Origin of the sequence: Streptomyces sp. NPDC046716 (genome assembly GCF_040645755.1) — a bacterium.
Taxonomy (GTDB): domain Bacteria; phylum Actinomycetota; class Actinomycetes; order Streptomycetales; family Streptomycetaceae; genus Streptomyces.
In genome coordinates, this window is record NZ_JBEYYU010000014.1 from 1 (window position 1) to 111,709 (window position 111,709).

Consider the following 111,709-nt stretch of genomic DNA (forward strand, 5'->3'; position numbering starts at 1 on the left):
ATGCCCTCGTCCGGCTGGACGCGGATCACGATCGCGTTCTGCCCCAGCTCCTCCGTCGCCGTGTGGTCGAAGGGGGAGTGCGGGGCGCGCTGGAACACGACGGCGATCTCGGTGACGCGGCGGCCGAGCCGCTTGCCGGTGCGCAGGTAGAAGGGCACGCCCGCCCATCTGCGGTTGTCCACCTCCAGCTTCACGGCCGCGTAGGTGTCGGTCTTCGACTTGGCGTCGATGCCGTCTTCCTGGAGATAGCCGACGGCCTTCTCGCCGCCCTGCCACCCGGCCGCGTACTGGCCGCGCACCGTGTCCCGGCCCAGGTCCTTGGGCAGCCGGACGGCGCCGAGCACCTTGGCCTTCTCGGCGACGAGCGCGTCCGCGTCGAAGGAGGCGGGCTCCTCCATCGCGGTCAGCGCCATCAGCTGGAGCAGGTGGTTCTGGATGACGTCGCGGGCGGCGCCGATGCCGTCGTAGTAACCCGCGCGACCACCGATGCCGATGTCCTCGGCCATGGTGATCTGCACGTGGTCCACGTACGACCGGTTCCAGATCGGCTCGAACATCTGGTTGGCGAAGCGCAGCGCCAGGATGTTCTGGACGGTCTCCTTGCCGAGGTAGTGGTCGATCCGGAACACCTGGTCCGGGTCGAACACCTCGTGCACGATCGCGTTCAGGTCCTGGGCGCTGGCGAGGTCGTGGCCGAACGGCTTCTCGATGACGGCCCGTCGCCACGAGCCCTCGGGCGCGTCCGCGAGGCCGTGCTTCTTGAGCTGCTGCACGACCTGCGGGAAGAACTTGGGGGGTACGGAGAGGTAGAACGCGAAGTTCCCGCCCGTGCCCTGCGACTTGTCGAGGTCGTTGATCGTCGCCTTGAGGTTCTCGAAGGCGTCGTCGTCGTCGAAGTTGCCCTGGACGAAGCGCATGCCCTGGATGAGCTGCTGCCAGACCTCTTCGCGGAACGGCGTCCGGGCGTGCTGCTTGACCGCGTCGTGCACTTCCTGCGCGAAGTCCTCGTCCTGCCACTCGCGGCGGGCGAACCCGATCAGCGAGAAGCCCGGGGGGAGCAGACCCCGGTTGGCGAGGTCATAAACGGCAGGCATCAGCTTTTTACGTGACAAATCACCCGTAACGCCGAAGATCACCAGACCCGACGGCCCCGCGATGCGCGGGAGCCGTCGGTCTGCGGCGTCACGGAGCGGATTGCTGTTCGCTCCGTGTGCGGTCAAGGGATCAGCCCTCCGAAGGGGCGAGGCGCTTGAGCTCCGCCTCGGTCGACTTGAGCAGGTCGGTCCAGGCGCCCTCGAACTTCTCGACGCCCTCGTCCTCGAGGAGCTGGACGACCTCGTCGTACGAGATGCCGAGCTTCTCGACGGCCTCGATCTCCTGGCGGGACGTGGCGTACGTGCCCGCGATGGTGTTCCCGGAGATCTGGCCGTGGTCGGCCGCGGCCTCCAGCGTGGCCTCCGGCATGGTGTTCACCGTGCCCGGGGCGACCAGGTCGTCGACGTACAGGGTGTCCTTGTACGCCTTGTCCTTCACGCCGGTCGAGGCCCACAGCGGACGCTGCTTGTTGGCCTGCGCCTTGTCGAGGGCGGCCCAGCGGTCACCGCTGAACACCTCCTCGAAGGCCTCGTACGCCAGACGCGCGTTGGCCAGACCGGCCTTGCCGCGCGCGGCCTTCGCCTCGTCGGAGCCCAGGGCGTCGATCCGCTTGTCGATCTCGGTGTCCACGCGGGACACGAAGAAGGACGCCACCGAGTGGATCTTGGACAGGTCCAGGCCCGCGGCCTTGGCCTTCTCCAGACCGGCCAGGTAGGCGTCCATGACCTCCCGGTAGCGCTCGAGCGAGAAGATCAGCGTGACGTTGACGCTGATGCCCTTGCCGATGACCTCGGTGATGGCCGGCAGGCCGGCCTTCGTCGCAGGGATCTTGATGAGCGTGTTCGGGCGGTCCACCAGCCACGCCAGCTGCTTGGCCTCGGCGACGGTGGCCTTCGTGTTGTGCGCCAGGCGCGGGTCGACCTCGATGGAGACCCGGCCGTCCTGGCCGCCGGTCGCGTCGAAGACCGGGCGCAGGATGTCGGCGGCGTCGCGGACGTCCGCCGTCGTGATCATGCGGATCGCCTCCTCGACGGTCACCTTGCGGGCCGCGAGGTCGGCGAGCTGCTGGTCGTAGCCGTCGCCCTCGGAGATCGCCTTCTGGAAGATCGACGGGTTGGTGGTGACGCCCACGACGTGCTGCTGGTCGATCAGTTCGGCGAGGTTGCCGGACGTGATCCGCTTGCGCGACAGGTCGTCCAGCCAGATCGCCACGCCCTCCTCGGAGAGGCGCTTCAGTGCGTCTGTCATGGAAATTGCATCTCCTAAGTCGTGTACGGGCGTCAGCGCTGCGCCGCGGCGAGGGATTCCCGCGCCTTGGCGGCCACGTTCTCGGCAGTGAAGCCGAACTCGCGGAAGAGGACCTTGCCGTCGGCCGAAGCGCCGAAGTGCTCCAGCGAAACAGTGCGGCCGGCGTCCCCGACGTACTTATGCCAGGTCAGACCGATGCCGGCCTCGACGGAGACACGCGCCTTGACGGACGGCGGCAGGACGCTGTCCCGGTACCCCTGGTCCTGCTCCTCGAACCACTCGACGCACGGCATCGACACCACGCGCGTGGCGACACCCTCGGACTCCAACTGCTCGCGGGCCTCGACGGCCAGCTGCACCTCGGAACCGGTGGCGATCAGGATCAGGTCCGGCGTCGCCTTGGACGCCTCGACGAGCACGTAGCCGCCCTTGACGGTGTCCTCGTTCGGCTCGTACGTCGGCACGCCCTGACGGGTCAGCGACAGGCCGTGCGGGGCGCTCTTGCCGTAGTCCTTCTTGCCGCGCTTGAGGATCTCGCGCCAGGCGATGGCCGTCTCGTTGGCGTCCGCGGGACGGACCACGTGCAGCCCGGGGATCGCCCGCAGCGAGGCCAGGTGCTCGACCGGCTGGTGCGTCGGGCCGTCCTCGCCGAGGCCGACGGAGTCGTGCGTCCACACGTACGTGACGGGCAGGTGCATGAGGGCCGACAGCCGGACGGCGTTGCGCATGTAGTCGGAGAACACCAGGAAGGTGCCGCCGTAGATGCGGGTGTGGCCGTGCAGCGCGATGCCGTTCATCTCCGCGGCCATGGAGTGCTCGCGGATGCCGAAGTGGATCGTGCGGCCGTACGGGTCCGCCTCCGGCAGCGGGTTGCCCGCGGGGAGGAAGGACGACGTCTTGTCGATCGTCGTGTTGTTCGAGCCCGCGAGGTCGGCGGAGCCGCCCCACAGCTCGGGGACGACCGGGCCGAGGGCCTGGAGGACCTTGCCGGACGCCGCGCGCGTGGCGACGGCCTTGCCCGTCTCGAAGACCGGGATGCTCTTCTCCCAGCCGGCCGGCAGCTCGCCCGCGTTGATGCGGTCGAACTCGGCGGCGCGCTCCGGGTTGGCGGTGCGCCACTCCTGGAACGACTTCTCCCACTCGGCCTTGGCGTCGGCGCCGCGGTCGAGGGCCTTGCGGGTGTGCCCGATGACCTCGTCGGAGACGTCGAAGGACTTCTCCGGGTCGAAGCCGAGGACGCGCTTGGTGGCGGCCACCTCGTCGTCGCCGAGCGCCGAGCCGTGGGCGGCCTCGGTGTTCTGCGCGTTCGGGGCGGGCCAGGCGATGATCGAGCGCATGGCGATGAAGGACGGCTTGTCCGTGACCTTCTGGGCCGCCTCGATGGCGTTGTAGATCGCCTCGTGGTCCAGGTCGCCGTCCGGCTTCGGGGCCACGCGCTGGACGTGCCAGCCGTACGCCTCGTAGCGCTTGCAGGTGTCCTCGGAGACCGCGGTCTCGGTGTCGCCCTCGATCGAGATGTGGTTGTCGTCCCACAGCAGGATCAGGTTGCCGAGCTTCTGGTGCCCGGCCATCGACGACGCCTCGGAGGAGATGCCCTCCTGAAGGCAGCCGTCACCGGCGATGGCGTAGATGAAGTGGTCGAACGGGGAGGTGCCGGCGGCGGCCTCCGGGTCGAACAGGCCGCGCTCGTAGCGGGAGGCCATCGCCATGCCCACCGCGTTGGCGACGCCCTGGCCCAGCGGGCCGGTAGTGGTCTCCACGCCGGTGGTGTGGCCGTACTCCGGGTGCCCGGGGGTCTTGGAGCCCCAGGTGCGGAACGCCTTCAGGTCGTCCAGCTCCAGGCCGAAACCGGCCAGGTAGAGCTGGATGTAGAGCGTCAGGGACGAGTGGCCCGCGGACAGCACGAAACGGTCGCGCCCGACCCAGTCGGCGTCCGCCGGGTCGTGTCGCATCACCTTCTGGAAGAGGGTGTACGCGACCGGGGCCAGGCTCATCGCCGTACCGGGATGGCCGTTACCGACCTTCTGTACGGCATCGGCGGCCAGGACCCGGGCGGTGTCCACGGCCCGCTGGTCCACATCGGTCCACTCGAGGTCTGTGGTGGTCGGCTTGGTACTCACCCTGAGTCAGGGCTCCTCTCCACATGGCTAATGCCGGTGATGTCGGTCTCACCGGCCGTTGTCGAGCCTACCCTTGCGGGAACGTGCATTTTTTCGACTCGTTCCAGACTGCCGGGACTCCGCTGAATCCGCCTCCTGACAGGGATCGGGGCCGTTCTTCACGTGAATACGGACCCGCTCATCTGCGGGCTCATCCGGGGGCGTGAGGGCTCATCTGGAGTGCCCCCGCGGACCTGGGCGAAACGGACAGCGCGTGGAGCCCGGGCCTGCGCGTTGCGTCCTTCGCGGCATGCTGCCCAACACGACCCCACCCCCACGAAGGGCGAGGTATAGGCAACGTCTACAGTGGCGTGGTACGCGCGGGCCTTTACCGGGACTTCACATCAAGTGGTCTTCTTCGGCGGCTCGCTGGAGTCTCTGTCAGGGGTGTGCGTGACGGCCGTCGAATCCCGTCCAGCGGGAGCGCTGACGAGCAGCAGCAACCGGAGCCAGCGGCCGTTCGGGGCCCGAGTCAAGGCGTTCGTGGCGCTGACCAAGCCGCGGATCATCGAGCTGCTGCTCATCACCACGGTTCCGGTGATGTTCCTCGCCGAGCAGGGTGTGCCGAACCTGAAGCTGGTGCTCGTCACCTGCCTCGGCGGCTACCTGTCGGCGGGCGGCGCGAACGCGCTGAACATGTGGTACGACCGCGACATCGACGCTCTCATGGAGCGCACGTCGCAGCGGCCACTGGTCACCGGAATGGTGAGCCCGAACGAGTGCCTTGTCTTCGGCATCTCCCTCGCGGTGATCTCCACACTGCTGTTCGGTTTCGCCGTCAACTGGCTGTCGGCCTGGCTGTCGCTCGGTGCCCTCCTCTTCTATGTGGTCGTCTACACGATGATCCTGAAGCGGCGGACCTCGCAGAACATCGTGTGGGGCGGCATCGCCGGCTGCCTGCCCGTCCTCATCGGCTGGTCCTCGGTGACCGACTCGATGTCGTGGGCGCCGGTCATCCTCTTCCTGGTGATGTTCTTCTGGACGCCGCCGCACTACTGGCCGCTGTCCATGAAGGTGAAGGACGACTACGCGCGCGTGGGCGTGCCGATGCTCCCGGTCATCGCCTCCAACAAGGTGGTGGCGAAGCAGATCGTCATCTACAGCTGGGTGATGGTCGCGGTCTCGCTGCTGCTCACGCCGCTCGGCTACACCGGCTGGTTCTACACCGTGGTCGCGCTGCTCGCGGGCGGCTTCTGGCTGTGGGAGGCGCACGGTCTGCAGAACCGCGCCAAGGCCGAGGTCACGGGCGGCAAGCTCAAGGAGATGCGGCTGTTCCACTGGTCCATCACCTATGTGTCGCTGCTGTTCGTCGCGGTGGCCGTGGACCCGTTCCTGCGCTGACGCTCGTTCGATGGGTGGGGTGCGTGGCCCAGGCCACGCACCCCACCCATCGCTTGTTTCCCTACTCGTCGGTAGCATCCTGTCCATGGCAGAGACTCAAGAGGTTGAGGCACCCGGTCGGGCGGCGAAGGACGAGCGTCGGGCGGCCAAGCTGGCCCGGCAGATCGGCGTGTTCGCCAAGGCCCACGGCGGCGCCGAGGGGCAGCTCGCGTACATCGGCGAGCGCGGGACCCGCATCGTTCTCGTCGGCGAGGACGGCGGCTGGGGCGACCTGGTCGCGCGGACGTACGAGATCGCCCAGAAGGCCGTCGAGAAGGCCGGGATCACCCTCCACGAGGACTTCGACGGCGACTTCGCGGCCAAGGTCGAGACCGGCCCGTACGAGTGGAAGCGCATGGCGGGCATTCAGCTCGGCGGCTGACCCGGGCTTTTGGGCGGCGATGGGTGCAGGTGTGCGACCCGAGGTTGAGCAACACCAGGCGCCCTGTCACCCGTTAGGACTGTAGGAGCACGGTCCATATACGGGGAGCCCCGGATGATCGAAACGCCGTCCCTCGTGGACCAGTACTGCCACGGGGTGCTGCGTACGGAGCTGGGCCTCGGCACGTTCGAGGCCCATCTCGGCCGGGGCGAGGGGCCGCCCGCGCCCGGCACCACGTTCTTCGACACCCAGACCGGATTCGCGGTACGCCGCTGGTGCCCGCCCCTGCTCGGTCTGGAGCCCCACTGCCCGCCCGCCCGCTATCTGGCCAGACGCCGCGAACTCGGCGTCCTGGAAGCGGGGCGGCGGCTGCTGCGCGGCAGCGGCATCACCACGTACCTCATGGACACGGGGCTGCCCGACGATCTGACGGGCCCGACCGAGATGGCGTCGGCCGCGGAGGCCGAGACCCACGAGATCGTCCGCCTCGAATTACTGGCCGAACAGGTCGCGGACACCTCCGGCACCGTCGAGTCCTTCCTCGCGAACCTCGCCGAGTCCGTGCACGCCGCGGCCGTCGGCGCCGTCGCGTTCACCTCGGTCGCCGGGGTGCGGCACGGCCTCGCGCTCGCACCGCAGCCGCCGGGGCCCGGCGAGGTGCGCGGGGCTGCCGGGCGCTGGCTGGCGGACCGCACGGTGGGCGGGCCGGTGACCGATCCCGTCCTGCTGCGCCATCTGCTGTGGATCGCGGTCGCCTCCGGCCGGCCGCTCCAGCTCCACGCCGGACTCGGCGAACCCGGACTGCGCATCGACCGCACGGACCCGGTGCTGCTCGCCGACTTCGCCCGGGCGACGGCGGGGCTCGGCACCGACCTCGTGCTGCTGCACGGCTACCCCTACCACCGGCACGCCGCCCACCTGGCGGGGATCTTCCCGCATGTCTACGCGGACCTCGGCCCCGCCCTCGCGCGTACCGGAGCGCGGGCCGGAGCGGTTCTGGCGGAGATCCTGGAACTCGCGCCCTTCGGCAAGCTCCTCTTCTCCACCGGCGCGAGTGGACTGCCCGAACTGCACGTGGTCGGCGCCCGGCTCTTCCGTGAGGCGCTCGGGCGGGTGCTCGGCGGCTGGGTGGCCGACGGGGCGTGGTCGCTGCACGACGCGCAGCGGGTCGCCGGGATGATCGCGTCGGGGACGGCGCAGCGGGTGTACGGACTCGGCCCTACGGACGCAGGCGGCTGACCGACTCCGGAGTGAGGTGGCGGGCCAGCACGGCCAGCGCGTCGCCGACCTCGCGCAGCCGGTCCGGGTCGTCGGTGCCGAGCGCTGCGGCCAGCGCCCCGTCGATCCCGGCGGCGTGCACCTCGGCGACGCGCCCCGACGCCTCGGCGGCCTGTCGGATCAGCTGACGCCTGCCGTCGTCGGGGTCGGGTGCCGTCACGACGGATCCGGTCTCCTTGAGCCGGGCGACGGCGCCGGAGACCTGGCTCTGGGGGAGGCCGGTGCGGGAGGCGATGGCGCCGACCGACGTGTTGTCGTGGGCGTAGACGTCGCTGAGCACGACCAGGACCGCCCGGGTGCCACCGCGGAACGGGCCCGCGCCGAGAGCGGGCTCGGGCAGCGCCTCCTCGCCGATCTTCATCAGCGTGCGGCCGAGCAGGAACAGTTCGACGGGGCTGAGGGACAGGCTCATGCCGAGATATTACATCGATTCAGATGGATCGGTATAGATGAATCGACGCAGATGAATCTATCTTGATGCATCGAAATAGATGGAGTACGGTGAAGGTGCACGGCGGCGAACAGGCCGACCGGCGGACGTCACCTGGGGGATCCGATGTTGCTCACCGTCGACGGCGCCACGCTGTACTACGAGGTCCGGGGGAGCGGCCCGCTGCTGCTCATCGCGCAGAGCGGAGAGGGGGACGCCGGCCGCAGCGTCGATCTGGTCGACCGCCTCGTCGACCGCTACACCGTGGTGACGTACGACCGCAGGGGCCTGTCCCGCAGCGAACGCGCGGCGCCGGAAAGGGGCGTCCGCCTGACCCAGCACGCCGACGACGTGCACCGGCTGCTGGCCGAGCTGACCGACCGGCCCGCGCTGATGCTGGGCTGCAGCATGGGCGCCTCCATCGGGCTGCACCTGGCGCTCCGCCATCCGGAGCAGTTGGCCACTCTCGTCGCGCACGAGCCCGTGTCACCCGCCCTGCTGCCCGCCGACAGCAGGCCCGGGCACGTGCGGGAGCTGCTCGCGCTGCAACGGCTCCACCGGGAGCGGGGCCTGGTGGCGACCTTCCCGGAGATGGCACGCGTGCTCGGTATCGATCCTGTGCGCCAGGAGGCCGAGCCGCACCTCACTCCGATGCCGCTCACCCCGCAGCGCGAGGCGAACTTCGGATTCTTCATCGAGCGGGAGTTCACCGCGGTCGTCCAGGCGGAGCTGGACGTCGACCTGCTCACCCGCTGCGAGGTGCGGATCGTGCCGGCGGTCGGCCGGTCCACGCGTCCCGAGGTCTTCGACCGGCAGTGCGCCCTGGAGCTGGCCCGCATACGAGGGGTCGCCGCCGAGGAGTTCCCCGGCGGGCACAACGGGAACACGACACACCCGCGCGCCTACGCGGCCCGCCTCACGGAAGTCCTCGACGGAGTCCCCGATGGAAGGTGAGCGGCGGTTCTCAGACCGCCGACAGCTCCGAGCCCGCCTGAGCCGGTACACCCGCCGTGTTCTCCGGGCGCTCGCGCAGCGACAGGACCACCCGCAGCACCCCGATCCAGACCAGCGCCGAGCCCAGCATGTGCAGGGCGACCAGCACCTCGGGAAGGTCGGTGAAGTACTGGACGTAGCCGATGACGCCCTGGGCCAGAAGGATCAGGAACAGATCGCGGGTACGGTTCAGCGGTCCCTTGGGGGCGTCGACGGCCTTGAGGACGAACCACAGGGCGAAGGTCAGCGTCACCACGATCCAGGCCAGCACCGCGTGCAGCTTGCTGACCATCTCCCAGTCCAGCGGCATCCGCGGGACGTCGCTGGAGTCACCGGCGTGCGGACCCGCACCGGTCACCACGGTGCCGACGAGGATGAGCAGGGCGGCCGCCAGGACCAGGAACCAGACCAGCTGCTTGATGGCCTGACCGACCAGCGGACGGGGCTCCGCGTCACCCTCACGGGTGCGCTGCCACATCAGCACGGCCACCGTGAGCAGCGCGGTCGTCAGCACGAAGTGGGCCGCGACCGTGTACGGGTTGAGGCCGACCAGGACGACGATGCCGCCCAGCACCGCATTGCCCATGACGACCCAGAACTGCGTCCAGCCGAGCCGGGTCAGCGACCGGCGCCACGGCTTCTGCGAGCGGGCGGCGATGATCGCCCAGCCGACCGCGGCGCACAGCACATAGGTGAGCATGCGGTTGCCGAACTCGATGGCTCCGTGGAAGCCCATCTCACTCGTCGCGGTCAGCGACTGGTCGGTGCACTTGGGCCAGGTCGGGCAGCCGAGGCCCGATCCGGTCAGGCGCACCGCGCCGCCGGTGACGACGATGACCACCGTCATGAGGACGGCGGAGAGCGCCGCCCGCTGGACGGTCCGCCGCGTGGGGGTCCAGCGGTCGGCGATGAAGGCGAGCGGATTGCGCACCGCCTGTACGGCGTCGGCGCGGGTCAGGTTTGGCACGGGCCCATCGTAGGGGGCCGCTTGTGCGCGGCTTCACGAGGGGGACGTAACTGCGGAATCTGTGACGGGAGTTACGTCACGTTGGCGGTATGTCGGGTCACACCGAGCGATACCGGCCGCCTGCCGCGTCACTCCCAGCGGAAGAACCGCCCCGCCGCGCCGAGCCCCACGACCGCCCACACGGCGAGGATGCCGAGGTCGCCCCAGGGCATCGACGCCCCGTGCTGGAGCACGTCCCGCAGACCGTCGGAGAGCGCCGAGATGGGCAGGAGACCGAGCACGGACTGGGCCGCGTCGGGGAACTTGTCGAGCGGCACGATGACGCCGCCGCCGACGAGCAGCAGCAGGAAGACGAGGTTGGCGGCGGCGAGCGTGGCCTCCGCCTTGAGCGTGCCGGCCATCAGCAGACCGAGACCGGAGAAGGCCGCCGTGCCGAGGACGAGGAGAGCCGCGACGGCGAGCGGGTTCCCGTGCGGCGACCAGCCGAGAGCGAGGGCGATCACGGCCAGCAGGATGACCTGCAGCACCTCCGTGACCAGCACGGAGAGCGTCTTCGCGGCCATCAGCGCCCAGCGCGGCAGCGGAGAGGCGCCCAGCCGCTTGAGCACGCCGTACCGGCGCTCGAAGCCCGTCGCGATGGCCTGCCCGGTGAAGGCCGTGGACATCACGGCCAGGGCGAGGATGCCCGGGGCGAGGAAGTCGACCGCCTTGCCGGAGCCCGTGTCCACGATGTCGACCGAGGAGAACAGGACGAGCAGGAGGGTGGGGATGACGACCGTCAGAAGAAGTTGCTCGCCGTTGCGCAGCAGCATCTTCGTCTCGAGCACGGCCTGCGCGGCGATCATGCGGGGGAGCGGTGCGGCTCCGGGGTTCGGTGCGTACGTACCGGCGCTCATCCGCGCAGCTCCTTGCCGGTCAGTTCCAGGAATACGTCTTCGAGCGTGTGCCGCTCGACGGAGATCTTGTCGGGCATCACACCGTGCTGGGCGCACCAGGAGGTGACCGTCGCCAGGAGCTGCGGGTCGACCGTGCCGCTGACGCGGTAGGAGCCGGGGGTCAGCTCGGCGGCCGCGGAGTCGGGAGGCAGGGCCTTGAGCAGGGAGCCGACGTCGAGGGCCGGACGGCCGCTGAAGCGCAGCGTGTTCTCGGCGCCGCCCCGGCACAGCTGCTCCGGGGAGCCGTGCGCGATGACCTTGCCGGCGTCCACGATCGCGACGTCGTCGGAGAGCTGCTCGGCCTCGTCCATGTAGTGCGTGGTCAGGATCACCGAGACGCCGTCGGCGCGCAGGTCGCGGACCAGGTCCCAGGTGGCGCGGCGCGCCTGTGGGTCGAGGCCGGCGGTCGGCTCGTCGAGGAAGACCAGTTCGGGGCGGCCGACCACGGCCATCGCGAGCGCCAGGCGCTGCTGCTGGCCGCCGGAGAGCCGGCGGTAGGTGGTCCGTCCGCAGCTGCCGAGGCCCAGGCGCTCGATGAGGGCGTTCACATCGAGCGGGTGGGCGTGCAGCTTCGCGATGTGGCGGAGCATCTCGTCGGCGCGGGCGCCCGAGTAGACGCCGCCGGACTGGAGCATCACGCCGATCCGCGGCCGCAGCTTCGCCGCGTCCCGCACCGGGTCGAGGCCGAGGACGCGGACGGTGCCGGAGTCCGGCCTGCGGTAGCCCTCGCAGGTCTCGATGGTGGTGGTCTTGCCCGCGCCGTTGGGGCCGAGGACCGCGGTGACGAGGCCTGCGCCGACCGTGAGGTCGAGGCCGTCGACGGCGGTCTTGCCGCCGTACCGCTTGACGAGGCCGACGGCCTCCACGACGGGGTCGTTACTCATGCGGGCGAGTCTACGGAGCCGGTCGGAAGGGGCGGTCGGTGGGGAGCGGGGTGCCGAGCGGGCGAGGGCGGGACGGCGTTCCCGGTGCGGGGGCGGCGGGGCGGGCGTGCGGCTAGCCGGCGTGCGGTCGATGCGTGGGCAGCCACTTCTGGGCGTACGCCGCCGCGTCGGCCAGGGGGAACAGCCGGGTGTCGGCCGCGCCGACCCGGCCCCGGACGACCGGGGTGTCGCGTTCGAAGTCCGCGCCGAGTTCGTCGAAGCGGTCGGCGGTGATCGTCACCTCGGGGACCGGTTGCCAGCCCGCGGGGCCCGGGCGGCCGGCGTCCTCCAGCTGGAACGGGATGCGGTACTCGGCGAGGTGGAAGCTCGTGCAGGCGTCGTAGCCGGCGCCGAGGAGGAGCACGCGCGCGCCCAGTTCCTCCAGACGGGCCAGCGGGCTGCGTTCGCCGAGCCGGCAGTCGGGGGCGTGGCCGTCGACGATCCGGGCCGCGCGCGGGCCCAGGGCCGCGAAGGAGGTGTGCGGGTGGGCGCTGCGCAGGGCACCGGGCCAGGTGCGCACCGTCTCGGGGAGCACTCCGACACCCCGGCTGGGGGTGATCGCCGGGTCGTATCCGGGCATCGTGGCGCGGACCGTCTCCCACCATTCGCGGGGGATGGGCGGATCGCCCCAGCCTTCGGGATCGGACAGGTCGCCGGTCTGCGTGGGGACCGCGAGGGTGCCGTCCGGGCCGAGGGCGTCGAGCAGCGCCTGGACGACGGCGACCGCGCCGCCGTTGACCCAGCCGAGGCTGCTGAGCGAGGTGTGCACCAGGAGGGTTTCGCCGGGTTCGACACCGAGGGCGCGCAGATCCGTGGCGAGGGAGGCGCGGGTGACGAGCGGTCCGGTCGGCTGAGGTGCGGGCATGGAGGGCAGTGTCCGTGAGTGGCCCTTGGCGCGCCAGGGGATTTCTGTGGCGCGGTATCGGATTTGATCGATCAAAGATCGTTTCCGCAGGTCACGCCACGTGCTTACTTAGGTCTGCCTAAGTGATGTACCGCACCGCGCGGCGATCACCTCGCCGCTTGTCAGGTTCTGAGGAATTACGCAACAATGGCGTTGTGAAAAACGTCGGCGAGGCTCAGGAGGCCCCCATCGGGGCCCCGCAGGAGTTCGCGACCGGGGAGCGATCGACGCGCAACCGGGTCGCGCGCTCCATCCTGGACCACGGCCCGTCCACCGTCGCCGATCTGGCCGGACGTCTCGGTCTGACCCAGGCCGCCGTCCGCCGCCACCTCGACGCCCTGGTCGCCGACGACGTCGTGCAGCCCAGGGAGCAGCGTGTCTACGGGGCCCGCACCCGTGGCCGCCCCGCCAAGGTGTTCGCGCTGACCGACTGCGGCCGGGACGCCTTCGACCAGTCCTACGACAAGCTCGCCGCGGAAGCGCTCCGCTGGATCAGGGAGACCGCCGGGGGTGACGAGGCGGTGGTCGCCTTCGCCCGCGCCCGGATCGCCGCGCAGGCCGCGCCGTACAAGGCCGCGATCGACGCGGCGGACCCCGATCAGCGGGCCCACGCCCTGGCCAAGGCCTTGAGCGCGGACGGGTACGCTGCTACGGCGCGTAGCGCACCGGTCGGTGAGCAGCTCTGCCAGCATCACTGTCCCGTGGCCCACGTGGCCGAACAGTTTCCGCAGCTGTGCGAGGCGGAGACGGAGATGTTCTCCCAGTTGCTCGGCACCCATGTGCAGCGGCTGGCCACGATTGCCCACGGTGACGGCGTCTGCACGACGTTCATCCCCAAGAACACCCCCAAGAACCACGAAAACGCATCTGCAAGCACGGCCGGGAGGAACCCCGCATGACTCTCCCCATCGAGGAGACTGCCCACCCTGAGCTCGAGGGCCTGGGCAAGTACGAATACGGCTGGGCGGACTCCGACGCGGCCGGCGCCTCTGCCAAGCGCGGTATCAACGAAGACGTCGTCAAGGACATCTCCGCGAAGAAGTCCGAGCCGGAGTGGATGACCAATCTCCGCCTCAAGGGCCTGAAGCTCTTCGGCAAGAAGCCCATGCCGAACTGGGGCTCGGACCTGTCCGGCATCGACTTCGACAACATCAAGTACTTCGTGCGCTCCACGGAGAAGCAGGCGGAGTCCTGGGAGGACCTGCCCGAGGACATCAAGAACACGTACGACAAGCTCGGCATCCCCGAGGCGGAGAAGCAGCGCCTCGTCGCCGGTGTCGCGGCCCAGTACGAGTCCGAGGTCGTCTACCACCAGATCCGCGAGGACCTGGAGGAGCAGGGCGTCATCTTCCTCGACACCGACACCGCCCTCAAGGAGCACCCGGAGCTCTTCAAGGAGTACTTCGGCACCGTCATCCCGGCCGGCGACAACAAGTTCGCCGCGCTGAACACCGCCGTGTGGTCGGGTGGCTCCTTCATCTACGTGCCGAAGGGCGTGCACGTCGAGATCCCGCTCCAGGCCTACTTCCGTATCAACACGGAGAACATGGGCCAGTTCGAGCGGACGCTGATCATCGTCGACGAGGACGCCTACGTCCACTACGTCGAGGGCTGCACCGCGCCGATCTACAAGAGCGACTCGCTGCACTCCGCGGTCGTCGAGATCATCGTGAAGAAGGGCGCCCGCTGCCGCTACACGACCATCCAGAACTGGTCGAACAACGTCTACAACCTGGTCACCAAGCGCGCCGTGGCGTACGAGGGCGCGACCATGGAGTGGATCGACGGCAACATCGGCTCCAAGGTCACCATGAAGTACCCGGCCGTCTACCTGATGGGCGAGCACGCCAAGGGCGAGACGCTGTCCATCGCCTTCGCGGGCGAGGGCCAGCACCAGGACGCCGGCTCCAAGATGGTCCACATGGCGCCGAACACGTCGTCCAACATCGTCTCGAAGTCGGTGGCCCGCGGCGGCGGTCGTACGTCGTACCGCGGCCTTGTCGAGATCGGTGAGGGCGCCGCCGGATCGAAGTCGAACGTGCTGTGCGACGCGCTGCTCGTCGACACGATCTCCCGTTCCGACACGTACCCGTACGTCGACGTCCGCGAGGACGACGTGTCGATGGGCCACGAGGCGACCGTCTCCAAGGTCTCCGAGGACCAGCTCTTCTACCTGATGAGCCGCGGTCTCTCCGAGTTCGAGGCCATGGCGATGATCGTGCGCGGCTTCGTCGAGCCGATCGCCAAGGAGCTCCCCATGGAGTACGCCCTCGAGCTCAACCGGCTGATCGAGCTCCAGATGGAGGGCTCGGTGGGCTAGTCCCCACCGACCGCCGTCTGACGTCAAGCCACTCACGTACGCAATGAAAGCGAGCACTACGACAGCCATGGCTGAGGCTCAGAACATCCCTGCGGGGTCGACCACCGCAGGCGCCGTCGCGGTCGCCGCCGAGTCGACCGTCGCCACGCGCATGAGCGCGCCCCCGTCCTTCGACGTGCAGGACTTCCCGGTCCCGCACGGCCGTGAGGAGGAGTGGCGGTTCACGCCGCTGGAGCGCCTGCGCGGCCTGCACGACGGCACCGCCGTCGCCACCGGCACCGGCGTGAAGGTCGACGTGGAGGCGCCGGCCGGCGTCACCGTCGAGACCGTCGGCCGGGACGACGCCCGCATCGGCAAGGCCGGCAAGCCCGTCGACCGCGTCGCCGCCCAGGCGTACTCGGCCTTCGAGAAGGCGTCCGTCGTCTCCGTGCCCAAGGAGACGGTGCTCACCGAGCCGATCCGCATCGCCGTGCACGGCGAGGGCGGCACCGCCTACGGCCACCAGGTCATCGAGCTGGGCGCCTTCGCCGAGGCCGTCGTCGTCATCGACCACACCGGTGACGCGGTGCTCGCCGCCAACGTCGACTACCTGCTCGGCGACGGCGCGAAGCTCACCGTCGTCTCCGTCCAGGACTGGGACGACAAGGCCGTCCACGTGGCGCAGCACAACGCGCTCGTCGGCCGCGACGCCTCCTTCAAGTCGGTCGTCGTGACCTTCGGCGGTGACGTCGTCCGCCTCAACCCGCGCGTCAACTACGCGGGCACCGGCGGCGAGGCCGAGCTCTTCGGCCTCTACTTCACCGACGCCGGCCAGCACCAGGAGCACCGTCTCCTGGTCGACCACAACACCCCGCACTGCAAGTCGAACGTCGTCTACAAGGGCGCGCTCCAGGGCGACGACGCGCACGCCGTGTGGATCGGCGACGTCCTCATCGAGGCCGCCGCCGAGGGCACGGACACGTACGAGATGAACCGGAACCTGGTTCTGACCGACGGCGCCCGCGTCGACTCCGTGCCGAACCTGGAGATCGAGACCGGCGAGATCGTCGGCGCCGGTCACGCCTCCGCGACCGGCCGCTTCGACGACGAGCAGCTCTTCTACCTGATGGCCCGCGGCATCCCCGCGGACGAGGCCCGCCGCCTCGTCGTGCGCGGCTTCTTCGCCGAGCTGGTCCAGCAGATCGGCGTCGCCGACATCGAGGCGCGCCTCCTCGAGAAGATCGAGGCCGAGCTGGAGGCCACCGTCTGATGGCCTTCGTACGCGCCTGCGACCTGAGCGAGCTGGAGGAGGACACCCCGAAGCGGGTGGAACTCGACGGCACGCCGGTCTCGGTCGTCCGCACCGAGGGCGAGGTGTTCGCGATCAACGACATCTGCTCGCACGCGAACGTCTCGCTCTCCGAGGGCGAGGTGGAGGACTGCCAGATCGAGTGCTGGCTGCACGGCTCCGCGTTCGACCTCCGCACCGGCAAGCCGTCCGGCCTTCCCGCGACGCGCCCCGTCCCCGTTTACCCCGTACAGATCGAAGGGGGCAGCGTCCTCGTTGACGTACGCGCCTCCCTCACCCAGGAGTCCTGAGGCACCCATGGCAACGCTTGAAATCAAGGACCTGCACGTCACCGTCGAGGCGGACAACGCCACGAAGGAGATCCTCAAGGGCGTCGACCTGACCGTGAAGCAGGGCGAGACGCACGCCATCATGGGCCCGAACGGCTCCGGCAAGTCGACTCTCGCCTACTCGCTGGCGGGTCACCCCAAGTACACGATCACCTCCGGCACCGTCACGCTCGACGGCGAGGACGTCCTGGAGATGTCCGTCGACGAGCGCGCCCGCGCCGGCCTCTTCCTCGCCATGCAGTACCCGGTCGAGGTTCCCGGCGTCTCCGTCTCCAACTTCCTGCGCACCTCGGCCACGGCCGTGCGCGGCGAGGCCCCCAAGCTGCGCACCTGGGTGAAGGAGGTCAAGGAGGCCATGGAGAAGCTCTCCATGGACCCGTCCTTCGCCGAGCGCAATGTGAACGAGGGCTTCTCCGGCGGTGAGAAGAAGCGCCACGAGATCCTCCAGCTGGAGCTGCTCAAGCCGAAGATCGCGATCCTCGACGAGACCGACTCCGGCCTGGACGTCGACGCGCTGCGCATCGTCTCCGAGGGCATCAACCGCGTCCGTGAGAACGGCGAGGTCGGCACCCTCCTGGTGACGCACTACACGCGCATCCTGCGCTACATCAAGCCCGACTTCGTGCACGTGTTCGCGAACGGCCGCATCGTCGAGTCCGGCGGTGCCGAGCTCGCCGACCAGCTCGAGGCCGAGGGCTACGACAAGTACGTGAAGGGTGGCGTATCCGCGTGACACAGCTGCCGGGCCTCCTCGACACCGAGGCGATCCGCAAGGACTTCCCGATCCTCGACCGGGTGCTCCACGACGGCAAGAAGCTCGTGTACCTGGACAACGCGGCGACCTCGCAGACGCCGCGCCAGGTGCTCGACGTCCTGAACGAGTACTACGAGCAGCACAACGCCAACGTCCACCGTGGCGTGCACGTGCTGGCCGAGGAGGCCACGGCGCTGTACGAGGGCGCGCGCGACAAGGTCGCGTCGTTCATCAACGCGCCGAGCCGCGACGAGGTCATCTTCACGAAGAACGCCTCGGAGTCGCTCAACCTCGTCGCCAACATGCTCGGCTGGGCCGACGAGCCGTACAAGGTCGACCACGAGACCGAGATCGTCATCACGGAGATGGAGCACCACTCCAACATCGTTCCGTGGCAGCTGCTCTCGCAGCGCACCGGCGCGAAGCTGAAGTGGTTCGGCCTGACCGACGACGGCCGCCTCGACCTGAGCAACATCAACGAGGTCATCACCGAGAAGACGAAGATCGTTTCGTTCGTCCTCGTGTCGAACATCCTCGGTACGCACAACCCGGTCGAGGCCATCGTGCGCCGCGCCCAGGAGGTCGGGGCGCTCGTCCTGATCGACGCCTCCCAGGCCGCCCCGCACATGCCGCTCGACGTGCAGGCGCTCCAGGCCGACTTCGTGGCCTTCACCGGCCACAAGATGTGCGGCCCGACGGGCATCGGCGTGCTCTGGGGCCGCCAGGAGCTGCTCGAGGACCTGCCGCCGTTCCTCGGTGGCGGCGAGATGATCGAGACCGTGTCGATGAACTCGTCGACGTACGCTCCGGCGCCGCACAAGTTCGAGGCGGGTACGCCGCCGATCTCGCAGGCCATCGGCCTCGGGGCGGCGATCGACTACCTGAACGCGATCGGCATGGAGAACGTCCTGCGGCACGAGCAGGCGCTCACCGAGTACGCGGTGAAGAAGCTCCAGGAGGTCCCCGACCTCAAGATCATCGGCCCGTCCACGGCCGAGGACCGGGGCGCCGCGATCTCCTTCACGCTCGGCGACATCCACCCGCACGACGTGGGCCAGGTCCTCGACGAGCAGGGCATCGCGGTCCGTGTCGGCCACCACTGCGCGCGGCCCGTCTGCCTGCGGTACGGAATTCCTGCGACCACGCGAGCGTCGTTCTATCTGTACTCCACGCCCGGCGAGATCGACGCGCTGGTCGACGGCCTGGAGCACGTACGGAACTTCTTCGGGTAGAGGGCTGGGACTGTGAAGCTGGATTCCATGTACCAGGAAGTCATCCTGGACCACTACAAGCACCCCCACGGGCGTGGCTTGCGGGACGGCGACGCCGAGGTGCACCACGTCAACCCGACGTGCGGTGACGAGATCACTCTCCGGGTGAAGTACGACGGCGAGAAGATCGAAGACGTCTCGTACGAGGGCCAGGGCTGCTCCATCAGCCAGGCCTCGGCCTCCGTGCTGAACGATCTGCTCGTCGGCAAGGAGCTCGCGGACGCGCGGAAGATCCAGGAGACGTTCCTGGAGCTGATGCAGTCCAAGGGACAGATCGAGCCGGACGACTCGATGGAGGAGATCCTGGAGGACGCGATCGCGTTCGCCGGCGTCTCCAAGTACCCGGCCCGAGTCAAGTGCGCGCTGTTGAGCTGGATGGCGTGGAAGGACGCGACGGCCCAGGCTTTCGCGGAGGAGGCGAAGACCGCATGACCGAGAACGCTGTTGAGATGAAGCCGGCCTCCGAGGAGGAGGTCCGCGAGGCGCTCTACGACGTCGTCGACCCCGAGCTGGGCATCGACGTCGTCAACCTGGGCCTGATCTACGGCATCCACATCGACGACGCGAACATCGCGACGATCGACATGACGCTGACGTCGGCCGCGTGCCCGCTGACCGATGTCATCGAGGACCAGGCCAAGTCCGCCACCGACGGCATCGTCAACGAGCTGCGGATCAACTGGGTCTGGATGCCGCCGTGGGGCCCGGACAAGATCACGGACGACGGCCGAGAGCAGCTGCGCGCGCTCGGGTTCAACGTCTGAGACACCCTCGGAAGACACCCCTTCGGCAAAGAGTCCCGGCCCCTGTGGCCGGGGCTCTTTGCTGTTGCCGGTCCAGTTGTTCCGACGCCGTACGGATGATCGACACCGGGGGTTGGGGTACGGAGCGGAGCCTTCCCGACGGCATCACGTCGATGAAGGGACCACAGTGCCGCACACCTCTCGGATCGCGCGCCGCGCGGCCGTCGCCGCCGCGGGCGGACTGCTCACCGTTGCCGTCGTCAACTTCCCGGCCAGCGCCGCCAGTACGCCGACGATCAAGCTGTCGACCGCCTACCTCTCCGGCGCCGTCGGCGCGAGCGGCGATCCGGTCGTCAGTGTGACCGTCGCCCAGAGCGGCACCGACGCCTCCGCCCTGACCGTGACCGCGTCGGCCAGCAGCAAGACGTCCGTCGCGCAGACCGGTGACGTCACCGTCAGCGGCACCGGCGCGACCCGCACCGTGTCCGTCGCCGCGCGGGCCCAGGGCTACACCGACCTGACGCTGAAGGTGACCGGCACCGGCGGCGCCACGGCCACCACCAAGCTGCACTACGCGGCATCCAAGGCCGTGCAGAGCCCGGCCGACACCCGGTACCTGACGGGCTCGTCCGACGCCTCCGCCGCGGTCGACGCGGGCGGCGGCTACGTCGTCGTCGCCGACGACGAGTCCAACGTGCTGCGGCTCTACAACGGCGCGGTCTCCGGCGCGCCCGTGAAGACCTGGGACATGTCCTCCAAGGTCGGCGCCGACAAGGAGATCGACATCGAGGGCGCCACCCGCGTCGGCAACCTCATCTACTGGACCGGCTCGCTCGGCAACAACAAGGACGGCGAGTACAAGGCCGACCGCAACACCGTCTTCACCACGACCGTCAGCGGCTCCGGCGCCGCCACCGAGCTGACCTACGCGCACTCCTACAAGAAGCTGCGCGACAAGCTCGTCGACTGGGACGAGGACAACGACGACCGCTACGGCTTCAAGGACGCCACCGCGGACGGCCAGGCGCCCAAGCAGATCGACGGGTTCAACGTCGAGGGCCTGGAGTTCGCGCCCGGCTCGACGACCACCGCGTACGTCGGCTTCCGCGCCCCGCTCGTCCCGCCGGCCTCCGGCGGCAAGGCGCTCATCGTGCCCGTCACCAACATGGACAAGGTCGTCGCGAGCGGTTCGTCCCCCGCCTTCGGCACGCCCATCGAGCTGGACCTGGGCGGCCTGTCGATCCGCGACATCCGCAAGAACTCCGCGAACCAGTACCTGATCGTCGCGGGCAGCTGGGCCGCCGACGACAACTCCGACCCCTACGCGCTGTACCAGTGGGACGGCGTCGCCGGTCACGCGCCGACGAAGGTCCGCGACCTGCCCACCACCGACCCCGGCGGCTGGGAGGCCATCGTCTCGGTGCCCGATCTGACGGCGTCCGGCCAGAGCGCCCAGCTGATCACGGACAACGGCAGCGCCGACCTGTACGGCGACGGCACCGAGGCCAAGGACCTCACCCACGACGAGTGGAAGAAGGCGCGGACCGTCCGCTTCACGGTTTCGTAAGCACCGGGCAGGGATTCGTACGGGATTCTCAGGCGGCTTCAAGGACGCGCTCAGCGCCGCGCGTGACGGTGAGCGGGTGAGCGTCTGTGATCCCGTGCGACCCCTGTTCGTCGTGGGCTGCCCCCGTTCGGGCACCACCCTGCTGCAACTGATGCTGCACGCGCATCCGCGGATCGCGCTGCCGCCGGAGACCCGTTTCGTGCTGCCCGCCTACCGGCGGCGGCTCGCCTTCGGCGACCTGGCGCAGCGCACCCACCGGGCCGCCCTCGCCCGCTGGATCACCGGGCGCGACGAGTCCCGCTACTTCGAGCTGGGCCTCGACGAGGAGCGGGTGGTCCGGCAGATCACCGAGGGGCCGCCCACCCTCGGCTCGGCGCTCGGCATCGCGCTGCGGGCCTACGCCGAGCAGCACGGCAAGGTGCGCTGGGGCGACAAGCGGCCCGCGTACGCGCTGCACGTCCCGGAGATCCTGCGGCTCTTCCCCGACGCGCAGTTCGTCCACGTCGTGCGCGACGGGCGGGACTGCGCCGGGTCGCTGCTGCGGATGCCGTGGTGGCACAGCGGGTTCCACGAGGCCGTCGCGACCTGGGCGCAGGTGATGGATGCAGCCGACAAGTGGCGCGCCGGACTCGGGAGCACGCGCTGGCACGAGGTGCGCTTCGAGGACCTCGTCGCCGATCCGGAGGCACACCTGCGCGGCATCTGCGGCTTCCTGGGCGAGGAGTACGCGCCCGCGATGAGCGAGCCGTACCGGATGGCGGGCGCGGCGGTGCCGGCCCGCAAGACCTGGCACGCGCACACCCGGGGCGAGCTCGACGTGACCCGGGCCGGCACCTGGCAGACCCGCCTGACGCCCGATCAGATCCGGCTGTGCGACGCCGTCCTCGGCGACCGGCTCACCGCCCACGGCTACTCCCCGGCCGGCAGCGTGCGCCCCGACCCGGCGGAACTCGTCCGCTACCGGAAGGTGGCCGGGCTGCGCCGCGCCGCGTACGCGAAGCGCCGGATCGTGGACCGGGTGGTGCGGATGCGCGAGCACAACGAAGTCGGGTTCCGGGCCGCCTGAACCCGGCCCTTTTGTGTACGCCCGTACGCAACGATATGTACCCTCGTACACATGGGATACGTTCTGCTGGCGGGCGCCATCGCCGCCGAAGTGGCCGCCACCACGGCCATGAAGTACAGCGAGGGCTTCAGCCGGCTCTGGCCCTCGCTGATCACCGTCTCCGGATACGTGATCGCGTTCGCGCTGCTCGCCCAGACCCTGAAGACCGTGCAGGTCGGCACCGCGTACGCGATCTGGGCCGGCGCGGGCACCGCCGTCATCGCCGCGATCGGCATGGTCTTCCTCGGCGAGGGGCTGACCCTGGCGAAGGCCGCGGGCATCGTGCTCGTCATCGGCGGCGTCGTGCTGCTCAACCTCGGCGGGGCGCACTGATGGCGGCGCGGCGCTACGACCCCGAGCGGCGCCAGCGGATCATCGACGCCGCGATCCGGGTCGTCGGGGCCAAGGGGATCGCGGGCCTGAGCCATCGCACCGTCGCCGCCGAGGCCGATGTGCCGCTGGGCTCGACCACGTACCACTTCAAGACCCTCGACGAACTGATGGTGGCCGCGCTGCGGCAGGCCAACGAGGGCTTCGCCAAGGTCGTCGCCGCCCGCGGCGCCTTCCAGGACCCGGCGCTCGACCTCGCCGACGAACTGGCCGGACTGCTCGGCGAGTGGCTCGCCGGGGAGCGCGTCGGCGTCGAGCTGGAGTATGAGCTGTATCTCGCGGCCCTGCGCCGCCCCGCGCTGCGGCCCGTCGCCGCCGCCTGGTGCGCGGAACTGGCCGACGTCCTGGCCGAAAGGACCGACCCCGTCACCGCGCGGGCGCTCGTCGCGCTGCTCGACGGCATCTCGCTCCAGGTGCTGCTCACGGACGGCGTGTACGACCCCGGATACGCCCGCGAGATGATGGCCCGGCTGATCCCCTGAGAATTTCCTGTGCGGCGTGAACTCTCCTGTGGGCTGCGGGGAACAACAGCTGACACGCCGAGCGGGTCCGGGGGAGCACGGGGGTGTTCCCGGGCCCGCCCGGCCCCCACGCGCAGACGGAGGATTCGTGAGCGGACCACCGTGGCCCGACATCGGGCCCGGCGACGACGACGGCCAGATCATCGCCAGATCGCTGGAACAACCCGAGCTGTTCGCCCTGCTCTACGACCGCTACGCGCCCGACATCCACCGGTACGCGGCCCGGCGCCTCGGCGAGCAGGCCGCGGACGACATCACCGCCGACACCTTCCTCACCGCGTTCCGGGTGCGCGCCCGCTACGACACGACGCGGGCCGCCGCCCGGCCGTGGCTGTACGGGATCGCCGCGCACCTCATCGGAAAGCAGCGGCGCAAGGAGGTGCGCGGGCTGCGCGCGCTGGCCAGGACCGGGCAGGACCCGGTCACGGCCGGCTGGGTCGAGGACACCGCGGACCGGGTCGCCGCCCAGGCTCCGCTCGCCGACGCGCTCGCCGCGCTGTCCGCCGCCGACCGGCACGTGCTGCTGCTCGTCGCCTGGGCCGATCTGACGTACCAGGACGTCGCCGAGGCGCTCGGGATACCCGTCGGGACCGTACGGTCCCGGCTGAACCGGGCGCGCAGGAAAGTGCGGGCCGCGCTGGGAGCGGACCCGGCGTTCATGAGTGACATGGCGGAGGTGGTCCGGCCGTGAATGTGGACGACATGCAGGACGTACGAGACTTCCGGGCCGGGGCGCCGACGCCCGACCGGGGACGGCTCGCCCCCGGGCGGGACCGGCTCGTCGCCGCCGCCAAGGGCAGGAGCCGGGCACGCCGGCTGCGGGCCGACTGGCGGTTCGCCGCGGTCGGGGCGGCCGCCGCGCTGACCGCCGTGGCCGTACTGGCCACCAACATCGGCGGGGACGGCGGCGACCGGTCCGCGCCCGCGGACACTCGGACGGTGCGGGGCTCGGTCGGCGAGGTGATGGACCGGGCGGCGACCGCCATCGAGAAGGCCGACCCGCCCGCCACCCCGCGCGCCGGACAGTGGATCTACAAGAAGACGCTCTCCCGCAGCCCGGGAGGCTGGCCCAAGAGCAAGGTCCGGCAACCCGAGCCGAAGGAGAAACCCCAGGAGTCCTGGACGCTGTACGCGGACCCGCGCTTCGAGAACGGCAAGGAGGGCGACGACCGCTCGCCCCGCGAGCGGCTCCAGTTCCTCAACACGCTGCCGGACGACCCGGACGCCGTCCTCAAGAAGATCCGCGCCTACTACCCCTCGGGCAAGGACAACCCCGAGTCCGAGGGCGAGCACGACATGCGCGCGATGAGCGTCGTGCTGGAGACCCGGCCCATGCCGCCCAGGGCCCTCGCCAAGCTGTACCGGGCGCTGGCCGAGGTGCCCGGCGCCGAGGTCACCCGGCGGCTCGTCCACGATGCCGCAGGCCGGGACGCCATCGCGGTCGGGAACGACGAGAAGGGGCAGGAGATCCGCCGCGAGATCCTGATCGACCCGCGCACCTACCAGTACCTCGGAGACCGGTGGGTGGTCGTCAAGGACTACAAGGAGTCCTACGCCTGGGCGGACGACGACACCCCCGACCGGCCGTGGAAGGCCGGGGACGTCATGTTCCAGAACGCGCTCCTGGACACGGCGGTCGTCGACCGCAAGGGAGACCGCCCGTGACCGGCCCCGACCGGGCTGACGTGTGACGACGGGGGCGGCGCCCGGCACCTGAGACGCCGCCCCCGCTGGTTCGCTCGAACAGGGGCCCGCCGATTAAGTTGGGCCTATGACCGACACGACCCTTGCTCCCCGCTCCACCGGCGCCGTCGCCGCCGGCCTCGCCACCGTCACCGCCGACGGCACCGTTCTCGACACCTGGTTCCCCGCGCCGTCCCTGACGGACGAGCCCGGCCCGGCCGGTACCGAGAAGCTCTCCGCCGAGAAGGCCGTCGAGCTGCTCGGCGAGGGTGCCGCGAAGGCGATCGGCCCCGACGCCCGCCGCGGTGTCGAGGTCGTGGCCGTCCGCACGGTCATCGCCTCCCTCGACGACAAGCCGCTGGACGCGCACGACGTGTACCTGCGGCTGCACCTGCTCAGCCACCGTCTGGTCAAGCCGCACGGCCTGAACCTGGAGGGCCAGTTCGGCTTCCTCGCCAACGTCGCCTGGACCTCGCTCGGCCCGGTCGCCGTCGACGACGTCGAGAAGGTCCGGCTCAACGCCCGCGCCGAGGGCCTGCACCTCCAGGTCACCTCGATCGACAAGTTCCCGCGCATGACCGACTACGTCGCCCCCAAGGGCGTGCGCATCGCCGACGCCGACCGCGTCCGCCTCGGCGCGCACCTCGCCGAGGGCACCACGGTCATGCACGAGGGCTTCGTGAACTTCAACGCCGGCACGCTCGGCACGTCGATGGTCGAGGGCCGCATCTCCGCGGGCGTCGTCGTCGGCGACGGCTCCGACATCGGCGGCGGCGCCTCCACCATGGGCACCCTGTCCGGCGGCGGCAACGTCCGCATCGTCATCGGCGAGCGCTGCCTCGTCGGCGCCGAGGCGGGCGTCGGCATCGCGCTGGGCGACGAGTGCGTCGTCGAGGCCGGTCTCTACGTCACCGCGGGCACCCGCGTCACGATGCCCGACGGCGAGATCGTCAAGGCCCGCGACCTCTCCGGCGCCTCGAACATCCTCTTCCGCCGCAACTCGGTCACCGGCACGGTCGAGGCCCGGCCGAACAACGCGGTGTGGGGCGGTCTCAACGAGGTGCTGCACAGCCACAACTGATCATCTGCGGCCGTGAACTGCGGCTGTCTACTGGATCATCGCTCTGAACTGCGGCGCAGCCGTCGCCAGTTGTCAGCGCTGGTCGCCAACGAGCGCCCTTCCACGGCCCCAGGACGGCCCGGGAGGGCGCTCTGCTGTACTGCAGGAATGACGACACAGTTCGGCGAGGTCCTGCAGGGGCTCATGGAGAATCGACGCCTGACCCCGCGGGCAGTCAGTAGGGCGTCAGGCCTTGCCGAATCAACGATCCGCCAGCTCCTGGTCGGCAGACTTCAGCCGACCGTCGACCTGGTCCACGTCATCGGCCCGGCGCTCGACATACCAGCGGCCGACCTGCGAGTCATCGCTGGGCTTCCTGCTGAGCGGCCACACGCGACAGCGGCACGTGACGTGGTGATGGGCTATATCGGTGCCCTGGGCTCGGCCGGCGAGGCCATGCGGACGGCATTTCCCTTGCTTGAGCAGCTGTCGGACGTGCTCGGCCTGGTCCGTACGCACCAGATCAGTCGGCGTGGGGAAGCCGGGAGCTACGCCTACAGCGTTCATGGAGCAGGCTGCCTCTTCACCAGCCAGGACGGCTCTGAGATCGATGTGGACTTCGAGCCTGACGGGACACTGGTCTTCAACGCCTGGCGGCTGCGGTTCTACGCGCAGAGTCTGCCTGATCCACTCGACCTCACTGAACAGGAACTCCGGTCCGCTGTGGAGTTGTTGAGACCCTTGCTGGTTGAGGTACGGCCTGGGTGGTTCAGCGTTGCTGGGGGAGGGCCGGTCTCAACGTGATGTTGGCGTAGCGGCTCTGGACTGCAGCTCCTTCAAAGGGCCGTCCGTGGCGGGATCTTACGTGCCGCACTGCTCGCGGCATGAGCGCTCAGAAGGCTCACGCCGGGCTGACATCGACACGCATTCGACACAGGCTTTGGTGGCATCGATCCCGCTCCGCGACTTGGCGTCAGTTGGTTCCACCTTCAAAGTCCAGATTTTCCGGGTGGGCTCGCACGTCTTCTGTGTTGCGTGTTACCGGTATTTCGGGGCCCACTTCTTCGACCGAAACATCGTCACACCAGACGCGTCCGAGACCTGTGAGAATGAACCCGATCCGGATGGTTGCGCCTTCGCCGGGCACATCGAGGACAATGTCACGTTGACTCCAGACCTGGGTACCAGAAATGCTCCGATTGTCGGAAGTGTTGTCAAACTCCATCACGTTGTGCAGAGCATCATCAATGCGAAGCCAAAGCCCCGCCCAATTGGCGACGTCTCGGGTCTTGAGCATCGCAGACAGGCGTATCCGCTTGCCCCTGTAGGCGTCTGCCTTGAACACCTGGGCGACGGATGCAAACTCCTGTGCTCCTGGGCGCGCTTGAATGAAAGCACTGGTGCGACCACTATGAAAAATCTGCGTATCGATGCCGAATTCGTAGTCTTCTGGCCGTGCGCCCGTTACGTACCAGCCCCTGGGTAAAGCGTTATCGCCAGCAACGTCTGAGGGGCGCGCTTGGAACTCGGAAAGAATCTTAGTTGTCTCGGCCCTTGTATATTCCGATTCGGCCTCCAACTTCAGAACTTCCGCACGCATTCGAGGTCGCGAGGTGAGGTATGTAATGATCGCCACGATTGCGGCACCGACGATTGGCCCTGTGATTGTCAAGATAGACATAGCAGCAACCTCCCCTGACATGCAGTGATGCGAAGGTTTCCGTGCCTGATCAGCCCGGTAGCGTGAAGCGAACCGGATGAATGTTGATCAACTCTCGGCCGGTTCAAACGTAGGTGCACGGCTCCGGAGGCCGCTTGGCGTCTGTGTGACGTGGCAGGTCAAGGTCCTGCACGTGGCAAACCACGTGGGACGAGTCCACGGACAGTCCACGGCTGGCTGAGCATCGATTCAGAGTACGAGCCGGCGGGCGCCGCGGCCACCAACTCGCAAGCCGCTAACGACCATGCAGGGCCTGCACGACCTCATCGTCCGCTTCCAGCGGTACGGAGTGGTGCCTGCCCGGTACGCTGCGCAGGCTGCGCAGCGTCCATGCGATGGGGGAGGAACTATGCGGATCAAGGACCCGGAGTACCCGGCAGCGGTCGAAGCGGCCGTGGGAATCCTGCAGAAGTGGGCCCAGCAGGGTCAGACCATCACGTACGGGGAGCTGAGCGCTGAGTTGGCGGCGCAAGGCTTCGATTCCATTCCGCCCCATCGCGGAGTCATGACCTACCTGCTCAAGGATGTCTGCCTCCACCGCAACGAGGACGGACGAGGGCCCATGCTCTCGGCGATCGTGGTGAACAAAGCCAGCAAGGAACCATCCGACCAGTTCTCCGGCCTTGCCCGAAGCCTGCCCTTTTCCCGACCGCCTACCTGGGACTGGCGGGACGAGCAGCAGCAGGTATTCGCTGAGCACCGCGAGGAATGACGTAGGTCCCCGGCACCCGCTTCAGGAGTTCGAGCTACGCTCGCCGCAAGTGCACTCTCGGCAGGCCCGACGGTCGCTCAGGCGCGTTGCTGTGTGCCGCCGTTCGGCCTCGTTGGTGTCAGCGCTAGCTTCAACGAGAAGGTGTGGCAACCGGCTCTCCGCACCGCTGGCGTGCCCTCCGGCCGCGAGAACGGCATGCACGCGCTCCGGCACTTCTACGCCTCCGTCCTCCTCGACGCGGGCGAGAGCATCAAAGCCCTGAGCGAGTACCTGGGTCACCACGACCCGGCCTTCACGCTCCGCACGTACACGCACCTGATGCCGTCCAGCGAAGCCCGGACCCGGGCCGCCGTAGATCGCGTCTTCCGCGGGGACGACGTAACGTACGACGGCCCGGAGACGGCCCAGGGGGAGGATTGAGTGCCTGACCTGCTGCGCCATCAGAACAGCCACAACTGACCTCCGCAGGTCCCACGGGCGGCCCGCACCGGAACCCTTCGGTGCGGGCCTCCCGTGTGCGCGGAGAAGAATTTCCGCACGACCGGCATAGCAGGGGGCGTTCACAGGCGTCACCAAGGTCAGGAGCACCACAACGGTGGTGGGGGAGAGCGAAGGTGACGATGGATGCCGTGCATGACCAGGGCGCGGAGAGTTTTCGGGAGTTCGTGGCGAACCGGTCGTCGGCGCTGCTGAAGACCGCCGTGCTGCTCAGCGGCGGCGACCGGCACGCGGGCGAGGATCTGCTGCAGAACGCGCTGATCAAGGTCGCGGGGAGGTGGAACCGCGTCGAGGACCCCGAGGCGTACGTCCGCCAGGTCCTCTACCGGCAGCAGATCGGCCGGTGGCGGCTGAAATGGCCGAGACGCGAGGTGAGTTACGGGGAGGTGCCGGACAGCGCCGGTGGTGAGGGGAGCACGTCCTCCGCCGAGCTGCGGGTCGTCGTGCGCGAGGCGCTCGGGCGGCTCACCGCCCGCCAGCGCACCGTTCTCGTCCTGCGCTACTTCGAGGATCTGCCCGAGGCGGACGTGGCCCGGCTCCTCGGTGTCTCGGTGGGGACCGTGCGTTCGACCACCCACCGGTCCCTGGCCCGACTGCGCGGCCTCGCGCCCGAGCTGGCCGGACTCGGCCCGGCCGGCGCCGAGCAGCCGCCGTCCCGCGACTACGCGCCCGTGGAGGTGCGCCCGTGAACGTCGACGAACTGCTCAAGGAGGCACTGCGCGAACAGGCGGCCGACGTCGGACCCGCGCCCGCAGACCTCGCCGACCGGGTGTTCGCCACCCGGCGCAAGCGGCGGACCCGCACCGCCGTGTCCACCGTGGTGGCCGTCACCGCGGTGGTCGCCACCGCCGTCGCGGTGCCGCGGATCGGCGGCGGCGAGGACGTCCGGCCGATGGATGTGATCGGTCCCGCCGACGTCGTCGCGCACCCGGACCAGTCGCCGCCGAAGGACGCGATCGCGGCGGGCCGGACGGCCCTGGCCTCGTTCTCCACGTACAAGGACGAGTACTACAAGAACGGCGACGGACGGCTGACCCGCATCTACGGCGTGCTCGACCCGACGACGCGGACGTACCGCAAGACGACCAAGTGGTCCGTGCTGACCGTCGCCCCGGGCCTGCGCACCGCCGCTGTGCTCGAACAGAAGCTGCCGGCCCGGCGGATCGGACTGCTCGACCTCGCCACGAACAAGGTGGAGCGCTGGATCCCGGTGACACAGGGGGTCGCCGGGATCGAGTACTCGGCCGACGGCAGCAAGCTCCTCGCGACGACGTACAAGAAGGATCCGGACCACCTCTACAAGGAGTTCGAGATCACCGAAGGCAGTACCGACGGCAAGGACGGCAAGACCAGGCCGGGCCCCGGCCACCCGTCGCGCACCGGGTTCTCCGTCATCGACGTGGCCAGCGGAAAGGGGAAGTGGGTCGCCAAACCGCAAGTGGGGGACGAGTGGAACCACAACGCGCGTGAGGACTTCGCGTTCAGCCCGGTCGGCAACTACGTGTTCGAGACCAGCATGATGGCCGACACCGGATCCACCTACTACGACTTCCAAGGCCGCAAGGTTCTCCCGCCCGCCGCGGCCAAGTACGTGCTGCCGTACGTCGAGGCGGGCCTCTCGCCCGACGGCAGGCACGTCGGAGGGGACTTCGCGGGCAAGGGCGACAAGATCGCCGTCGCGGTGAACGACGCGAGGACCGGCAGGCTCGCGGAGAAACTGCCCGCCCAGCAGGTGATCGCCTGGGCCGACAGCAAGCGGATCATCGCCTGGGGCTGCGACCCCAAGAAGTGCAGCGGCAAGGGAGAGTTCCACAACCAGCTGCTGCTGATCACCCTGGGCTCGCACAAGGTCGTCCCGCTGAGCGACTTCAGGAAGGCCTCGGCCGACTACCCGGGGCGTTGGTCGCCCCAGTTCCAGACGCGCTGACCAGCTCCGCGTAGATCGCGAGCAGCCCGTCGGTCACCTCGTGGCCGGCGGGCCGCAGGGGTGCCCGGACCGTGCCGCCGCCCGGCAGGCCGAGTGCGGCCAGGAGGGCCTTCACGGTGACGGTGCCGGGCAGCCCCGCGTTCATCGTCGCCTGCGTCAGCGGCACGGTCAGCCGTTGGCGGCGGGCCGCCTCGGCGGTGTTCCCCGCGTCGTACGCGTCGACGATCGCGCGGAAGGCGCGGGGTACGGCGTTCGCGACCGTCGAGACGTACCCGGCGCCGCCCAGCGCGTACAGCGCGAGCACGTACTCGTCGCAGCCCGTGTAGTACGCCAGGTCGGTGGCGGCCATGACCTTCTGGGTGCCGAGCAGGTCGTACGCGCAGTCCTTCACGGCGACGATCCGGGGATGGGCGGCGAGCCGGATCATGGTCTCCGGCTCGATGCGGGTGCCGGTGCGGCCCGGGATGTCGTACAGCATCACGGGTACGTCGACGGCGTCGGCCAGTTCGCGGAAGTGCGCCTCCACGGCGTCCTGCGGCGGCCTGCTGTAGTACGGGGTGACCACCAACAGGCCGTCCGCTCCTGCCTGTTGGGCCTGGCGGGCCAGAGTGATCGTGTGCCGGGTGTCGGACGTGCCGACGCCCGCGAGGACTGTGGCGCGGCCGTCGGCCGCCTCGCGCACCGCCCGCACCAGGTCCGCCTTCTCGGCGTCCGTCGTGGTGGGGGACTCGCCGGTGGTGCCGGAGAGCACGAGACCTTCGCAGCCCTCGGCCACCAGCCGGTCGGCGAGCTGCTGCGCGGCGGTCAGGTCCAGGGCGCCGTCGTCGGTGAAGGGGGTGACCATGGCGCACAGGGCGCGGCCGAACGGGCTGCGGGGGCTTCGCGGGTCGCTGGTGTTCATGGGTGCAGTTTCGGCCGCCGAACGGTGAAGCTCCACTTAAATCTGCTACGAGGTGTCGTGGAGCATTGCTTAAGTGGAAGAAGGGTGATGCGGTGTTTCGTGTTGACTTGGCCGGTTCTCGCCGCGTTTTGGCCCGAAAGGGTTCTTCAGTGGGGTCGGCCGGAATCCGATGAACTGCACAGAAGGTCTTCCTGAGTTCAGGTAGTTCATGCGGTTCACAAAGGGGTTCTGGTGCGAGACGTGGTCCTTGCCCTGACCATGCCCGCGCTGATGTGCGCGAGTGGGATCTACGCGGCCGGTGCGGCCTGGTGGCGGCGCAGGCATCCGGCACCGCCGCCGTACTCGCAGGCCGGGCTGCGGCTCGCCGGCGAGCGGGCGGTCGTGGTGGCCGAGGCGATCGTGGCCGACGAGTACGCGCTGTGCGCGGCGGACATAGGGTTCCCGGATGATCGAAGTGCCGGGGGCGTTCGCGCGCGGGACCGTCGCCCGTGAAAGATGCGCAGGCGGCCCCGCCTGCGACGCCGGTACGGCCGTCGAGGCACACCTGCTCTTCCTTCTGACGGAGGGGGCTTCACCACAACGGACCCGCGCATCCTGGACAGCGCCACCGACGCTGCCGGAGCCAAGTCGGCGCAGTACGGGCCGCGTTACTGGTGTCGCGGTGCGGCCCCGGCTGCGGGTGGCCCGGCCCTGACCGCCGCGTCGTCGTGCTCGCCGCGCTGCTCGCCGAGGAGATCTGAGGCCCTGCTGCCAAATCGCCCCGTATGCGCCACCATGAAGGCGTAGCTCGCAGGCCGTTCAGGGGAGGCAGCATGAGGCTGGGCAAGGCACTCGCCACCGGGATCGCCGAGGAGGCGCCGCAGGAGGCCGAGGTCGCCGCGGACCGTGAAGTCACCGTGGACACGCAGCAGTTGACGGGCGAGGCCGGTGCGCCGGAGCCCGTCGAGGTGCCGGCCGTCCGATGAGACTCCGGCTCCCCGAGGAGAGCCCGAGGGAGCCGCCCACCGGATTCAAGATCGCCCACCCCGTGCTCCACACGGACGGTGGGCGCGCCGGTTTCCTGGGCGTCTCGCTCGGCGCGGCCGCACCCTACGGAGTACTCGACCAGGCGCGCTGCGTGTACGGGAGGCGGCACCGCGTCCCCCATCGGCGCTGCGACTGCGGGTTCCACTGCGTGCACGAACGCGCGGTCGCCGACGGGCTGTTGGTGCTCGCCGAGCATCGCAAGGCGGTCCTCCTCGAGGTCTTGGTGCTCGGCCGCTACATCCGGTTCGAGCGGGGTTTCCGCTATGCCCGGCAGCGGGTGCGCACCATGACCGTAGGGCCGTGTCCGTGCGGCGCCGCGGCCTCGGTGCTCGCGGACGCCGGGTGGGGGCGCGACGGTCAGCGGGCCCTCGAAGCGGCGTGCGGCGGCTGTGTGGGCGGCCGGGCGCGCTGGACCCTCGCGACGTTCGCCGAGCGCGCGGGGCAGGGGCTGAAGGTGCTCGCCGCGCCCGGCACGCAGCTCGTCGGCGACCTCCCCGGAATGCCGGAGCTGGTCGCCGAGGCGGCCCTGCTGCAGGCCCGGCTCGACTGGTTCCAGGGGCAGCTGGGCCGGCTCGGCGAGACGCGCGGCGGAGGTGGCCCGGAGACACGGCAGTAGGGGGCGCGCATGTCCTGATGGACCGAACAGATTCCCCGCCTGGACAAAAAATGTTTTCGGTGGGACGGTGAAGGCATGTTCGACGTCACCGTCATCGAGGATCCGGCCGCCGCCGCGGTCTCGCTCGACCCCGTACGGGCCCGGCTGCTGGCCGAGCTCGCCGCGGGGCCCGCGTCCGCGGCGATGCTGGCGCCCAAGGTCGGCCTGCCGCGGCAGAAGGTGAACTATCACCTGAAGACGCTGGAGAAGCACGGCCTGGTCGAGCTGGCGGGCGAGCGGCGCAAGGGCAATGTGACCGAGCGGCTGATGCGGGCGAGCGCCGCCGCGTACGTGATCTCGCCCGGAGCGCTCGGCGCGGTGCAGCCCGACCCGGACCGGGACCGCGACCGGCTCTCCGCGCACTGGCTGATCGCGCTCGCCGCCCGCCTGCTGCGGGACATGGGCGCGCTGCTCACCGGCGCCGCGAAGGCCCGCAAGCGGCTGGCGACGTTCGGGCTCGACGCCGAGGTGCGCTTCGCGTCCGCCGCCGACCGGGCGGCGTTCGTGACGGAGCTGACCCAGGGCGTCGAGGGGCTGGTCCGCAGGTACCACGCGGCCGACGCCGTCGACGGGCGCGACCACCGGCTGGTGATCGCCCTGCACCCGAAGGTCCGTGACGAGGAACCCCGACTGCCCATCAGCGACCAGGAAACCGACGGAGTGACAGGCCATGAGTGACGAGAAGCGACACCCTGAGAACGCGCAGAAGAACGGGAAAGAGTTCGAGATCCCCCGCGAGTTCGAGGTGGGCGCCTCGCCCGAGCAGGTCTGGGACGCCGTCACCCGGAACACCGGCGGCTGGCAGTGGCCGATGGAGTTCGAGCCGAAGCAGGGCGGCGCGGGCCCCTTCCACTCCGTACTGACCGTGTGGGACCCACCGCACCGGCTCACCGTCCGCTCCGACGACCCGGACGCGCTGCCCCCGTTCCAGACGAGCAACCAGCTCGACTACACGATCGAGCCCCGGGACGGCGGCGCCCGCTCCTGGGTCCGCTATGTGCACAGCGGCATCTTCGTCGACAACTGGGACGACTACTACGACGGCGCCGACAAGCACACCGACTTCTACCTGCACACCCTGCGCCAGTACGTCACGCACTTCGCGGGCCGCACGGCCGCCTTCACCACCCTCGACGCCCCGGCCGCCTCGGCGAACGAGTCGGCCCTCGCCGCCCTGGGCCGCGCGCTGAACCTCCCGGAGAACGCCGCCGCGGGTGCGCGGGTCCGGGTCCAGGGCCCGGACGGGGCGGCCCTGGACACCGTTCTCGACTACCGCAACGACTGGTTCATCGGCCTGCGCACCGACACCGCGCTCTACCGTGTCTTCGGCCGCGGCCGCTGGGGCGCCCCCGTCGGCCTCACCGTCCACGACTTCGCGCCGGACGCCGACGCCGCACGGACCGCGGACGACTGGAGCGCCTGGCTCGACGCCGTCTACGGCTGAGCCGTCGCGTCACGGTTCACGGGCGCAGGCGCAGCACCTGCGGGTCGTGGTCGCTGATCTGGTCGTGGAACTCGCTGTTGATGTGGACGCTGTCGTACTGGAAGGCGCCCTTCCACCGGATCGACGGGCTGACCAGGATCTGGTCCAGGACCTGGCTGTTGCCCTGGTAGTCGTACGTGTAGCGCTCGCTCCTCGGCAGCGACTTGATCGCCGACCAGAGCGCGCCGCCGTGCTCCAGGAGCTTCGCCGTGTCGGAGAACTCGAAGTCGTTGATGTCGCCGAGCGTGATCACGTCGGCGTCCTTCTGGACCTTGAGGATGTCCTTCACGAAGGAGTTCACGGCCGTCGCCTGCGCGTGGCGCTGCGTCTCGGAGCTGCGCGCCGGCGGCTGGTACTGCGAGGTCAGGCCCTGGTCGCCGCCCTTCGACGCGAAGTGGTTGGCGATGACGAAGACCGTCCTGCCGCGGAAGGTGAACTCGCCGGCCAGCGGCTTGCGGCTGTTCGTCCAGGCGGCGTCGGCCGGGGCGACGCGGCCCGGGGACGCGGTGAGCGCCGCCTTGTTCTTCCCGGCCCGGGTCACGCCGACCGCCGTCGTCGCGTCGCCGCCCGCGCGGTCGGTGAAGGACACCCGCTCCGGGTTGAACAGGAACACCTGGCGGATGTTGCCGCCCGGCTCGCCGCCGTCCGCGTTGTTCACCGGGTCGATGGAGCGCCACGCGTAGCGCGGGCCGCCCGCCGCGACGATCGCGTCGATCAGCTTGCCCATCGTCTGGTCGGCGGCGACGGTGCCGTCGTTCTTCGCGCCGTTGTTGTCCTGGATCTCCTCCAGGGACACGATGTCGGGGGAGCGCAGGTTGTCGACGATGGCGGCGGCGTGCTCCTCGAAGGTGGCGTCGCCCGGGTCGAGGTTCTCGACGTTGTACGTCGCCACGGCCAGCTCGCCCGACTTCTGCGCGCGGGTCGTCTCACGGGTCAGGCCCGACTGCTTCAGGCTTCCCAACTCCCGTGCCACGAGCGTGTATCCGCCGTACGCGTTGAAGTCGAGCGGGCCCTCGGTGGTGCCGGACAGGACGTCGCCGACATCGGCGGCCGGGAAGTCGGCGGTCGCGCCGAGCGACTGGATCTGGAGCCGGCCCGAGTTCTGCGAGGTGTACGAGCCGTAGCGGCTGCCGCCGCGCTTCGTCGCGTTCTCGTGCGGCTTCACCGTGACCCACAGCTCCGTGTACGGGTCCGACGCGGTCACCACCCGGGACGAGCCGATCCGGACGTTCTGCCCCTCCAGGGACTCGTAGTAGTCGAGGGCGTACTTCTTCGGCCGGAGCGTCAGCCCGTTGACCGAGCCGTTCGCGGCGCTGTCGCCCGCCGGGGTGTAGGCGTCCGGGACCGACTTCGCGCTGATCGTCGTCACCGGGACCGGGTTGCCGGACGAGACGACCGTCACCGTCGGCTTCGAGATCTCCGTGAGCGACTGGTTGCCGGAGGAGGCGCCGCCCGGCACGTACTCGGTGACCGTGCCGGAGACGGTCACCGCGTCACCCGCCTGCACGGTCGGCGTGGAGCCGGTGAAGACGAAGACGCCCTCGCTGGTGGCCGGGTCGGCGTCCGGGTTCGGGTCCTGGAACCAGAAGCCCTTGGACGAGCCGTACGTGCGCACCCCGGTCACCACGCCGGGGACGTCCGCGACCGTCTGGCCGGCGAGCGGGGAGACGCGGGTGCTGCCCTGGATGTCGTGGATGGCGACCGAGGCGGCGTGCGCGGGGGCCGTCACGACGACGGCGTAGGTCGCGCAGCTCGCGGTGGCGACGGCGAGCGCGGCCAGGCGCGTACGGGTACGCGCGGAGTACACGGGCGATACGGACGATACGGATCTGCTCGACAAGGAATGCCTCCGGGGGCGTGCGTGTGGCGAGCGCCGGGACGAGGGTGGAGCGTGACCGGGCGGGACGGGGCCCGTCCCGTTCTGCATCTACGCGCGTCAATCTCTTTCCTGGGCAGGGGAGTTGTCAAGGTTTTCCGGGTGTCCCACAGGCGAGCGAAACCTGACGGGTACATGAACTGGGCGGCAAAGGGTCAAATCCGTCTACGCTGAACCGTCGCAACGCATGACTCTTGTACGGCCCGAGGAGAACCAGCCGATGTCAGACAGCTCCCCCCTGCCGCCGGTGCGGCTGCCCGCCGAAGCGGAGCTGGCGCGGGACGCCCTCGCCAGCCCCCTGCTGTCGCGCGCGGTGCAGCTCGCGCGCTGGGCCGGACCCGGCACCCGGGTCGGCGCGGGCGGCGAACTCGTCGAGGAGCAGCTGCCCGCCGCCGCTGCCGAACTGGGACTCTCCGGCGCCGGTACCGACGACGGCGAGGCCGCCGCGTACGCGAGCGAGGCCTGGCGGATCGCCGTCGACACGGGGCTCGTCGAGATCGTCGACGAGGAGGAGGGCACCGTCACCGTCGGCGAGGAGCTGGGCGTGCTCACCTCCGGCGGCCCCGCCGACGTCCTCGGCCTGTGGCTCGGCGCGCTCGACAGCGTGCTCGCCGACGCCTCCGTGCCGGACCTGGACGACCTGGTCGACGCCATGGAGGAGGGCGGCGAGATCGACTTCTCGCAGCTCGACTGGGACCCCGACGCGGAGTCGGAGTTCCTGGACGGCGTCCTCGCCAATCTGTATCTGCTGACCGTCGCCGAGGGCGGCGCGGGCGAGGGGCCCGTGCCGCTGCCCGCCCTCGCCGCGTCGATGATCGTCCCCGACGACATGGGGGAGCCCACCGACGACATCCTGGAGCAGGTTTCGGACGCGATGATGCGGCTCGACGACCAGTTCCGGCTGCTCGACCCGGTCGGGCTCGTGGAGTTCCAGCCGGTCGACGAGGCGCTGATGGCGGACATCGACGAGGCGGCCGGGTCCGCCGCCGAGCCGGTCGACGAGTCCGACGTCTCCCGCTACGGCATGGTGCGGCTCACTCCGCTCGGGCTGTACGGGATCCGGGCGCGGATGCTGGAGGCCGGGGTGGACGCGCCGGCCGTCGGCGACCTCGCGGACAAGGGGGCCGATGTGCTCCTGGACAGCACCTCGGGGTTCCCGCAGGCGGCCGCCCAGGCCGAGATCGAGCTGTGGCTCGCGCGGCGTGAACCGCTGGGCGCGGCGCGGGAGTTGCTGGGGGCGGCGCGCGGGGCCGACGCGGGGGCGCCGTTGCGGCGGCTGCGGTGTCAGCAGGCGCTGTCGCTGGTCGGCGCCGGGGCCGAGCCCGCGCTCCGGGAGGTTCTCGACGATCCCGAACTCGGGGGGCTCGCCCGGGTCTGGCTCGCCGAGCACGGGTTCGGCGATGTGCCCGCGCCCTCGGAGGACCTGGTCTTCTGGCTCACCGTCGACACCATCGCGGCGCAGCTCTCCCTCGAGGGCAACTCGGACGAGCTGCAGGCGCTGGTGGAGGGGCTTGCCGCGCAGCACAGCGGGTTCTTCGCCGCTGCGTGGCGGGTGGAGCATCCCGCGACGCCGGATGTGCTGGAGGCCATGGGGCGCCTCCACCCCGACAAGAAGGTCGCCAAGGAGGCCCGCAAGGCGGCGTTCAAGGCGCGTTCGGCTGCGCAGTAGCGTCTGCCGGGTGCCGGTGAGAGGGCGTGCGCGGGCCGGTGGCCGCTTCTCGCGCAGTTCCCCGCGCCCCTGAGCGAGCGGAGCTCGTTTCAGGGGCGCGGGGAACTGCGCGACCAGCCACGACGCACCCGCACCCGACAACGGGCCCGAAAAAGGAGCGGGACCGGGAAGACCCCCCGGCCCTCCGGTCCCGCTGCCACCCCCGTGACGTCCCGCTCCCCCGAACGAGACCCCCGTTCCCCTCCCCCGGCCTCAGGCGACAAGCTCGCCGAAGGACTCTTCCTGGTCACGGCCGAAACTGAGCACCTCGTCCTCGCGCAGCCGCCGCAGCGACCGCCAGATGCTGGACTTCACGGTGCCGACGCTGATGCCGAGGATCTCGGCGATCTCCGGGTCGGTACGGCCCTCGTAGTAGCGCAGCACGAGCATCGTGCGCTGCAGTTCGGGAAGCCGGGCCAGCGCCTGCCAGAGCACCGCGCGCAGCTCGGTGCCGCGCATCGCGTCCGTGTCGCCGGCCGTCTCCGGCAGCTCCTCGGTCGGGTACTCGTTCAGCTTGCGGCGGCGCCACGCGCTGATGTGCAGGTTCGTCATGGTGCGGCGGAGGTAGCCCCCGACCGCCGCCTTGTCGCTGATCCGGTCCCAGGCCCGGTACGTCGAGAAGAGGGCGCTCTGGAGCAGGTCCTCGGCCTCGAAACGGTCACCGGTCAGGTGGTAGGCGGTTGCGTACAGGGAGGCGCGGCGCTCCTGGACGTAGGCCGTGAACTCGGCCTCCGACAAGGACGTGCGACGCTGATCCCCCGATTCCTCCCTGTACGCGGCTCCCCCGTGACCCCCGTCGGCCACCGCCTCGTACCCGTCGAGCACCGTCATGTACGACGTGTGCTGACGCCCGGTGCCGCGAGCGCACCCCCGCCCGCTCACGGCACCGGACTTCTCATGCCGGTCGGTCCGGACCGTCACGTCGTGCAGGCGCGTGACAACTGCGCTTGAGCTGGTGCTGTGCAGCGTGTTCATCTCGCGCCCCCCGTCGTGGAGTCCGGTTCTTCCTGCGGTCCTTCACTTGCCTCATCGCGGTGGTTCCTTGCGATGTCCAAAATCCTGCCCGGGCGACTTCATGACGGTGTCCGCCGACTGTCACAGACCTGTCACAGGGGCTCCGGCTGTGCGGGTCGGGTGTGGGAGCGCTCCAGCGGTCGAACTAAGGGCCAGTCATGGGCCAGAATGGCGCTTGTGCCTTCCCTGTTGCTGATCGAGGACGACGACGCCATCCGTACGGCCCTGGAGCTTTCCCTTACCCGCCAGGGTCATCGGGTGGCCACCGCTGCCACCGGCGAGGACGGTCTGAAGCTGCTGCGCGAGCAGCGGCCGGATCTGATCGTTCTCGATGTGATGCTGCCGGGCATCGACGGATTCGAGGTGTGCCGGCGCATCCGGCGCACCGACCAGTTGCCGATCATCCTGCTCACCGCGCGCAGCGATGACATCGACGTCGTGGTGGGTCTGGAGTCCGGCGCCGACGACTACGTGGTGAAACCCGTGCAGGGCCGGGTGCTCGACGCCCGGATCCGCGCGGTGCTGCGCCGCGGCGAGCGCGAGGCCAATGACGCGGCGTCGTTCGGCTCGCTGGTGATCGACCGGTCCGCGATGACGGTCACCAAGAACGGTGAGGACCTGCAACTCACCCCCACCGAACTACGGTTGCTGCTCGAGCTGAGCCGGCGGCCCGGACAGGCGCTGTCCCGGCAGCAGTTGCTGCGGCTGGTGTGGGAGCACGACTATCTCGGTGACTCGCGGCTCGTCGACGCCTGTGTGCAGCGCCTGCGCGCCAAGGTGGAGGACGTGCCGTCGTCGCCGACGCTGATCAGGACCGTGCGCGGTGTGGGCTACCGGCTGGACTCGCCTCAGTGACCCAGCCGCACGACGAGAACGGGCACGGCCGGCTCCGTGCGTTCGCCGCGGCCAAGAAGGCGATACTCGCCGGGCTGCGCTTCACCAGTCTGCGGCTGCGTCTCGTGGTCGTGTTCGCCCTGGTGGCGCTGACCGCCGCGGTCTCCGCGTCGGGCATCGCGTACTGGCTCAACCGCGAGGCGGTGCTCACCCGCACCCAGGACGCGGCGCTGAGCGACTTCCAGCAGGAGATGCAGAACCGGGCGGCGGTGCTGCCCGAGCACCCCACGCAGGGCGAGCTGCAGCACGCGGCGAATCTGATGGCCGACAGCAGCCAGCACTTCAGCGTGCTGCTCATCGGCACGGACGAGAACGGCCGGCAGGTGGTCGGCAACTCGGATCTCGACGCCTTCACGCTGGCCGACGTACCGGACTCCCTCCAGGACGCGGTCAACCGCGAGCAGGAGGTCACGTCCGGCAACAAGCACGCGTACCACCTGTACTGGCAGCGCACCACGCAGGACAGCGATCCGTTCCTGGTGGGCGGGGCGAAGGTGGCCGGCGGGCCGACCGGTTACATGCTGAAGTCGCTCGAGCCCGAGGCGAAGGACCTCAGCTCCCTGGCCTGGTCGCTCGGGATCGCCACCGGGCTCGCGCTGATCGGCTCGGCGCTGCTCGCGCAGGCCGCGGCGACGACCGTACTCAAGCCCGTGCACCGGCTGGGTATCGCGGCCCGCCGGCTCGGCGAGGGCAAGCTGGACACCCGGCTGCGGGTCTCCGGCACCGATGAACTGGCCGAGCTGTCACGGACGTTCAACAAGACGGCGGAGAACCTGGAGAAGCAGGTCGCCGACATGCGCGCCCGGGACGAGTCCTCGCGCCGGTTCGTCGCCGACATGTCGCACGAGCTGCGGACCCCGCTGACCGCGATCACCGCGGTGACCGAGGTGCTGGAGGAGGAGCTGGACGCCGAGACCGGCTCGGTGGATCCCATGATCGAGCCCGCGGTGCGGCTCGTGGTGAGCGAGACCCGGCGGCTCGGCGACCTCGTGGAGAACCTGATGGAGGTCACCCGCTTCGACGCGGGCACCGCCCGGCTCGTCCTCGACGACGTCGACATCGCCGACCAGATCACCGCCTGCATCGACGCCCGCGCCTGGCTGGACGCCGTCGAACTCGACGCGGAGCGCGGCATCATGGCCCGTGTCGACCCGCGCCGCCTCGACGTGATCCTCGCCAATCTGATCGGCAACGCGCTCAAGCACGGCGGTTCCCCGGTGCGGGTCTCGGTGCGGATCGACGGCCAGGAGGGCGGTGATCTCCTCATCGACGTGACCGACCACGGGCCCGGCATCCCCGAGGACGTGCTGCCGCACGTCTTCGACCGGTTCTACAAGGCCAGTGCCTCGCGGCCGCGTTCGGAGGGCAGCGGGCTCGGGCTGTCCATCGCCCTGGAGAACGCGCACATCCACGGCGGGGAGATCACCGCCGCGAACTCCCCGGACGCCGGGGCGGTGTTCACGCTGCGGCTGCCGCGCGACACGCACGACGACGACCCGGACGACACGGACGACGCCGACGACGGCCCCGACGCCCCCGGCCGGACCGGCGGCTCCCAGGAAGGCGGTGCCGTCACATGAGGCCGCGCACCAGGCTGTCGGCCCTGCTGGGGCTTTCGGCGATGCTGCTCGCCGGATGCGGGATCCGGCCGACCGAGGTCCCCACCGAGTTCGGCGCCGCGCCCACGCGCGTGGGCTGCGCCCTGCCGCGTGCGAGCGGGACCGAGGCGCCGTCGGCGCCGCCCGCGGGCGGCGAGTTCGCCGTGCAGGTCTATCTCGTGTGCACGTCGCAGCTCGTGACGGTGGACCGTACGGTCACGCTGAAGCGCGGCCAGTCCTCCGAGCGCGCCGTCGTCGCCCAGCAGTTGCTGGCCGAGCTGTCCCGGCGGCCGTCATCGGACGAGGCCCAGGCCGGCTTCTCGACGGACGTGGGCACACGTCTGAAGGTCTCGGGCCCCGCCGTCGGCGATCCGTCCGACGCGCTGCGGCTGAGCACCCCGCCGGACGATCTCTCTCCGTACGCCCTCGCCCAGATCGTCTGTACGTTCGCGAACAGCAAGATGACGACGGAGGACGGGGATCACGTGGTGCTCGGCGGGCCCGCGGACGATCCGCTGCGCGACTACGAGTGCACCGACGCCGTGAAGGCCCGGCCCGGCACGATCCCGGCGCCTGCCCGGACGGTCGGGTAGCGGCAGTCGTTTCGGCTGCGGGCCGGTGGGGGCTGGTCGCGCAGTTCCCCGCGCCCCTGAAACGAGCTTCGCTCGTCCAGGGGAGGCTGCGCGGAGCGCATGCCTCAGGGGCGCGGGGAACTGCGCGAGAAGCGGCCACCGGCCCGCACCCGAACGACCGGGCGTGACCCACGTCATCGCCGCCCACCTCAACCCACCCGGAACCGTTCGTCCCGCACCCGGCGTCTTGGGGAGCGTGCAGCGCCATCGCTCAGGCGGCCACACGGCCGCCGTCCGCTTCCGTACGGCAGGCTTCGCTCTCCTCGCCGCGCATCTCTTCCTCGTCGCCTGGATCACGCTGCGCCCTCTGGACGTGCCGTGGGTCAGCGCGGCGAACCTGCATCCGCTGGCCGGCATCCGGGCCGATCTGGCGCTGGGCTGGCGCGAGGGGGCCAAGCGCATCGGCGAGGGTCTCCTCCTGCTCGCGCCGCTCGGCGTCCTGCTGCCGCTCGCGGGCGGACGGCCGTACGTGTCGGTGTGGGGTTCGCTGGTGCGTACGGTCGCGGCGGGCGCGCTGGTCTCGCTCGGCATCGAACTGCTGCAGACCGGGGTGCCCGGCCAGGTCGTGGACATCGACTCGGTGCTGCTGAACACCGTGGGCGTGGCCGTGGCCCATCTCGCCGTGGTGCCGGCCTTCCGGGCCAGGATCCGCCACAGGTCCGAGGGGCTGCCCCTCCCTGTGGAGGAGCCGGCTCAGGGTCGTACCCCGACGATTACCAGGGTCGGCATCGCCCCGTGAGCTGACGTTTTGACCGCTTCGTGACCGTAGTGTCGATGGCATCGGTACCAGACACCCACGGTTCGCGAAGGAGCCCCTCATGACCGCCCTTGCCCGCCCCACCGAAGGACGGATGATCGGCGGAGTGTGCGCAGCGCTGGCACGGCGCTTCGGCACCTCCGCGACGACGATGCGCGTGATCTTCCTGGTCTCGTGCCTGCTGCCCGGGCCGCAGTTCCTGCTCTACATCGCGCTGTGGATCCTGTTCCCCTCCGAGAACAAGGCCCGCCAGGCCTGGTGAGCGCAGCCACGCCACAGGGGCGCACCCGCGAGATCGCGGGGCGCCCCTGTGGCGTTGTGACGGGGAGGCGATCAGCCGCCCAGACCCGGCAGACCGCCGGCGAGGCCGCCGACCGGGAGGCCGCCGAGCAGACCCGAGACCGGGTCGGCACCGTCGGTGGGGAGAAGCGCCGGGGCGGCCTTCTCGATGGTGGGCGCGGCGGTGGCGACGGTGCCCAGGGCGTTGTGCCCCGCGGCGAGGGACTCGGGGGCGCCGGGCAGCGTCTTCGTGAGGGACTCAGTGGGGAGGTTCTGAGTCACGGAGTCGAGCGTCGCGGTGGCGTCGGGAACACCCGGGGCGGCGTTCGCGGCACCCGCACCGGCGGCGGCGAAGGCGGCACCGAGAGCGGCGACACCGAGGGTCTTCACAGCAGACTGCTTCATCGTGAATGCGTCCTCATGACGTATGTCGTAGACGGGGCTTGAGCGGTCCACGACCGTAAACACGCCAAGGAGGCGTCCGCAAACACCGGAAAGCGGCCGCGCGTCGGAATGCGCGGCCGCTTCCCAGCTGGTCAGAATCCGTTATTCGGCGACAGAACCGCTGGTGGAGGCGGTCTGACGGAACAGCCACTCGGATTTCAACTCGGCGTATCCGGGCTTGATCACGTCATTGATCATCGCGAGTCGTTCGTCGAAAGGAATGAATGCTGACTTCATCGCATTGACGGAAAACCACTGCATGTCGTCGAGCGTGTACCCGAACGCCTCGGTCAGGTGCTCGAACTCGCGGCTCATCGACGTACCGGACATCAGGCGGTTGTCCGTGTTCACCGTGGCCCTGAAGTGCAGTTTGCGCAGCAGGCCGATGGGGTGGCCGGCGTACGAAGCGGCCGCGCCCGTCTGGAGGTTGGACGTCGGGCAGAGCTCCAGGGGGATCCGCTTGTCGCGCACGTAGCTCGCGAGGCGGCCGAGCTGGACCGAGCCGTCCTCGGCGACCTTGATGTCGTCGATGATGCGCACCCCGTGGCCGAGGCGGTCCGCGCCGCACCACTGGAGCGCCTGCCAGATCGAGGGCAGTCCGAAGGCCTCGCCGGCGTGGATCGTGAAGTGGTTGTTCTCGCGCTTGAGGTACTCGAACGCGTCGAGGTGGCGGGTGGGAGGGAAGCCGGCCTCGGCGCCCGCGATGTCGAAGCCGACAACACCCAGGTCCCGGTAGCGGTTGGCGAGTTCGGCGATCTCCAGGGCGCGGGCCGCGTGCCGCATCGCGGTGAGCAGGGCCCCCACGCGGATGCGGTGGCCGTTCTCCTTCGCGCGGCGCTCGCCCTCGCGGAAGCCCTCGTTGACCGCCTCGACGACCTCTTCGAGGGTGAGGCCCTTCTCCAGGTGCTGCTCGGGCGCGTACCGGACCTCGGCGTAGACGACGCCGTCCTCGGCGAGGTCCTCGGCGCACTCGGCGGCGACCCGGAACAGCGCCTCCTTGGTCTGCATGACGGCGCAGGTGTGGGCGAACGTCTCCAGGTACCGCTCCAGGGAGCCGGAGTCGGCCGCCTCGCGGAACCACGTGCCGAGCTTGTCCGCGTCGGTCTCCGGCAGACCCTCGTACCCCTGCTCGCGCGCCAGGTCGACGACGGTGCCGGGGCGCAGGCCCCCGTCGAGGTGGTCGTGGAGGAGCACCTTGGGGGCGCGGCGGATCTGTTCCGCGGTGGGCACGTTCTGTGTCTGGCTCGTCATTTCGGCACTCTAACTCCTACGCGCGTAGATCGCGCTGGATCAATCACGCCGATACGCAACAGTGACCCTGCGGACGGGTGGCGTACATCCATGCTTCTGACACTGTTCTGTCATGCAGGAGCAAGCGACGCCGGCCCGCGAGGCCAGGCTCGGCAAGGCGGTGGGGCCGGTCCCCGGGGCGGTCGGCGGTGTGGTGCTGCTGCTGCCGTCGGGCGACGAGACGTCCACCCGCAGACCCTCGCCGTTCGCGGCGCCGCTGCTGCGGCCGCTGGCGCGCAGGCTCACGCGCGCGGGACGCGAACAGGGCCTGGTCACCCATGCCGTGCGCTACCGGTACCGGGGGTGGAACGGGCCGCAGGCCGAGCTCGCGCGGGACGCCGAGTGGGCCGCCGACGAGGTGGTGCGCCGCTACGGCGACGTGCCGATCTGTCTGGCGGGGCTCGACATGGGCGCGCGTGCGGCGCTGCACGCGGGCGGCCACGACGCCGTCAACTCCGTGCTCGCACTCGCCCCTTGGCTGCCCGAGGACGATGTCGCGGCACCGCCCGAACCGGTGAAACAGCTCGCGGGCCGCAGCGTGCTGATCGTGCACGGCACGGACGACCGGCGCACCGATCCGGAGCTGTCGTTCCGTCTCGCCGGACGGGCGAAGAAGGCCAACCGGGACGTGTGCCGCTTCGAGGTGCACTCGGACGGGCACACGATGGCCCAGCACCGGTCCGAAGTCTCGGCGCTGGCCGTGGACTTCGCGCTCGGCACGCTCTTCGGCCACCCGTTCTCCCGGCCGTTGCAGGACGCGCTCGCGGCGCCGCCGCCGATCGGGCTGCGGATGCCGCTGGCGGCGGGGTTCGGGCGGACGCTCGCCCTGTAGGTCAGCCCACCTCGGCGGCAGCGGCTTCGAGCAGCGCCCCGAGCACCAGCGGCGCGGTCTTGCGGCTCGCCGCGACGCGGACCGGGACGTCGCCGTTCGTGTCGACGCACGCGATGACGACGCCGAAGTCCTTGTAGTTGCCGTGCCAGCCCGCGGGATCGTCGGCCGTCAGCGGCCGGACCTCGCGCACCGTCAGCGTGGGCGGGAGCGCGATGCGGGCGAAGCCGCCGGTCGGGTCCGGGGTCACGGCCGGCGGCCCGTCGCCGACCACCAGATAGCAGTAACCGGGGACGCTGTAGGGCACGCCGCCGTGGACGATCGCGAGCAGGCAGCGGCGTCCGGCCGGCTCGACCGGGACCACCTTGCGGGCCATGCGGCGCATCCGCCGTGTGACCCACCAGGACAGGACGGCGGACAGCACGACGGCCGGGACGACGGACAGGACGCAGATCCTGGCGATCTGCCAGACGTCCTGGCCCGCGGATCCGTTCCCGACGAGGCAGAGCGTGAATCCGACGCAGCCCACCATGAGCCCGGCGACGAGCCCTGCGGCGGACGCCGCGGAGTACGCCTTCGCCCCTGCCCGGTACCGCTGCCACCAGCAGAACGACAGCAGCCCAAGACCGAAGGGCAGCAGAGAGAACGCGAAGGCGCCGGGGAGGCGCCCGTCGGAGGCGGGTGAACGCCAGGTGTCCTGCGCCAGCGAGCCGAGCCGCAGCTGTCGCGCCTCGCCCTGCCAGTACACCACCGTGACCTGGTCACCCACGCCGACGGCCTCCCAGAGGTGGCGGCCGTCGGGCAGCCGCACCTGGTCGGTGCGCATCGCGCGGTCGACGAGACGGAGGTAGTAGTCGGTGTGTTTGCCGCTCGGCTCATCCTTCTTGCCCAGGACCGTCGCCGTGACCCGCGCACGGCAGTCGTCCGCCCGGGCCCCGGCGGGGCAGGCCGGCGCGGCGGCGTAGGCCCGGTTGTCGGCCTCGGCGAGCGGGATCAACGCGAACAGGACCGCGCCGACCAGCACCATGAACACGGCGGTGTACGTCATGGCCCGCAGCCGCCGCTGCCCCGTTTCCCGCATGGTGCGCTCCGGCGGGCCCTGTCGCGCGCTGTCCGTCATCCCCACCGCCCCCTCTGCTCGTATCCCTTCACGTCCGGTGCGCGGAAACGGTTCCCCCGGTGCCCCGCACTACTCCGCCGAGGTCTGCTCCGGCAGCAGCCGCCCCCGCCGCGACAGCAGGAACTCCTTGAACGCGGCCACCGGCGGGGTGTCCGGGTGGCCGTCCAGCCAGGCCACCCCGATCTCGCGGACCGCGCGCCCGCCGGTGACGGTCAGCTCGACCACGCCCGGCCGGGGCACGGTCGGCGGCGGCAGCAGCGCGACGCCGAGGCCCGCCGCGACCAGGCCGCGCAGCGTCTCGGCCTCCTCGCCCTCGAACGCGACGCGGGGCCTGAACCCCGCCTCCGTACAGAGGTCGTCGAAAATGCGGCGCAGCCCGTAGCCGGGTTCGAGGGTGACGAACGTTTCGTCGGCGCACTCGGCGAGCCGGATGCGCCTGCGGGCGGCGAGCCGGTGGTCCTCGGGAACGACGAGCCGCAGCCGCTGCTCGTCGAGGCGGCGGGCGACCAGATCGGGGGCGTCGGGCAGCGGCGAGGTCAGACACAGGTCGAGCTCCCCCGCGCGCAGCCGCTCCAGCATCGCCTCGCCGTAGTTCTGTACGAGGCTGAAGCGGATCCGGGGATGCTCGGTGCGGAAGGCGCGGATCAGTCCGGGCACCGTCTCCACGCCCATGGTGTGCAGGAACCCGAAGGCGACCTTGCCGGAGGCCGGGTCGGCGTCGGCGCGGACGGACTCGGCGGCCTTCTCCACCTCGGCCAGCGCCCGTTCGACGGAGGCGAGGAACGTACGGCCCGCGGGGGTCAGCGACACGGTGCGGCCGTGGCGGGCGAACAGGTCGACGCCCAGGTCCCGTTCGAGCCGCACCATCGCGCGCGAGAGGGTCGACTGGGGCACCTGTGTCTCCTGCGCGGCGCGCGTGACGTGCTCGGCGCGGGCCACGGCGGCGAACTGGGAGAGCCGGGGCACGAGCAGGGAGACGATGTCTTCCACCTCGCTCGGTGCCGCTTCCTGACCCCGTGAACTGTGTTCATGCTCCATGGGAACGATTATGGAGCGTCCATGCATTGGACGCATGAGTCGGACGGTTCTACGTTCGTCCCATGTCTCCTGCCAGTAGCCGGGCGGCCGCCACCCCCGCGGTCGCCGTCCCCTCGTCCCCCAGCGACACGCGCATGGCCCCGGGCGGGCCCGGCTACCGCCGGATGAGCTTCGCCCTCTTCCTGGCCGGGGTCGCGACCTTCGCGCTGCTGTACTCCACCCAGGCCCTGCTCCCCCTGGTCTCCGCCGACTACGGCGCGAGCGCGAGCGCGGCGAGCTGGACGGTGTCCGGGGCGACCTTCGCGCTCGCGGTGTGCGTGCTGCCGCTGAGCGCGCTGTCGGAGCGGTTCGGGCGGCGCACGCTGATGACGGCGTCGCTGGCCGTGGCGGTGGCGGTGGGACTCCTCGTGCCGTTCGCGCCGACGCTGGAAGTGCTGGTGGCGCTGCGCGTGCTGCAGGGCGCGGCGCTCGCGGGCCTGCCCGCCTCGGCGATGGCGTACCTGGCGGAGGAGGTCCGGCCGAAGGCGCTGGTCACGGCGATCGGCCTGTTCGTGGCGGGCAACTCCATCGGCGGCATGAGCGGCCGCATCATCGGCGGCTGGCTCGCCGAGGCGTGGGGCTGGCGGGTGGCCGTGGGCACCATCGGGGTCATCGCGGTCGCGTGCGCGGTCGCGTTCCGTGCGCTGCTGCCGGCGCCGCGTCACTTCGCGGCGGGTTCGCTGCACCCGCGCGCCCTCGCGCGCACGGTCGGCGACCACCTCGGCAACCCGCTGCTGCGCCGGCTCTACGTGATCGGCGCACTGTTCATGATGGTGTTCGGCGCGACCTACACGGTCATCGGCTACCGGCTCACCGAGGCGCCGTTCTCCCTCTCCCAGGGGCTCGTCGGCTCGATCTTCCTCGTGTACCTGGTGGGCACGGTCTCCTCGTCGGCCGCCGGGAAGCTGGTCGCGCGGCTCGGGCGGCGCGGCACCCTCTATCTGGCGGCGGCCACCACGGCGGCGGGCCTGGTCCTGGAACTGGTGCCCAGCCTCCCCGTCATGCTGGTCGGCCTCGTGCTGATCACGGCGGGCTTCTTCGCCGGGCACGCCACGGCGTCGTCCTCGGTGAGCCACACCGCGACGCACGGCCGGGCGCAGGCCTCCGCGCTCTACCAGTCCGCGTACTACATCGGATCGAGCGTCGGCTCGGCGGTGGGCGCCCTGGCGTTCCACGCGGCGGGCTGGGACGGCACGGTGGGGCTCGGCTTCGTCGCCGTGGTGGGTGTCGTCGCGCTGACCGTGTGGGGGACGTACGCGGCCCGGACGCAGCGGCGGCACGGCGGGGTGGCTGTCTCCGCGCACTGACAACCGCCTCACGGGCTTGCCTCGACGGCCCCTGGACCTGCGCTTTTCGCCGGTCCGGGGGCCGTTGTCAGTGGGCTGCGGTAGCTTGCGAAGTGCTGGGGATGTGCTGACTATCACAGCCGCGATGGGGGCGTTGGACGATGAGTGACACCGCGACGAGGGCCGGCCTCGACGACCTGGAGAAATACCGGGTCGAGCTGACCGGGTACTGCTATCGGATGCTGGGCTCGGCGTTCGAGGCGGAGGACGCCGTGCAAGACACGATGGTCCGGGCGTGGCGCAGCTTCGACAAGTTCGAGGGCCGCTCCAGCCTCCGCTCCTGGCTGTACCGCATCGCGACGAACGTCTGCCTGGACTCGCTGAACGCGGGCAACAAGCGGGCCCGCCCGATGGACCTGACGGCGGCCGCCCCGCTCGCCCAGGCCGCGCTCACCCCCCGTCCGGACAATGTGTGGCTGGAGCCGATGCCCGACGCCCGTGTGCTGCCGACCGTCCACGACCCGGCGGAGGCGGCGGTCGCGCGGGAGTCGGTGCGGCTCGCGTTCGTGGCGGCCCTGCAGCAACTGCCGTCGAAGCAGCGGGCGGTGCTGATCCTGCGCGAGGTGCTCGCGTGGAGGGCCAGCGAGGTCGCCGAGCTGCTCGACACGACGGTGGCGTCGGTGAACAGCGCGCTGCAGCGGGCGCGGGCCACGCTCGCGGACGCGCCCCCGGCGGACTCGGCGACGGCGAATCCGCTGGACGAGGAGCAGCAGAAGCTCCTGGAGCGCTATGTGTCGGCCTTCGAGGGCTATGACATGAAGGCGCTCACCGAGCTGCTGGCCGAGGACGCGGTCATGACGATGCCGCCGTTCGACCTGTGGCTGCGCGGCACGGACGACATCACGGGCTTCATGGTCACGCTCGGCCACGAGTGCGCGGGCTCCCGCCTGCTGCCCGTGTCGGCGAACGGGACACCGGCGTTCGCCCACTACAAGCCGGACCCGGACAGCGGCGGCTTCGTGCCCTGGGCGATCCAGGTCCTGGAGATCTCAGAGGGGCGGATCGCCGGTTTCCACTGCTTCCTGGACCTCTCCAAGCGGTGGTTCCCGCTCTTCGGCGTGCCCGAGCGGCTGGATGCCCAGGGCGTCCCCCAGCCCGGTCAGGCTTAGCAGCAGGGCGAGCCGGGGGGACGGATCGCGCAGCCTGATCCGCCCGCCGGCCCGCCGGGCGGCGAGCTGCATCCGGGCGAGCGCGTCGACGGTGTCGAGATCGGTGGCGGTGACGCCCGAGACGTCGCAGACGACGTCGCCGCCGTCGGGGCCGGCGCCCCGGTGGGCGGCGCTGACACGGGCGCACAGCTCGGGCACGTCGGCGGGGCGGATCGGCCCGGCGACGACCACGACGGAAGGTGAGGAGAAGGCAGCCACGAGAGTCGAGACCGGACGGCGGGCCGGAACTCATCGGTACCGGCCCCCGGCTCCGGCGTGGGTTGGGTCACGTTGATCCTGATCAACGTTGACCTGCGGTTCTTCCGCGTCCGAGGGTGGAGTACGTGCAGGGGGTACTCAACGGATTCGCGGTCATCGCGCTCGTCATCGCGGTCGGCTATGTCATCGGGCGGCGCGGCTATCTCGGCGACGGCGGCCGGGAGGTCCTGACCAGACTGGCCTTCCATGTGGCGACCCCGGCGCTGCTCTTCACGATGCTGGCGCAGGCCGATCTGTCGCTGATCCTGTCGCCGAGCCTGCTGGTGACGGCGCTCTCCACGGCCGCCATGGCCGGGATCTTCGTCACGGTGGGGGTCGTACGCGGCTGGGGCGTGGGCCGCACCACGATCGGGGCGCTCTGCTCCAGTTACGTGAATTCCGGGAACCTCGGTATCCCGATCGCGGTGTACGTGCTCGGTGACGCCTCGCTCGTGGCGCCGGTGCTGCTCTTCCAGCAGCTGTTCGTGACGCCGGTGGCGCTGACGGTCCTCGATCTGGCGGAGGCGTCGTCGGGGGCCCGACTGTCTTGGGCGCAGCGGCTGTTGACGCCGTTCCGCAATCCCATCGCGATCGGGTCGCTGTCCGGGGTGCTGGTGTCGGCGACGGGCTGGACGGTCCCCTCGCCCGTCTTCGACCCGCTGGAGCTGATCGGGAACATGTCGGTGCCGGCGATCCTGATCGCGTTCGGCATCTCGCTGTGCGGGAGTTCCTGGCCGGGCGGCCGGGGCGCGGACCGGGTGCCGGTGCTGCTGTCGACGGCGCTGAAGTCGGTGGGCCAGCCGGTGGCGGCGTGGGCGCTGGCGACGTCGGTCTTCGGGCTGCACGGGGCGCGGCTGCTGGACGTGGTGGTGACGTCGGCGCTTCCGGCGGCGCAGAACCTGTACACGTACGCGAGCCGCTACCGGGTGGGCGAGCGCCTGGCCCGGGAGTCGATCCTGCTGTCGACGATGGTGGCGGTGCCGGTGCTGGTGGTGGTGGCGGCGCTGCTGGGGTGACTCAGTCCCGCGGGAACTTTGCGGTGTCGATAGTCAGGTCGAAGGGAGCGGGCAGCGTGACGCTGTCGCCGAACTTCACGGTTTCCAGGGTGCGATAGGTGTCACCCTGCGGCTCGCCGTACAGCGTGACGGTGGGGCCGTCCGGGGCCCAGCGGTCGACGAGGAGGTAGGGGGGATGCCTGCGGCGGCGTAGGCGTGCCGCTTCATGACGCGGTCGTGGTGGGCGTTGTGCGGCGTCGTGATCTCGACGGCCAGCCTCGCCAGCTCCGCAGAGAGGTGGAAACCGCCGCCCTTCAGATGCGCCTCCGGGGTCGCCCCGTGCAGCCACCGGTTCAAGTGCCCGGCGATGTAGGTGTGGTGGACCGAGACGAGAGGCGCCACGGTGATGACGCCCTCGACGATCTCCACCTTGCTGCCCTCGGGCCACTCCATCGTCTGCCAGAGGGCCACCAGATCGTCCCAGCCCTGACCCGCCTCGGCTACCGTCCCGTTGATGGTCACGGGCGCAGTCGACCACGCCGAACGGGACCGGCGTCGGCCCACCGGTCCCGTTCACCCGTAGAAACCCCCAGGTCAGCCGATGCGTTCCAGCACGATCGGCCCCGCCGAGAACTGGGTGCCGGCCGGGGCGATGTCGTAGCCGCCCTCCAGTGCCTCCAGCGCGTACGCGAAGCGCTCGGGGGTGTCGGTGTGCAGGGTCATCAGGACCTGGCCGGCGAAGACGGAGTCGCCGGGCTTGGCGTGGAGTTCGACGCCGGCGGCGGCCTGCACCGGGTCCTCCTTGCGGGCGCGGCCCGCGCCGAGCCGCCACGCCGCAAGGCCCACCGAGAGGGCGTCGAGGCGGGTCAGGACGCCCGAGGAGGCGGCCGTGACGACATGGGTCTCGCGGGCCGTGGGCAGCGCCGCGTCCGGGTCGCCGCCCTGCGCCGCGACCATGCGCCGCCAGGCGTCCATCGCCGAGCCGTCGGCGAGCGCCTTGGCCGGGTCGGCGTCCTTCAGGCCCGCCGCGTCGAGCATCTCGCGGGCCAGCGCGAGGGTCAGCTCGACGACGTCGGCGGGGCCGCCGCCCGCCAGCACCTCGACGGACTCGCGCACCTCGAGGGCGTTGCCCGCCGTGAGGCCGAGCGGGGTGTTCATGTCGGTGACGAGCGCGACGGTGGACAGCCCGTGGTCGGTGCCCAACCCGACCATGGTGCGGGCCAGTTCACGGGCCTGGTCGAGCTCCCGCATGAACGCGCCGGTGCCCACCTTCACGTCCAGGACCAGCGAGCCCGTCCCCTCCGCGATCTTCTTCGACATGATCGACGAGGCGATGAGGGGTATGCAGTCCACGGTCGCGGTGACGTCGCGCAGCGCGTAGAGCTTCTTGTCGGCGGGGGCCAGGCCGCTGCCCGGCGCGCAGATGACGGCGCCGACGTCCTCCAGGGTGCGCATCATCTCCTCGTTGGTGATGTCCGCGCGCCAGCCGGGGATCGACTCCAGCTTGTCGAGGGTGCCGCCGGTGTGGCCGAGGCCGCGCCCCGAGAGCTGCGGCACGGCCGCCCCGCACGCGGCGACCAGCGGCGCGAGCGGCAGCGTGATCTTGTCGCCGACACCGCCCGTGGAGTGCTTGTCGGCGGCCGGGCGGGCCAGGACCGAGAAGTCCATCCGCTCCCCGGAGTCGATCATCGCCGCGGTCCACCGGGCGATCTCCGCGCGGTCCATGCCGTTCAGGAAGATCGCCATGGCGAGCGCCGACATCTGCTCGTCCGCGACGACGCCGCGCGTGTACGCGTCGACGACCCAGTCGATCTGTTCGTCACTCAGCCGGCCCCGGTCCCGCTTCGTACGGATGACGGAGATGACGTCCATGGCACTTCCTTCCAGGGGCCGAAACAGGTGACCCGGCCGACTCTACGCGCATAGATGCGGGGCGGGAAGAGCGCTGGGCTCAGCGGTCTCCGGTGAGGACCAGACTCACGTTGTGCCCGCCGAATCCGAAGGAGTTGGCGAGGGCGGCGTGCCACCGGCCGGTGCGGTTCTCGCCGCGCACGACATCGAGGTCGACCTGCGGATCGAGGTCGTCCAGATTGCGCACGGCGGGGGCGATGCCGTCCCGGAGGGTGAGCAGCGCGGACAGGGCACCGAGCGCGCCCGAGGCGCCGAGCATGTGCCCGGTCATCGACTTGGTGGCGCTGACCGGGGCGTGGTCGCCGACGGCCTGCCGCACGGCCGCCGCCTCGGCGAGGTCGCCGGACGGGGTGGAGGTCGCGTGGGCGTGCACATGGCCGATGTCGCGCGGGCCCAACCCGGCGTCCCGCAGGGCGCCTTCGACGGCCGCGACCTGGCCCGCGACGTCCGACGCCGTGATGTGGTCGGCGCTGGAGCCCACCGCGGCGCCGGCCAGCGTGCCGAGGACGCGGGCGCCGCGGGCCCGGGCGAAGCCCGCCCGTTCCAGGACCAGGACGCAGCCGCCCTCGCCCATCACGAAGCCGCTGCGGGCGGTGTCGAAGGGGCGGGAGACCGACTCGGGGTCGTCGGCGCGCGGCGACAGCGCCTTCATCTGCGCGAAGGCGGAGAGCGTGAAGGGGTGCAGGCACGCCTCCACTCCCCCGGCGACGACGACGTCGGCGCGGCCCGCCCTGATCAGGTCCAGGCCCATCGCGAGCGCCTCGGCGCCCGAGGCGCAGGCGCTGACCGGGGTGCGGGCGCCGCCCTTGGCGCCGAGGTCCATGCTGACCCAGGCGGCGGGCCCGTTCGGCATCAGCATCGGCACGGTGTGCGGGGAGAGTTTGCGGGGCCCCGACCGCTCGAAGACGTCGTCCTGGCCGAGGGTGGTGAGGACGCCGCCGGTGCCGGTGCCGATCACGACGGCGATCCGTACGGGGTCGGCCTCGGGCGCACCGGCGTCCCGCCAGGCCTCGCGGGCGGCGACCAGCGCGATCTGCTCGACGCGGTCCAGCTTGCGCGCCTCGACCCGGGACAGCTCCGCGGCCGGGTCCTGGGCGAGCCCGGCGGCGACGTGCACCGGCAGCCCCTCGGCCCAGTCCTCGGTCAGGGTGCGCACCCCGGACTTCCCCGCGAGCAGCGCCGCCCAGGTGGACGCGGCGTCGCCGCCCACCGGGGTCGTGGCTCCCGCGCCGGTCACCAGTACCGCTTCGTTCTCGGGCATCTCGGCTTCCTCCCTTATAGGTAGTTCACAAGACGAATGGCGATCTCGTCTGACACCATCACGACGGACACCCTGTGCTGAAGCTCGGGAGGCGAGCGATTCGACCGGCACACTTTGTGGGGTTGTCACAATGACGGAGGTACGGGCGTGAGGCGACGGCCCCGCTGGTGGTGGATCGTCGGGGCGTGGGTGGCCCTGATGCTGACGGCGATGGGGCTCACGAGCCTGCGCGGGTCGGGTGGACCGTCCGGGCCGGAAGAGGGCACGGACTGTCCGGCGGTGGCCGCGAGCGGGCCCCTGCCGTCGCTGAGCCCCAGCAGGATGGCGGTGCACTACGACACCACCCTGTCCGCCGGGGAGTGCGCCGGAGACTGAGGCAGCCGCACGACAACGGCCGCCCCTCCCGGAGGAGAAGCGGCCGCAAGCCGTGGCGCGGACGGTCAGACCAGGTGGTCCGGGCCGAACGCGTCGGGCAGCATCTCGCCCAGCGGGCGCACCCCGGCGGAGGTCTCCAGCAGCAGTTCGGCGCCGCCGAACTCGTACAGCAGCTGGCGGCAGCGGCCGCACGGCATCAGGATCTCGCCCTTGCCGTCCACGCACGTGAAGTGCGTGAGGCGGCCGCCGCCCGTCGCGGCGAGCTGGGAGACCAGGCCGCACTCGGCGCACAGGCCGAGTCCGTACGACGCGTTCTCGACGTTGCAGCCGGTGACCGTGCGGCCGTCGTCGACGCGGGCCGCCGCGCCGACCGGGAAGCCCGAGTACGGGGCGTACGCGCGGGACATGGCCTCGCGGGCCGCCTGCCGCAGTTCCTCCCAGTCGACGTCCGTCATCACGTGCCCTGGCCCTTCCGGTACGGCTGGCCGTCCGCCTTCGGCATGCGCAGGCGCTGCGCGGAGAAGGACAGGACGAGCAGCGTGACGATGTACGGGGTCGCCGTGACGAGCTGGGTCGGCACGTCGTCCGTGGTGGCGTACCAGGCTGCCGTGCCGACGGCCACGACGGCGCAGACCGCGCCGGCCACGTACTTCTTCCGCACCAGCATCCAGACCGCGCCGATCACCAGGAGCAGGGCGACGAGGAGGAGCAGCGCGTGCACGTTCTCCGTGCCGCCGCGCAGCTTGAGGCTGTCGGTGTAGCCGAACAGGCCCGCGCCGAGGGCGAGTCCGCCCGGCATCCAGTTGCCGAAGATCATCGCGGCGAGGCCGATGTAGCCCTTACCGGCGGTCTGGCCCTCCAGGTAGAAGGGGTTGGCGACGATCGACAGGAACGCGCCGCCGAGGCCCGCCAGGCCACCGGAGATGATCACGGCGATGTACTTGTACTTGATGACGTTGACGCCCAGCGACTCGGCCGCGACCGGGTTCTCGCCGCAGGAGCGCAGGCGCAGACCGAACGAGGTGCGCCACAGGACCCACCAGGTGAACGGGATGAGCGCGACCGCGACGATCGTCAGCGGGGACAGGTCCGTGAAGAGACCGCCCAGCAGGCCCGCGACGTCCGAGATCAGGAACCAGTGTTTCTCGTTCAGGGTCGTCAGCCAGTCGGAGAGACCCGGGACGGTGATCGTGCCGAGCGAGTCGACCGGCGGGGACTGCTTGGTGGTGCCGCCCTCGACGCCCTCGAACGTGAAGTTGGAGAGGTAGCGGGTGACGCCGAGCGCGAGGATGTTGATGGCCACACCGGAGACGATGTGGTTCACGTTGAAGGTGACCGTGACGACCGCGTGCAGCAGGCCGCCGATCGCGCCGCCGATGATGCCGGCGAGCACGCCGACCCACGGGCCCCACTGGTAGCCGGCCCAGGCGCCGAACCAGGTGCCGAGGATCAGCATGCCTTCGAGGCCGATGTTGACCACGCCCGCGCGCTCGGCCCACAGGCCGCCGAGACCGGCGAGGCCGATCGGCACGGCGAGCTGGAGGGCGGTCGACATCTGGCTGACGTTCGTGATGCCGTCCGCGTCGGTGATCAGGCGGACCAGGGAGGTCAGCACCAGGACCGCGGCGATGACGATCATGGTGACGGGGAGGGACATTCTGCGGCGGCCGCCGGGTGCGGGCTGCGACGCGGGCTTCTTGTCGAGGACCGTAGCCGTGCTCATCGGGCAGCCACCTCCTTCTTGAGGTCGTTGTTGTCGGTCGGCTGCGCGAGCGCGGTGCCGAGTTCGATGCCGACCCGGCGCTGCTGGCGGCGCTGCCCCCAGACGCGTACGGACTCGTAGGAGACGACGACGGCGATCACGATGATGCCCTGCATGATCGTCGCGATCTCCTTGTCGTAGCCCTCGAAGTCGAGCTGCTGCGAGGCCTTGTCGAGCCAGGCGATCAGGAGGGACGCGAAGGCGATGCCGACCGGACTGTTCCGGCCGAGCAGGGCGATCGTGATGCCGGTGAAGCCGATGGTGGTCGGGAAGGTGAGGCTGTAGGTGTGCGCCTCGCCGAGCAGCAGCGGCATGCCGGCCAGGCCCGCGAGGCCGCCGGAGACCAGCATCGCGGTCAGGACCATGCGCTTGGCGTCGACGCCGGAGGCGGCCGCGGCCGACTCGGAGGAGCCGGTGGCGCGCAGGTCGAAGCCGAAGCGGGTGCGGTTGAGGACGAACCAGTAGACGACGCCGAGCAGGGCCGCGATGACCACGAAGCCGTAGATCTCGCCGGAGGCGCCCATGTTGATGCCGGGGAACCAGCCGGACTCGTGCATCTCGCCGGTCGTCTTGTTGTTGCCGACCTGCACGCCGAAGATCTCGGGCAGGTAGAGGTAGCCGATCAGGCCGGACGCGATCGAGTTCAGCATGATCGTCGCGACGACCTCGCTGACGCCGCGCGTGACCTTCAGGATGCCCGCGATACCGGCCCACATGGCGCCGGTGAGCATCGCGACGATGATCAGCATCGGCAGCTGGAGGGCGGCGGGCAGCGCCACCTTCGCGCCGACGATGGCGGCGACCATCGCGGCGAGCCGGTACTGGCCGTCGACGCCGATGTTGAACAGGTTCATCCGGAAGCCGATGGCCACCGCGAGGGCGGCCAGGTAGTACATGGCCGCCTGGTTGATGATCAGGACCTGGACGTCGGAGTACGTGGCCTGGGTGAACATGATCGTGTAGGGCTCGAACGGGCTCTTGCCCGACAGCACAAGCACGATCGAGGTCAGGACGACCGACGTCACCAGGGCGATGACCGGACCGGCCGCCCCGAGGAGCAGCCGCTCCTTGTCGAACGTGTTCTTCATGGCCATCAGGACTCGTCCTCCGGCTGACGGGTCGCCGGAGCTTCGGCGTCTTCGGTTACGTGTTCCAGGTGGCCGGAGGCCGCGCCGGTCATGGCCGAACCCAGCTCCTCCGGCGTGATGGTGGCCGGGTCGGCGTCGGCGACGAGTCTGCCGCGGTAGATCACGCGCAGGGTGTCGGAGAGGCCGATCAGCTCGTCCAGGTCGGCGGAGATGAGGAGCACCGCGAGTCCTTCGCGGCGGGCCTCGCGGATCTGGTCCCAGATCTGCGCCTGCGCGCCGACGTCCACACCGCGGGTCGGGTGCGCGGCGATGAGGAAGCGCGGGTTGTGGCTCATCTCGCGGCCGACGATCAGCTTCTGCTGGTTGCCGCCGGAGAGCGAGGCGGCGGTGACGTCGATGCCGGGGGTGCGCACGTCGTACTCCTCGACGATGCGCCGAGTGTCGGCCTGCGCGGCCTTGATGTCGAGCAGGACGCCCTTCGCGTTCGGCTTCTCGGTGACGTGGCCGAGGATGCGGTTCTCCCACAGCGGGGACTCCAGGAGGAGCCCGTGGCGGTGGCGGTCCTCGGGGATGTACCCGACGCCTCCCTCGCGGCGCTTGCGGGTGGACCAGGCGGTGATCTCGTCGGCCTCAAGGGCGATGGTGCCGGAGTCGGCGTGCTTGAGGCCGATGATCGCGTCGATCAGCTCGGTCTGGCCGTTGCCCTCGACGCCCGCGAGGCCGAGGACCTCACCGGCGTGGATGGTGAAGGAGATGTCGTCCAGCAGCGGACGGCCGCCCTCGGCGTCGAGGCGCAGGCCCTCGACGGTGAGGACCGGGCGGTCGGTGACCGTCGACTCGGAGGTCTCCGGGGTCGGCAGTTCGGAGCCGACCATCAGCTCGGCGAGCTGGCGCGGGGTGGTCTCGGCGGGGACGGCGGTGCCGACCGTGGTGCCGCGCCGGATGACGGTGATCTCGTCGGCCACGGAGAGGACTTCGCCGAGCTTGTGCGAGATGAAGATGACGGACAGGCCCTCGGCCTTGAGCTCGCGCAGGTTGTCGAAGAGCGCGTCGACCTCCTGCGGCACGAGCACGGCGGTCGGCTCGTCGAGGATCAGGGTGGTGGCGCCGCGGTAGAGGACCTTGAGGATCTCCACGCGCTGGCGGTCGGCGACGCCGAGGTCCTCGACGAGGACGTCGGGGCGGACCCCGAGGCCGTAGCGCTCGGATATCTCCAGGATCTTCTTGCGGGCCTTCGCCCCGATCCCGTAGAGCTTCTCGCTGCCGAGCGCCACGTTCTCCAGGACCGTGAGGTTGTCGGCGAGCATGAAGTGCTGGTGCACCATGCCGATGCCGCGCGCGATGGCGTCGGCGGGCGAGGCGTACGAGACGGCCTGGCCGTCGATGGCGATGGTGCCCTCGTCCGGCTTCTGCATGCCGTAGAGGATCTTCATCAGCGTCGACTTGCCCGCACCGTTCTCCCCGACGAGGGCGTGCACGGTGCCCCGCTTGACGGTGAGATGGATGTCGTGGTTGGCGACGACGCCGGGGAAGCGTTTGGTGATGCCGGTCAGTTCGACGGCCGGCGGGCTGCTGGACGCGTTGATGGCGCACACTCCTGTGGAATGGACAGGGGGCCGACGCCAAGTACTACGCGCGTAGAGCCCCTACGGCACTGCGAGTTGGGCACAATCCGGACAAACGGGGTGAGGGAAGGCATCGCACTCAGCCTCCCCGCACCCCGTTCCCAGAACGTGTCCCGCTGGTTACGGCTACTTGCTGTTGACCTTGATCTCGCCGCTGACGATCTTCTCCTGGGCAGTCTTCAGAGCCTTCTGCAGGTCCGCGTTGTCCGCGAACTCCGGGTTCGAGCCGGCCAGGGCGACCTCGCCGGACTTGAGGTCACCGGTGATGACACCGGTCTCGGGCTTGCCATCCTGGACCGACTTCGCCAGGTTGTACACGGCCTTGGCGACGTCCTTCGTCGCGGAGGTCAGGATGTACTTCTTGTACTTGGCGAGGGCTTCCTGCTTGTACTGGTCGGAGTCGACGCCGATCGCCCAGACCTTGTTCTCCGCGGCGGCCTGGATGACGCCCTGACCGGAGAGACCGGCCGCGTGGTAGACCACGTCGGCACCCTTGTCGATCTGGCCCTCGGCGGCGGTCTTGCCCTTGTCGGGGCTGGAGAAGCCGCCCTCGGCCGCGGTCTCGGTCAGGAACTGCGAGACGACCTTGGCCTTCTTGTTGGTGTCCTTGACGCCCTGCTCGAAGCCCGCCTCGAACTTGTGGATCAGCGGGACGTCCACGCCGCCCACGAAGCCCACGACGTTCGACTTCGTCGCCTTGGCGGCGGTGACGCCGGCCAGGTACGAGGCCTCCTGCTCGCTGAAGACGAGGTCCGCGACGTTCTTCGACTGGACCGTCGAGTCGTCGACGATGCCGAAGGTGACGTTCGGGTACTTGGCCGCGGCTTCCTTGACGGCCGGCGCGTACGCGTAGCCGATGCCGACGATGGGGTTGTAGCCCTGCTTGGCGAGGGCGACCAGGCGCGCCGTCTTGTCCGCGTCCGACTCGCCGTCGCTCGGCTCCACGTCGGTACCCTTGTAGCCGAAGGCCTTCTCGGACTGCTTCAGGCCCTCGTACGCGGCGTCGTTGAACGACTGGTCGCCCTTGCCGCCGACGTCGTAGGAGATGGCGAGGCCCTTGGACTTGCCGCCGTCGCTCTGCTTCGAGGCGTCGGAGGACGTGCCGCCGCAAGCGGCGAGGGAAGCGGCGAGAGCGACGGTCGCAGTACCTGCGAGCGCTATTCGGGAAACCCGGCGCATGGGATGAGCTCCTTCGTACATGCACCGACGGCGTTCCGGACGGCGCTGCTTTCGCCGCAGATTAACGCGCGTAGACAGAACATAAAACCCCCTTCTCCCCACTGTTATCGGGCTGTACTGAAAGCCTTAAGTCGGGCGCGGTGGACCGGTGCGTCCGTGACGCAGCAAAGCGGGGCGCGGGCCGGTGGAACCGGCCCGCGCCCCGCCCGGGAGCCGGAGGGCTACTTCGTCGCGACGGTGATCTTGCCGTCGACGATGTCCTGCTTGGCCTTGGCGACCGCGTCCGAGAGACCGGCGATGGTCTTGAACTTGGGGTTGGTGTCGGTGATGCCGACGCCGCCCGCCTTCAGGTCGAAGCGGGTCACGCCGGACAGCGGCTTGCCGTCCTTCACCGACTTGGCCAGCTTGTAGACCGCGCCGCCGACGTCCTTGGTGGCCGAGGTGAGGATGTAGTCCTTGTACTTGGCGAGGGCTTCCTGCTGGTACTGGTCGGAGTCCACGCCGATCGCCCACACCTTGTGCGCGGCCGCGGCCTGGATGACGCCCTGACCGGAGAGACCGGCCGCGTGGTAGACCACGTCGGCGCCCTTCTCGATCTGGCCCTCGGCGGCGGTCTTGCCCTTGTCCGGGCTGGAGAAGCCGCCCTCCGCCGCGGTCTCGGTCAGGTACTGCGGGATCACCTTGATCTTGCTGTTGGTGTCCTTGACGCCCTGCTCGAAGCCCGCGCCGAACTTGTGGATCAGCGGGACGTCCACGCCGCCGACGAAGCCCACGACGTTCGACTTCGTCGCCTTGGCGGCGGCGACGCCCGCCAGGTAGGAGGCCTGCTCCTCGCTGAAGACGAGGTCCGCGACGTTCTTCGCGGTGATCGTCGAGTCGTCGACGATGCCGAAGGAGGTCTTCGGGTACTTGGCGGCGGCGGCCTTGACGGCGGGCGCGTAGGCGAAGCCGACGCCGATGACCGGGTTGTAGCCCTGCTTGGCCATCGACTCCAGGCGGGCGGTCTTGTCGGCGTCGGACTCGCCGTCGCTCGGCTCCAGGTCCTTGCTCTTGTAGCCGAACTCGTCGGTGGCCTTCTCCATGCCCGCGTACGCGGCGTCGTTGAAGGACTGGTCACCGCGCCCGCCGACGTCATAGGCGAGACCGATGCCGAGGTTCTTGCTCTTCCCCTCGGAGGCCGCCTTGTCCCCGCTGGTGCCACCGCAGGCGGTGGCCGCGAGGGCGAGACCGGTGACGACCACGGCGGTCCGCGTGAGCCGGGACGTACGAGTACGACGCATGATGGGCTGCTCCTTCGTCAACACGCCGCGAAGGGCGTTGAGTTCGGCGGAGCGTAACGCGCGTAGAAGGGGCGCGGAAGCGGGTTCGGCCCCGCCGTTACCGGATCGTGGCGGGGGTTGGTTACATCTGGGTGTCGCGGGGGGACGCCGGGTGCAAAGGGGGGCATTTCGTGGGGTGTTCGGGTGCCGGCCGTGGCCGCTTCTCGCGCAGTTCCCCGCGCCCCTGAAGGCATGCGCTGCGCGCGCCTTCCCCTGCCCCTGGGCGAGCGGAGCTCGCCTCAGGGGCGCGGGGAACTGCGCGACCGGCCACGACGGTGGTGCACCCGCCGTCGCGACAGGACCCGGCAGATGGTCAGGCGAGGTCGGCGTCCAGCAGCGCGGCGGCCGTGAACAGCTCGACGCCCACCGTGATCGCGTACTCGTCGGCGTCGAAGTCGCCCTGGTGCAGGTCGCGGCTGGTGCGGTCGCCGGGGGTCTTCACACCGAGGCGTGCCATGGCGCCCGGGACGTGCTCCAGGTACCAGGAGAAGTCCTCGCCGCCCAGGCTCTGCTGGGTGTCCTCGACGGAGTCGGCGCCCAGGCGGGCGGTCATCGCGTCGCGCAGCAGCTCGGTCACCGCCGGGTCGTTGACGACGGGCGGCACTCCGCGCACGTAGTTCACGACCGGCTTGGCCCGGTACAGGTCGGCGATCTCCTGGATGGCCGCGTGCACCAGGTCGGGCGCCTGCCGCCAGGCGTCCAGGTCCAGGCAGCGCACGGTGCCGGACAGCTCGGCGTGCTGCGGGATCACATTGCAGGCGTGGCCGGTCTCCAGGCGCCCCCAGGTCACGGAGAGCCCGGAGCGCGCGTCGACCCGGCGTCCGACCAGCGCGGGCACCTCGGTGGCGACCTTGGCGGCGGCGACGACGAGGTCGGTCGTCAGGTGCGGGCGCGCGGTGTGCCCGCCGGGCCCGTCGAGCGTGACCTCGAGCCGGTCGCACGCCGAGGTGATGGCCCCGGCCCGCAGCCCGATCCGCCCGGCGTCGACCTTCGGGTCGCAGTGCACCCCGACGATCTTCCGTACGCCGTCCAGGACTCCGCAGTCGATGGCGTCGGGGGCGCCGCCGGGCAGCACCTCCTCGGCGGGCTGGAAGATCAGCCGCACCGGGTGCGGCAGCAGGCCCCGGCGGTGCAGGTCGGCGAGGACGAGGCCGGCGCCGAGCACGACGGTGGTGTGCACGTCGTGCCCGCAGGCGTGCGCGCGGTCGGGCACGGTGGACCGGTAGGCGCAGGTGACCTTGGTGTCCGGGATGGGCAGCGCGTCGATGTCGGCGCGCAGCGCGAACATGCCGCGCCCGCCGCGCCACTCGCCGTCCTCGGTGCCGATGTCGCAGATGAGCCCGGTCCCCATGCCGAGCACGCGCGGTACGAGCCCCGCCTGCTCCAGACGGGTCTTGAGCGCGGCGGTGGTGCGGAACTCCTGATTGCCCAGCTCCGGGTGCATGTGCAAGTCGCGCCGGAAGGCGATGAGTTCTTCACGCAGGGCTTCGGGCAGTGTGCCGGGGAGCACGGCGCCCGGGGCGGGTTCCCCGGCGGCTTCACCCGGCTGGTCGGCCTCTGTCTCTCGGGACTTCATCTGGTTCACCCTGTGAAGGGTAGGGCGACGCGGGGGCCAACTAACGGTCGATCAACAAAAGTTCAGCCAGATTGACGTAAGAAACTCGGCGGAGCTGCGCATGTCGATCGTAGGAAGAGGGTATGCAGACTCTTTCGACCTGCGGTCGGACCGGCTTCGAGCGGCGAGCGGCCGTCAGTCGCCGGGAGTCGGCTCATCGGCGTCTTGCGCCGCCGGTTTCGTGTGCAGGATCGCCCGCGCCTGTTCCGCGGCGCGGGCGGTGTTCTCGGAGACGAAGTCGAGGAAGCGGGCGATGTTCTCCAGGCGGGTGCCGACCGGTGTCGCCGGGCCGAGCAGCCCCGATCCCTCGCGGGCGATGGCGACGATCCGGGCGGTGGCCTGGGCGCTGGCGACCATCGACTGGTACCAGATGTCGTCGTCGACCACGTAGCGCTCGCGGCGGCGGTCGTCGCGCTCCCGGCGCACCATGCCGAGGCCCTCGATGAAGGCGATCGCCTTGGAGACGGAGGCGGGGCTGACCTGGAGCCGCTGCACGAGTTCGGCCGCGGTGAGGCTGCCCGAGTCGCTGAGGCAGATGCTGGACAGCACGCGGGCCATCATCTTGGGCAGGCCCGAGGCCATCATGACGGTGGTGAACGTCTCCTCGAACTCGCGCACCGCCGCGTCGTCGCGTCCGCCGGGCCGCGCGGACGGCTGGGCGCCCCGGGGCGCGGCCTGCTTGCGGCGGTGGGCGCGCTGTTCGGTGGCGCGGTGGGCGAGGTCGGCGCGGTACGAGGTCGGGCCGCCGTTGCGCATCACCTCGCGGGTGACGGTCGAGGTGGGGCGGTCCAGGCGCCGGGCGATCTCGGCGTAGGCGAGGCCGTCGGCCAGTCCCAGCGCGATCTGCTGTCGTTCCTGCTGGGTGAGTCTGCCTCCCGGCATCGCCGTCTCCCTCGTCCGTGGTCCGCACCGCTGTCCGCCGCCGCGACTATAGCGTTCACTCTCTGGCTATTGCAACGCTGGGCATGTGAGTTGTTGCGTTACCCGCGAACCCGTTGCAATGAAATTAACGCTCTGAGCTGCGGATATCGCATTGCTGCGCAACGACAGTGTTGCCCGATCCTTGAACGCAACGTAGCGTTTCTCTCATCGGAAAAGACGAGTCAAGGAGCCAGTGATGCAGAAGTTCGCCACCCCCGCCGCCATCTCCGCCGTCCTCGACATCCCCGCGGGCCGCATTCAGTTCATCGCCGCCGACCGGGCGGACACCGTCGTCGAGGTCCGGCCCGCCGACGCCGCCAAGGGCCGGGACGTGAAGGCGGCCGAGCAGATCGAGGTCGGGTACGCCGACGGCCGGCTGCGGATCTCCGCACCGGGCGCGAAGAACCAGCTCTTCGGCCCGTCCGGCACCGTCGAGGTGACCGTGCAGCTGCCGGCCGGGTCGCACGTCGAGGCGACGGCCGGCGCCGGCGGGCTGCGGGGGGTCGGGCGGCTCGGCGACGTCGCCTTCGAGAGCGCGCAGGGCCCGGTCAAGCTGGACGAGGCCGCGAGCGTCCGGCTCGACCTCAAGGACGGTGACATCACGGTGGGGCGGCTCACCGGGGACGCGCGGATCAGCACCGTCAAGGGCGACCTGAGCGTCGTCGAGGCCACGCGCGGCACGGTGGTCCTCCGGACCGAGGCGGGCGATGTGAGCGTCGGGGCCGCGCGGGGTGTCTCCGCCACGCTCGACGCCGGTACGTCCTACGGCCGGGTCAGCAATGCCCTGAAGAACGCCGACGGGGCCGACGCGGGGCTGTCCATCAACGCGACCACGGGCTACGGCGACATCGCTGCGCACAGCCTCTGACGCCCGGTGGGCCTTCTCACGCAGTTCCCCGCGCCCCTGAAGCCATGCGCTGCGCACACCTTCCCCAAAGAACGACGCGCCACCCGGCCTCCCCCGAAGACTCCGCGTCACGTGGCCTCCCCTGGGCGAGCGGAGCTCGCTTCAGGGGCGCGGGGAACTGCGCGAGAAGCGGCCACCGGCCCGCGCACGAAGAACCCCCCAGGGGCGCGGGGAACCGCGCGGCCCGCCCGGACTACACGGTCCGAACCCCGCGCGCCGACCCCGCGATCCCCGCCAAGAATCCCTGCGCATGCGCGGAGACGCCCTCCGTCAGCCAGGACGGATCGATCTCGCAGACGGCGACCTTCACACCGGTGCCCTCCAGGGCGATGGGCAGGGTGTGCACGACGGTCGACGGGAAGCTCAGGATGGTACGGCCGATCGGGCCGCGACGGGCGATGAGTTCCAGGGGGAGATCGGGCCGGACGACCTCGAGGCCGGTCTCGACGGCCAGGCGATGAAGTTTGTCGGCGCTCTCGCGGCGATGCGCGAAGTAGCGGGTGGCCCCGTGCGCGGCGGCGAGTTCGCGCACGGCGACGAGATAGCGGTCGAGGTCGACAACTCCCGTCTCCACCAGCGATGTTCCGACCAGGTCCGCGCCACGCGTGATGCGGGGCGGCCCGAACCGGGCCCGGGTCCAGGCGTACGTGTTCTCGGTCACCGCGACCCCCTCCGGCACCCCCTCCACCGGCATGGAGGTGAACAGGGAGACCGAACGGCGCCCTCCGGCGCGCGGGGTGAGCCGACGGCGGGCGGCCGAGGCGACCGGCCCGAAGACGAGATCGCGCGGACCCGGCCGGCCACCGCGCCGGTGCCAGCGCACCAGCCGCTCCCCGCCGGCGAGCTGGCTGACGAACTCCATGGTGGCGGTGCCGTCGTCGACGACGACCAGTTCGCGGGCGCGGGTGATGGTGAGCAGCAGCTGTACGTAGCGGGAGAACGGGTCGCCGAGCACTATCCGGTCCGCGGCGCGCAGCGGCCCGGCGAGACCGCCGATGGTCTGGAAGGGGGCGGCGGCGCCGCCGCGTGCCTCCTCCCAGCGCACCACGTGGCCTTCCTCGCGGGCGAGTTCGGCGACGCGGCGGAGCTGGCCGCGGGTCATCGGATCGGTGGGCGAGAGCACGACGACGGTGGCGTGGCCGCCGTCGAGGTGGGCCCATTCGAGAACGTTGAGGAGCTGTACCGGGCTCTCGACGAAGCACAGCGTTCTGCCGGACATGCTGCGGCCCTCCCGAGGGACGCCGTGTCGGCCCAGCGCGTCAACGGCGCTGGACCGACGGTGGCTTGGTGAACCCGTGGATCAGACGCCGACCGGCTCACCGGCGGCGACGGCGATCTCCGACTCGGCGACGACGCCCGCGACCCGGCGGAGCTTCTTCATCGGGCCGAGCTCGGACTCGTAGACCTTCTTGACGCCGTCACCGAGGGAGGCCTCGATGGTGCGGATGTCGCGGACGAGGCGCGTCAGGCCCTGCGGCTCCACCGAGGCGGCCTGGTCCGAGCCCCACATGGCGCGGTCGAGGGTGATGTGGCGCTCGACGAAGGTGGCGCCGAGGGCGACGGCCGCGAGGGTCGTCTGGAGGCCCGTCTCGTGACCGGAGTAGCCGATCGGGACGTTCGGGTACTCGGCCTGGAGGGTGTTGATGACGCGGAGGTTGAGCTCCTCGGCCACCGACGGGTACGTCGACGTGGCGTGGCACATCAGGATGTTGTCGCTGCCCAGGACCTCGACCGCGTGGCGGATCTGCTTCGGGGTCGACATGCCGGTGGAGAGGATGACCGTGCGGCCGGTGGCGCGCAGGGCGCGCAGCAGCTCGTCGTCGGTGAGCGACGCGGAGGCCACCTTGTGGGCCGGGACGTCGAACTTCTCCAGGAAGGCGACGGCCTCGGTGTCCCACGGGGAGGCGAACCAGTCGATGCCGCGCTTCTTGCAGTGCTCGTCGATCCGGCGGTACTCGTCCTCGCCGAACTCGACGCGGTGGCGGTAGTCGATGTACGTCATGCGACCCCAGGGGGTGTCGCGCTCGATGTCCCACTGGTCGCGCGGGGTGCAGATCTCCGGGGTGCGCTTCTGGAACTTGACGGCGTCGCAGCCGGCCTCGGCGGCGACGTCGATCAGCTTGAACGCGTTCTCCAGGTCGCCGTTGTGGTTGATGCCGATCTCGCCGGTGATGTACACGGGCTGGCCGGGGCCGGCCGTGCGCGAACCGAAGGAGCGGAGGCGGGAGTTCAGAGCAGACATGAGGGATGCGTTCCTTACTTGGTTTCGAGGGTGTCGAGAGAGGGGCCGAGGATCCAGCTGGCGATCTCTCGGATCGCGCCTTCGCCACCGGGGACGGTGGTGACCGCGCGTGCGGCGTCGCGCACGACGTCATGGGCGCTCGCGACCGCCACGGGCCAGCCGACTGCGGCGAAGCACGGGAGGTCGTTGACGTCGTTGCCGACGTAGAGCACGCGCTCCGGCGCGATGCCCTGCTCCTCGCACCACTGCTTCAGTGCGAGGTCCTTGCGGTCGATGCCGTGCAGGACCGGGATCTTGAGCTTCCGGGCCCGGGCGGCGACCACCGGGTTCACCTCCGTGGACAGGATCAGCATCGTCAGGCCGCTCTTGCGGAGGGCCGCGATGCCGAGGCCGTCACCGCGGTGCACGGTGACGAACTCCCGTCCGTCGGAGTCGATCAGCACCTTGTCGTCGGTCTGGGTGCCGTCGAAGTCGAGGACGACCGCGTCGACGTCCTCCCGGGTGGGGAGGGCGCGCTGGTCGAAGAGGGGGGCCAGCGCGCGGGCGCGGGCCAGGTCGTGCGGGTCGTCGATCTCCAGGACGCGCGCGGGGTCGGTGCGCACGAGTTCCGTGCGGCCGAAGAAGCGGTGCTCGTGGCGGCGGAAGCCGGTGGCCTCCATCGCGTACACGGCGCCGGTCTCCAGGAGGTCCTGGGGGCGGTCCTGGCGGCGCGGCCGGAAGGACTTGTCGTGGTTGACGCCGTAGCCGCCGCCGGTCGCGGGCGCCTCGGTGACGAGGGTGCCGGTGCCGCCCACGGACGCGGCCCGCTCACCGGCGATGCCCTGCGGCTCGTCGGCGGCGTCGCGCCACACGAAGCCGTGGAAGGGGGCGACGGTCAGGGCGCTGTCGGCCCCGCCCTCGACGATCGCGGCGACCACCCCGTCGATGTCCTCGCGGACGATGAAGGGGCTGGTGCACTGCACGAGCAGCACCACGTCCACGGCCGCGCCCTGGAGTGCCTCGTGGGCGTCCAGGGCGTGCAGTACGGCCGCCTCGGAGGTCGCCTTGTCGCCGGCGATGGCGGTGGGCCGGGTGACGATCTCGGCGCCCGCCTCCCGGGCGGCGGCCGCGATGGCCGCGTCGTCGGTGGAGACCACGACGTCGGTGACGTGCCGGGTGGCCAGGCACTCGCGCACGGCCCGCGCCACCAGGGGCACGCCGCCGACCGGGGCGAGGTTCTTGGCCGGTACGCCCTTGGAGCCGCCGCGCGCCGGGATCACGGCGAGGACGCGGCGTACGGGGGCGGCCTGGACCGCTTCCGGGTCGGTCATGTGCGGTGCTCCTTCGGGAAGTTGATGGTTCACGGGGCGCTGGTTCACAGCTCCCCCATCCGCCGGATCACGGGCGCGACGCGCTGCACGCCGTGCCGGTAGGCGCCGCGGGCGGCCCTGCGGACGATCTGGCGGACGGCGCCCGGGTCCTTGTCGGCCGCCGGGGCGCCGGGCAGCGGGCTGCCGTCGGGCGCGAGGTGGTGGCGGGCGAGGATGCGCGGCAGATAGCCGGGGGCGGTGGTGCGGGAGTAGTACGGCGCGAGGGCCGGACGGTCGCGGCCGAGCAGGGCGGCGACCTTGGCGCGCGCGCCGTCGAAGGCCCGCTCGTACGTGCCGTCGGCGGCGACGCCCTGCCGGGCGACCCAGGCGGGGTCCGGCTCGGGGCGCAGGCCCGCGTCGAGCTGGTCCCAGGAGACGAGGCAGCCGGAGCCGGTGAAGTGGTGGTTGCCCAGGGCCTCGCGGACCCCGAGGTCGGTGAGGAGCGCGGTGGGGATGCGCCGGTGCAGGGCTTCGAGGGCGGCGGTGGAGCTGACCGTGACGAGCAGGTCGGTGCGGTCCAGTACCTCGCCCATGTTCCCGTACACGAGACGGAAGTTGGCGGGCGCCTCGATGCGCTGCGCGAGCTTCTGGTAGGGGATCTCCTCGATGTGCGTGGTGTGTTCGCCGGGCTTGCTGCGCAGCTTGAGCAGCACCTCGCGGTCGGGGTGCCGCCGGGCGTGCCGCACCAGGCGTTCGAGCAGGTACATCCGGTCGGCCGGGGTGTCCGGCACGGAGGGCTGCGCCGCGAAGACGACCGTGTACGGGTCGTGCTCGGCCGTGTAGGGCGCGCCGCCGAGGAACGGCAGCGCACACTCCGTGACCGCCGAGGCGTCGGCGCCCACGCCCTCGTACACGGCGCGGAAACGCTCCGCGTCGTAGGCCGAGTTGGCGAGGACGACGTCCGCGCCGTGGCGCAGGAGCAGTCCGTCGGCCAGCTTCTCGTAGACGACGCCGACGTAGCCGGTGACGACGGCCGGCCGGTCGGGGACCTCGCGCCAGGCGTGCCCGAGTCCGTGCAGTACGGCCTGGACGGCTCCGCCGACGAGGGCGAGGACGACCACGTCGTACTGCTGGGGCGCACGCTCCATGGCGCGCAGGAACTCGACCGCGGTGACCTCGCTCATCCGGTCCGCGCGGACGCCGACCTCGCCGAGCTGGCGGGGCGTCGGGGTCGCGCGGCCCCGGAGCAGGTATCCGTCGAGCCGTGCGTCGTCGCCGACCAGCCGGGCGGCGGTGAGGGAGCCCCACTTCCACCGGGTGTCGGAATCCGCGAGGACGGCGACCCGGGGAGCGTCCCCGGGCGCATTTTCGGTCGTCGTATTGCTGCTTACTGGCACGTCGAGAAACGTAGAAAGGGATTCCTAGCCGCGGCCCAACCAGAACGCAACAAACGGTTAACAACAGATCGCCGAATGGCGAATCCGCCCGGGAATTCGGCCGCGGCGGCGGTGGTTCACCATTCCGACACATGTCGTTCATCCACCATCAAGCCATCGGCCAATCCGCATGTCAGGCCGTCCCCTAGCGTCCGACGGGTGGTCAAGCTCTCCGTCATCGTGCCGTTCTACAACGTGCAGCAATACGCGCCCGACACCCTCAGGAGTCTTCGCACAAACACACGCGACGATTTCGAATTCATTCTCGTCGACGACTGCTCCACGGACGAGACCCCGGCGATACTCGCGCGCGCGGAACGCGAGCTGCCCGGTGCGGTCCTGGTCAGACACGAGAAGAACGGAGGTCTCGCCACGGCCCGGAACACCGGCCTGGACGCGGCGAGCGGCGAGTATCTGACGTTCCTCGACGGCGACGACTGGCTCGCCGAGGGGTACCTCGCCGAACTGCTCCGCTCCATCGAGGGGCTGGGCTGCGACTTCGTCCGCACCGATCATGTGCAGACCCGGGGCCGGGCCCGTTCGGTGTCCCGGGTGCCGGTGGGGGTCAGGAACGAGGTCCTGGTCCCGCGCGAGGAGATCCTGCCCGCCACCCGCACCACGTCGGTCGACTACGCGTACGCCTGGGCCGGCGTCTACCACCGGCGGCTCCTCGACCGCGGCCTGCTGCACTTCACGGACGGACTCCGCACCGCCGAGGACCGTCCGTGGATCTGGCGGCTGCACCGCGAGGCCGAGTCGTTCGCCGCCGTCGGCCTGCTCGGCGTCTTCTACCGCCGCGGGGTGACGACGTCCCTGACGCAGATCGGCGACGTGCGCCAGCTCGACTTCATCCGCGCCTTCGACGAGGTCCTGGCCGACACGGCCGCGGACCGCGACGCCGACCGGCTGCTCCCCAAGGCCGTCCGCACCTACTGCGCGATCATCGCCCACCACCTGTCGGAGATCGAGAAGTTCGAGCCCGCGGTCGCCAAGCGGCTGCGGGCGATGAGCGCGGCGGCGCTGGACCGGATGCCCCAGCCGCTGCTCGCCGACGTCCTCGACACCATGGACCTGGACCGGGCCGCGCGGCTGCGCAGGCTGCGGCGGCGGGTCACCTCAGCGAAGGCGGCCGCCTGATGCCCCGTACCACCCAGATCTTCTGCGCCTCCACTCTGTACGGCGCGGCCACGCTGGCCGCGGCGATCGAGGCGGAGTGCTTCAGCGAGCCGGACCGGCGGATCCTGCTGGTGTTCAACAACGCGTCGGTGCCCGAGACCTCGACGCCCGTCCACGAGATGCCCGGGTTCGCCGCGCTGCGCAAGCACTTCGACGACGTGCTCTGCTTCAACGACGCCATCAGCCCGCTGCACCCGGCGGCCTGGAGCCCGCGCCAGGACGACATCCCGCTCCTGGAGCGCCATCTGCGCCTGCTGTGGCGGCTCGGCGACGACCGGCTCGAACTGGTCCTGGAATCCCTCCAGGTCAATCCGGCCCTTGCCTTCGCCCAGATCTTCACCGGTGCGCCGATCCACGCGTACGCGGACGGGCTGATGAGCTACGGCCCCACCCGCAACAAGATCGACCCGCTGGTCGGGACGCGGGTGCGCCGGCTGCTCCACCTGGATCTGGTGCCGGGGCTGAAGCCGGTGCTGCTCGGCGAGTTCGGTGTGGAGCCGGAGATCGTGCCCGCCGAGAACTTCCTGAAGGTGATGGGCGGCCTGACCGGCGCGAGCGGCGAGGTGCCGGCCGTGCCCGACGGGGCGGCGCTACTGCTCGGCCAGTACCTGTCCGCGCTGGACATCCTCACGCCCGCCGAGGAGACCCAGCTCCATGTGCGGATGATGCGCGGGGCCGTCGCACGCGGTCACCGCTCCCTGGTCTTCAAGCCGCACCCGATGGCCCCGGCCGACTACGAACTGGCCCTGGAGGCCGAGGCGGAGCGGCTCGGCGTCGAGCTCACCGTGATCGACCAGCCGGTCCTCGCCGAGGTGCTGTTCGCCAGGGCGCGGCCCGCGCTGGTCGTCGGCTGCTTCTCGACGGCGCTGTTCACCGCGTCCGCGTTCTACGGGCTGCCCGTCGCCCGGATCGGGACCGGGACGCTCCTCGACCGCCTGGCGCCGTTCCAGAACAGCAACCGGATCCCGGTCGTCCTCGCCGACGCCCTGCTGCCGGACCTGGAGGCGGAGAACCCGGCCGACCCGCTGCCGCCCAAGCAGCTCGAAGGGCTCGTCGACGCGGTGAGCTTCGCCATGCAGCCGCAGGTGCTGCCCGCACTGCGCCCGGCGGCCGAGCGGTTCCTGGCCCAGCACCTCGACGACGGGTACGTCCAGCGGTACTTCAAGAAGCGCCGGCTGACCGCGCTCGCGCTGCCCGGCGGCATCCCGCAACGCCTGGCGTTCCTCCCGCGCAACTCCACCGCCCGCCGGGTGGCGCGGCGCGCGCGGCGGACGTGGCGGTCGGTCAAGCGGTGACCCGGGGACGGTCGCGCTACGCGTCGTCCGTCCCACCGTCGTGGCTGGTCGCGCAGTTCCCCGGTCGCCACCGGCCCGCAGCGGGGAGAGTTCACCCACCGTCCACCGGAAAGCCGCCCGGGGCGCCGTGCGGTGGGGCACATTCAGGCCTCGGCCGTGCGCGGCGCGGACCGGGGAACGACTGGGAGAACACAAGAACGGTGAGCGCATGACGAACCCCCTGGCGGGACTCTTCAAGGCGCGGCAGCGGGACGCCGCCAGGTCGGCCCTGTACGCGGGCAGCGTCCACCGGTGCGGCGCCTATCTCGCCGCCCAGGAGGCGGACCGGGGAGCCCCGGGCCCGCTGATCCCCCGGCAGACCCGGCTCACCCAGGCGATCGGCACCCTGACGGCCTCCGTGGACGGCCCCGCCGCCGACCCGTTCGACGCGCTGCTCGGCGTCGGGGAGCGGGCCCTGGAGGCGGGCGGTGACGCCTCGGCCGAACTGGCCCTGAGCGTCGCCGGGACCGCGACCCGGCTGCGGCAGCGCTCCCGGGCGGCCTGGCGGCTGCACGGCGCGGCCCTGGACGGGCTCGGCCGCGACGACGAGGCGCTGGAGTCCTACGAGCGCTACCTCGCCCTGGTCCCGGGCGGCGACGGCGCTCCCGGCACCGCCCGCCGCATCGACACCCTGCGGCAACGCCGCGCCGTACTCGACGAGTTGGCCGCCCTGATCGCGGGAGACGGCGACGACGGCGAGGAGACCGCGGAGCTGCGGACCGCTCTGAGCCGTCCCGCCGCGCCGCCCGCCGAACTCACCCCGCGGGTGGCCGCCCTGGTGCGGCGCCGGACGGTGCGGGACGGCGCGGGCGACCCCGCGGTGCGCCGCCTCGCGGGGCTGTACGGCACCTACCGGCGGCTCGTGGAGCGGGACGCCGTGCCCGCCGAGCTGCCCGACGCCGTGACGCCGGTCGGGGTCGCGGGCCTGCGCGCGCTGCTCGGCGGCAAGAGCGTGTGCGTGGTCGCGGGCGGCGACGACGTGGCGGGCGCCGCACTCGACGGCTACGACGTGGTGGTGCGCTGCGACGGGTTCCGCGGCGGTGCCCGTACCGATCTGCACGCCGTGACCCCGCGCGGCGCGACCCCGTGGGACGGCCCGCCGTGGACCGCGCCGACCGGGATCCGGCTGGTGTTCGACGAGGCGGCCCCGCGCTGGCGCCGTGTCGTCCGGCAGCGGCTCGTGCCCGGCGCGCAGGAGCACATCGGCGATGTCTCGCTGCGCCGCCCGCTGACCGACCCCGCGCTGCTCGGCGAGTCCGCGTGGGGCGAGGACGCGAGCACCGCCTTCACGGTCCTGCGCCTGCTGGACTTCCTGGACGTCACTCCCCGCCTCGACCTCATCGGCTTCCCGCCGTCCGGCGCGGGAGCGCTGCGCCCGGCGGAGGCCGCGTGGGTCACGGACCACTCGACGCATGTCGACGACAGCACGATGAGGATCGCCCTGCGATGACCCACTCCCGCGCCGACGACCGCTCCACCGTCACCGGCAAGCGGCGGATCGCGTTCGCCGTCCGCGCCGACGCCGGAACACTGCCCGCCGTGGCCACCCTGCTGCGCAGCCTGGTGCTGACCAACCCGGCCGTGTGCGAGGACGTGGTGGTCCTCCATCCCGGGCAGCCCGGGTTCGACGAGGCCGGGTTCGACTCGCTTCGACGGCTGCACCCGCGGCTGATCACGCGCCGCGCCGACACGCGGGATGAGGTGTTCCGGCTGGCGGAGTACGACACCGTGATCGCCCTCGACCCGGCGATGGTCGTCCTCGGCGACCTCGGTGAACTGCTGCGGCTGCGGCACGGGGTGGCCGCCGTACCGCAGGTGTGGTGCGACGAGTCGGGGGCCGAGCGGCGCTCGGTGCTGCCCGACGGGCTGCTGGTGGTGCAGCGCGCGGATGTGCCGGACGTCCCCGGCACCCTGCCGGACGACGTGCTCGTCCCGGTCGACGCGCGCTACGACTTCCTCACCCGCCGCCTGCACGACGATCTTCCTGTGCCCCTGCAGGTCGCGGTGCTGCACTTCAGCCACCCGTCGGACGCGCCCGGCTACGGTCCGGCCGCCGCGGCGCGGGCCCGCTTCGAGCTGGACGACGAGGAGTTCCGGGCCGCGTACCGCGCGCTGCCGGGCGGCAAGCATCCCGAGCTGGTCGCGCATCTCGCGCCGCCGCTGCTGGAGACCCGGCCCTCCCTGGACCTGGCCCGCACGGTCGCCGACGTGTACCGGCAGCAGGGCCGCTACGACGAGGCCGTCGCGGTGCTCGCCCCGGTGCTCGACGACCGGGCGGACGCGCCGCGCTGCCACGAGACGCTGGGCCTGTGCCTGATGGCGCTGTCCCGCTACGCCGAGGCGGAGACCCATCTGCTGCTGGCCGCCGCCTCCCCCGACACCGCGCCCCGCGCCTTCGCGCAGCTCGCCCGGCTCGCCTGGCTGTGCGGCCGGGAGGCGGACGCGCACGCCTACGCCCGGCAGGGCCTGACCGCCGACCCGACCGACGCGGGATGCCACGCCTGGTACGTCCGTACCCGCGAGGAACCCGACGCGGAGCCCGACGCGGCGCCCGCGGCCGAACAGCTCGCGCACGTCGCGCTGTTCGCGGAGGGCAACGAGAACGCGGGCGACAAGGTGCTGCCGGAGGCCGTGCGCCAGTGCTTCGGCACGGACACGGGTCCGCGCCGCTGGTACGCGCAGCACGCGCATCTGCTGGTGGACGAGGAGGCGCTGGAGCGGCTGAACGCGCGGCGCGGTGTGGTCGTGGGCGGCGGCGGGCTCTTCCTGCCGGACACCTCGCCCAACAGCAACAGCCACTGGCAGTGGAACATGCCGGACGCGCTGCTCGACCGGCTCACGGCGCCGCTCGCGGTGTTCGCGGTCGGCTACAACGTCTTCGACGGGCAGCAGTACCGCAGGACCCGGTTCGCCGGGAGTCTGCGGCGGCTCGTGGAGCGGTCGGCGTTCTTCGGGCTGCGCAACCACGGCTCGATCGACCGGGTGCGGGAGCTGCTGCCCGCCGAGCTGCGCGACCGGGTGCGCCACCAGCCGTGCCCGACCACGGTCGCCGACCTGCTCGTGCCGCCCGCCGAGCGGGTGCCGCGCTCCGACACGGTCCTCGTCAACTGCGCGTACGACCGGGCGGGGCTGCGCTTCGGCCACGACTACGGCCACTTCCTGGCCGAAATGGCGGGCGCGCTGCGGGAGTTGGGCGGACGGGCCGAGGTGCGGTACGCGGCCCACATGCCGGCCGACGAGAAGTTCGTGCACGACCTGCGGCGCGAGCACGGGCTGAGCCTGCCCGTCGACCGGCTCTACGCGCTGTCGAACGACGCGATCCGCGACCTGTACCGCCGGGCGCGCCTGGTGATCGGGATGCGCGGGCACGCGGGCATGATCCCGTTCGGCTGCGGCACCCCGATCCTCAGCCTCGTCTCCCATCCGAAGCTGGCGTACTTCCTGTCGGACATCGACCGCCCGGAGTGGGGCCTTTCGGTGCACGACCGGGGTCTCGGGCCGCGGCTGGCGGAGCGGGCGGCGGCGGTCCTGGACGACCACGACGCCGCCGTGGCGGACGTGCTCGCCGCGCAGGAAACGCTGTGGAAGACCACGCGGACGAACATCACCGAACTGCACGGGATCTTCGGGATTTCCGACAGTTCATCTGGCACGTAATCAGAGTTCACCCAACAGCGCTTCTCCAGTCACCGTTCGCACCGGGAACATCCATAACCTGTGCTCGATCCGTTCCAGGCTCGAACATCTATTGGAGTGGCACGCGTGCCGATACTTTCCGTCATCGTCCCCATGCACAATGTGGGGGCCTTCGCCGAGAGCACCCTGCGGAGTCTGGTCGGCAACGTGCACCCCGACTTCGAGTTCCTGATCGTCGACGACTGCTCCACGGACGCCACTCCGCAGATCATCGACCGCTGGGCGCCGAAACTCCCGGGCGCCCGGGTGCTGCGCCACGAGGAGAACCGGGGCATCGCCCAGGCCCGCAACACCGGCATCGACGCGGCGCACGGCGACTATCTGACGTTCCTCGACGGCGACGACTGGTACGCGCCCGGATATCTGCCCGAACTCGTCTCCCGAATACAGGAGTTGGGCTGCGACTTCGCGCGCACCGACCACGTCCAGGCCACCGGCCGGGACCGCGTCGTGCGAAGACCACCGGCCGGCGCCCGCGACACGGTGTTCGCGACCCGGGACGGCATCGCGCCGGCCCACCGCGAGACGATGGTCGACTACCCCTTCGTCTGGGCGGGCATCTACGGCGGGCATCTCTTCGCCGACGGCGGGATGCGCTTCGCGACCCGACTGCGCACCGCCGAGGACCGGTTGTGGATCTGGCGCCTGCACCTGAAAGCACAGACGTACGCGGCCGTGGGCCTGCACGGGATCTTCTACCGGCGGGGCGTGGCGACCTCCCTGACCCAGATCAAGGACGACCGCCAGCTCGACTTCATCCCGGCCTACGACCTGCTCCTCGAGGACGTGAAGAACGACCCGGAGGCCGACCGCTTCCTCCCCAAGGCCGTCCGCACGTACTGCGCGATGATCGCCTTTCACCTCGGCAAGGCGGACGAGTACGACACCGCGGCGGCCCGGCGACTGCGCCGCGAGGCCCGTGCCGCCCTCCACCGGATGCCCGAACAGGTGCTGGAGGAGACCCTCAGATCGATCGACAGCAAGCGGAGCCGCGTTCTCAGCCGCCTGCGTGACGGGCGGAAGGCTGCCTGACCCATGCTTCACAGGACTCACCGCACCACCCAGATCTTCCAGGTCTCGACGCTGTACGGCGCGGCCACGCTGGCCGCCGCGCTCGACGCGGGGCAGTTCGGCGCGCACGAGGAGACCCGGCGCATCCTGCTGGTCTCCCAGAACGCGACGGTGCCGGAGGCCGCCCTGCGCCTCGACGAGATGCACGGCTACGGCCCGATCGTCCGCCGCTTCGACCACGTGGTCAGCTGGAACGAGGCGATCCGCCCGCACCACCCCAGCGTCTGGGGCCCGCGCGGCGACGACGCGACGCTGTGGCAGCGGGCGTTCCGGCTGGCCTGGGACATCGACCCGCGCGACAAGGTCGAGATCGCCGTCGAGTCGATCCAGGTCAACCCGGGACGGGCGCTGGCGGCGATCTTCTCGGAGAGCGCCGTGCACGTGTACGCGGACGGCCTGATGAGCTACGGCCCGACCCGCGAGCGGCTGCCGCTGTCGATCGGCTCGCGCATCCAGCGGCTGCTCCACCTCGACCTGGTGCCGGGCCTGCGCCCGCTGCTGCTCTCCGAGTTCGACGTGGCGCCCGAGATCGTGCCGGACGACGCGTTCCGCGCGGTGCTCGACGAGATCGCCGCGGAGGCCGCCGACGACCCGGTCCTGGCGCCCGTACGCGAACAGGCGCCCACGGCCGTGCTGTTGGGGCAGTACCTGGCGGCGATCAACATCCTGAGCGCGGCCGAGGAGGAGGACCTGCACGTGGCGATGCTGGGCGCCGCCGCGCGGGCCGGGCACACGTCGGTCGTCTTCAAGCCGCACCCGACGGCGCCGCCCAGCTATTCGGCGGCGCTGACCAGGGCGGCCGCCGACGCGGGCGTCCGGCTCACCGTCCTCGACGCGCCGCTGCTGGCCGAGACGCTGTACGCGCACGTCCGGCCCGAGCTGGTCGTCGGCTGCTTCTCCACGGCGATGGTGACGGCGTCGGCCTACTACGACGTCCCGGTCGGCCGGGTCGGCACGGCGCTGGTGCTCGGGCGGCTGAAGCCGTACCAGAACAGCAACCGCGTCCCGCTGGCGATCGTCGACCACGTGGTGCCCGATCTGGCGGCGGGCGAGAGCGCGGCCCTCGTCGGCGCGGCTCCCGCGTCGCTGCCGCCGCTGGTCCGCACGATCGGCTTCTGCATGCAGCCCGCTCTCCAGGAGCAGCTGCGCGAGGAGGCCGTGGCCTATCTGCGCGAGCACCTCGCCGGGCTGCCCGCCCACTACTTCCCCGAGCCGCGCCTCGCCGAACTGGACCTGCCCGGCGCCGGACCGCAGGCCCGCGCGAAGCGCCAGGCGCGCCGGGCGCGGCGCGTGGTCGTCAGGACCGTCCGGCGCACCAGCCGGCGATGACCGCGCCGAGCGGCCCCGCCGCCCCCGTCCCTCCCCCTTCCGCCCCCGAAAGGCGCGCCGTGCAATCCGAGACGTCCTTCAGCCCGCCCGAGACCACGGAGGTCCCGGCCGCCTCGGCCGCCGCGGCCGCCCCGGCGGTCGTGGTGCAGCCGGCCGTGCCGCGCGAACACCGCTTCGACGTCGACCTGATGCGGCTGATCTGCTCCGGCATCGTCATGCTGGGGCACGTCGGCTCCCAGTTCATCCGCTCGACGGGCAACGACCCGGCGAACGGCTCCGGTTCGTACTGGGCGGGGCACGTCGCCGAGGCGATCAACCCGTTCGCCGTCCCGATGTACTTCGCGATAGCCGGGTGGGCGGTGCTGGTGGGCGCGCCGCCGAAGGACAGCGCCCGCATGTGGAAGCGGCTCGTGCGCAACATGGTGCCGCTCTTCGCGTGGACCGCCGTGTATCTGCTGTGGGCCTGGCTGCGGGATCGCAACGAGCGGCCCATGACCGAACTGGCGGTGGACTCCCTCGTCGGTTCGGTGCAGCCCGCGTACCACCTGTGGTTCATGTACACGTACATCCCCATCATCGTGCTCCTCGCCTTCGCGATGCTGATCAGGGCGGGCCAGCGGCCGTGGGGCCTGGGCGCGGTGCTGCTCGGGATGGCCGTGCTGCCCAGCGTGCTGAGCACTGTCAGCGAGACCACGGGGCACGAAATGCCCACCGTGGCCTGGGGATTCAGCACGTACTCGCTGGTGTACGCGGTCGGCGGCGCGATGCTCTTCGCCGTCCCGGCCGGAGTCGTGCGGTGGCGCAAGGCGCTGATGGTGCTGCTGCCGATCGCCATGGCGGGATGCCTCTGGTACAACACGCAGGTCCACTACGTGATCCCCAACGCGCACCTGTTCGTGGCCGTCAGTTTCGTCTGTGTACTGCTGCTGGTCAGCCGGGTCAACGTGCCGGAGAAGTGGCGGCCGTTGCTGCAGAAGCTGGCCGGTGCCGCGCTCGGCGCGTACATGGTGCACGTGCTGTTCGTCGAGGAGCTCGTACGGCCGCTGGTGTCGCCGGACCTGAGCGGCCCGGTGGCGGGTCTGCTCCTGGTCGGTCTGCTCGCCGCGGTCATGGCGCTGTCGTTCGCGACGAGCCTGCTGTGGGGCCGGCTGAACCTGCGCCGCCTTCTCGGCTGACAAGGGGTGACCGGCGGATGACGTTCTCGCGAGCAGTCGGCGAACCGGCCCCCGGACGCTCCGGATGCCGCTGTCGCGCTGCTTAGTGTGGCCTGTGAACCGCCGCCGCTCCCCCGGCGCCGCGGCGCACCGCGACACAGCAGGGAGTGGCACCCGTGACCGAGACGGCCGTCAGCACGCCGGGCGCCCCGCCGGGCCCGCGCCCGGCCCCGTCCCCCACGAGGGCCAAGGGCGCCGGGGGCGAGGGCCGGCTGCGCGCGCTGGACGGGCTGCGGCTGGTGGCCGCGCTGATGGTCGCGGCCTATCACTACGGCGGCCGGGGCGGTGACGTCGCGACCGCCTGGGGCACGTCACCGCGCGAGCAGTTCCCCACGCTGCACGGCCTGTTCGCGTACGGCTGCCTGGGTGTGCAGGTCTTCTTCGTGATCAGCGGGTTCGTCATCTGCCGCAGCGGCTGGGGGCGGCCGCTGCGGTCGTTCTTCGCGTCCCGGGTGGCCCGCCTCTTCCCCGCGTACTGGGTGGCGGTCGTCCTGGTGACGGCCGTCTTCGCGCTGCCGATGGTCGCCTACGCGACGGTGTCGCCCAGCGACGCGCTGCTCAACCTCACGATGCTCCAGCAGCCGCTGGGCGCCGACCGGGTGCTGGGCGTGTGCTGGACGCTCTGGGCGGAGCTGCGTTTCTACGCCCTGTTCGCGCTGTGCGTGGTGCTGCCGGGGGCGACCCGGCAGCGCGTCGTGCTGTTCTGCGCGGTGTGGACGCTGGCGGCGGCGCTGGCGCAGGCGTCCGGCGAGCCGTTCCTCGGGGTCCTGCTGATGCCGGAGTACGCGCCGTTCTTCATCGGCGGCATCGGCCTCTATCTGGTCCATCGCGACCGGCGTGACGTCCTGGCCTGGGGGATCGTCGCGGTCGGCTGGGCGATCGGGCAGCACTACGCGGTGGCCGGGCTGTGGCACGCGCCGGATCCGGACGCCTTCTCGCAGCGCTCCTCGCTCGGCATCGTCGCGGTGGTCACGCTGGGCTTCGCGGCGGTCGCGGCGATCGCCGTGGGCCGGCTGAGTCGGGCGAACTGGCGCTGGCTCACCACGGCGGGGGCCCTGACGTACCCCTTCTATCTGGTCCACGAGCACCTGGGCTGGGTGGTGATCGGCTTCCTGCACCGGCGCGTGGGGCTGCCGTCTTCGGTGACGTTCGCGGGGACGGTGGCGGTGATGCTGGCCTTCGCGTGGCTGGTGAACCGGTACGTGGAGCGGTGGGCGACGCCCCGGCTGCGCGGGGCGCTGGCCTGATCCGACCGGGGCCGGATCAGCGCACCCCGTACCGTGCCCCGATCCCCGCGACGATCAGCCGCAGCCCTTCCTCGAACCGCTCGTCGTAGCCCGTGAACAGCCGCTCCCCCGCGGCGGCGGCGAGCGGATAGTCGGCGAGCATCTCGGCGCGCTCCGCCACGTCGACGGGCGGCGGGGCGTCCGGGGAGGGCTGCTGCATCCCCTGCTCCTCGGTGACGAACCCGAGCGTGTACATGTACGCGGTGGAGCTCGCCAGGGCGGCCTGGTCGGCGGTGAATCCGGCCTCCGTCAGCAAGCGCAGGCTGGCCTCCATCTCGGGGCCGTGGTCGGTCCCGGTGAACCGTGAGCCGCTGAAGACCCGCGCGCCGTCGCGATAGCGCAGCAGCGTGGCGCGCAACTGACGGTTGCCGAGTGTCAGCCACTCCTGCCAGGAGCCCCCGGGCTCATAGCCGACGCCCGCTCCCGCGGAGCCGACCATGCGCCGGAACATCACGGTCGCCATCTCGTCCAGCAGCGCCTGCTTGTTCTTGAAGTGCCAGTACAGGGCGGGCGCCTGCACGTTCAGCTCCTTGGCGATGGCGCGCAGCGTCAGGCCCTCCAGACCCACGTCGTTCAGCAGGTCCAGCGCGGTGTCGGCGACCTGCGCCTTGTCCAGCCTCGGCTTGTCGGGCTTCGGCTTCTTCGCGTCTTTCGGGTTCTTCTCGTCGGCCACGCTTGACAGTTTAACGCCGTTAAGGCGATGCTCGATCCATCGAACTTAACGCTGTTAAGGAGGCGGTGGCGATGACGGACGTCCTGATCGTGGGCGCGGGCCCGACGGGTCTGGTGCTGGCGGCGGATCTGGCGCGGCGCGGGGTGGACGCGGTGCTGGTGGAGCGGGCGGACGGCCTGTTCCCCGGCTCGCGCGGAAAGGGGCTTCAGCCGCGCACGCAGGAGGTGCTGTACGACCTCGGGGTGCTGGACGCCGTCCGCGCGGCCGGCTCGGAGTACCCGACGATGCGGATCTGGGAGGGCGAGGTGCCCGGCCAGGAGTGGGACATGATGGAGCGCGCCGAGCCCACCGAGCAGGTGCCGTTCCCCGACGGCTGGCTGATACCGCAGGCCCGCACTCAAGAGGTGCTGTACGCGCGGCTGCGGGAGCTGGGCGGGGAGGTCCGCTTCGGCGCGGGGCTGACCGGCCTGACGCAGGACGCGGACGGGGTGACGGCCGATCTCGACGACGGCTCGACGGTCCGCGCGCGGTACGCGGTGGCGGCGGACGGCGGCCGCTCCACGGTCCGCGGGCTGCTCGACATCGGCATGACCGGCGAGACGGTGGACCCGAAGCCGATGCTGGTAGCGGACGTGCGGGTGACGGACGACGCCCCGGTCCCGGACACGCACTGGCACGTGTGGCCGAAGGCCCCGGAGGGAGCGGTGGCGTTCTGCCCGCTGCCGTCGCCGGACGGCGGCCGGGTCTTCCAGCTCATCGCGCAGTACGCGGACGAGTCGGCGCTCCCCGACACCTCGCCGGCGGCCGTGGCCAAGCTCCTCGCGCTTCGCACGGTGCTCGCCGAGGAGCACGTCGCCGAGGTGCTCTGGGCCTCGGACTTCCGGGCGCGCGCGGCACTGGCGGACCGCTTCAGGTCCGGCCGGGTCTTCCTGGCGGGCGACGCGGCACACGTCCACTCCCCCGCGGGCGGCCAGGGGCTGAACACGAGCGTGCAGGACGCGTACAACCTGTCGTGGAAGCTGGCGGCCGTGCTCGCCGGAGCGCCCGAGTCGCTCCTGGACACCTATGAGGAGGAGCGGATACCGGTCGCGGCGGACATCCTCGGCGTCAGCACCCGCATCCACCGCTCCGAGGCCCCGGTCAAGCGCGGCGGCGAGTTGCGCCAACTGGGCATCGGCTACCGGCAGTCGGCGCTGACCGCGGAGACCCGCACGGAGCTTGCCGGGGACGCGCTGCGGGCGGGCGACCGGGCGCCGGACGGCCGGCCCGGCGGGGTCCGCCTCTTCGACGCCTTCCGGGGACCGCACTGGACGCTGCTCGCGGTGGGGACGGGGGACGCCCCGTTGCCGGGCCTGGAGAGCGACGGGATCCGCACGGTCACGGTCCCGGCGTACGAGGCGTACGGCACCGGCGTCTTCCTGGTGCGGCCGGACGGCTATGTGGGCTGGGCCGGGGACTCGGCGGAGGGGGTGGTGGAGTATCTGGCGCGGGCCACGAGCGCGGCCCGGCCGCACTCATAGCGCTGCGGGCTGCCCTACACGCTGGCCAGCGACAGCTTCACCGCGAAGCCCAGGAACAGCACCCCGGCGGCCGAGGTGGCGCCGGCCGACAGGCGCTTGCGGCGGCGGAAGGCGGCGGCGAGCCGGGTGCCGCTGAAGATCAGCGCCGAGAGGTACAGGACGCTCGCGATCTGCGCGAAGGCGCCGAGGACCACGAAGGAGACGGCCGGGTAGGCGTAGGAGGGGTCGACGAACTGCACGAAGAAGGCGATGAAGAAGAGGATCGCCTTGGGGTTGAGGAGGCTGATCACGAAGGCACGGCGGTACGGACGCTCCTGGGCCTCCACGGCCGCGTCCCCGGACACCTCGGCGGCGAGCCGCTCGCGCCGGGTGCGCCACATCGACAGGGCGGCGCGCAGCATGCCGATCGCGAGCCAGGTGAGATAGCCGGCGCCCGCGTACTTCACGATGCTGAAGATCACGTCGTTGGCCTGGAGCAGGGAGGCGACACCGGCGGCGGACAGGGTCATCAGGACGGTGTCCCCGCACCAGACTCCGGCGGCGGCCTTGTAGCCGGTGCGTATGCCGCGGCGGGCGGCGACGGAGAGCACGTACAGCGAGTTCGGCCCCGGGAGGAGGACGATGAGGACGAGGCCCGCGAGATAGGTCGGAAGATCGATGACACCCAGCATGACCGGAGTGTCGCACATGGGTACGACACTCCGCGCCGGGGTTCCACATCACGGAAATGATCAAGAAAGGGCAGGTCAGAAGGTGTCGGAGGGGATGTAGGTGCCCCACACCTCGCGGAGCGCGTCGCAGACCTCGCCGACGGTGGCGCGGGCGCGCAGGGCGTCCTTCATCGGGTACAGGACGTTGCTCCCGTCGTCCTGGGCGGCCTCCTTCAGGGCGGCCAGCGCGGTGTCCACCGCCTTCTGGTCGCGCTCGGCGCGCAGCCGGGCCAGACGCTCGGCCTGCTGGGCCTCGATCGCGGGGTCGACGCGGAGCGGTTCGTAGGGCTCCTCCTCGTCGAGCTGGTAGCGGTTGACGCCGACCACGACGCGCTCGCCGGAGTCGGTCTCCTGGGCGATGCGGTAGGCGGAGCGCTCGATCTCGGACTTCTGGAAGCCGTGCTCGATCGCGTTCACCGCGCCGCCCAGGTCCTCGACCCGCTCCATGAGCGCGAGGGCGGCGGCCTCCACGTCGTCCGTCATCTTCTCGACGACGTAGGACCCGGCGAAGGGGTCGACGGTGGCGGTCACGTCGGTCTCGTAGGCGAGGACCTGCTGGGTGCGCAGGGCGAGACGGGCGGACTTGTCGGTCGGCAGGGCGATGGCCTCGTCGAAGGAGTTGGTGTGCAGCGACTGGGTGCCGCCGAGGACGGCGCCGAGGCCCTGGACGGCGACCCGGACCAGGTTCACCTCCGGCTGCTGGGCGGTCAGCTGCACGCCGGCCGTCTGGGTGTGGAAGCGGAGCATCAGCGACTTGGGGTTCTCGGCGCCGAACTCCTCCTTCATCACCCGGGCCCAGATGCGGCGCGCGGCACGGAACTTGGCGACCTCCTCGAGGATCGTCGTCCGGGCCACGAAGAAGAAGGACAGGCGCGGGGCGAAGTCGTCGACGTCCATGCCGGCGGCGACGGCGGTGCGCACGTACTCGATGCCGTCGGCGAGGGTGAAGGCGATCTCCTGCGCGGGCGAGGCCCCCGCCTCGGCCATGTGGTAGCCGGAGATCGAGATGGTGTTCCACTTCGGGATCTCGGCCCGGCAGTACTTGAAGATGTCCGCGATCAGACGGAGGGAGGGCTTGGGCGGGAAGATGTAGGTGCCGCGGGCGATGTACTCCTTGAGCACGTCGTTCTGGATCGTGCCGGTCAGCTGTCCGGCGGCCACGCCCTGCTCCTCGCCCACCAGCTGGTACATCAGCAGCAGGAGGGCGGCGGGGGCGTTGATCGTCATCGACGTCGACACCTTGTCCAGCGGGATGCCGTCGAAGAGGACCCGCATGTCGTCGACCGAGTCGATGGCGACGCCGACCTTGCCGACCTCGCCCGAGGCGATGGGCGCGTCGCTGTCGTGGCCCATCTGGGTCGGCAGGTCGAAGGCGACCGACAGGCCCATCGTGCCGTTGGCGATGAGCTGCTGGTAGCGGGCGTTGGACTCGGTGGCCGTGCCGAACCCGGCGTACTGGCGCATCGTCCACGGGCGGCCGGTGTACATGGTCGGGTAGACGCCGCGGGTGAAGGGATACCCGCCCGGTTCGCCGAGCTTCTGTTCCGGGTCCCAGCCGTCGAGATCCGACGGGCCGTAGACCGGCTCGATGGGCAGTCCGGACTCGGATGCGCGCGCCATGGTGGTGCCTCCAGCGGTTACTTACCAGTAGTCATCGACCCTCGGGACGGACTGTAGTGGCAGTTCGCAACGTTTCGGCGCCGGGAAGCATCAGTAGAGACACAAGGGAACGACGCGACAGACGGGGGACGTCATGCGGACAGCTGTCATACGGAGCACTCTCGCCGCCACCGGGGTGCTGGCCCTGGTCGGCGGCTGTACGGCGCAGGCGGTCGAGGGCGGTTCGTCGGCGCACCCGGGAGCGTCGGCGTCCGCGGCCCCCTCGGCGTCGAAGTCCGCCTCCGCGACTCCCCGGGCGTCGGGCGACGACGCCAAGCCGTCCGGCTCCGCCTCCGCTTCCCCCGCCGCGCCCGCGAAGCCGGGCCGGACGCTGTGGAAGTCCGGGGACGAGGGGCAGCAGGTGCGGGAGCTGCAGGCGCGGCTGCGGCAGGTGGCGTGGCTGTTCGACGGGCCGACGGGGGCGTACGGCGCGTCGACGGTGAAGGCGGTCGAGGGCTTCCAGGGCAAGCGCGGACTGCCGCGCACCGGGACGACCGACACCGTGACCTGGCAGCGGCTGCTGAAGATGACCCACGAGCCGACCCGGGACGAGCTGTACGCCTCCGGCGGCCAACCGGCGGCGAAGCCGGACCCGCGCTGCATGACGGGCCGGGTGCTCTGCATCAGCAAGACCAGCCGGACGCTGTCGTGGATGGTCGACGGCAAGCGGCTGATGACGACGGACGTGCGGTTCGGGTCCCAGTACACGCCCACCCGCGAGGGCCTCTTCCACGTGGACTTCAAGTCCCGGAACCACGTCTCGACGATCTATCACACGCCCATGCCGTACGCGATGTTCTTCAGCGGCGGCCAGGCGGTGCACTACTCGTCGGACTTCGCGGCCCGCGGTTACGCCGGCGCCTCGCACGGCTGCGTGAACGTCAAGGACGAGAGGAAGATCGCGAGCCTGTTCGACCAGGTCCGCACCGGCGACAAGGTCGTCGTCTACTGGTGATGAGCGGCGTGGGTGGGACCGGGGGAACGTGTCCCACCCACGCCAGTGGCACTGAGCCGAAGGTACGGGGGGAACCCCGGCTCGTGCGCGGCCGATGACCAGTCGGCTCACTCAGTACTGCGTCACAGCCCTCAAAAACGTCACACCTGTTGCGTAGATTTTTCTACGGGGAAGAAGAGAAGGGCGCAAGGCGCCGAGTTTTCGCAGGTCAGCGCAGGTCGACGCCGCGAGAGGCGGACGGGGAGGGCGCGGCGGACGGGAGCTGCGGGGTGGCGCTGTAGGACTGGCCGGCGCTCGGGCTCGTGCCGGGCTTGACGGTGTAGTAGCCGACCTTGTCGTCCCCGCCGCCGTGGCCGGTGCTGTTGGTGTGGGTGCCGTTGCTGCCGAATCCGTAGCCGCCACCGTCGCCGTAGCCGTTGCCGGATCCGTTGCCGTCGCCGTCCTCGTCGCCGTCCTGGCCGCCGCTGTGCCCCTCGGAGCCGTAGTCGCGGCCGTCACCGTCGCCGTAGGTGTCGGCGTCGGTGTCGCCGAGCACCCAGTCGCAGACCCGGGCGATGTCGGCGGGGCCGCGCCCGTATCTCTGCGCGGAGTCCCGCAGGCGCTGTCTCTCCGTGGAGGTCAGCCGGCCGGCGCGGTACTTGACGCAGCCCTGGGTGAGTTCGCGGCGCAGCGTCTCGGACACCTTGCCCTTCTCGCTCGACCGGGGGCTCGGGGTGTGCGACGTGCCCCTGTCCTTCGGGGTGGGCTCCGTGCGGTCCGGGGCGGTGGGGCCGCCGCTCGGGCTCGCGGAGCCGTCCGGCCGGGTGCCGTCGGCGCCGCCCGTGGGACGCGGGGATCCGGTGGCGAGCGGCTGTTCGGAGTCGGCGGCGGAGACCGAGGAGGCCGGTGCCGGTTCGCTCCGGTCGCCGAACGGCGAGGGCAGCACCCCGGTCCCGGCGGCGACGGCGACCCCGCCGACCATGCACGCGGCGACGGCCGCGGCGAGCCCGAAGCGGACCGGGCGGCCCCACGGCCGGGTGCCCGCCGGGCGGGACGCGGCGCCCGCTCGGTGCCGTCCGGCGCCGTTCACAGGGGTCGCCGCGGTCACGGCCGCGTCCACCGCGGACTCGGCGCGGGCCTCGCGGAACGCCTTCAACGCGGCTTCCTCGCCCGGGAGTTCACCGCCGGGGCCGGACGGGAGCGCGCTGAGCGCGTCCAGGGTCCCGGTCAGCCGGCCGGCCCGTCGCACGTCGTCGTCGTGGACGGCCTCCAGCGGCTCCCCGCGCAGCACACGCTCCGCCGCGTCGCGGTCCAGCCACTTGTCGTGCTCGTCGGCCATCACATGTCCTTCTGCGTCCGCGTACGCGATTGCGTCACACCGGCGGACGTCACCGTGCGTGTTCTCGGTTGCCTCGGCTGCGGCAGCGCGACGAGGGGGCCGGGCGGTTCCGGGGTCTCCGGGACGTCCGCGCCGAGGAGTTCCGCGAGCCGCTTCAGGCCGCGGTGGGCGGCCGTGCGGACGGCTCCCGGCCGCTTGCCGAGGGTCTGCGCGGCGCTCTTCGCGTCGAGCCCCACGACGACCCGCAGCACGACGGCCTCCGCCTGGTCCTGCGGCAGTTGGGCGATCAGCGCCATGGCGTCGCCGGTGGCGAGGGACTCCATCGCCTCGTCGGCGGTGTCGGATGCGGCGGGTCTGCCGGTGAGCTCGGTCTCGTCACCGCCTATGGCGGGCCGGCGTCCCCGCATGCGTATGTGGTCGAGGGCGCGGTTGCGCGCGATCCGGGCGGCCCACCCGCGGAACCGGTCGGCGTCGCCCTCGAACCGGTCCAGGTCCCGGGCGATCTGCAGCCAGGACTCCGACGCGACGTCCTCGGCGTCGGGTTCGCCCACGAGCGTGCGTAGATATCCGAGCAGCCTCGGATGCACGGCGCGGTACACAGTCCGGAACGCGGCCTCGTCCCCGTCCTGTGCCGCAAGCACCGCGGCGGTCAGCTCCGCGTCGTCCCCCAGCACTCCCAGTCCCTGCCCACTTGGTCTCGTGCGCCCCCAGCGCGAATCAGCACGCTACGGCCTGAAACGCCGCCGCGTCCATGTTTGTACAACGGGCAACCAACGGCGCACACAGCGGGGTGTGACAGAAAACGCACCCTCGGCGCTGAAGGGAGTACGGGCCGCTCGCGACCCGTACCGCGCGGCGGCCGGGGTCTCTCCTGTGGGGGGTGGCGACCTCGGCCGTCCCGTATGCCGGGCGGCGGTTCAGCCCGTTCGCGCCCGGCCCGCGTCGTCGTGGGGCCGCCAGTCGTCACGGCGGCGGGGCGCCGCCGCGAAGGCGCCCGCGTCGCGCGCCGCGCGGAACGCGGCGAGCGCAAGTCGCTCCCCGGCCGTTTCGGACGGCTGCCGCGCCCGGACCGCGGCGGCCAGCGCCTCGCCCAGGATGTGGGCGTGTTCGTCAGTCATCTCGACTCACTCAGCGTGCGGCGGACGCCATCCATCACACCTGATCACCCTTTGTCCCTCGGTTCGTCGGGTTCCGCCAGCTCATCCGGGTCCTCGCCGGTGCCGTCGGGCGTTCCGTTTCCGGTCGCGAGCTGCCGGGCGAGCCGCTTCAGACCGCGATACGCGGCCGTGCGGACGGCGCCGGGCCGCTTGCCGAGGACGCGTGCGGCGGCGGGCCCGTCGAGGCCGACCACGACCCGCAGCAGCACCGCCTCGGCCTGGTCCCGCGGCAGTTGGGCGATGAGGGCGAGGGCGCGTTCGGTGGAGAGGAGCTCGAAGACCTGGTCGGCGGTGTTGTGGGCGCCCGGCAGGTCGAGCACGTCCTGTTCGGTGCCGGACGCCCGGGGCCGCACCTTCTGCCGGCGCAGCAGGTCGAGGGCGCGGTAGCGGGCGATGGTCGCGGTCCAGCCGCGGAACCCGGCGCCGTCGCCGCGGAAGCGTCCGAGGTCCCGGGCTATCTCCAGCCAGGCGTCGGCGGCGACGTCCTCCGCCTCGTCGCCGACGAGCCCGCGCAGATAGCCGAGCAGTCCGGGCTGGACGAGCCGGTAGGCAGCGGCGAACGCGCTCTCGTCGCCCTCCTGGGCCCGCGCGACGGCGGCGCCCAACTCCTCGTCGTACTCGCGCGTACCACGAGGCTCCCCTCCCTGCCCCAACCGCTTTCCTTCTCGTACGTCACTCAGGACGGCGGCGCCTCAGCCGTCCACGTTCCCCCGAGTCGATCAGCGCCGCTCCGCACAGAAATGTCACAGGGCGGGCTCCGCGGCCCGGCCCGCCGTCCGGCCGGGCAGGGTCAGATAGAAGGTCCGCAGCGACTCCTCGGGGCCGACCTCGTAGCGGTTGACCACCTTGCCCAGCGGGTTCCACACCCGGCCGTCCGGCATCCGCACCCCCACGCGCTGGCCGAAGTAGGCGCGCTGGTGCGCGTCGAGGTCCACCCACACGGCACCGGCCCGCCGGACCAGCACCTCGCCCACGTACGCGCCGAGGGCGAACAGGACGGCGTCCACACGCTCCCGATCGGGGGTTCCCTTGCGCAGCCCGTCCACGAGGAAGTCGACGACGCGCAGGCTGGCGACGGAGTGGTCCAGCGGTACGCGCGACGAGGCGACGCGCGCGACGAACGCGGTGGCGTGCCGCCGCATGTCGGCGGCCGCCGCCTTCTCTCCCTGTGACATGGTGGGCCCCTTCTTCGCTCGGTACTTTTCCAAGCGAACCGGCGGTCTCCGCCGTCACGGGTTTCTCACATGTCGCTTCTCACACCGCGAGTTGCGCGTTTTCGTACAACCTTTTGCGCCGTCAGGTCGTCCGGAGCCGCACGTCGACGGTCGCCCGCATCACCGTGCGCGCGGCGTTGCGCAGATCGTCCAGGAAGAGCGCGGCGAGGCGGGGCGTGAACCCGGTGCGGACGACCACCCGGAGCACCCACGTGTCGCTCATCCCGGTCGGCAGCGGATAGGCCGGAACCTGCCAGCCGCGGGCCCGCATGGCCAGCGCGATGCCGCGTTCGTGCAGGCCGAGCGCGTGGGCGCGGTCGCTGAGCCGGAATGCGAAGGCGGGCAACTCGTCGCCATCGCTGAGGAGTTCGAAGAGGTCGAGGTCGGCGATGCCGGCGGCGAGGCCGCGCGCGGTGCGCCGGGACTCCAGGTGCAGCCGGCGCAGTCCGGCGTGCCCGTACCGGTGGAAGGTGTAGTACTGCGCGGCGACGTGCGAGGCGGGGCGGGTGAAGGTGAGCGAGAAGGTGTTCATCTCGCCGCCCAGGTAGTCGACGTGGTGCACGAGTTCGGCGGGCAGCGCCGCCGCGTCCCGCCACAGCGCCCAGCCGAGTCCGGGGAAGACCTGGCCGTACTTGTGCCCCGAGGTGTTGATGGAGGCGACGCGCGGGAGCTGGAAGTCCCAGAGCAGGTCGGGGTCGAGGAAGGGGGCGACCAGGGCGCCGGACGCGCCGTCGACGTGGACGGGGATGTCGTGGCCGGTGGCCGCCTGGATGCCGTCGAGCGCGAGGCAGAGATCGGCGATCGGCTCGTACGACCCGTCGAAGGTGGAGCCGAGGATGCCGACCACGCCGATGGTGCGGTCGTCGCAGTACTCGCCGAGGAGTTCCGGGGTGAGGTGCAGGCGGCCGGGCGCGAGCGGGACGAGCCGCGCCTCGACGTCGAAGTAGGAGCAGAACTTCTTCCAGCAGACCTGGACGTTGGCCCCGGCGACGATGTTGGGCCGCTCGGTGTCGCGCCCCGCGTCCCGGCGGCGCCGCTCCCAGCGCCGCTTGAGGGCGAGTCCGGCGAGCATGGCGGCCTCGCTGGACCCGGTGGTCGAGCAGCCCGTGGCGCGGGCCGCGTCGGGGGCGTGCCACAGGTCGGCGAGCATCCGCACGCAGCGCGCCTCCATGTCCGCGACCTGCGGGTACTCCTCGGTGTCGACGAGGTTCTTGTCGGCCGTCTCGGTCATCAGGAGGCGGGCCTCGTCCTCCATCCAGGTGGTGCCGAAGGTGGCGAGGTTCAGACGGCTGCGGCCGTCGAGGAGGAGCTCGTCGCGGATCGCGTCGTAGACGGCACGGGGCTGTGACTCCTCACGGGGGAACAGGGTCTCGACGGGGGCGGCGGCGGGCGCGGGGAGCGGGGCGGGGACGGGCGCGGAGGTGTAGGACATGACCCGAAACTAGATCGCCTATTGCCCTCTTGACCTGCATGAATTCACCCACGCGAGGGAGGGGAAACCGAGTTTGGACGCATTCTTTGGCTGCCTGATTGGCCGGCTTTACCCCGCCTTAGGCATATGCCTACACCGCCTTTATGCCCAGACCTCTTGAGTGACCTACGGCACATCGGCACAACGTGTGACGATCCTCGGGGGTCTTTCGCTGAATAGGACAACTACCCGCGGGACGCGCGGGGCAGGTGGGAAATTCTTCTGTGAACTTCTTCAAGGGGTGGGGCAAGTGAGCCCGCGACATTCGCGAGGTAAGGCGCCCGACGGGCGCGCCGCGCACGCGTACAAACCGCTCGGTCTCAAGGGCAGGGCCTGGATCACGGCGGGGGCGGTCGTGCTCGGCGGGGCCGGCGTGGTGACGTACGCGATGGCGGACCCGGGCGCCTCCTCGGACGGCGCGCCCGCGCACCGAGCCGCGGCCGTGCACTCCGTGAGCATGCAGACGAAGAGCGACCGCAAGGTCGTGCCGCAGAAGTCGACGCAGCTGTTCAGCGCGGTGACGGTGACCTGGAGCGACCCCGAGGACAAGCTCGACGGCTCGGCCCAGTTCCGCTCCCGCGACGCGGAGTCGGGCGCCTGGAGCGGGTGGACGACGCTGCCGAAGGAGACCATCGACGCGGACGGCGCCGAGCGCGAGCGGGCGGCCCTGCGCGGCGGCACCGCGTCCGTGCCGACGAAGTCCGACGCGGACGGTGTCGAGGTGCGCGTGGTCGACGCCGACGGCAAGGCGTCCGACCTGCCCTCGGGCATGGACGTCAAGCTGATCGACGCGGGCACCGGCCCCGCGAAGGGCGGCGGCGCGGGCCTCGAACCGGCCGCGTACTCCGAGGAGACGACGGCCCCGGCCGCCACCGGGACCCCGGACGCCGGGAGCAGTTCGGCGGCCGGGTCCACCGCGCCGGAGAGTTCCGCCCCGGCCACGGACGACGCGAAGGACGCCGCCACGGAGACCGCCACGGACACCGCGTCGCCCACCGCGACCGAGTCCGAGACGCCGCCCGCGCCGCGCCCGTCGACGGTCGTCAAGCCGCACATCATCACGCAGGCCCAGTGGGGCGCCGGCACCAACTACGACGGCACGCCCACCTACGACACGGAGATCAAGGCCGCCGTCGTCCACCACACCGGCAGCGACGCCGACAACGCGGTGCCCTGCGCCCAGTCCGCCAAGCGGCTGCGCGAGATCCAGCAGGAGCACATCGCCAAGCGCTACTACGACATCGGCTACAACTTCGTGGTCGACCGCTGCGGCCAGATCTTCGAGGGCCGCAGCGGCGGCATGGACCTCCCGGTGCACGGCGCCCACGACTACGGCTTCAACACCGACACCGTCGGCATCTCCTACATCGGCAACTTCGAGTCGGCCAAGCCCACCAAGGCCGCGCTCGACGCGATCTCCCGGGTCGTCGCCTGGAAGTTCGGCCAGTACGGCATCGTGCCGACCGACAAGGTGACGCTCACGTCCAACGGCGACCTCGGCACCGACGGCAACAAGGTGGCCCTGGGCAAGACCATCACCCTGCCCCGGGTCTTCGGCCACAAGGACACCAACTCCACGCTCTGCCCGGGCGTGAACCTGTACCCGAAGCTGAGCCGCATCGCCACGCAGGCCGCGGCCCCCGGCATCTCCCACGCGCTGCCCTCGCAGAACCTGACCGGGGACGGCACCACCGACCTCGTCGCGGGCATCCCGAAGGGTGCGAGCGGCGGCCAGGTCGCCATCGTCCCGGGCGGCGTCTCCGGCCCGACGACGACCGGCAAGAAGCTGATCTCGCAGTCCACCGGTGACATCCCGGGCGCGGGCGAGAGCGGTGACGAGTTCGGCGCGTCCACCGCGACCGGCGACGTCAACGGCGACGGCTACACCGACCTCGTCGTCGGCCAGCCCGGCGAGGACGACACCACGGGCCACAAGGACCGCGGCGCCTACACCATCGTGTACGGCCCGGGCTTCACCACCGGCACCGGTGTGAACCTCGACGCGAGCTACGACCTGTCGGGCGCCCGGTTCGGCTCGGCCGTCGCGGTCGGCGACTTCAACGCGGACGGCACGGCCGACGTCTTCGCCGCCTCCAGCGGCTTCGGCGGCACCTGGTCGGCCCGGTACGGCGACGGCTGGGACACCGACTCCATGGTCACCACCTCGGAGGACAACCTGTCCTACATGGACGCCACGTCCGGCGACTTCAACCGGGACGGCTACGCGGACGTCGCGCTCAACTACCGCGACGGCGCGAGCCTCGGCAAGGTCGTCTGGTACAAGGGCGGCGCGGGCGGCCTGCGCAAGGCGGCGACCCTGACGGTCAAGGGCGGCCGCTCCATAGCCTCCGGCGACCTCAACGGCGACGGCGTCGACGACATCGTCGTCGGCCAGCCGTACACCTCCGAGTCGGCCGCGCACTCCGGCGGCCAGGTCACCGCGGTCTACGGCGCGGCGGCCACCGGCCTCGGCACGAAGGTCACGACGATCCACCAGTCCACCAGCGGCGTCCCCGGCGCCTCCGAGGCCGGCGACGCCATGGGCGCCTCGGTCGCGGTCGGCGACTACAACGCCGACGGCTACGCGGACGTCCTCACCGGCGCCCCCAACGAGGACATCACCCGCAGCGGCAAGAACCAGTCCAACGCCGGTACGTCGCTGCTCCTGAAGGGCTCCTCGGCCGGTCTGACCGGCACCGGCGCGATCGCCGTCTCGCAGGACGAGCCCGGCGTCCCCGGCTCGACCGAGACGAACGACAACCTCGGTTCGTCGGCGGCGCTCGCCGACCTGTCCGGCTACGGCCGGGCCGACCTGGTGCTCGGCGTCGCGGGCGAGGACACGGGCAACGGCACGCTGCTCTACGTGCCGAGCAACAGCGGCGGCCTCGGCCTGTCGACGGCCAAGTACTACGGCGTGACGCAGGTCGGCTCCCCGGCCGGCGCCCGCCTGGGCACCAACCTGGCGCCGTAACCGATCCGCACGGCAAGGCCCCCTCTCCCCGGGAGAGGGGGCCTCGTCATGTCCGTCCGAATTGCGCCCCTGCTTGCGTCGCGCACGGCCGATGGGTTACTCACTGACTCCCACGGGCGCGGCCCCGGCCGTAGAGAGGGGGCGGCCGGGTCCGGGCCACGTGTCGTGCGGAAACGTCACATCGCGACGACGCCGAGGCGGTCGAGGAACCGGAAGAACAGCTCCTCCGCCGACGGCTCGGCCTGTGCGCGCAGCACGTCGAGCAGCGGCCCGCCCTCGACGGTCCGCTCCCCCTCGGCGGCCCAGGCGACGGCCCGCTCGGCGGCGTCGCCGGGCGGCAGGAAGTAGTCCTCCAGCGCGAGTTCGTCGCCGCCGATGTACCGGGCCATCGCGATCCGCCCCAGGCAGGTCGTCCAGGCCCCGGTGCGCGGCCCGGCGGCCTCCACCACCGCGCACCTGCTGTCCATGACATAGGCGAACAGCGCGGGCGCGTCCGTCTCGGCGGCCAGCGAGTTCATGCTGCCCGGGTCCGGCGCCTGCTCCCCGTCGGCCCCGCCGCCCGGGCACTCCCACACCTGCCAGCCGCCGGCCCGCTCCTCCAGGAGCGTCAGCGCCTCGCGTACGCCGCCCAGGGCGTCCAGTTCCTTGAGCGGTCGATCACTTCTGGCCACCACGTAATAGCCCCAGTAGCCCATCCCCGTGCCCCCGTCCCGATGTTCTTCGCAGCTCAGGCCGAATACACCACAGGCGCACGGGACTTCGCCACCGGAAACGCAAACTGGGACAGCCCGTACTCAGCCGTCCAGCCGGTCGGCCAGCTCCTTGAACCGCGTCCAGGTCAGCTCGGGCTTCTCCGGGTCCCACAGCTTCTGCACCGTCGCCCGCAGCGGCATCCTGATGCCCCGCGCGACCTGCTCCTGCGTCTGCGCCCCGGCGAGGTCGCACCAGACGGCGAAGGAGCCGCCGAGGATCTGGCCGTCGTACTTCTCGGGGACCGGACGCGTGCCGCGCACCACCAGCGGGGTCCAGTTCTCGTAGATCCGCTCCCCCGTCGGATAGACGAAGGTGTTGGGCTGGCCGAGGACGTAGTAGAGGTACTCGTCGTTGTAGTTGGTCAGCCTGCGTCCGGCGCTCAGATAGGAGACGGGGTCGCGCGCCCCGATCTCCTTGCCCGTCCAGTACGCGACCTCCAGCTTCTTGTCCGCCTCGACGACCCCGCCGGTGAAGAACCCGTCGTTCCACGCCTTCAGATCGCGGTCGAAGGGCTTCATGGTCGCGGCGCGGTCGTTCAGCCAGCCCTGGGCGAGGTCCTGGACGCGGGCGTTCGCCCCGTACTTCTGCCGGGCGGCGCGCGCCAGCTGCGGGAAGGACGCCTCCGGGTTCGTCCGGACCAGCGCCTGGTACTCGTCGCCGCCCAGGTGCCAGTAGGCGCCCTTGAACAGGCCCGCGTACTCCTTCAGGAGGTCGTCGACGATGTCGGCCGCGGCCGGCTTGGAGATGTCGATGGCGCCGCGGGTGGCCACGCCGCCCACGTCGCGCAGCTGGAGGTCGGGGTGGGCCCGCAGGACGGCGCCCAGGTGGCCCGGCGAGTCGATCTCCGGCACGACGGCGACGTGCCGTTCGTCGGCGAGCGCCAGGATCTTCCGCACCTGCGCCTTGGTCAGGTGCTCGGAGGAGACGATCTCGGGGTGCGAGTCGGACTCGATGCTGAAGGACTGGTCGTCGGAGAAGTGCAGCCCGAGCTGGTTGAACTTCAGGTCGCCGAGCTCCCGGATCCGGTCCTCGATCCAGCCGGCCGTGAAGTGCTTGCGCGCGATGTCGAGGCTGAATCCGCGCTGCGGCTTGGCCGGCTCGTCCGCGACGACGCCCTCCGGCGCGGTGCCCCCGCCGTGCACCTCCTGCTTGAGGGTGCGGGTGCCGTAGAAGACGCCGGTGTCCCGCGGCGCGACGATCCGCACCCGCCCGTCCGCGACGGTCATCCGGTACGACTCCGCGCCCGCGCCGGACGCCCCGCCGAGCGCCAGCTCCACATCGCCCGGGCCCGCCTTCGCGCCCTCGCCCGCGTAGCGCAGCCCCAGCTCCTCGGCGATCAGCCGCCCCTCGTCGTCCAGCGCGCCGTCCCGCACCACGACCCGCCCGCCGTCGGGCTTCCAGCCGGGCCCGCGCGCCGGAGTGAAGTCCCGCACCGCGGGGATCGTGCGCGGGGGCGTGGACAACGGATAGGACCGGCTGGGCGACGGAGTGGCGGAGGGTTCCCGCGACGCGCTCGCGCCACCACCGCCGTCGTCTCCGTCCGGCCACAGCACGGCGGCCCCGGCGACAGCCCCGGCGGCCACCACCACGGCCGCCCCGAGGAGGACGTTCCGCTGCCTACCCATAGAACCCGGCTCCGATCTGCGCCCCGTCAGGGGCGCGGGGAACTGCGCGAGCAACCCCGACGAGGCCCGCACCCACGAACGCACATCATCGCCACGGGAGAAACCCGTAGCTGTCCACTCGCGTCAGCCAAACTCCCCGTCCGGGTGAAATTCGCGCATCCGTCGGACACCCGCAATCAGCCCTCGCTAGCGTTACGCCACAAACAGAACTTCGTACAGCCGATCCCAGCCGCCGGAGGCACCCGCTGTCCGCGCACCGCCCCCCTCCCGGTCCCGACCGCCTGCCCATACCGGCCCAGGTCACACCGCACGAGGGACTCACCCGGCTCAACGCGCTGCCGCGGCACGCCGCCGAACAGGCCCTGCACACCTGCTGCGCCAGCCACGCCTGGGCGCACCGGCTCGCCGCGCACCGCCCCTACCCGGACCTGGACGCCCTGCTCGCGGCGGCCGACGAGGCGTCGTACGACCTGGCGCCCGTCGACATCGCCGAGGCCCTGGGCCGCGAGAGCCTGCCGCTGCCGCCGGTCGCCGCCGTCTACTCGGCCGCGCACACCGCGCTGGCCGCCGCGCACGCCGCCTACCAGGACCGTTTCGGGCACGCCTTCGTGGTCTGCCTGGACGACACCGCGCCCGACGAGGCCCTCGACCACCTGCTCAGCGCCCTGCGCGACCGGCTCGGCAACGACCGGGAGGAGGAGCGGGTGCTCGCCGCCGACGAACTGCGGCGACTCGCCCGGGGACGCATCGTCCGCCTGGTCCGGAACTTCCCGGAGCTCCTCGACCGCACGGACCGTCCGGATCGCGCGGCCGCCCTGGGCACGAGCCCGGAGGCGGCGGACCGGGAATGCGTCGGCAATAGCCCGTACGTGCCTGTTTGATTGCCTGTTTGATCACACCGAAGGCCCCCGCGCGAGCGAGCCGACAACTCGTCGATACGATGACGAGCGGCCGGTGGACCGTACCCGGCCGGGCCCGACCGACACCGAAGCCGGCGCGGCCCTCAGTCCCCGCTCCCGGAGGGTTCTTCCGTGCCGGCTGGAACGCTGTACCGCGGCCGGGAAGGCATGTGGTCGTGGGTGGCTCATCGAGTCACCGGTGTCCTCATTTTCTTCTTCCTGTTCGTACACGTCCTGGACACCGCTCTCGTCCGCGTCTCCCCCGAGGCGTACGACGATGTTGTCTCCACCTACAAGACGCCGATCGTCGCGCTGCTGGAGTACGGCCTCGTCGCCGCCATCCTCTTCCACGCGCTCAACGGCCTGCGTGTCATCGCCGTCGACTTCTGGTCGAAGGGCCCGCGCTACCAGAAGCAGATGCTCTGGACCGTCGTGGGCATCTGGGTCGTCCTGATGGTCGGGGCCCTGTACCCCGTCCTCGGCCACGCCGTCCGTGAACTCTTCGGGAGCTGAGGCCAGACATGTCCACTGACACCACCTCCGGCGTCGGTCCCGTCGAGGGCGTCTCGCTCTACGACGTCGACAACCCCGCGCCGTACATCGAGGCCCCGCGCAAGCGCACCTCGAAGACCCCGCGCTCGACCCGCGGCAACTTCGAGATGGCCGCCTGGCTGTTCATGCGTCTGTCGGGTGTCGTCCTGGTCGTCCTGGTCCTCGGCCACCTGCTGATCCAGCTCGTGCTCGACGGCGGCGTCTCCAAGATCGGCTTCGCGTTCGTCGCGGGCCGCTGGGCGTCCCCGTTCTGGCAGGGCTGGGACCTGCTGATGCTGTGGCTCGCGATGCTGCACGGCGCCAACGGCCTGCGCACGGTCATCAACGACTACGCAGAGCGCCCCAACACCCGTATGTGGCTGAAGGGCCTGCTGTACGCCGCGACGGTCTTCACCGTCCTGCTGGGCACGCTGGTGATCTTCACCTTCGACCCCAACATCCGTTAAAGCCGAGGCGAGCGAAACCGTGAAGATTCACAAGTACGACACCGTCATCGTCGGCGCCGGCGGCGCGGGCATGCGTGCGGCCATCGAGTCGACGAAGCGCAGCCGCACCGCCGTGCTGACCAAGCTGTACCCCACCCGCTCCCACACGGGCGCCGCGCAGGGCGGCATGGCCGCCGCGCTGGCCAACGTGGAGGAGGACAACTGGGAGTGGCACACCTTCGACACGATCAAGGGCGGCGACTACCTGGTCGACCAGGACGCCGCCGAGATCCTGGCGAAGGAGGCCATCGACTCGGTCCTCGACCTGGAGAAGATGGGCCTGCCGTTCAACCGCACGCCGGACGGCACCATCGACCAGCGCCGCTTCGGCGGTCACTCGCGCAACCACGGTGAGGCGCCGGTCCGCCGGTCCTGCTACGCCGCGGACCGCACGGGCCACATGATCCTTCAGACGCTGTACCAGAACTGCGTGAAGGAGGGCGTGGAGTTCTTCAACGAGTTCTACGTCCTGGACCAGCTGATCGTCGAGGTGGACGGCGTCAAGAAGTCCGCCGGTGTGGTCGCCTACGAGCTGGCCACCGGCGAGATCCACATCTTCCAGGCGAAGGCGGTCATCTACGCCTCCGGCGGCACCGGCAAGTTCTTCAAGGTGACGTCGAACGCGCACACGCTGACCGGCGACGGCCAGGCCGCCTGCTACCGGCGCGGGATCCCGCTGGAGGACATGGAGTTCTTCCAGTTCCACCCGACCGGCATCTGGCGCATGGGCATCCTTCTCACGGAGGGCGCCCGCGGTGAGGGCGGCATCCTCCGCAACAAGGACGGCGAGCGCTTCATGGAGAAGTACGCGCCGGTCATGAAGGACCTCGCCTCGCGAGACGTGGTCTCCAGGTCCATCTACACGGAGATCCGTGAGGGCCGCGGTTGCGGTCCCGAGGGCGACCACGTCTACCTCGACCTCACGCACCTGCCGCCGGAGCAGCTGGACGCCAAGCTCCCGGACATCACCGAGTTCGCGCGCACGTACCTCGGCATCGAGCCCTACACGGACCCGATCCCGATCCAGCCGACCGCGCACTACGCCATGGGCGGCATCCCGACGAACGTCGAGGGTGAGGTCCTCGCGGACAACACCACCGTCGTCCCCGGTCTGTACGCCGCCGGTGAGGTCGCCTGCGTCTCGGTGCACGGCGCCAACCGTCTCGGCACCAACTCGCTGCTCGACATCAACGTCTTCGGGCGTCGTGCGGGCATCGCGGCCGCCGAGTACTCCCACACGGCCGACTTCGTCGAGCTGCCGGAGAACCCGGCGTCGCTGGTGGAGGAGCTGGTCGAGCACCTGCGCGACTCCACGGGCACCGAGCGCGTCGCGGTCCTGCGCAACGAGCTGCAGGAGTGCATGGACGCCAACGTGATGGTGTTCCGCACCGAGCAGACGATCAAGACGGCCGTCGAGAAGATCGCCGAGCTGCGCGAGCGCTACCGCAACGTGTCGATCCAGGACAAGGGCCGGCGGTTCAACACCGACCTGCTCGAGGCCATCGAGCTGGGCAACCTGCTCGACCTGGCCGAGGTCATGGCGACCAGCGCGCTCGCCCGCAAGGAGTCCCGCGGCGGTCACTACCGCGAGGACTTCCCGAACCGCGACGACGTCAACTTCATGCGCCACACCATGGCGTACCGCGAGGTCGGCGACGACGGCACGGAGACGATCCGTCTCGACTACAAGCCGGTCGTCCAGACCCGCTACCAGCCGATGGAGCGTAAGTACTGATGGCTACTCCGACCATGGACAAGCTCGAGGCGCTCGAGGCGGACAACGGCTCGCACCTCATCACGGTCACCTTCCGGATCCGCCGGTTCAACCCGGAGGTCTCGGCGGAGTCGACCTGGGAAGACTTCCAGCTCGACATCGACCCGAAGGAGCGCGTCCTCGACGCCCTCCACAAGATCAAGTGGGACCTGGACGGGTCGCTGACCTTCCGCCGGTCCTGCGCGCACGGCATCTGCGGGTCCGACGCGATGCGCATCAACGGCAAGAACCGCCTTGCCTGCAAGACGCTCATCAAGGACATCAACCCCGAGAAGCCGATCACGGTCGAGGCCATCAAGGGCCTCACCGTGCTGAAGGACCTCGTGGTCGACATGGACCCGTTCTTCCAGGCGTACCGGGACGTCATGCCGTTCCTGGTCACCAAGGGGAACGAGCCGACACGTGAGCGCCTGCAGTCCGCCGAGGACCGCGAGCGGTTCGACGACACCACCAAGTGCATCCTGTGCGCCGCGTGCACGTCGTCCTGCCCGGTGTTCTGGAACGACGGCCAGTACTTCGGTCCGGCCGCCATCGTGAACGCCCACCGCTTCATCTTCGACTCGCGCGACGAGGCCGGTGAGCAGCGTCTTGAGATCCTCAACGACCGTGACGGTGTGTGGCGCTGCCGCACGACCTTCAACTGCACGGACGCCTGCCCGCGTGGCATCGAGGTCACCAAGGCGATCCAGGAAGTGAAGCGCGCGCTGATCACGCGCCGCTACTGACCTTCCGGTCGTACCTGCGAGGCCGTGGGCCCCGCTCCCCCCGTGGGAGCGGGGCCCACGTCTTTTCACCGCCGGGTCGCGCGGCCTATCTGGCTCACGATCGTCGGGTCGGTGATCTTCGTGTCCTCGGCGAGCATGAGCGCCTTGCTGAGGACGACGGCCAGCACCCGGTCGCCCTCGAAGGGGAGATAGCCGGTGTCGGCGCCCGCGCCGCCGGACTTCGGCACGATGCACAGGTACTGGTCGTTGGGTGTCATCAGGATGTTGCCCGAGCCCAGGTGGATCTTGTACGTGTGCAGCTCGCCCTTGACGTGCAGGAAGCGGCCTTCGAGGGTGCAGCGGTCGGCGATCGCGAGGCGCGGCACGAGCCGCTCCAGGAGGGCACGGCGGGTCTCGGCGCTCTGGTTCAGCTCGCCGAAGCCGTACGAGGTCCAGTACTCCCGGAACCGGCCGCCGGGGCCGCCGTCCTGCCACGTCGGGTCGTTGCCGACACTGGCCACGCCGACGAACAGGTCGACGTCGCGCAGCACTTCGGAGAGGACAAGCGGCGGGATCTCGGTGAGCGGCAGCGGTTCGACCGGCTCCGCGCCGTCGCGCAGCCACATCCGGTACTCGCCGCCGCAGCAGTGCGCCGAGTTCTCGGGGGCGTCGATCGGGTAGAAGCGGACCTGGTCGGTGCGCAGCCGCAGATAGCTGCCCGACTCGGTGGTGTCGACGCCGTACTCCTCGCCCTCGCCCTCGATCCAGTACTCGGCGCGCAGGCCCCACTGCGGCAGCTCGCGGGAGGCGGGCGGCGCCTCGTCGTCGACGCAGAGCCGCAGCTTGTTGCGCCAGCCGCGGACCGCCGCGAGGGAGTGGAACTGGTGCTGGCGGACGATGTGCGCCGCGAACCTGTTCGAATACGTGCCCGTGGCGCGCTCGGCGTCGGTGAGCAGGTACACCTCGCGGTGGGCCTGCTTGAACGGCTGGGTGACCGCGTGCCGCTCCAGCCAGTCCCGCCAGGCGACGACCTCGGCGGGGTCGCGGCCGACGGGGTGCCAGAGGGTGACCTCCGTACCGGTGGTGACGGGGTCGTCGGTGAGGGTGCGCAGCTCCCCGTCGGCGAAGCCGACCGGAGTGCCGTCCACGGTCCACAGCAGGCGGCGGGCGAGGGAGCCGACCAGCGGATGGTCGAGGTAGCGCTCGCGCCAGGCGGCGAAGGCCCAGGTGCGGCGGGCGAGGAACTGCCGGTCGAGGCGCTCCACTTGGGCGCTGAGCATCTTGTCGATGTCCTTGACGGCGGCCTTGAGCTCCTTCAGCTCGTCCGCGTGGTCGCGGCGGACGGCGGCGGGGACGGACTTCACGCTCTTGCCGGTGGCGCCGGCCCAGCCGAGGACGGCCTTGGTGCCGCGCACCTCCACCCGGGCCGTGACCTCGCCCAGCCGGACCTCGGCGCGGCCGACCTCGGTGAGCCCGTACGCCGGTACGGCCAGTTCCTCGATCTCCTCGCGGGACAGGCCGAGCGCGCTCGCGCGGGCGTCGAGGGCGGCCTCCAGGAGCTTGACGGTGGCCTTGTAGGTGAGCCGGGTGGCCAGCCGGGCCAGCTCGGCGAGGGCGGCCTCGCCGTCGATCCGTCCCAGCGCGTTGACCCCCGCGTTCGCCACCTTCGGGTTGACCGGGCCGAGGCCCGGGACCTTCTTCAGCGCGGTCTCGACGAGGGCGCCGAGCGCGCGGGCCGTGTCCGGGTGGGCCGGGAGCAGGGCGAGGATCCAGGTGAGGCCGCGCAGAGCGTTGGCGTTGAACGGGTCGAGGACGAGGTTCGCGTCCGGTCCGTAGCGGAAGGTGGTCAGCTCGAAGGTGCGGGGGCGGCCGACGAGCGGGAGCCAGTCGAGCACCGCCGTCCGCACGGCGTCGGCCCCGAGGGGTTTGACGGCGGCGAGCGCTGCCTTGTCCCACTTGGCGGTGGGCCGCGCCGAGGTCGCGGTCGCGGCGTGGGCGAGCAGCGCCTTCCAGGCGGGGTCGTCGGCGGCGTGGGCCAGGGCGCGCTCGGCCCACTGCTCCCCCACGTTCAGCACCGGGTGGGTCAGTTTTCTGGCCAGGGCGGTCATCTCCCGGTCTCCGTAGGCCTCCAGGGCGCAGCGGCGCACGTAGGCCACGAGGGGCGCGGACAGGGGGCGGCCCGCGGCCAGCTCGGCCTCGGCGGCCGCCGCCACGCCGTTCCCGTACGAGACCGCGTCCTCCAGGCCGAAGAGCTCCAGCTCGGCGGTCCGCTCGGCCGCGAGCGGGTCACCGGGCAGGTCCCCGCCGACGGCGGTCAACAGGCGGAGCACCTGCGGCCGGGCGCGCTCGCCGGCGCGCCGCTCCGGGTGCAGCCGGCGCAGCTCCTGTGCCGTGCGGGCCCGCAGGGTGCTGTCGAGCGTCTCCACGAACGCGACGATCCTGTTCCACACGTCCGCGCTGTGCCCCTCTCCGGTCGTCGCCGCCTCCAGGGCCTCCCGCGCCAGCGCGGCGGCGTCCAGCGCTGCCGCGTGGTCCTGTATCCGGCCCAGCCTGATCAGCATCTTCACGGTCAGCCACCCACCAGCGCGACGAGCTTCAGGAACGTGACCTCGGCGCCGAGCGCGAGGTCGATCTCCTCGTCCGGGTCGGTGAACTGACGGTCGCCCACCAGGACCAGGAAGCCGTTCCCCCCGAAGGCGGTCAGGGCGCGGGCCGTCTGGGCCTCGGGGTCGATGCGGCGCGGGGTGCGCAGCGCGTATCCGTTCAGCACGCGCTCCGTGTGCTCGGGCTGGACCAGGCCCTGGAAGACCTGGGCCTCCGATCGCGCGTTGAACTCCGCGACCTCCTGGAAGACCCGGCGCCGGATCAGCTCGCGCACGGTGAGCCGCTCCTCGGCGATCTCCAGGCCGAAGGCGGTGCCCCTGTCCCCTGCTGTCGTCTCGTCGACGAACGTCACTGTCCCCATGTCCAGGACCGTACGGGCCACCACTGACAATCATCCCGCGCCCGCTGCGCGGCTTTTACCCGACTCGACCGCTAATCTGACGGAATGTCACATGACAATCGACTGGATGCTCTCGACGTACTCGGCTTCGACAACGCCCTGTTCCCCGTCGGCGACCTGTCCGAGGCCGTCGCCTTCTACGAGCGCGCCGGGTTCCCCGTGAAGGTGCGGTTCGACGAGGCGGGGATCGCCCTGCTCGAGGTCGGCAAGGAGACCCCGGGGCTGCTGCTGCGCGCCGAGGAGGAGTTCGGGCACCGGCCCCCGGCCTGGCCCGCGGCGCGGCTGTGGCTGGAGGTGCGCGACGCGCGGGCCGCGGGCGAGCTGCTGACCGCGGCCGGGATCGACCTCCTCGACCCGCCCTTCTCCACGTCCACCGGATACGTCGTCGAGTTCGCCGATCCGTGGGGCAACGTCATCGGGTTCACCGACTACCTCAAGCGCCCGGAGCTGGCCCGCGGTTGAGACTCCCGTCACGTCCGGTCCCGTAGGACGACTCTCGCTTGAACGTGTTCAAAAACAGGGCTACATTCATCCCTGTCAGCGTTTTTGAACGCGTTCAAGGAGGGTGGGGCATGGACCTCACAGTCGTCGCGTACGTCGTCTATCTCGTCGTCAGCATCGGGCTGACCGTGTGGGTGGCGCGCACCCTGAGCCGTAACGGCCGGATCTTTCTCTCCGACGTGCTGCACGGCAACGAGAAGCTCGCCGAGGCCGTCAACCACCTGCTGGTGGTCGGCTTCTATCTGGTGAACCTCGGCTTCGTCGCCCTGTATCTGAGCGGCGACGAGACCATCGCCAGCACCCGCGAGGTCTTCGAGGCCCTCTCGACCAAGCTGGGCGTCGTCCTGCTCGTGCTCGGCGTGATGCACCTGGGGAACGTCTACGTCCTCAACAAGATCCGGCGGCGCGGCCTCATGGAGCGCGAGCAGCGGCCGCCGGTCCCGCCGCAGGGGTGGGCCGCTCCGGCGGCCGGGGTGTGAGTGCGGTGGGAGTCATGGGGGAAGCGGACCGGGGCGGCCGGGGGGACGTCCCGGTCCGCCGGCTCACGGTGCTGTACGACGCCGAGTGCCACCTGTGCACCTTCGTACGGAACTGGCTGGTGAAGCAGCGGCAGCTGGTGCCGCTCGATCTGGTCCCGGCCGGGCACGCACGGGCCCGGCGCCTCTTCCCCGACCTCGATCACGCGGCGACGCTCAGCGACATCACCGTGATCGCCGACGGCGGGCAGCTCTACCGGGGCCCGGCCGCCTGGATCGTGTGCATGTGGGCGCTGCGCGCGTACCGGCCCACCGCCCACCGGATGGCGACGCCCGCCGGGATGAAGGTCGCCAAGCAGGTGGTGCTGGGGGCCGCCAGGTACCGGGAGGCCCAGTGGGGGCCGCAGCCGGGCGGCGGGGCGTACCGGCGCTCGGACGGCTGGCGGTACGACCCGAAGGACGGCTGGTTCCTCGAGGCGTACGGGTACGAGGCCCCCGGACCCGGGGAGGAGCCGGCGGCATCGGCGCCGGGCTGCGACAGCGGCTGCCGCACGGCCGATTAGGCTCGGCGGCGTGGCAGCAGAGAAGACCGTGAAGAGCGAGCAGACGCGGGCGCTGATCCTGGAGACCGCGATGCGGCTGTTCCGGGAGCGGGGCTACGACAAGACCACGATGCGGGCGATCGCCCAGGAGGCCGGGGTCTCGGTCGGCAACGCGTACTACTACTTCGCGGGCAAGGAACACCTCATCCAGGGGTTCTACGACCGGATCACCGCCGAGCACCAGGCGGCGGTCCGGTCCGTGCTCGCCGGGGAGACCGATCTGGAGACGCGGCTCGCCGGGGTGCTGCGGACCTGGCTGGAGATCGCGGAGCCGTACCACGAGTTCGCGGCGCAGTTCTTCAAGAACGCCGCCGATCCGGAGTCGCCGCTCAGCCCCTTCTCGCCCGAGTCGGAGCACGCGCGGCAGGCGGCGATCTCCATGCACCGCGAAGTGCTCACCGGTTCGAAGGCGAAGGTGCCGGCCGAACTCGCCGAGATCCTGCCGGAGTTGATGTGGCTCTCCCAGATGGGGCTCGTCCTGTACTGGGTGTTCGACTCCTCGGAGGGCCGCGAGCGCAGTCGGCGTCTCGCCGGTCGGGGGGCGCGGCTGACGACCCGGGGCGTGGCGCTCGCGCGGTTCCGGGTGCTGCGGCCGCTCGTGCTCGAGGTGCACGAGCTCTTCACCGACTTCCTGCCGGGGATGACCCGCCCGAAGACGACGGAGGGTCCGTCCACCCCGTAGACCGACCCCTCTTGCCTTTACTTCAGCTTTGAGCTGTACCTTCGCGGGATGCCCGGCACAGCCTCGTCCCCGCAGCAACCGTCGTCCTCCCGGTTCAGCCGTCGCGCCGCGCTCGGCCTCGGTATCGGGACGGCCGCCGCTCTCGCCCTGCCCGCGCAGCGGGCGTCCGCCGCTCAGGCCGTGGGCGGTGCGCGGCTCGGCGCGTCCGGGGTGCAGCGCGCCTCCGGTGCGCCGAAGCCGCCGGGGCTCAAGGCCCGCGCGTGGCTCGTCGCCGACAACGACAGCGGTGCCGTGCTGGCCTCCTACAACGCGCACAAGGCGCTGGCTCCCGCCTCCACCCTGAAGATGCTGTTCGCGGACACCGTGCTGCCGAAGTTCGACAGCACCGACAAGCACAAGGTGACCGCCGAGGACCTGGCCGGAATCCCGTACGGCTCCAGCCTCGTCGGCATCCAGGCCGGCACCACGTACACCGTCCACCAGCTGTGGCAGGGCGTCTTCCTGCGCTCCGGCAACGACGCCGTGCACGTCCTCGCCCACATGAACGGCGGCGTCGAGCAGACCGTCGCGCAGATGCAGGCCCGCGCGAAGGATCTCGGGGCCGACGACACCCATGTCGTCAGCCCCGACGGCTTCGACCACAAGGGGCAGCTCTCCTCCGCGTACGACCTCACGCTGTTCGCGCGCGCGGGTCTGAAGAACGACGACTTCCGCGGGTACTGCGCCACCCGCGTCGCCGATTTCCCGGCGGGCGGCTCCAAGACGTTCCAGATCCAGAACACCGACCGTCTGCTGACCGGGCAGGGGGTCACCCCGTACCGGGGGCTGATCGGGGTCAAGAACGGCTACACCACGAACGCGGGCAACACCTTCACCGGGGCCGCCACCCGCGACGGGCGCACGCTGCTGGTCACCGTCATGCATCCCGGGGCGGGTGCCGAGGTGTACGAGGAGACGGCGGCGCTGCTCGACTGGGGGTTCGGGGCCGGGGACCGGGCCGGTTCGGTCGGGGAGCTGGTCGTGCCGCTGAGCGAGCGGCCCGCGGAGTCGGCGTCTCCGGTCGCCGGGGCGCCGGCCGCGCGGGGTGGCTCCGGCGGGGGGCGGGAGGGGTGGGAGCTCGGGGGGTCCGCCGCGGTGGCTGCGCTGGCGGGCGGGAGTCTGGTGGCTCTGCGTCGGCGGGGGCGGCCCACCGGGCGCCGGCGCGCCTAGGAATCGGTACCGTTCCGTCGCCGACCGCGGCCACGTCGTGGCTGGTCGCGCAGTTCCCCGCGCCCCTGAAGGCCGCGCTGCGCGCGCCTTCCCCTGAGCGGGCGGAGCTCGCTTCAGGGGTGAGAGGGAGAGGGCAGGGGCCGGGCCCCGCTCCTTCGAGGGGCGGTCAGGAACGGACCAGGGCCCAGACCGTCTTGCCGTGGCGACCCCGATGCCACACCCCCCACGCCTCGGCGAGCGCCTCGACCAGATGCAGACCCCGACCGTTCTCGTCGTCGGCCGGGCACGGAGCCTTCATCTCGGGTTCGGCCGACGACGCGTCGGACACCTCGATGAAGCACGAGCCGTCCGCGAGCACCGTCACCGCGACCTCGAACTCCCGCTCCCGCACCGGCCCGTGCCGCACGGCGTTCGTCGCCAGTTCGGACACGAGCAGAATCGCGGTGTCCAGCGCTTCAGCCGGCCCTGTGTGCCCCCAGACCGCGAGATGATCGCGCACCCGCAGCCGCGCGAGCCCCACCGAGGCCGGGTGCCGGGGCAGTCTGAACGCACTGCGCCGCAACACACGTAGCCACCTCCTCCTCATCTGTCGCCGAAACTGCTTTATCCGTTCACACACATCGTGAACACAGTTGCGACACAGAATGCTGCGGCATGGACACGCTGAGTGCCACCGCAGTAACCGACAGCACGTCGGTATTCGGTCAGCCCGTACGGACGTCAGGCCTGACGGGACGCCAGCTCGACGACCGTGATGTCGGACGGCGCCCCCACCCGCACCGGCGGCCCCCAGGCTCCGGCGCCCCGGCTGACGTAGAGCTGGGTGTCGCCGTAGGACTCCAGGCCCGCGAGGGTCGGATTGGCCGCGTCCGCGACGAAGTTGCCCGGCCAGAGCTGGCCGCCGTGGGTGTGGCCGGAGAGCTGGAGGTCGACGCCGTGCTCGACGGCGTCGTGGATCATCACGGGCTGGTGGGCGAGGAGCACGGCGGCGCGGGAGGTGTCGCGGTCGCCGAGCGCCTTGCCGTAGTCGGGGCCCTCGCCGTAGTTCTCGCCGCTGATGTCGTTGACCCCGGCGAGGTCGAACGCGCCCATCTCCACCCGGGCGTTGGCCAGCGGCCGCATCCCGATCTCGCGGACGTGCGCCACCCACGGGTCGGCGCCGGAGAAGTACTCGTGGTTGCCGGTGACGAAGTACGTGCCGTGGCGGGAGCGCAGGCGGGCCAGCGGCGCGACGGCGGGCGCGAGGTCCTCCACGGTGCCGTCGACCAGGTCGCCGACGACCGCGATCAGATCGGGCTGGGTGCCGTTGACGATGTCGACGACGCGCTCGGCGAAGCCCCGGCCGAGCACCGGGCCGAGGTGCACGTCGCTGACCACCGCGATCCTGAACCCGTGGGCGGAGCGCGGCAGTTTGGCCAGCGGAACGGTGACCCGCTTGACCTTCGGCCCGCGCAGCACCCCGTAGGCACCGTTGCCGACGATCCCCGCGGCGGCGACGGCGGAGGCGATCCCCACGCCCCGAGCAAGAACCAACCGCCGACCGGGCCCCGGCTTCACCTCCGAGCCCAGCTCCGGCTCGGGCTTCGGCTCCGAACTCAGCCCCGGCTCCGGCTCGGGCTTCGGCTTCGTCTCCGAGCCCAGACTCGGCTCCGGTTCCGGCTCCGAGCCCGGGCCCGCCTCCAGTTCCGGGCCCGTCTGCGCGGCATCAGGCCCGGAACGACGCGCGCCCCGGTCGAGAACCCGTCGCAGGACCGGCCGCACGGCCTCCCCCACCAGCAGCGCGAGCAACAGATAGAGGGCGAACGCCATCCACAGGAAACCGGGCCAGGCGAGGGCCCGTTGCAGGGGGAACGGCGCTTCGGCGCGCTCCGCGGCGATCGCCGCGAACATCAGGACCGGGCCCGCCACGAACACCGCGGCACCCAGGCGCCGGGGCCACCCGGGCCCGGCCGTCGTGGCGCGGACCAGGCGCCGGTACGCGTAGTAGTGCAGGCCGGCGAAGACCGCGAGGACGGCGACGGCGGCGAGGACGAAGAGGACGACCATGACCCGCCGCCGCTACGCGTCGTCGCGCAGGGACCGCACGCCACGGAACCCGATCACTCCGACGACCGTCCCCAAGACAAAGGAGACGATCGCGAGGGTCAGGTGCACCCAGAAGTACGCGGTCGGATCCCCGGCGTCGTCGAAGGCGAGGCCGCTGCCGTCCTTCCAGAGATTTTTGGCGAAAGTGACCCAGATGATCCATGACCACACCCCGAAGGCGAGCAGGAACCAGGAGACGGGGCGACTGAGCTTCATGCGTTCAGTATCGCCAGCGCGCCTCCCGCACCGCCGCCGGGGTGGGGCGGGAGAGACACAGGACACCTCGGCGGAGACTTACGGGCCGGGTACCTGTACGTTCTCGTGCGTGCCTGCCACCCATGAGTCGTACGTCACCTCGTACCTGAAGAAGTCCGCGCTCGTCCTGACGGCCTGTGCCCTGACGCTGGCGGGGATCGCCCCCGCCGCGGCTGCCGCCGACAAGAAGGACAAGGACGACAAGCCACCCGCGACCATGTCGGACATCGGCGGCGCCCGGCTGGCGAAGGCGGGCACCCAGGTGGAGCTGGGCGGCGGCGCGCCGGTCCTGCCCAAGGACCTGACGGCGAAGTCCTGGATCGTCAGCGACGCCGAGTCGGGCGAGGTGCTGGCCGCGCACAACGCGCACTGGAAGCTGCCGCCCGCGAGCACCCTGAAGATGCTGTTCGCGGACACGGTCCTGCCCAAGTACCTGAAGACGACGACGCACAAGGTCGTCCCCTCCGACCTGGCGGGGATCGGCGCGGGCTCCAGCCTCGTCGGCAT

The 111,709-nt window shown here is 71.1% G+C and carries 110 protein-coding genes and 1 pseudogene (1 of these 111 cut by a window edge); 63 read left to right on the forward strand and 48 right to left on the reverse strand.

All coding sequences use genetic code 11. The features are described from left to right. The 3 genes from zwf to tkt form a co-directional block, all read right to left on the reverse strand. Window positions 1–1,220: glucose-6-phosphate dehydrogenase (gene zwf / locus ABZ930_RS13145; RefSeq protein WP_361546083.1), on the reverse strand; the 1,220-nt coding region annotated here is incomplete at its 3' end. Between the two features lie 4 nt (window positions 1,221–1,224). Next, entirely contained in the window at window positions 1,225–2,343 is a 1,119-nt protein-coding gene (gene tal / locus ABZ930_RS13150; protein ID WP_361546086.1) for a transaldolase, read from the reverse strand. Window positions 2,344–2,375: 32 nt separating this feature from the next. Beyond that, complete coding sequence (gene tkt, locus ABZ930_RS13155; protein WP_361546089.1) at window positions 2,376–4,463, reverse strand: transketolase; 2,088 nt, start codon at window positions 4,461–4,463, stop codon at window positions 2,376–2,378. Between the two features lie 465 nt (window positions 4,464–4,928). Here tkt and ABZ930_RS13160 point away from each other — a divergent pair, with 465 nt between their 5' ends. The 3 genes from ABZ930_RS13160 (at window position 4,929) to ABZ930_RS13170 (ending at window position 7,503) form a co-directional block, all read left to right on the forward strand. After that, window positions 4,929–5,843, forward strand: coding sequence for a heme o synthase (locus ABZ930_RS13160; protein WP_361546459.1), 915 nt, complete (start codon window positions 4,929–4,931; stop codon window positions 5,841–5,843). Between the two features lie 85 nt (window positions 5,844–5,928). Beyond that, window positions 5,929–6,264 carry a hypothetical protein gene (locus ABZ930_RS13165; RefSeq protein ID WP_351458587.1) on the forward strand — a complete coding sequence of 112 codons (336 nt, stop codon included), beginning with the start codon at window positions 5,929–5,931 and terminating at the stop codon, window positions 6,262–6,264. Between the two features lie 114 nt (window positions 6,265–6,378). Further along, window positions 6,379–7,503, forward strand: a complete 1,125-nt coding sequence (locus ABZ930_RS13170; RefSeq protein WP_361546092.1) for an amidohydrolase family protein — start codon at window positions 6,379–6,381, stop codon at window positions 7,501–7,503. Here the strand turns inward: ABZ930_RS13170 and ABZ930_RS13175 are convergent. After that, window positions 7,484–7,954, reverse strand: a complete 471-nt coding sequence (locus tag ABZ930_RS13175) for a helix-turn-helix domain-containing protein (RefSeq protein ID WP_361546095.1) — start codon at window positions 7,952–7,954, stop codon at window positions 7,484–7,486. The two genes, ABZ930_RS13170 and ABZ930_RS13175, sit on opposite strands and share 20 nt — an antisense overlap. A 144-nt stretch (window positions 7,955–8,098) precedes the next feature. Between ABZ930_RS13175 and ABZ930_RS13180 the strand changes: the two genes are divergently transcribed. Beyond that, window positions 8,099–8,926 carry an alpha/beta hydrolase gene (locus ABZ930_RS13180; protein WP_361546098.1) on the forward strand — a complete coding sequence of 276 codons (828 nt, stop codon included), beginning with the start codon at window positions 8,099–8,101 and terminating at the stop codon, window positions 8,924–8,926. 10 nt (window positions 8,927–8,936) lie between these two features. On the opposite strand, the gene ABZ930_RS13185 is transcribed toward ABZ930_RS13180, so the two are convergent. The 4 genes from ABZ930_RS13185 to ABZ930_RS13200 all read right to left on the reverse strand — a co-directional run bounded on the left by ABZ930_RS13185 (window position 8,937) and on the right by ABZ930_RS13200 (window position 12,655). Next, entirely contained in the window at window positions 8,937–9,932 is a 996-nt protein-coding gene (locus ABZ930_RS13185) for a COX15/CtaA family protein (RefSeq protein WP_361546101.1), read from the reverse strand. A gap of 128 nt (window positions 9,933–10,060) precedes the next feature. After that, window positions 10,061–10,828, reverse strand: a complete 768-nt coding sequence (locus ABZ930_RS13190; RefSeq protein WP_361546104.1) for an ABC transporter permease — start codon at window positions 10,826–10,828, stop codon at window positions 10,061–10,063. Continuing rightward, window positions 10,825–11,751, reverse strand: coding sequence for an ABC transporter ATP-binding protein (locus tag ABZ930_RS13195; protein WP_361546107.1), 927 nt, complete (start codon window positions 11,749–11,751; stop codon window positions 10,825–10,827). Before ABZ930_RS13195 ends, ABZ930_RS13190 begins: the two co-directional genes overlap by 4 nt. A gap of 112 nt (window positions 11,752–11,863) precedes the next feature. Further along, the gene (locus ABZ930_RS13200) at window positions 11,864–12,655 is read right to left on the reverse strand and encodes an AAC(3) family N-acetyltransferase (RefSeq protein ID WP_361546110.1); all 792 of its coding nucleotides are present in this window, start codon (window positions 12,653–12,655) and stop codon (window positions 11,864–11,866) included. Between the two features lie 194 nt (window positions 12,656–12,849). On the opposite strand from ABZ930_RS13200, the gene ABZ930_RS13205 reads away from it, so the two are divergent. The 16 genes from ABZ930_RS13205 to ABZ930_RS13280 all read left to right on the forward strand — a co-directional run bounded on the left by ABZ930_RS13205 (window position 12,850) and on the right by ABZ930_RS13280 (window position 26,529). After that, window positions 12,850–13,593 carry a metalloregulator ArsR/SmtB family transcription factor gene (locus ABZ930_RS13205; RefSeq protein ID WP_361546113.1) on the forward strand — a complete coding sequence of 248 codons (744 nt, stop codon included), beginning with the start codon at window positions 12,850–12,852 and terminating at the stop codon, window positions 13,591–13,593. Beyond that, entirely contained in the window at window positions 13,590–15,014 is a 1,425-nt protein-coding gene (sufB, locus tag ABZ930_RS13210; RefSeq protein WP_111666937.1) for a Fe-S cluster assembly protein SufB, read from the forward strand. The genes ABZ930_RS13205 and sufB overlap by 4 nt, the downstream gene beginning before the upstream one ends. A 67-nt stretch (window positions 15,015–15,081) precedes the next feature. Further along, window positions 15,082–16,263, forward strand: a complete 1,182-nt coding sequence (sufD, locus tag ABZ930_RS13215) for a Fe-S cluster assembly protein SufD (protein WP_361546117.1) — start codon at window positions 15,082–15,084, stop codon at window positions 16,261–16,263. After that, on the forward strand, window positions 16,263–16,592 hold the full coding sequence (locus tag ABZ930_RS13220; RefSeq protein ID WP_111666939.1) for a bifunctional 3-phenylpropionate/cinnamic acid dioxygenase ferredoxin subunit: 330 nt from the start codon (window positions 16,263–16,265) through the stop codon (window positions 16,590–16,592). The genes sufD and ABZ930_RS13220 overlap by 1 nt, the downstream gene beginning before the upstream one ends. 7 nt (window positions 16,593–16,599) lie before the next feature. Then, complete coding sequence (gene sufC, locus ABZ930_RS13225) at window positions 16,600–17,364, forward strand: Fe-S cluster assembly ATPase SufC (RefSeq protein WP_111666940.1); 765 nt, start codon at window positions 16,600–16,602, stop codon at window positions 17,362–17,364. Next, entirely contained in the window at window positions 17,361–18,617 is a 1,257-nt protein-coding gene (locus ABZ930_RS13230; protein ID WP_361546122.1) for a cysteine desulfurase, read from the forward strand. The genes sufC and ABZ930_RS13230 overlap by 4 nt, the downstream gene beginning before the upstream one ends. A 12-nt stretch (window positions 18,618–18,629) precedes the next feature. Continuing rightward, window positions 18,630–19,088, forward strand: a complete 459-nt coding sequence (gene sufU, locus ABZ930_RS13235) for a Fe-S cluster assembly sulfur transfer protein SufU (RefSeq protein WP_351458557.1) — start codon at window positions 18,630–18,632, stop codon at window positions 19,086–19,088. Beyond that, window positions 19,085–19,420 (forward strand): metal-sulfur cluster assembly factor, encoded by a 336-nt coding sequence (locus tag ABZ930_RS13240; RefSeq protein WP_018533312.1) that lies wholly within the window; start codon window positions 19,085–19,087, stop codon window positions 19,418–19,420. The genes sufU and ABZ930_RS13240 overlap by 4 nt, the downstream gene beginning before the upstream one ends. Window positions 19,421–19,640: 220 nt before the next feature. Then, a complete protein-coding gene (locus tag ABZ930_RS13245; RefSeq protein ID WP_361546462.1) occupies window positions 19,641–20,966 on the forward strand; it encodes a hypothetical protein in 1,326 nt (441 codons plus the stop codon). Between the two features lie 94 nt (window positions 20,967–21,060). Continuing rightward, window positions 21,061–22,032, forward strand: a complete 972-nt coding sequence (locus ABZ930_RS13250) for a sulfotransferase (RefSeq protein ID WP_361546126.1) — start codon at window positions 21,061–21,063, stop codon at window positions 22,030–22,032. A gap of 51 nt (window positions 22,033–22,083) precedes the next feature. Beyond that, complete coding sequence (locus ABZ930_RS13255) at window positions 22,084–22,404, forward strand: multidrug efflux SMR transporter (protein ID WP_361546129.1); 321 nt, start codon at window positions 22,084–22,086, stop codon at window positions 22,402–22,404. Next, a complete protein-coding gene (locus ABZ930_RS13260; protein ID WP_361546132.1) occupies window positions 22,404–22,943 on the forward strand; it encodes a TetR family transcriptional regulator in 540 nt (179 codons plus the stop codon). Before ABZ930_RS13255 ends, ABZ930_RS13260 begins: the two co-directional genes overlap by 1 nt. 127 nt (window positions 22,944–23,070) lie before the next feature. After that, the gene (locus ABZ930_RS13265; RefSeq protein WP_361546135.1) at window positions 23,071–23,673 is read left to right on the forward strand and encodes a sigma-70 family RNA polymerase sigma factor; all 603 of its coding nucleotides are present in this window, start codon (window positions 23,071–23,073) and stop codon (window positions 23,671–23,673) included. After that, window positions 23,670–24,647 (forward strand): CU044_5270 family protein, encoded by a 978-nt coding sequence (locus ABZ930_RS13270; protein ID WP_361546138.1) that lies wholly within the window; start codon window positions 23,670–23,672, stop codon window positions 24,645–24,647. Before ABZ930_RS13265 ends, ABZ930_RS13270 begins: the two co-directional genes overlap by 4 nt. Before the next feature lie 106 nt (window positions 24,648–24,753). Then, the gene (gene dapD / locus ABZ930_RS13275; RefSeq protein WP_361546141.1) at window positions 24,754–25,746 is read left to right on the forward strand and encodes a 2,3,4,5-tetrahydropyridine-2,6-dicarboxylate N-succinyltransferase; all 993 of its coding nucleotides are present in this window, start codon (window positions 24,754–24,756) and stop codon (window positions 25,744–25,746) included. A gap of 147 nt (window positions 25,747–25,893) precedes the next feature. Next, window positions 25,894–26,529: a helix-turn-helix transcriptional regulator gene (locus ABZ930_RS13280; protein WP_361546144.1), complete on the forward strand. Its 636-nt coding sequence runs from the start codon at window positions 25,894–25,896 to the stop codon at window positions 26,527–26,529. A gap of 169 nt (window positions 26,530–26,698) precedes the next feature. Here ABZ930_RS13280 and ABZ930_RS13285 read toward each other — a convergent pair whose 3' ends face one another. After that, window positions 26,699–27,406 (reverse strand): hypothetical protein, encoded by a 708-nt coding sequence (locus ABZ930_RS13285; RefSeq protein WP_361546147.1) that lies wholly within the window; start codon window positions 27,404–27,406, stop codon window positions 26,699–26,701. A 388-nt stretch (window positions 27,407–27,794) separates the two neighbouring features. Between ABZ930_RS13285 and ABZ930_RS13290 the strand changes: the two genes are divergently transcribed. From ABZ930_RS13290 to ABZ930_RS13305, 4 genes and pseudogenes are all read left to right on the forward strand, one after another. Beyond that, window positions 27,795–28,157, forward strand: coding sequence for a hypothetical protein (locus ABZ930_RS13290; RefSeq protein WP_361546150.1), 363 nt, complete (start codon window positions 27,795–27,797; stop codon window positions 28,155–28,157). Between the two features lie 129 nt (window positions 28,158–28,286). Next, window positions 28,287–28,577 (forward strand): annotated as a pseudogene (locus ABZ930_RS13295) (tyrosine-type recombinase/integrase); the annotation flags it as partial. A 200-nt stretch (window positions 28,578–28,777) separates the two neighbouring features. Then, window positions 28,778–29,344 carry a SigE family RNA polymerase sigma factor gene (locus tag ABZ930_RS13300; protein ID WP_361546153.1) on the forward strand — a complete coding sequence of 189 codons (567 nt, stop codon included), beginning with the start codon at window positions 28,778–28,780 and terminating at the stop codon, window positions 29,342–29,344. Beyond that, a complete protein-coding gene (locus ABZ930_RS13305) occupies window positions 29,341–30,582 on the forward strand; it encodes a WD40 repeat domain-containing protein (RefSeq protein WP_361546156.1) in 1,242 nt (413 codons plus the stop codon). Before ABZ930_RS13300 ends, ABZ930_RS13305 begins: the two co-directional genes overlap by 4 nt. Here the strand turns inward: ABZ930_RS13305 and dapA are convergent. Next, on the reverse strand, window positions 30,524–31,483 hold the full coding sequence (dapA, locus tag ABZ930_RS13310; RefSeq protein WP_361546159.1) for a 4-hydroxy-tetrahydrodipicolinate synthase: 960 nt from the start codon (window positions 31,481–31,483) through the stop codon (window positions 30,524–30,526). The genes ABZ930_RS13305 and dapA overlap by 59 nt on opposite strands. 231 nt (window positions 31,484–31,714) lie before the next feature. Between dapA and ABZ930_RS13315 the strand changes: the two genes are divergently transcribed. The 5 genes from ABZ930_RS13315 to ABZ930_RS13335 all read left to right on the forward strand — a co-directional run bounded on the left by ABZ930_RS13315 (window position 31,715) and on the right by ABZ930_RS13335 (window position 34,608). Continuing rightward, window positions 31,715–31,975: a hypothetical protein gene (locus ABZ930_RS13315; RefSeq protein ID WP_361546162.1), complete on the forward strand. Its 261-nt coding sequence runs from the start codon at window positions 31,715–31,717 to the stop codon at window positions 31,973–31,975. 320 nt (window positions 31,976–32,295) lie between these two features. After that, on the forward strand, window positions 32,296–32,448 hold the full coding sequence (locus ABZ930_RS13320; protein ID WP_361546165.1) for a hypothetical protein: 153 nt from the start codon (window positions 32,296–32,298) through the stop codon (window positions 32,446–32,448). After that, a complete protein-coding gene (locus ABZ930_RS13325; protein WP_361546168.1) occupies window positions 32,445–33,125 on the forward strand; it encodes a hypothetical protein in 681 nt (226 codons plus the stop codon). The genes ABZ930_RS13320 and ABZ930_RS13325 overlap by 4 nt, the downstream gene beginning before the upstream one ends. 75 nt (window positions 33,126–33,200) lie before the next feature. Continuing rightward, complete coding sequence (locus tag ABZ930_RS13330) at window positions 33,201–33,842, forward strand: winged helix-turn-helix domain-containing protein (RefSeq protein WP_361546171.1); 642 nt, start codon at window positions 33,201–33,203, stop codon at window positions 33,840–33,842. Next, on the forward strand, window positions 33,835–34,608 hold the full coding sequence (locus ABZ930_RS13335; protein ID WP_361546174.1) for an SRPBCC domain-containing protein: 774 nt from the start codon (window positions 33,835–33,837) through the stop codon (window positions 34,606–34,608). Before ABZ930_RS13330 ends, ABZ930_RS13335 begins: the two co-directional genes overlap by 8 nt. A 16-nt stretch (window positions 34,609–34,624) precedes the next feature. Here ABZ930_RS13335 and ABZ930_RS13340 read toward each other — a convergent pair whose 3' ends face one another. Then, window positions 34,625–36,454 (reverse strand): endonuclease/exonuclease/phosphatase family protein, encoded by a 1,830-nt coding sequence (locus ABZ930_RS13340; RefSeq protein WP_361546177.1) that lies wholly within the window; start codon window positions 36,452–36,454, stop codon window positions 34,625–34,627. A 289-nt stretch (window positions 36,455–36,743) separates the two neighbouring features. Between ABZ930_RS13340 and ABZ930_RS13345 the strand changes: the two genes are divergently transcribed. Further along, window positions 36,744–38,192: a hypothetical protein gene (locus tag ABZ930_RS13345; RefSeq protein ID WP_361546180.1), complete on the forward strand. Its 1,449-nt coding sequence runs from the start codon at window positions 36,744–36,746 to the stop codon at window positions 38,190–38,192. Between the two features lie 252 nt (window positions 38,193–38,444). On the opposite strand, the gene ABZ930_RS13350 is transcribed toward ABZ930_RS13345, so the two are convergent. Next, window positions 38,445–39,206, reverse strand: a complete 762-nt coding sequence (locus tag ABZ930_RS13350; RefSeq protein ID WP_361546183.1) for a SigE family RNA polymerase sigma factor — start codon at window positions 39,204–39,206, stop codon at window positions 38,445–38,447. 216 nt (window positions 39,207–39,422) lie between these two features. On the opposite strand from ABZ930_RS13350, the gene afsQ1 reads away from it, so the two are divergent. From afsQ1 to ABZ930_RS13375, 5 genes are all read left to right on the forward strand, one after another. Then, on the forward strand, window positions 39,423–40,100 hold the full coding sequence (afsQ1, locus tag ABZ930_RS13355; protein WP_111664201.1) for a two-component system response regulator AfsQ1: 678 nt from the start codon (window positions 39,423–39,425) through the stop codon (window positions 40,098–40,100). Continuing rightward, entirely contained in the window at window positions 40,097–41,719 is a 1,623-nt protein-coding gene (locus ABZ930_RS13360) for a HAMP domain-containing sensor histidine kinase (RefSeq protein WP_361546186.1), read from the forward strand. The genes afsQ1 and ABZ930_RS13360 overlap by 4 nt, the downstream gene beginning before the upstream one ends. Further along, on the forward strand, window positions 41,716–42,330 hold the full coding sequence (locus tag ABZ930_RS13365) for a hypothetical protein (RefSeq protein WP_361546189.1): 615 nt from the start codon (window positions 41,716–41,718) through the stop codon (window positions 42,328–42,330). The genes ABZ930_RS13360 and ABZ930_RS13365 overlap by 4 nt, the downstream gene beginning before the upstream one ends. Before the next feature lie 235 nt (window positions 42,331–42,565). Then, on the forward strand, window positions 42,566–43,108 hold the full coding sequence (locus ABZ930_RS13370; RefSeq protein ID WP_361546192.1) for a VanZ family protein: 543 nt from the start codon (window positions 42,566–42,568) through the stop codon (window positions 43,106–43,108). Between the two features lie 79 nt (window positions 43,109–43,187). Further along, window positions 43,188–43,388: a PspC domain-containing protein gene (locus ABZ930_RS13375; RefSeq protein WP_353944387.1), complete on the forward strand. Its 201-nt coding sequence runs from the start codon at window positions 43,188–43,190 to the stop codon at window positions 43,386–43,388. A gap of 71 nt (window positions 43,389–43,459) precedes the next feature. Here the strand turns inward: ABZ930_RS13375 and ABZ930_RS13380 are convergent, their stop codons facing one another. Together ABZ930_RS13380 and ABZ930_RS13385 are read right to left on the reverse strand one after the other, a co-directional pair. Then, window positions 43,460–43,810: an ATP-binding protein gene (locus tag ABZ930_RS13380; protein ID WP_361546196.1), complete on the reverse strand. Its 351-nt coding sequence runs from the start codon at window positions 43,808–43,810 to the stop codon at window positions 43,460–43,462. 141 nt (window positions 43,811–43,951) lie between these two features. Further along, window positions 43,952–45,100 carry an adenosine deaminase gene (locus ABZ930_RS13385; RefSeq protein ID WP_361546199.1) on the reverse strand — a complete coding sequence of 383 codons (1,149 nt, stop codon included), beginning with the start codon at window positions 45,098–45,100 and terminating at the stop codon, window positions 43,952–43,954. Window positions 45,101–45,212: 112 nt separating this feature from the next. Between ABZ930_RS13385 and ABZ930_RS13390 the strand changes: the two genes are divergently transcribed. Continuing rightward, window positions 45,213–45,971 (forward strand): alpha/beta hydrolase, encoded by a 759-nt coding sequence (locus tag ABZ930_RS13390; RefSeq protein WP_361546202.1) that lies wholly within the window; start codon window positions 45,213–45,215, stop codon window positions 45,969–45,971. Window position 45,972: 1 nt separating this feature from the next. On the opposite strand, the gene ABZ930_RS13395 is transcribed toward ABZ930_RS13390, so the two are convergent. Both ABZ930_RS13395 and ABZ930_RS13400 read right to left on the reverse strand, forming a co-directional pair. Further along, a complete protein-coding gene (locus ABZ930_RS13395; RefSeq protein ID WP_361546205.1) occupies window positions 45,973–47,088 on the reverse strand; it encodes a hypothetical protein in 1,116 nt (371 codons plus the stop codon). A 69-nt stretch (window positions 47,089–47,157) separates the two neighbouring features. Continuing rightward, a complete protein-coding gene (locus tag ABZ930_RS13400) occupies window positions 47,158–48,126 on the reverse strand; it encodes a LysR family transcriptional regulator (RefSeq protein WP_361546208.1) in 969 nt (322 codons plus the stop codon). A 62-nt stretch (window positions 48,127–48,188) separates the two neighbouring features. Between ABZ930_RS13400 and ABZ930_RS13405 the strand changes: the two genes are divergently transcribed. Both ABZ930_RS13405 and ABZ930_RS13410 read left to right on the forward strand, forming a co-directional pair. Next, on the forward strand, window positions 48,189–49,472 hold the full coding sequence (locus ABZ930_RS13405; protein ID WP_361546211.1) for an MFS transporter: 1,284 nt from the start codon (window positions 48,189–48,191) through the stop codon (window positions 49,470–49,472). Window positions 49,473–49,612: 140 nt separating this feature from the next. Continuing rightward, window positions 49,613–50,620 carry a sigma-70 family RNA polymerase sigma factor gene (locus ABZ930_RS13410; RefSeq protein ID WP_361546214.1) on the forward strand — a complete coding sequence of 336 codons (1,008 nt, stop codon included), beginning with the start codon at window positions 49,613–49,615 and terminating at the stop codon, window positions 50,618–50,620. Here the strand turns inward: ABZ930_RS13410 and ABZ930_RS13415 are convergent. Beyond that, complete coding sequence (locus tag ABZ930_RS13415) at window positions 50,501–50,878, reverse strand: STAS domain-containing protein (RefSeq protein WP_361546217.1); 378 nt, start codon at window positions 50,876–50,878, stop codon at window positions 50,501–50,503. The two genes, ABZ930_RS13410 and ABZ930_RS13415, sit on opposite strands and share 120 nt — an antisense overlap. Before the next feature lie 125 nt (window positions 50,879–51,003). On the opposite strand from ABZ930_RS13415, the gene ABZ930_RS13420 reads away from it, so the two are divergent. After that, window positions 51,004–51,933 carry an AEC family transporter gene (locus tag ABZ930_RS13420; protein WP_361546220.1) on the forward strand — a complete coding sequence of 310 codons (930 nt, stop codon included), beginning with the start codon at window positions 51,004–51,006 and terminating at the stop codon, window positions 51,931–51,933. Between the two features lie 75 nt (window positions 51,934–52,008). Here the strand turns inward: ABZ930_RS13420 and ABZ930_RS13425 are convergent, their stop codons facing one another. The 3 genes from ABZ930_RS13425 to ABZ930_RS13435 all read right to left on the reverse strand — a co-directional run bounded on the left by ABZ930_RS13425 (window position 52,009) and on the right by ABZ930_RS13435 (window position 55,084). Next, window positions 52,009–52,434 carry a hypothetical protein gene (locus ABZ930_RS13425; protein ID WP_361546223.1) on the reverse strand — a complete coding sequence of 142 codons (426 nt, stop codon included), beginning with the start codon at window positions 52,432–52,434 and terminating at the stop codon, window positions 52,009–52,011. 72 nt (window positions 52,435–52,506) lie between these two features. Further along, entirely contained in the window at window positions 52,507–53,784 is a 1,278-nt protein-coding gene (locus tag ABZ930_RS13430) for a thymidine phosphorylase (RefSeq protein ID WP_361546226.1), read from the reverse strand. A gap of 79 nt (window positions 53,785–53,863) precedes the next feature. After that, a complete protein-coding gene (locus ABZ930_RS13435; protein ID WP_361546229.1) occupies window positions 53,864–55,084 on the reverse strand; it encodes a beta-ketoacyl-[acyl-carrier-protein] synthase family protein in 1,221 nt (406 codons plus the stop codon). 147 nt (window positions 55,085–55,231) lie between these two features. Here ABZ930_RS13435 and ABZ930_RS13440 point away from each other — a divergent pair, with 147 nt between their 5' ends. Beyond that, on the forward strand, window positions 55,232–55,459 hold the full coding sequence (locus ABZ930_RS13440; RefSeq protein ID WP_361546232.1) for a hypothetical protein: 228 nt from the start codon (window positions 55,232–55,234) through the stop codon (window positions 55,457–55,459). A 65-nt stretch (window positions 55,460–55,524) separates the two neighbouring features. Here ABZ930_RS13440 and ABZ930_RS13445 read toward each other — a convergent pair whose 3' ends face one another. The 8 genes from ABZ930_RS13445 to ABZ930_RS13480 all read right to left on the reverse strand — a co-directional run bounded on the left by ABZ930_RS13445 (window position 55,525) and on the right by ABZ930_RS13480 (window position 64,929). Continuing rightward, window positions 55,525–55,914 carry a cytidine deaminase gene (locus tag ABZ930_RS13445; protein ID WP_361546235.1) on the reverse strand — a complete coding sequence of 130 codons (390 nt, stop codon included), beginning with the start codon at window positions 55,912–55,914 and terminating at the stop codon, window positions 55,525–55,527. Beyond that, complete coding sequence (locus ABZ930_RS13450) at window positions 55,914–57,182, reverse strand: ABC transporter permease (protein ID WP_361546238.1); 1,269 nt, start codon at window positions 57,180–57,182, stop codon at window positions 55,914–55,916. The genes ABZ930_RS13445 and ABZ930_RS13450 overlap by 1 nt, the downstream gene beginning before the upstream one ends. Further along, window positions 57,179–58,309: an ABC transporter permease gene (locus tag ABZ930_RS13455; protein WP_361546465.1), complete on the reverse strand. Its 1,131-nt coding sequence runs from the start codon at window positions 58,307–58,309 to the stop codon at window positions 57,179–57,181. The genes ABZ930_RS13450 and ABZ930_RS13455 overlap by 4 nt, the downstream gene beginning before the upstream one ends. A 5-nt stretch (window positions 58,310–58,314) precedes the next feature. Further along, window positions 58,315–59,904: an ABC transporter ATP-binding protein gene (locus ABZ930_RS13460; protein WP_361546241.1), complete on the reverse strand. Its 1,590-nt coding sequence runs from the start codon at window positions 59,902–59,904 to the stop codon at window positions 58,315–58,317. 156 nt (window positions 59,905–60,060) lie between these two features. Next, window positions 60,061–61,113 carry a BMP family ABC transporter substrate-binding protein gene (locus ABZ930_RS13465; RefSeq protein ID WP_361546244.1) on the reverse strand — a complete coding sequence of 351 codons (1,053 nt, stop codon included), beginning with the start codon at window positions 61,111–61,113 and terminating at the stop codon, window positions 60,061–60,063. Window positions 61,114–61,334: 221 nt separating this feature from the next. Continuing rightward, window positions 61,335–62,393, reverse strand: coding sequence for a BMP family ABC transporter substrate-binding protein (locus ABZ930_RS13470; protein ID WP_361546247.1), 1,059 nt, complete (start codon window positions 62,391–62,393; stop codon window positions 61,335–61,337). Between the two features lie 352 nt (window positions 62,394–62,745). Next, entirely contained in the window at window positions 62,746–64,008 is a 1,263-nt protein-coding gene (locus tag ABZ930_RS13475; protein ID WP_361546468.1) for an amidohydrolase, read from the reverse strand. 174 nt (window positions 64,009–64,182) lie between these two features. Further along, the gene (locus tag ABZ930_RS13480) at window positions 64,183–64,929 is read right to left on the reverse strand and encodes a helix-turn-helix domain-containing protein (protein ID WP_361546250.1); all 747 of its coding nucleotides are present in this window, start codon (window positions 64,927–64,929) and stop codon (window positions 64,183–64,185) included. Between the two features lie 235 nt (window positions 64,930–65,164). Between ABZ930_RS13480 and ABZ930_RS13485 the strand changes: the two genes are divergently transcribed. Beyond that, entirely contained in the window at window positions 65,165–65,836 is a 672-nt protein-coding gene (locus ABZ930_RS13485) for a DUF4097 family beta strand repeat-containing protein (protein ID WP_361546253.1), read from the forward strand. A gap of 232 nt (window positions 65,837–66,068) precedes the next feature. Here ABZ930_RS13485 and ABZ930_RS13490 read toward each other — a convergent pair whose 3' ends face one another. From ABZ930_RS13490 to ABZ930_RS13505, 4 genes are all read right to left on the reverse strand, one after another. Next, complete coding sequence (locus tag ABZ930_RS13490) at window positions 66,069–67,094, reverse strand: hypothetical protein (RefSeq protein ID WP_361546256.1); 1,026 nt, start codon at window positions 67,092–67,094, stop codon at window positions 66,069–66,071. 81 nt (window positions 67,095–67,175) lie between these two features. Next, entirely contained in the window at window positions 67,176–68,117 is a 942-nt protein-coding gene (locus ABZ930_RS13495; RefSeq protein WP_361546259.1) for an N-acetylneuraminate synthase family protein, read from the reverse strand. A 14-nt stretch (window positions 68,118–68,131) separates the two neighbouring features. Next, window positions 68,132–69,427, reverse strand: a complete 1,296-nt coding sequence (locus tag ABZ930_RS13500) for an N-acylneuraminate cytidylyltransferase (protein WP_361546262.1) — start codon at window positions 69,425–69,427, stop codon at window positions 68,132–68,134. Window positions 69,428–69,471: 44 nt separating this feature from the next. Continuing rightward, complete coding sequence (locus ABZ930_RS13505) at window positions 69,472–70,803, reverse strand: DUF6716 putative glycosyltransferase (RefSeq protein WP_361546265.1); 1,332 nt, start codon at window positions 70,801–70,803, stop codon at window positions 69,472–69,474. A 198-nt stretch (window positions 70,804–71,001) separates the two neighbouring features. Here ABZ930_RS13505 and ABZ930_RS13510 point away from each other — a divergent pair, with 198 nt between their 5' ends. The 8 genes from ABZ930_RS13510 (at window position 71,002) to ABZ930_RS13545 (ending at window position 81,909) form a co-directional block, all read left to right on the forward strand. Further along, the gene (locus ABZ930_RS13510) at window positions 71,002–71,979 is read left to right on the forward strand and encodes a glycosyltransferase family 2 protein (protein ID WP_361546268.1); all 978 of its coding nucleotides are present in this window, start codon (window positions 71,002–71,004) and stop codon (window positions 71,977–71,979) included. After that, window positions 71,979–73,313 carry an alpha-2,8-polysialyltransferase family protein gene (locus tag ABZ930_RS13515; RefSeq protein ID WP_361546271.1) on the forward strand — a complete coding sequence of 445 codons (1,335 nt, stop codon included), beginning with the start codon at window positions 71,979–71,981 and terminating at the stop codon, window positions 73,311–73,313. The genes ABZ930_RS13510 and ABZ930_RS13515 overlap by 1 nt, the downstream gene beginning before the upstream one ends. Window positions 73,314–73,521: 208 nt before the next feature. Further along, on the forward strand, window positions 73,522–74,802 hold the full coding sequence (locus tag ABZ930_RS13520; protein WP_361546274.1) for a hypothetical protein: 1,281 nt from the start codon (window positions 73,522–73,524) through the stop codon (window positions 74,800–74,802). After that, complete coding sequence (locus ABZ930_RS13525) at window positions 74,799–77,009, forward strand: polysaccharide pyruvyl transferase family protein (RefSeq protein WP_361546276.1); 2,211 nt, start codon at window positions 74,799–74,801, stop codon at window positions 77,007–77,009. Before ABZ930_RS13520 ends, ABZ930_RS13525 begins: the two co-directional genes overlap by 4 nt. Window positions 77,010–77,114: 105 nt before the next feature. Continuing rightward, window positions 77,115–78,080 (forward strand): glycosyltransferase family 2 protein, encoded by a 966-nt coding sequence (locus ABZ930_RS13530; RefSeq protein ID WP_361546279.1) that lies wholly within the window; start codon window positions 77,115–77,117, stop codon window positions 78,078–78,080. 3 nt (window positions 78,081–78,083) lie between these two features. Beyond that, the gene (locus tag ABZ930_RS13535) at window positions 78,084–79,448 is read left to right on the forward strand and encodes a polysialyltransferase family glycosyltransferase (RefSeq protein ID WP_361546282.1); all 1,365 of its coding nucleotides are present in this window, start codon (window positions 78,084–78,086) and stop codon (window positions 79,446–79,448) included. 59 nt (window positions 79,449–79,507) lie between these two features. After that, complete coding sequence (locus ABZ930_RS13540; protein WP_361546285.1) at window positions 79,508–80,623, forward strand: acyltransferase; 1,116 nt, start codon at window positions 79,508–79,510, stop codon at window positions 80,621–80,623. A gap of 155 nt (window positions 80,624–80,778) precedes the next feature. Beyond that, window positions 80,779–81,909 (forward strand): acyltransferase, encoded by a 1,131-nt coding sequence (locus ABZ930_RS13545; protein ID WP_361546288.1) that lies wholly within the window; start codon window positions 80,779–80,781, stop codon window positions 81,907–81,909. 16 nt (window positions 81,910–81,925) lie between these two features. On the opposite strand, the gene ABZ930_RS13550 is transcribed toward ABZ930_RS13545, so the two are convergent. After that, on the reverse strand, window positions 81,926–82,621 hold the full coding sequence (locus ABZ930_RS13550) for a TetR/AcrR family transcriptional regulator C-terminal domain-containing protein (protein WP_361546291.1): 696 nt from the start codon (window positions 82,619–82,621) through the stop codon (window positions 81,926–81,928). 71 nt (window positions 82,622–82,692) lie between these two features. Between ABZ930_RS13550 and ABZ930_RS13555 the strand changes: the two genes are divergently transcribed. Then, on the forward strand, window positions 82,693–84,141 hold the full coding sequence (locus tag ABZ930_RS13555; RefSeq protein WP_361546294.1) for an FAD-dependent monooxygenase: 1,449 nt from the start codon (window positions 82,693–82,695) through the stop codon (window positions 84,139–84,141). Window positions 84,142–84,155: 14 nt separating this feature from the next. On the opposite strand, the gene leuE is transcribed toward ABZ930_RS13555, so the two are convergent. Then, window positions 84,156–84,812, reverse strand: a complete 657-nt coding sequence (leuE, locus tag ABZ930_RS13560) for a leucine efflux protein LeuE (protein ID WP_361546297.1) — start codon at window positions 84,810–84,812, stop codon at window positions 84,156–84,158. A 75-nt stretch (window positions 84,813–84,887) separates the two neighbouring features. After that, on the reverse strand, window positions 84,888–86,471 hold the full coding sequence (locus tag ABZ930_RS13565; protein ID WP_361546300.1) for a methylmalonyl-CoA mutase family protein: 1,584 nt from the start codon (window positions 86,469–86,471) through the stop codon (window positions 84,888–84,890). Between the two features lie 133 nt (window positions 86,472–86,604). Between ABZ930_RS13565 and ABZ930_RS13570 the strand changes: the two genes are divergently transcribed. Then, on the forward strand, window positions 86,605–87,465 hold the full coding sequence (locus ABZ930_RS13570; RefSeq protein ID WP_361546303.1) for a L,D-transpeptidase family protein: 861 nt from the start codon (window positions 86,605–86,607) through the stop codon (window positions 87,463–87,465). Between the two features lie 208 nt (window positions 87,466–87,673). Here the strand turns inward: ABZ930_RS13570 and ABZ930_RS13575 are convergent, their stop codons facing one another. The 6 genes from ABZ930_RS13575 to ABZ930_RS13600 form a co-directional block, all read right to left on the reverse strand. Then, entirely contained in the window at window positions 87,674–88,783 is a 1,110-nt protein-coding gene (locus ABZ930_RS13575; RefSeq protein WP_361546306.1) for a hypothetical protein, read from the reverse strand. Continuing rightward, window positions 88,783–89,457, reverse strand: a complete 675-nt coding sequence (locus ABZ930_RS13580) for an RNA polymerase sigma factor (RefSeq protein ID WP_361546309.1) — start codon at window positions 89,455–89,457, stop codon at window positions 88,783–88,785. Before ABZ930_RS13580 ends, ABZ930_RS13575 begins: the two co-directional genes overlap by 1 nt. Before the next feature lie 243 nt (window positions 89,458–89,700). After that, window positions 89,701–89,901, reverse strand: coding sequence for a hypothetical protein (locus tag ABZ930_RS13585; RefSeq protein WP_361546312.1), 201 nt, complete (start codon window positions 89,899–89,901; stop codon window positions 89,701–89,703). Between the two features lie 44 nt (window positions 89,902–89,945). Beyond that, a complete protein-coding gene (locus tag ABZ930_RS13590; protein WP_361546315.1) occupies window positions 89,946–90,593 on the reverse strand; it encodes an RNA polymerase sigma factor in 648 nt (215 codons plus the stop codon). Between the two features lie 90 nt (window positions 90,594–90,683). Next, window positions 90,684–91,115 (reverse strand): hypothetical protein, encoded by a 432-nt coding sequence (locus ABZ930_RS13595; RefSeq protein ID WP_361546318.1) that lies wholly within the window; start codon window positions 91,113–91,115, stop codon window positions 90,684–90,686. A gap of 121 nt (window positions 91,116–91,236) precedes the next feature. Next, window positions 91,237–92,586, reverse strand: a complete 1,350-nt coding sequence (locus tag ABZ930_RS13600; protein ID WP_361546321.1) for a glutamate decarboxylase — start codon at window positions 92,584–92,586, stop codon at window positions 91,237–91,239. A gap of 289 nt (window positions 92,587–92,875) precedes the next feature. On the opposite strand from ABZ930_RS13600, the gene ABZ930_RS13605 reads away from it, so the two are divergent. Then, the gene (locus ABZ930_RS13605) at window positions 92,876–95,596 is read left to right on the forward strand and encodes an N-acetylmuramoyl-L-alanine amidase (RefSeq protein WP_361546324.1); all 2,721 of its coding nucleotides are present in this window, start codon (window positions 92,876–92,878) and stop codon (window positions 95,594–95,596) included. A gap of 176 nt (window positions 95,597–95,772) precedes the next feature. On the opposite strand, the gene ABZ930_RS13610 is transcribed toward ABZ930_RS13605, so the two are convergent. After that, window positions 95,773–96,291, reverse strand: a complete 519-nt coding sequence (locus ABZ930_RS13610) for a hypothetical protein (protein WP_361546327.1) — start codon at window positions 96,289–96,291, stop codon at window positions 95,773–95,775. A gap of 99 nt (window positions 96,292–96,390) precedes the next feature. Then, entirely contained in the window at window positions 96,391–97,974 is a 1,584-nt protein-coding gene (locus ABZ930_RS13615; protein WP_361546330.1) for a glycoside hydrolase family 20 protein, read from the reverse strand. Window positions 97,975–98,255: 281 nt separating this feature from the next. Between ABZ930_RS13615 and ABZ930_RS13620 the strand changes: the two genes are divergently transcribed. From ABZ930_RS13620 to ABZ930_RS13640, 5 genes are all read left to right on the forward strand, one after another. Continuing rightward, window positions 98,256–98,855: a 2-oxo-4-hydroxy-4-carboxy-5-ureidoimidazoline decarboxylase gene (locus tag ABZ930_RS13620; protein WP_361546471.1), complete on the forward strand. Its 600-nt coding sequence runs from the start codon at window positions 98,256–98,258 to the stop codon at window positions 98,853–98,855. 150 nt (window positions 98,856–99,005) lie between these two features. Next, window positions 99,006–99,386, forward strand: coding sequence for a succinate dehydrogenase, cytochrome b556 subunit (sdhC, locus tag ABZ930_RS13625; RefSeq protein ID WP_111663982.1), 381 nt, complete (start codon window positions 99,006–99,008; stop codon window positions 99,384–99,386). An 8-nt stretch (window positions 99,387–99,394) separates the two neighbouring features. Next, the gene (locus ABZ930_RS13630) at window positions 99,395–99,871 is read left to right on the forward strand and encodes a succinate dehydrogenase hydrophobic membrane anchor subunit (protein WP_353944332.1); all 477 of its coding nucleotides are present in this window, start codon (window positions 99,395–99,397) and stop codon (window positions 99,869–99,871) included. Between the two features lie 19 nt (window positions 99,872–99,890). Then, the gene (sdhA, locus tag ABZ930_RS13635; protein ID WP_361546334.1) at window positions 99,891–101,645 is read left to right on the forward strand and encodes a succinate dehydrogenase flavoprotein subunit; all 1,755 of its coding nucleotides are present in this window, start codon (window positions 99,891–99,893) and stop codon (window positions 101,643–101,645) included. Continuing rightward, complete coding sequence (locus ABZ930_RS13640; RefSeq protein WP_111663979.1) at window positions 101,645–102,409, forward strand: succinate dehydrogenase iron-sulfur subunit; 765 nt, start codon at window positions 101,645–101,647, stop codon at window positions 102,407–102,409. Before sdhA ends, ABZ930_RS13640 begins: the two co-directional genes overlap by 1 nt. A 65-nt stretch (window positions 102,410–102,474) precedes the next feature. On the opposite strand, the gene ABZ930_RS13645 is transcribed toward ABZ930_RS13640, so the two are convergent. Then, window positions 102,475–104,955 carry a DUF4132 domain-containing protein gene (locus ABZ930_RS13645; RefSeq protein ID WP_361546338.1) on the reverse strand — a complete coding sequence of 827 codons (2,481 nt, stop codon included), beginning with the start codon at window positions 104,953–104,955 and terminating at the stop codon, window positions 102,475–102,477. Between the two features lie 2 nt (window positions 104,956–104,957). Further along, window positions 104,958–105,353, reverse strand: a complete 396-nt coding sequence (locus tag ABZ930_RS13650) for a hypothetical protein (RefSeq protein WP_361546340.1) — start codon at window positions 105,351–105,353, stop codon at window positions 104,958–104,960. 84 nt (window positions 105,354–105,437) lie between these two features. On the opposite strand from ABZ930_RS13650, the gene ABZ930_RS13655 reads away from it, so the two are divergent. The 5 genes from ABZ930_RS13655 to ABZ930_RS13675 all read left to right on the forward strand — a co-directional run bounded on the left by ABZ930_RS13655 (window position 105,438) and on the right by ABZ930_RS13675 (window position 108,862). Next, complete coding sequence (locus tag ABZ930_RS13655) at window positions 105,438–105,854, forward strand: VOC family protein (RefSeq protein WP_361546342.1); 417 nt, start codon at window positions 105,438–105,440, stop codon at window positions 105,852–105,854. Between the two features lie 110 nt (window positions 105,855–105,964). Beyond that, window positions 105,965–106,372 carry a hypothetical protein gene (locus ABZ930_RS13660; protein ID WP_361546345.1) on the forward strand — a complete coding sequence of 136 codons (408 nt, stop codon included), beginning with the start codon at window positions 105,965–105,967 and terminating at the stop codon, window positions 106,370–106,372. Window positions 106,373–106,386: 14 nt separating this feature from the next. Continuing rightward, complete coding sequence (locus tag ABZ930_RS13665) at window positions 106,387–106,932, forward strand: DCC1-like thiol-disulfide oxidoreductase family protein (protein WP_361546348.1); 546 nt, start codon at window positions 106,387–106,389, stop codon at window positions 106,930–106,932. 10 nt (window positions 106,933–106,942) lie between these two features. Beyond that, window positions 106,943–107,653: a TetR family transcriptional regulator gene (locus tag ABZ930_RS13670; protein WP_361546351.1), complete on the forward strand. Its 711-nt coding sequence runs from the start codon at window positions 106,943–106,945 to the stop codon at window positions 107,651–107,653. Window positions 107,654–107,701: 48 nt separating this feature from the next. Next, window positions 107,702–108,862 (forward strand): serine hydrolase, encoded by a 1,161-nt coding sequence (locus tag ABZ930_RS13675; RefSeq protein WP_361546354.1) that lies wholly within the window; start codon window positions 107,702–107,704, stop codon window positions 108,860–108,862. A 166-nt stretch (window positions 108,863–109,028) separates the two neighbouring features. On the opposite strand, the gene ABZ930_RS13680 is transcribed toward ABZ930_RS13675, so the two are convergent. The 3 genes from ABZ930_RS13680 to ABZ930_RS13690 form a co-directional block, all read right to left on the reverse strand. Beyond that, complete coding sequence (locus ABZ930_RS13680; protein WP_361546357.1) at window positions 109,029–109,427, reverse strand: ATP-binding protein; 399 nt, start codon at window positions 109,425–109,427, stop codon at window positions 109,029–109,031. Window positions 109,428–109,582: 155 nt separating this feature from the next. Further along, window positions 109,583–110,908 (reverse strand): metallophosphoesterase, encoded by a 1,326-nt coding sequence (locus ABZ930_RS13685; protein ID WP_361546360.1) that lies wholly within the window; start codon window positions 110,906–110,908, stop codon window positions 109,583–109,585. Window positions 110,909–110,920: 12 nt separating this feature from the next. Continuing rightward, window positions 110,921–111,163, reverse strand: coding sequence for a hypothetical protein (locus tag ABZ930_RS13690; RefSeq protein WP_361546363.1), 243 nt, complete (start codon window positions 111,161–111,163; stop codon window positions 110,921–110,923). A gap of 109 nt (window positions 111,164–111,272) precedes the next feature. On the opposite strand from ABZ930_RS13690, the gene ABZ930_RS13695 reads away from it, so the two are divergent. Then, window positions 111,273–111,709, forward strand: the start of a protein-coding gene (locus ABZ930_RS13695; protein WP_361546366.1) for a D-alanyl-D-alanine carboxypeptidase. It continues 802 nt past the right edge of the window; 437 of the gene's 1,239 nt are visible here — the first part of the coding sequence; the start codon lies at window positions 111,273–111,275; its stop codon lies beyond the right edge, outside the window.

What these genes read in the sequence shown, in the direction of transcription:
- ABZ930_RS13490 (WP_361546256.1), bottom strand. Translation starts at nt 67,094, where the DNA reads ATGTCCGGCAGAACGCTGTGCTTCGTCGAGAGCCCGGTACAGCTCCTC.
- sufB (WP_111666937.1), top strand. Translation starts at nt 13,590, where the DNA reads ATGACTCTCCCCATCGAGGAGACTGCCCACCCTGAGCTCGAGGGCCTG.
- ABZ930_RS13260 (WP_361546132.1), top strand. Translation starts at nt 22,404, where the DNA reads ATGGCGGCGCGGCGCTACGACCCCGAGCGGCGCCAGCGGATCATCGAC.
- ABZ930_RS13330 (WP_361546171.1), top strand. Translation starts at nt 33,201, where the DNA reads ATGTTCGACGTCACCGTCATCGAGGATCCGGCCGCCGCCGCGGTCTCG.
- sufC (WP_111666940.1), top strand. Translation starts at nt 16,600, where the DNA reads ATGGCAACGCTTGAAATCAAGGACCTGCACGTCACCGTCGAGGCGGAC.
- ABZ930_RS13630 (WP_353944332.1), top strand. Translation starts at nt 99,395, where the DNA reads ATGTCCACTGACACCACCTCCGGCGTCGGTCCCGTCGAGGGCGTCTCG.
- ABZ930_RS13240 (WP_018533312.1), top strand. Translation starts at nt 19,085, where the DNA reads ATGACCGAGAACGCTGTTGAGATGAAGCCGGCCTCCGAGGAGGAGGTC.
- ABZ930_RS13600 (WP_361546321.1), bottom strand. Translation starts at nt 92,586, where the DNA reads ATGTCCTACACCTCCGCGCCCGTCCCCGCCCCGCTCCCCGCGCCCGCC.
- ABZ930_RS13165 (WP_351458587.1), top strand. Translation starts at nt 5,929, where the DNA reads ATGGCAGAGACTCAAGAGGTTGAGGCACCCGGTCGGGCGGCGAAGGAC.
- ABZ930_RS13535 (WP_361546282.1), top strand. Translation starts at nt 78,084, where the DNA reads ATGCTTCACAGGACTCACCGCACCACCCAGATCTTCCAGGTCTCGACG.
- ABZ930_RS13190 (WP_361546104.1), bottom strand. Translation starts at nt 10,828, where the DNA reads ATGAGCGCCGGTACGTACGCACCGAACCCCGGAGCCGCACCGCTCCCC.
- ABZ930_RS13325 (WP_361546168.1), top strand. Translation starts at nt 32,445, where the DNA reads ATGAGACTCCGGCTCCCCGAGGAGAGCCCGAGGGAGCCGCCCACCGGA.
- ABZ930_RS13455 (WP_361546465.1), bottom strand. Translation starts at nt 58,309, where the DNA reads ATGAAGAACACGTTCGACAAGGAGCGGCTGCTCCTCGGGGCGGCCGGT.
- dapD (WP_361546141.1), top strand. Translation starts at nt 24,754, where the DNA reads ATGACCGACACGACCCTTGCTCCCCGCTCCACCGGCGCCGTCGCCGCC.
- ABZ930_RS13685 (WP_361546360.1), bottom strand. Translation starts at nt 110,908, where the DNA reads ATGGTCGTCCTCTTCGTCCTCGCCGCCGTCGCCGTCCTCGCGGTCTTC.
- ABZ930_RS13410 (WP_361546214.1), top strand. Translation starts at nt 49,613, where the DNA reads ATGAGTGACACCGCGACGAGGGCCGGCCTCGACGACCTGGAGAAATAC.
- ABZ930_RS13615 (WP_361546330.1), bottom strand. Translation starts at nt 97,974, where the DNA reads ATGGGTAGGCAGCGGAACGTCCTCCTCGGGGCGGCCGTGGTGGTGGCC.
- leuE (WP_361546297.1), bottom strand. Translation starts at nt 84,812, where the DNA reads ATGCTGGGTGTCATCGATCTTCCGACCTATCTCGCGGGCCTCGTCCTC.
- ABZ930_RS13335 (WP_361546174.1), top strand. Translation starts at nt 33,835, where the DNA reads ATGAGTGACGAGAAGCGACACCCTGAGAACGCGCAGAAGAACGGGAAA.
- ABZ930_RS13300 (WP_361546153.1), top strand. Translation starts at nt 28,778, where the DNA reads ATGGATGCCGTGCATGACCAGGGCGCGGAGAGTTTTCGGGAGTTCGTG.
- ABZ930_RS13515 (WP_361546271.1), top strand. Translation starts at nt 71,979, where the DNA reads ATGCCCCGTACCACCCAGATCTTCTGCGCCTCCACTCTGTACGGCGCG.
- sufD (WP_361546117.1), top strand. Translation starts at nt 15,082, where the DNA reads ATGGCTGAGGCTCAGAACATCCCTGCGGGGTCGACCACCGCAGGCGCC.
- ABZ930_RS13610 (WP_361546327.1), bottom strand. Translation starts at nt 96,291, where the DNA reads ATGGGCTACTGGGGCTATTACGTGGTGGCCAGAAGTGATCGACCGCTC.
- ABZ930_RS13655 (WP_361546342.1), top strand. Translation starts at nt 105,438, where the DNA reads ATGTCACATGACAATCGACTGGATGCTCTCGACGTACTCGGCTTCGAC.
- ABZ930_RS13380 (WP_361546196.1), bottom strand. Translation starts at nt 43,810, where the DNA reads ATGAAGCAGTCTGCTGTGAAGACCCTCGGTGTCGCCGCTCTCGGTGCC.
- ABZ930_RS13450 (WP_361546238.1), bottom strand. Translation starts at nt 57,182, where the DNA reads ATGAGCACGGCTACGGTCCTCGACAAGAAGCCCGCGTCGCAGCCCGCA.
- ABZ930_RS13520 (WP_361546274.1), top strand. Translation starts at nt 73,522, where the DNA reads ATGACGAACCCCCTGGCGGGACTCTTCAAGGCGCGGCAGCGGGACGCC.
- ABZ930_RS13660 (WP_361546345.1), top strand. Translation starts at nt 105,965, where the DNA reads ATGGACCTCACAGTCGTCGCGTACGTCGTCTATCTCGTCGTCAGCATC.
- ABZ930_RS13485 (WP_361546253.1), top strand. Translation starts at nt 65,165, where the DNA reads ATGCAGAAGTTCGCCACCCCCGCCGCCATCTCCGCCGTCCTCGACATC.
- ABZ930_RS13575 (WP_361546306.1), bottom strand. Translation starts at nt 88,783, where the DNA reads ATGGCCGACGAGCACGACAAGTGGCTGGACCGCGACGCGGCGGAGCGT.
- ABZ930_RS13640 (WP_111663979.1), top strand. Translation starts at nt 101,645, where the DNA reads ATGGCTACTCCGACCATGGACAAGCTCGAGGCGCTCGAGGCGGACAAC.
- ABZ930_RS13385 (WP_361546199.1), bottom strand. Translation starts at nt 45,100, where the DNA reads ATGACGAGCCAGACACAGAACGTGCCCACCGCGGAACAGATCCGCCGC.
- ABZ930_RS13470 (WP_361546247.1), bottom strand. Translation starts at nt 62,393, where the DNA reads ATGCGTCGTACTCGTACGTCCCGGCTCACGCGGACCGCCGTGGTCGTC.
- ABZ930_RS13525 (WP_361546276.1), top strand. Translation starts at nt 74,799, where the DNA reads ATGACCCACTCCCGCGCCGACGACCGCTCCACCGTCACCGGCAAGCGG.
- ABZ930_RS13465 (WP_361546244.1), bottom strand. Translation starts at nt 61,113, where the DNA reads ATGCGCCGGGTTTCCCGAATAGCGCTCGCAGGTACTGCGACCGTCGCT.
- ABZ930_RS13280 (WP_361546144.1), top strand. Translation starts at nt 25,894, where the DNA reads ATGACGACACAGTTCGGCGAGGTCCTGCAGGGGCTCATGGAGAATCGA.
- ABZ930_RS13195 (WP_361546107.1), bottom strand. Translation starts at nt 11,751, where the DNA reads ATGAGTAACGACCCCGTCGTGGAGGCCGTCGGCCTCGTCAAGCGGTAC.
- ABZ930_RS13390 (WP_361546202.1), top strand. Translation starts at nt 45,213, where the DNA reads ATGCAGGAGCAAGCGACGCCGGCCCGCGAGGCCAGGCTCGGCAAGGCG.
- ABZ930_RS13255 (WP_361546129.1), top strand. Translation starts at nt 22,084, where the DNA reads ATGGGATACGTTCTGCTGGCGGGCGCCATCGCCGCCGAAGTGGCCGCC.
- ABZ930_RS13290 (WP_361546150.1), top strand. Translation starts at nt 27,795, where the DNA reads ATGCGGATCAAGGACCCGGAGTACCCGGCAGCGGTCGAAGCGGCCGTG.
- ABZ930_RS13435 (WP_361546229.1), bottom strand. Translation starts at nt 55,084, where the DNA reads ATGCCCGAGAACGAAGCGGTACTGGTGACCGGCGCGGGAGCCACGACC.
- ABZ930_RS13220 (WP_111666939.1), top strand. Translation starts at nt 16,263, where the DNA reads ATGGCCTTCGTACGCGCCTGCGACCTGAGCGAGCTGGAGGAGGACACC.
- ABZ930_RS13175 (WP_361546095.1), bottom strand. Translation starts at nt 7,954, where the DNA reads ATGAGCCTGTCCCTCAGCCCCGTCGAACTGTTCCTGCTCGGCCGCACG.
- ABZ930_RS13350 (WP_361546183.1), bottom strand. Translation starts at nt 39,206, where the DNA reads ATGAACACGCTGCACAGCACCAGCTCAAGCGCAGTTGTCACGCGCCTG.
- ABZ930_RS13200 (WP_361546110.1), bottom strand. Translation starts at nt 12,655, where the DNA reads ATGCCCGCACCTCAGCCGACCGGACCGCTCGTCACCCGCGCCTCCCTC.
- ABZ930_RS13570 (WP_361546303.1), top strand. Translation starts at nt 86,605, where the DNA reads ATGCGGACAGCTGTCATACGGAGCACTCTCGCCGCCACCGGGGTGCTG.
- tal (WP_361546086.1), bottom strand. Translation starts at nt 2,343, where the DNA reads ATGACAGACGCACTGAAGCGCCTCTCCGAGGAGGGCGTGGCGATCTGG.
- ABZ930_RS13565 (WP_361546300.1), bottom strand. Translation starts at nt 86,471, where the DNA reads ATGGCGCGCGCATCCGAGTCCGGACTGCCCATCGAGCCGGTCTACGGC.
- ABZ930_RS13170 (WP_361546092.1), top strand. Translation starts at nt 6,379, where the DNA reads ATGATCGAAACGCCGTCCCTCGTGGACCAGTACTGCCACGGGGTGCTG.
- ABZ930_RS13445 (WP_361546235.1), bottom strand. Translation starts at nt 55,914, where the DNA reads ATGACGGACGTCGACTGGGAGGAACTGCGGCAGGCGGCCCGCGAGGCC.
- ABZ930_RS13430 (WP_361546226.1), bottom strand. Translation starts at nt 53,784, where the DNA reads ATGGACGTCATCTCCGTCATCCGTACGAAGCGGGACCGGGGCCGGCTG.
- ABZ930_RS13595 (WP_361546318.1), bottom strand. Translation starts at nt 91,115, where the DNA reads ATGTCACAGGGAGAGAAGGCGGCGGCCGCCGACATGCGGCGGCACGCC.
- ABZ930_RS13320 (WP_361546165.1), top strand. Translation starts at nt 32,296, where the DNA reads ATGAGGCTGGGCAAGGCACTCGCCACCGGGATCGCCGAGGAGGCGCCG.
- ABZ930_RS13495 (WP_361546259.1), bottom strand. Translation starts at nt 68,117, where the DNA reads ATGTCTGCTCTGAACTCCCGCCTCCGCTCCTTCGGTTCGCGCACGGCC.
- ABZ930_RS13395 (WP_361546205.1), bottom strand. Translation starts at nt 47,088, where the DNA reads ATGACGGACAGCGCGCGACAGGGCCCGCCGGAGCGCACCATGCGGGAA.
- ABZ930_RS13665 (WP_361546348.1), top strand. Translation starts at nt 106,387, where the DNA reads ATGGGGGAAGCGGACCGGGGCGGCCGGGGGGACGTCCCGGTCCGCCGG.
- dapA (WP_361546159.1), bottom strand. Translation starts at nt 31,483, where the DNA reads ATGAACACCAGCGACCCGCGAAGCCCCCGCAGCCCGTTCGGCCGCGCC.
- ABZ930_RS13345 (WP_361546180.1), top strand. Translation starts at nt 36,744, where the DNA reads ATGTCAGACAGCTCCCCCCTGCCGCCGGTGCGGCTGCCCGCCGAAGCG.
- ABZ930_RS13375 (WP_353944387.1), top strand. Translation starts at nt 43,188, where the DNA reads ATGACCGCCCTTGCCCGCCCCACCGAAGGACGGATGATCGGCGGAGTG.
- ABZ930_RS13180 (WP_361546098.1), top strand. Translation starts at nt 8,099, where the DNA reads ATGTTGCTCACCGTCGACGGCGCCACGCTGTACTACGAGGTCCGGGGG.
- ABZ930_RS13285 (WP_361546147.1), bottom strand. Translation starts at nt 27,406, where the DNA reads ATGTCTATCTTGACAATCACAGGGCCAATCGTCGGTGCCGCAATCGTG.
- ABZ930_RS13650 (WP_361546340.1), bottom strand. Translation starts at nt 105,353, where the DNA reads ATGGGGACAGTGACGTTCGTCGACGAGACGACAGCAGGGGACAGGGGC.
- ABZ930_RS13585 (WP_361546312.1), bottom strand. Translation starts at nt 89,901, where the DNA reads ATGACTGACGAACACGCCCACATCCTGGGCGAGGCGCTGGCCGCCGCG.
- ABZ930_RS13400 (WP_361546208.1), bottom strand. Translation starts at nt 48,126, where the DNA reads ATGGAGCATGAACACAGTTCACGGGGTCAGGAAGCGGCACCGAGCGAG.
- ABZ930_RS13500 (WP_361546262.1), bottom strand. Translation starts at nt 69,427, where the DNA reads ATGACCGACCCGGAAGCGGTCCAGGCCGCCCCCGTACGCCGCGTCCTC.
- ABZ930_RS13555 (WP_361546294.1), top strand. Translation starts at nt 82,693, where the DNA reads ATGACGGACGTCCTGATCGTGGGCGCGGGCCCGACGGGTCTGGTGCTG.
- ABZ930_RS13475 (WP_361546468.1), bottom strand. Translation starts at nt 64,008, where the DNA reads ATGAAGTCCCGAGAGACAGAGGCCGACCAGCCGGGTGAAGCCGCCGGG.
- ABZ930_RS13690 (WP_361546363.1), bottom strand. Translation starts at nt 111,163, where the DNA reads ATGAAGCTCAGTCGCCCCGTCTCCTGGTTCCTGCTCGCCTTCGGGGTG.
- ABZ930_RS13405 (WP_361546211.1), top strand. Translation starts at nt 48,189, where the DNA reads ATGTCTCCTGCCAGTAGCCGGGCGGCCGCCACCCCCGCGGTCGCCGTC.
- ABZ930_RS13480 (WP_361546250.1), bottom strand. Translation starts at nt 64,929, where the DNA reads ATGCCGGGAGGCAGACTCACCCAGCAGGAACGACAGCAGATCGCGCTG.
- ABZ930_RS13365 (WP_361546189.1), top strand. Translation starts at nt 41,716, where the DNA reads ATGAGGCCGCGCACCAGGCTGTCGGCCCTGCTGGGGCTTTCGGCGATG.
- ABZ930_RS13675 (WP_361546354.1), top strand. Translation starts at nt 107,702, where the DNA reads ATGCCCGGCACAGCCTCGTCCCCGCAGCAACCGTCGTCCTCCCGGTTC.